Origin of the sequence: Photobacterium sp. SP02, assembly GCF_038519165.1 — a bacterium.
GTDB classification, from domain to species: Bacteria; Pseudomonadota; Gammaproteobacteria; order Enterobacterales; family Vibrionaceae; genus Photobacterium; species Photobacterium halotolerans.
In genome coordinates this window covers 1-115343 of sequence record NZ_JASJOJ010000004.1, presented here as the reverse complement: position 1 = coordinate 115343, position 115343 = coordinate 1, and the positions used below count along the sequence as shown (strand labels likewise).

The 115343-nt window shown below is 53.6% G+C and carries 95 protein-coding genes, 1 tRNA gene, 1 pseudogene and 1 other annotated feature; of the genes and pseudogenes, 50 read left to right on the top strand and 47 right to left on the bottom strand.

The genetic code is table 11. The annotated features are described in order from the left end of the window. Positions 1-47 precede the first annotated feature (47 nt). On the top strand, positions 48-473 hold the full coding sequence (locus P0Y67_RS03165; RefSeq protein WP_342390716.1) for a PACE efflux transporter: 426 nt from the start codon (positions 48-50) through the stop codon (positions 471-473). 5 nt (positions 474-478) lie between these two features. Here P0Y67_RS03165 and P0Y67_RS03160 read toward each other — a convergent pair whose 3' ends face one another. The 7 genes from P0Y67_RS03160 to xerD all read right to left on the bottom strand — a co-directional run bounded on the left by P0Y67_RS03160 (position 479) and on the right by xerD (position 9129). Further along, positions 479-1807 carry a sigma-54-dependent transcriptional regulator gene (locus tag P0Y67_RS03160; protein ID WP_342390715.1) on the bottom strand — a complete coding sequence of 443 codons (1329 nt, stop codon included), beginning with the start codon at positions 1805-1807 and terminating at the stop codon, positions 479-481. A 194-nt stretch (positions 1808-2001) separates the two neighbouring features. Next, a complete protein-coding gene (locus P0Y67_RS03155; RefSeq protein ID WP_342390714.1) occupies positions 2002-2409 on the bottom strand; it encodes a hypothetical protein in 408 nt (135 codons plus the stop codon). A gap of 216 nt (positions 2410-2625) precedes the next feature. Then, positions 2626-4128 (bottom strand): lysine--tRNA ligase, encoded by a 1503-nt coding sequence (gene lysS, locus P0Y67_RS03150; protein WP_342390713.1) that lies wholly within the window; start codon positions 4126-4128, stop codon positions 2626-2628. A 31-nt stretch (positions 4129-4159) separates the two neighbouring features. Further along, positions 4160-5258, bottom strand: a protein-coding gene (prfB, locus tag P0Y67_RS03145) for a peptide chain release factor 2 (protein ID WP_155804900.1) whose coding sequence is annotated in 2 segments (ribosomal slippage) — positions 4160-5182 and positions 5184-5258 — 1098 coding nt in all. Because the reading frame shifts where the segments join, the coding sequence is not laid out codon by codon here. Between the two features lie 175 nt (positions 5259-5433). Then, positions 5434-7161: a single-stranded-DNA-specific exonuclease RecJ gene (recJ, locus tag P0Y67_RS03140; RefSeq protein WP_342390712.1), complete on the bottom strand. Its 1728-nt coding sequence runs from the start codon at positions 7159-7161 to the stop codon at positions 5434-5436. A 191-nt stretch (positions 7162-7352) separates the two neighbouring features. Further along, positions 7353-8075: a bifunctional protein-disulfide isomerase/oxidoreductase DsbC gene (gene dsbC, locus P0Y67_RS03135; protein WP_027253110.1), complete on the bottom strand. Its 723-nt coding sequence runs from the start codon at positions 8073-8075 to the stop codon at positions 7353-7355. Between the two features lie 199 nt (positions 8076-8274). Then, positions 8275-9129, bottom strand: coding sequence for a site-specific tyrosine recombinase XerD (gene xerD, locus P0Y67_RS03130; protein WP_446728791.1), 855 nt, complete (start codon positions 9127-9129; stop codon positions 8275-8277). Positions 9130-9339: 210 nt separating this feature from the next. On the opposite strand from xerD, the gene fldB reads away from it, so the two are divergent. Further along, positions 9340-9858 carry a flavodoxin FldB gene (gene fldB, locus P0Y67_RS03125; RefSeq protein ID WP_342390710.1) on the top strand — a complete coding sequence of 173 codons (519 nt, stop codon included), beginning with the start codon at positions 9340-9342 and terminating at the stop codon, positions 9856-9858. A 47-nt stretch (positions 9859-9905) separates the two neighbouring features. Here the strand turns inward: fldB and P0Y67_RS03120 are convergent, their stop codons facing one another. The 5 genes from P0Y67_RS03120 to P0Y67_RS03100 all read right to left on the bottom strand — a co-directional run bounded on the left by P0Y67_RS03120 (position 9906) and on the right by P0Y67_RS03100 (position 13979). Then, positions 9906-10907: an isopenicillin N synthase family dioxygenase gene (locus P0Y67_RS03120; protein ID WP_342390709.1), complete on the bottom strand. Its 1002-nt coding sequence runs from the start codon at positions 10905-10907 to the stop codon at positions 9906-9908. A 99-nt stretch (positions 10908-11006) separates the two neighbouring features. Further along, positions 11007-11786, bottom strand: a complete 780-nt coding sequence (locus tag P0Y67_RS03115; RefSeq protein ID WP_342390708.1) for an ABC transporter permease — start codon at positions 11784-11786, stop codon at positions 11007-11009. Between the two features lie 9 nt (positions 11787-11795). Then, entirely contained in the window at positions 11796-12623 is an 828-nt protein-coding gene (locus P0Y67_RS03110) for an ABC transporter ATP-binding protein (RefSeq protein WP_342390707.1), read from the bottom strand. Positions 12624-12625: 2 nt separating this feature from the next. Further along, positions 12626-13627: an ABC transporter substrate-binding protein gene (locus P0Y67_RS03105; RefSeq protein WP_342390706.1), complete on the bottom strand. Its 1002-nt coding sequence runs from the start codon at positions 13625-13627 to the stop codon at positions 12626-12628. Positions 13628-13742: 115 nt separating this feature from the next. Beyond that, positions 13743-13979, bottom strand: a complete 237-nt coding sequence (locus P0Y67_RS03100; protein ID WP_342390705.1) for a hypothetical protein — start codon at positions 13977-13979, stop codon at positions 13743-13745. Positions 13980-14232: 253 nt separating this feature from the next. On the opposite strand from P0Y67_RS03100, the gene P0Y67_RS03095 reads away from it, so the two are divergent. Then, positions 14233-15585: an amidohydrolase family protein gene (locus tag P0Y67_RS03095; RefSeq protein WP_342390704.1), complete on the top strand. Its 1353-nt coding sequence runs from the start codon at positions 14233-14235 to the stop codon at positions 15583-15585. An 85-nt stretch (positions 15586-15670) separates the two neighbouring features. Here P0Y67_RS03095 and brnQ read toward each other — a convergent pair whose 3' ends face one another. Beyond that, on the bottom strand, positions 15671-16981 hold the full coding sequence (gene brnQ / locus P0Y67_RS03090) for a branched-chain amino acid transport system II carrier protein (protein WP_342390703.1): 1311 nt from the start codon (positions 16979-16981) through the stop codon (positions 15671-15673). A gap of 366 nt (positions 16982-17347) precedes the next feature. On the opposite strand from brnQ, the gene P0Y67_RS03085 reads away from it, so the two are divergent. Both P0Y67_RS03085 and srmB read left to right on the top strand, forming a co-directional pair. Beyond that, entirely contained in the window at positions 17348-18091 is a 744-nt protein-coding gene (locus P0Y67_RS03085) for a tRNA1(Val) (adenine(37)-N6)-methyltransferase (protein ID WP_342390702.1), read from the top strand. 161 nt (positions 18092-18252) lie between these two features. Then, positions 18253-19506: an ATP-dependent RNA helicase SrmB gene (srmB, locus tag P0Y67_RS03080; RefSeq protein WP_342390701.1), complete on the top strand. Its 1254-nt coding sequence runs from the start codon at positions 18253-18255 to the stop codon at positions 19504-19506. An 86-nt stretch (positions 19507-19592) separates the two neighbouring features. Here srmB and yaaA read toward each other — a convergent pair whose 3' ends face one another. Then, positions 19593-20366, bottom strand: coding sequence for a peroxide stress protein YaaA (yaaA, locus tag P0Y67_RS03075; protein WP_342390700.1), 774 nt, complete (start codon positions 20364-20366; stop codon positions 19593-19595). Between the two features lie 104 nt (positions 20367-20470). Next, on the bottom strand, positions 20471-21901 hold the full coding sequence (locus tag P0Y67_RS03070; RefSeq protein ID WP_342390699.1) for an alanine/glycine:cation symporter family protein: 1431 nt from the start codon (positions 21899-21901) through the stop codon (positions 20471-20473). A gap of 426 nt (positions 21902-22327) precedes the next feature. Between P0Y67_RS03070 and P0Y67_RS03065 the strand changes: the two genes are divergently transcribed. After that, entirely contained in the window at positions 22328-22507 is a 180-nt protein-coding gene (locus tag P0Y67_RS03065; protein ID WP_027253123.1) for a DUF3545 family protein, read from the top strand. Positions 22508-22603: 96 nt separating this feature from the next. On the opposite strand, the gene P0Y67_RS03060 is transcribed toward P0Y67_RS03065, so the two are convergent. The 3 genes from P0Y67_RS03060 to P0Y67_RS03050 all read right to left on the bottom strand — a co-directional run bounded on the left by P0Y67_RS03060 (position 22604) and on the right by P0Y67_RS03050 (position 24133). Then, the gene (locus P0Y67_RS03060) at positions 22604-23143 is read right to left on the bottom strand and encodes a hemerythrin domain-containing protein (protein ID WP_342390698.1); all 540 of its coding nucleotides are present in this window, start codon (positions 23141-23143) and stop codon (positions 22604-22606) included. A gap of 80 nt (positions 23144-23223) precedes the next feature. Next, positions 23224-23925, bottom strand: coding sequence for a uracil-DNA glycosylase (gene ung, locus P0Y67_RS03055; protein WP_342390697.1), 702 nt, complete (start codon positions 23923-23925; stop codon positions 23224-23226). A gap of 76 nt (positions 23926-24001) precedes the next feature. Further along, complete coding sequence (locus P0Y67_RS03050; protein ID WP_255557852.1) at positions 24002-24133, bottom strand: hypothetical protein; 132 nt, start codon at positions 24131-24133, stop codon at positions 24002-24004. A gap of 325 nt (positions 24134-24458) precedes the next feature. On the opposite strand from P0Y67_RS03050, the gene grcA reads away from it, so the two are divergent. Then, positions 24459-24836, top strand: coding sequence for an autonomous glycyl radical cofactor GrcA (grcA, locus tag P0Y67_RS03045; protein WP_342390696.1), 378 nt, complete (start codon positions 24459-24461; stop codon positions 24834-24836). Between the two features lie 67 nt (positions 24837-24903). Here grcA and P0Y67_RS03040 read toward each other — a convergent pair whose 3' ends face one another. From P0Y67_RS03040 to thrA, 5 genes are all read right to left on the bottom strand, one after another. Further along, a complete protein-coding gene (locus tag P0Y67_RS03040) occupies positions 24904-25245 on the bottom strand; it encodes a zinc ribbon domain-containing protein YjdM (RefSeq protein ID WP_342390695.1) in 342 nt (113 codons plus the stop codon). Positions 25246-25456: 211 nt separating this feature from the next. After that, complete coding sequence (locus P0Y67_RS03035; protein WP_027253128.1) at positions 25457-25645, bottom strand: CopG family transcriptional regulator; 189 nt, start codon at positions 25643-25645, stop codon at positions 25457-25459. 125 nt (positions 25646-25770) lie between these two features. Further along, positions 25771-27057, bottom strand: a complete 1287-nt coding sequence (gene thrC, locus P0Y67_RS03030) for a threonine synthase (protein ID WP_342390694.1) — start codon at positions 27055-27057, stop codon at positions 25771-25773. A 2-nt stretch (positions 27058-27059) separates the two neighbouring features. Beyond that, on the bottom strand, positions 27060-28016 hold the full coding sequence (thrB, locus tag P0Y67_RS03025; protein WP_342390693.1) for a homoserine kinase: 957 nt from the start codon (positions 28014-28016) through the stop codon (positions 27060-27062). A gap of 2 nt (positions 28017-28018) precedes the next feature. Continuing rightward, a complete protein-coding gene (gene thrA, locus P0Y67_RS03020) occupies positions 28019-30478 on the bottom strand; it encodes a bifunctional aspartate kinase/homoserine dehydrogenase I (RefSeq protein WP_342390692.1) in 2460 nt (819 codons plus the stop codon). A 102-nt stretch (positions 30479-30580) separates the two neighbouring features. Beyond that, positions 30581-30696: a sequence feature (Thr leader region), on the bottom strand. 404 nt (positions 30697-31100) lie between these two features. Here thrA and aceK point away from each other — a divergent pair. Next, entirely contained in the window at positions 31101-32831 is a 1731-nt protein-coding gene (gene aceK, locus P0Y67_RS03015) for a bifunctional isocitrate dehydrogenase kinase/phosphatase (RefSeq protein ID WP_342390691.1), read from the top strand. Between the two features lie 127 nt (positions 32832-32958). After that, positions 32959-33411, top strand: a complete 453-nt coding sequence (locus P0Y67_RS03010) for a hypothetical protein (protein ID WP_237793810.1) — start codon at positions 32959-32961, stop codon at positions 33409-33411. Between the two features lie 18 nt (positions 33412-33429). Here the strand turns inward: P0Y67_RS03010 and P0Y67_RS03005 are convergent, their stop codons facing one another. Both P0Y67_RS03005 and P0Y67_RS03000 read right to left on the bottom strand, forming a co-directional pair. Further along, positions 33430-33921: a putative 4-hydroxy-4-methyl-2-oxoglutarate aldolase gene (locus tag P0Y67_RS03005; protein WP_027253134.1), complete on the bottom strand. Its 492-nt coding sequence runs from the start codon at positions 33919-33921 to the stop codon at positions 33430-33432. A gap of 11 nt (positions 33922-33932) precedes the next feature. Further along, positions 33933-34409, bottom strand: coding sequence for a DUF3293 domain-containing protein (locus P0Y67_RS03000; protein ID WP_342390690.1), 477 nt, complete (start codon positions 34407-34409; stop codon positions 33933-33935). 420 nt (positions 34410-34829) lie between these two features. Between P0Y67_RS03000 and arcA the strand changes: the two genes are divergently transcribed. Next, positions 34830-35549, top strand: coding sequence for a two-component system response regulator ArcA (arcA, locus tag P0Y67_RS02995; RefSeq protein WP_337114308.1), 720 nt, complete (start codon positions 34830-34832; stop codon positions 35547-35549). 78 nt (positions 35550-35627) lie between these two features. Here the strand turns inward: arcA and arcB are convergent, their stop codons facing one another. Together arcB and P0Y67_RS02985 are read right to left on the bottom strand one after the other, a co-directional pair. Next, positions 35628-37985: an aerobic respiration two-component sensor histidine kinase ArcB gene (gene arcB / locus P0Y67_RS02990; protein WP_342390689.1), complete on the bottom strand. Its 2358-nt coding sequence runs from the start codon at positions 37983-37985 to the stop codon at positions 35628-35630. A 40-nt stretch (positions 37986-38025) separates the two neighbouring features. After that, the gene (locus P0Y67_RS02985; protein WP_342390688.1) at positions 38026-39834 is read right to left on the bottom strand and encodes a GGDEF domain-containing protein; all 1809 of its coding nucleotides are present in this window, start codon (positions 39832-39834) and stop codon (positions 38026-38028) included. A gap of 683 nt (positions 39835-40517) precedes the next feature. Here P0Y67_RS02985 and gltB (P0Y67_RS02980) point away from each other — a divergent pair. The 8 genes from gltB (P0Y67_RS02980) to P0Y67_RS02945 all read left to right on the top strand — a co-directional run bounded on the left by gltB (P0Y67_RS02980) (position 40518) and on the right by P0Y67_RS02945 (position 56333). Then, on the top strand, positions 40518-45071 hold the full coding sequence (gltB, locus tag P0Y67_RS02980; RefSeq protein WP_342390687.1) for a glutamate synthase large subunit: 4554 nt from the start codon (positions 40518-40520) through the stop codon (positions 45069-45071). Further along, positions 45064-46536: a glutamate synthase subunit beta gene (locus tag P0Y67_RS02975; RefSeq protein WP_342390686.1), complete on the top strand. Its 1473-nt coding sequence runs from the start codon at positions 45064-45066 to the stop codon at positions 46534-46536. The genes gltB (P0Y67_RS02980) and P0Y67_RS02975 overlap by 8 nt, the downstream gene beginning before the upstream one ends. A 383-nt stretch (positions 46537-46919) precedes the next feature. Next, entirely contained in the window at positions 46920-51383 is a 4464-nt protein-coding gene (gene gltB, locus P0Y67_RS02970) for a glutamate synthase large subunit (RefSeq protein WP_342390685.1), read from the top strand. A gap of 13 nt (positions 51384-51396) precedes the next feature. Next, the gene (locus tag P0Y67_RS02965) at positions 51397-52806 is read left to right on the top strand and encodes an FAD-dependent oxidoreductase (protein WP_342390684.1); all 1410 of its coding nucleotides are present in this window, start codon (positions 51397-51399) and stop codon (positions 52804-52806) included. Positions 52807-53016: 210 nt separating this feature from the next. After that, positions 53017-53718, top strand: coding sequence for a 5'-methylthioadenosine/S-adenosylhomocysteine nucleosidase (gene mtnN / locus P0Y67_RS02960; RefSeq protein WP_342390683.1), 702 nt, complete (start codon positions 53017-53019; stop codon positions 53716-53718). After that, positions 53718-54674 (top strand): cobalamin biosynthesis family protein, encoded by a 957-nt coding sequence (locus tag P0Y67_RS02955; protein ID WP_342390682.1) that lies wholly within the window; start codon positions 53718-53720, stop codon positions 54672-54674. Before mtnN ends, P0Y67_RS02955 begins: the two co-directional genes overlap by 1 nt. Then, entirely contained in the window at positions 54671-55579 is a 909-nt protein-coding gene (btuF, locus tag P0Y67_RS02950) for a vitamin B12 ABC transporter substrate-binding protein BtuF (RefSeq protein WP_342390681.1), read from the top strand. Before P0Y67_RS02955 ends, btuF begins: the two co-directional genes overlap by 4 nt. Before the next feature lie 136 nt (positions 55580-55715). Then, positions 55716-56333 carry a TRIC cation channel family protein gene (locus P0Y67_RS02945; RefSeq protein WP_342390680.1) on the top strand — a complete coding sequence of 206 codons (618 nt, stop codon included), beginning with the start codon at positions 55716-55718 and terminating at the stop codon, positions 56331-56333. A gap of 2 nt (positions 56334-56335) precedes the next feature. On the opposite strand, the gene P0Y67_RS02940 is transcribed toward P0Y67_RS02945, so the two are convergent. Continuing rightward, positions 56336-56932 carry a DedA family protein gene (locus P0Y67_RS02940; RefSeq protein ID WP_342390679.1) on the bottom strand — a complete coding sequence of 199 codons (597 nt, stop codon included), beginning with the start codon at positions 56930-56932 and terminating at the stop codon, positions 56336-56338. A 163-nt stretch (positions 56933-57095) separates the two neighbouring features. Here P0Y67_RS02940 and P0Y67_RS02935 point away from each other — a divergent pair, with 163 nt between their 5' ends. From P0Y67_RS02935 to P0Y67_RS02925, 3 genes are read left to right on the top strand one after another with little or no spacing between them, the layout of a single operon-like run. Beyond that, positions 57096-57512 carry a VOC family protein gene (locus tag P0Y67_RS02935; RefSeq protein ID WP_342390678.1) on the top strand — a complete coding sequence of 139 codons (417 nt, stop codon included), beginning with the start codon at positions 57096-57098 and terminating at the stop codon, positions 57510-57512. A 24-nt stretch (positions 57513-57536) separates the two neighbouring features. Further along, entirely contained in the window at positions 57537-58526 is a 990-nt protein-coding gene (locus P0Y67_RS02930) for a questin oxidase family protein (RefSeq protein WP_342390677.1), read from the top strand. Between the two features lie 11 nt (positions 58527-58537). After that, positions 58538-59131: a flavodoxin family protein gene (locus tag P0Y67_RS02925; RefSeq protein WP_342390676.1), complete on the top strand. Its 594-nt coding sequence runs from the start codon at positions 58538-58540 to the stop codon at positions 59129-59131. Positions 59132-59184: 53 nt separating this feature from the next. Here P0Y67_RS02925 and tyrS read toward each other — a convergent pair whose 3' ends face one another. Next, the gene (tyrS, locus tag P0Y67_RS02920) at positions 59185-60372 is read right to left on the bottom strand and encodes a tyrosine--tRNA ligase (RefSeq protein WP_192015514.1); all 1188 of its coding nucleotides are present in this window, start codon (positions 60370-60372) and stop codon (positions 59185-59187) included. 138 nt (positions 60373-60510) lie between these two features. On the opposite strand from tyrS, the gene P0Y67_RS02915 reads away from it, so the two are divergent. After that, positions 60511-61839, top strand: coding sequence for a peptidoglycan DD-metalloendopeptidase family protein (locus P0Y67_RS02915; protein ID WP_342390675.1), 1329 nt, complete (start codon positions 60511-60513; stop codon positions 61837-61839). 80 nt (positions 61840-61919) lie between these two features. On the opposite strand, the gene erpA is transcribed toward P0Y67_RS02915, so the two are convergent. After that, the gene (gene erpA / locus P0Y67_RS02910; protein WP_027253150.1) at positions 61920-62261 is read right to left on the bottom strand and encodes an iron-sulfur cluster insertion protein ErpA; all 342 of its coding nucleotides are present in this window, start codon (positions 62259-62261) and stop codon (positions 61920-61922) included. Positions 62262-62456: 195 nt separating this feature from the next. Between erpA and hemL the strand changes: the two genes are divergently transcribed. The 12 genes from hemL (at position 62457) to P0Y67_RS02850 (ending at position 81283) form a co-directional block, all read left to right on the top strand. Continuing rightward, positions 62457-63752, top strand: coding sequence for a glutamate-1-semialdehyde 2,1-aminomutase (gene hemL / locus P0Y67_RS02905; protein ID WP_342390674.1), 1296 nt, complete (start codon positions 62457-62459; stop codon positions 63750-63752). Positions 63753-63997: 245 nt separating this feature from the next. Then, on the top strand, positions 63998-65080 hold the full coding sequence (locus tag P0Y67_RS02900) for an AI-2E family transporter (protein ID WP_446728790.1): 1083 nt from the start codon (positions 63998-64000) through the stop codon (positions 65078-65080). Positions 65081-65175: 95 nt separating this feature from the next. Next, positions 65176-66216: a 16S rRNA (guanine(1207)-N(2))-methyltransferase RsmC gene (rsmC, locus tag P0Y67_RS02895; protein WP_342390673.1), complete on the top strand. Its 1041-nt coding sequence runs from the start codon at positions 65176-65178 to the stop codon at positions 66214-66216. Between the two features lie 284 nt (positions 66217-66500). Further along, positions 66501-69938, top strand: a complete 3438-nt coding sequence (locus P0Y67_RS02890) for a response regulator (protein WP_342390748.1) — start codon at positions 66501-66503, stop codon at positions 69936-69938. Between the two features lie 903 nt (positions 69939-70841). Beyond that, on the top strand, positions 70842-72515 hold the full coding sequence (locus tag P0Y67_RS02885) for an ABC transporter substrate-binding protein (protein WP_342390672.1): 1674 nt from the start codon (positions 70842-70844) through the stop codon (positions 72513-72515). 140 nt (positions 72516-72655) lie between these two features. Continuing rightward, entirely contained in the window at positions 72656-73645 is a 990-nt protein-coding gene (locus P0Y67_RS02880) for an ABC transporter permease (protein WP_192015508.1), read from the top strand. Positions 73646-73647: 2 nt separating this feature from the next. Continuing rightward, a complete protein-coding gene (locus P0Y67_RS02875; RefSeq protein ID WP_342390671.1) occupies positions 73648-74676 on the top strand; it encodes an ABC transporter permease in 1029 nt (342 codons plus the stop codon). Next, complete coding sequence (locus P0Y67_RS02870; RefSeq protein ID WP_342390670.1) at positions 74676-75644, top strand: ABC transporter ATP-binding protein; 969 nt, start codon at positions 74676-74678, stop codon at positions 75642-75644. The genes P0Y67_RS02875 and P0Y67_RS02870 overlap by 1 nt, the downstream gene beginning before the upstream one ends. Before the next feature lie 20 nt (positions 75645-75664). Next, positions 75665-76660: an ABC transporter ATP-binding protein gene (locus tag P0Y67_RS02865; RefSeq protein ID WP_161443386.1), complete on the top strand. Its 996-nt coding sequence runs from the start codon at positions 75665-75667 to the stop codon at positions 76658-76660. 74 nt (positions 76661-76734) lie between these two features. After that, positions 76735-78474 (top strand): glycoside hydrolase family 9 protein, encoded by a 1740-nt coding sequence (locus P0Y67_RS02860; protein WP_342390669.1) that lies wholly within the window; start codon positions 76735-76737, stop codon positions 78472-78474. Then, positions 78467-79354: a BadF/BadG/BcrA/BcrD ATPase family protein gene (locus P0Y67_RS02855; RefSeq protein WP_342390668.1), complete on the top strand. Its 888-nt coding sequence runs from the start codon at positions 78467-78469 to the stop codon at positions 79352-79354. The genes P0Y67_RS02860 and P0Y67_RS02855 overlap by 8 nt, the downstream gene beginning before the upstream one ends. A gap of 9 nt (positions 79355-79363) precedes the next feature. Further along, positions 79364-81283, top strand: coding sequence for a beta-N-acetylhexosaminidase (locus P0Y67_RS02850; RefSeq protein ID WP_342390667.1), 1920 nt, complete (start codon positions 79364-79366; stop codon positions 81281-81283). Positions 81284-81471: 188 nt separating this feature from the next. On the opposite strand, the gene gntR is transcribed toward P0Y67_RS02850, so the two are convergent. The 6 genes from gntR to P0Y67_RS02820 all read right to left on the bottom strand — a co-directional run bounded on the left by gntR (position 81472) and on the right by P0Y67_RS02820 (position 87653). Next, entirely contained in the window at positions 81472-82473 is a 1002-nt protein-coding gene (gene gntR, locus P0Y67_RS02845; RefSeq protein WP_342390666.1) for a gluconate operon transcriptional repressor GntR, read from the bottom strand. A gap of 109 nt (positions 82474-82582) precedes the next feature. Then, positions 82583-84070: an NADP-dependent phosphogluconate dehydrogenase gene (gene gndA, locus P0Y67_RS02840; protein WP_342390665.1), complete on the bottom strand. Its 1488-nt coding sequence runs from the start codon at positions 84068-84070 to the stop codon at positions 82583-82585. A gap of 47 nt (positions 84071-84117) precedes the next feature. Continuing rightward, a complete protein-coding gene (locus tag P0Y67_RS02835) occupies positions 84118-84612 on the bottom strand; it encodes a gluconokinase (RefSeq protein ID WP_342390664.1) in 495 nt (164 codons plus the stop codon). A gap of 60 nt (positions 84613-84672) precedes the next feature. Beyond that, positions 84673-85995, bottom strand: coding sequence for a TRAP transporter large permease (locus P0Y67_RS02830; protein ID WP_342390663.1), 1323 nt, complete (start codon positions 85993-85995; stop codon positions 84673-84675). Beyond that, the gene (locus tag P0Y67_RS02825; protein ID WP_027253167.1) at positions 85988-86539 is read right to left on the bottom strand and encodes a TRAP transporter small permease subunit; all 552 of its coding nucleotides are present in this window, start codon (positions 86537-86539) and stop codon (positions 85988-85990) included. The genes P0Y67_RS02830 and P0Y67_RS02825 overlap by 8 nt, the downstream gene beginning before the upstream one ends. A gap of 97 nt (positions 86540-86636) precedes the next feature. Next, a complete protein-coding gene (locus P0Y67_RS02820) occupies positions 86637-87653 on the bottom strand; it encodes a TRAP transporter substrate-binding protein (protein ID WP_342390662.1) in 1017 nt (338 codons plus the stop codon). A 322-nt stretch (positions 87654-87975) separates the two neighbouring features. Between P0Y67_RS02820 and P0Y67_RS02815 the strand changes: the two genes are divergently transcribed. After that, the gene (locus tag P0Y67_RS02815; RefSeq protein WP_342390661.1) at positions 87976-88887 is read left to right on the top strand and encodes a D-alanine--D-alanine ligase; all 912 of its coding nucleotides are present in this window, start codon (positions 87976-87978) and stop codon (positions 88885-88887) included. 43 nt (positions 88888-88930) lie between these two features. Here P0Y67_RS02815 and P0Y67_RS02810 read toward each other — a convergent pair whose 3' ends face one another. After that, positions 88931-89110 carry a hypothetical protein gene (locus P0Y67_RS02810; protein ID WP_027253170.1) on the bottom strand — a complete coding sequence of 60 codons (180 nt, stop codon included), beginning with the start codon at positions 89108-89110 and terminating at the stop codon, positions 88931-88933. Positions 89111-89401: 291 nt separating this feature from the next. On the opposite strand from P0Y67_RS02810, the gene P0Y67_RS02805 reads away from it, so the two are divergent. From P0Y67_RS02805 to P0Y67_RS02785, 5 genes are all read left to right on the top strand, one after another. Beyond that, complete coding sequence (locus P0Y67_RS02805; protein WP_342390660.1) at positions 89402-91618, top strand: methyl-accepting chemotaxis protein; 2217 nt, start codon at positions 89402-89404, stop codon at positions 91616-91618. Positions 91619-91882: 264 nt separating this feature from the next. Next, positions 91883-92017: a hypothetical protein gene (locus P0Y67_RS02800; protein ID WP_276324933.1), complete on the top strand. Its 135-nt coding sequence runs from the start codon at positions 91883-91885 to the stop codon at positions 92015-92017. A 137-nt stretch (positions 92018-92154) separates the two neighbouring features. Next, the gene (gene iadA / locus P0Y67_RS02795) at positions 92155-93288 is read left to right on the top strand and encodes a beta-aspartyl-peptidase (RefSeq protein WP_342390659.1); all 1134 of its coding nucleotides are present in this window, start codon (positions 92155-92157) and stop codon (positions 93286-93288) included. A gap of 33 nt (positions 93289-93321) precedes the next feature. Continuing rightward, positions 93322-94797: a YfcC family protein gene (locus P0Y67_RS02790; RefSeq protein ID WP_342390658.1), complete on the top strand. Its 1476-nt coding sequence runs from the start codon at positions 93322-93324 to the stop codon at positions 94795-94797. Positions 94798-94915: 118 nt separating this feature from the next. Further along, entirely contained in the window at positions 94916-96883 is a 1968-nt protein-coding gene (locus P0Y67_RS02785) for a cyanophycinase (protein ID WP_342390657.1), read from the top strand. Between the two features lie 262 nt (positions 96884-97145). On the opposite strand, the pseudogene P0Y67_RS02780 reads toward P0Y67_RS02785, so the two are convergent. The 3 genes and pseudogenes from P0Y67_RS02780 to P0Y67_RS02770 form a co-directional block, all read right to left on the bottom strand. Next, a pseudogene (locus P0Y67_RS02780) lies at positions 97146-97510 on the bottom strand (GFA family protein). Positions 97511-97534: 24 nt separating this feature from the next. Continuing rightward, entirely contained in the window at positions 97535-98077 is a 543-nt protein-coding gene (locus P0Y67_RS02775) for a GNAT family N-acetyltransferase (protein ID WP_342390656.1), read from the bottom strand. Positions 98078-98401: 324 nt separating this feature from the next. Beyond that, positions 98402-99277, bottom strand: a complete 876-nt coding sequence (locus P0Y67_RS02770) for a mechanosensitive ion channel family protein (protein WP_337114554.1) — start codon at positions 99275-99277, stop codon at positions 98402-98404. A 290-nt stretch (positions 99278-99567) separates the two neighbouring features. On the opposite strand from P0Y67_RS02770, the gene P0Y67_RS02765 reads away from it, so the two are divergent. Further along, positions 99568-100770 (top strand): hypothetical protein, encoded by a 1203-nt coding sequence (locus P0Y67_RS02765; RefSeq protein WP_342390655.1) that lies wholly within the window; start codon positions 99568-99570, stop codon positions 100768-100770. A 29-nt stretch (positions 100771-100799) separates the two neighbouring features. Here the strand turns inward: P0Y67_RS02765 and P0Y67_RS02760 are convergent, their stop codons facing one another. The 4 genes from P0Y67_RS02760 to P0Y67_RS02745 all read right to left on the bottom strand — a co-directional run bounded on the left by P0Y67_RS02760 (position 100800) and on the right by P0Y67_RS02745 (position 103461). Further along, on the bottom strand, positions 100800-101249 hold the full coding sequence (locus P0Y67_RS02760; RefSeq protein WP_342390654.1) for a cytochrome C: 450 nt from the start codon (positions 101247-101249) through the stop codon (positions 100800-100802). A 97-nt stretch (positions 101250-101346) separates the two neighbouring features. Next, on the bottom strand, positions 101347-101793 hold the full coding sequence (locus P0Y67_RS02755) for an Hsp20/alpha crystallin family protein (protein ID WP_337114348.1): 447 nt from the start codon (positions 101791-101793) through the stop codon (positions 101347-101349). A 264-nt stretch (positions 101794-102057) separates the two neighbouring features. Beyond that, on the bottom strand, positions 102058-102645 hold the full coding sequence (locus P0Y67_RS02750; protein ID WP_342390653.1) for an outer membrane beta-barrel protein: 588 nt from the start codon (positions 102643-102645) through the stop codon (positions 102058-102060). A 183-nt stretch (positions 102646-102828) separates the two neighbouring features. Next, positions 102829-103461 (bottom strand): MarC family protein, encoded by a 633-nt coding sequence (locus tag P0Y67_RS02745; RefSeq protein WP_342390652.1) that lies wholly within the window; start codon positions 103459-103461, stop codon positions 102829-102831. Between the two features lie 258 nt (positions 103462-103719). On the opposite strand from P0Y67_RS02745, the gene P0Y67_RS02740 reads away from it, so the two are divergent. The 5 genes from P0Y67_RS02740 to P0Y67_RS02720 all read left to right on the top strand — a co-directional run bounded on the left by P0Y67_RS02740 (position 103720) and on the right by P0Y67_RS02720 (position 109197). Beyond that, positions 103720-105804: a GAF domain-containing protein gene (locus P0Y67_RS02740; protein ID WP_342390651.1), complete on the top strand. Its 2085-nt coding sequence runs from the start codon at positions 103720-103722 to the stop codon at positions 105802-105804. Between the two features lie 24 nt (positions 105805-105828). After that, a complete protein-coding gene (locus P0Y67_RS02735) occupies positions 105829-106473 on the top strand; it encodes a response regulator transcription factor (protein ID WP_342390650.1) in 645 nt (214 codons plus the stop codon). 210 nt (positions 106474-106683) lie between these two features. Continuing rightward, positions 106684-107655, top strand: a complete 972-nt coding sequence (locus tag P0Y67_RS02730; protein WP_342390649.1) for an alpha/beta fold hydrolase — start codon at positions 106684-106686, stop codon at positions 107653-107655. A gap of 294 nt (positions 107656-107949) precedes the next feature. Next, positions 107950-108450 (top strand): hypothetical protein, encoded by a 501-nt coding sequence (locus P0Y67_RS02725; RefSeq protein ID WP_342390648.1) that lies wholly within the window; start codon positions 107950-107952, stop codon positions 108448-108450. A gap of 42 nt (positions 108451-108492) precedes the next feature. After that, positions 108493-109197, top strand: coding sequence for an SDR family oxidoreductase (locus P0Y67_RS02720; RefSeq protein WP_342390647.1), 705 nt, complete (start codon positions 108493-108495; stop codon positions 109195-109197). A gap of 150 nt (positions 109198-109347) precedes the next feature. Here P0Y67_RS02720 and P0Y67_RS02715 read toward each other — a convergent pair. Next, positions 109348-109434, bottom strand: a tRNA-Leu gene (locus P0Y67_RS02715). Between the two features lie 253 nt (positions 109435-109687). Between P0Y67_RS02715 and P0Y67_RS02710 the strand changes: the two genes are divergently transcribed. Then, positions 109688-110182 (top strand): RDD family protein, encoded by a 495-nt coding sequence (locus P0Y67_RS02710; protein ID WP_342390646.1) that lies wholly within the window; start codon positions 109688-109690, stop codon positions 110180-110182. 63 nt (positions 110183-110245) lie between these two features. Here P0Y67_RS02710 and lptG read toward each other — a convergent pair whose 3' ends face one another. Next, positions 110246-111316, bottom strand: coding sequence for an LPS export ABC transporter permease LptG (gene lptG / locus P0Y67_RS02705; protein WP_337114353.1), 1071 nt, complete (start codon positions 111314-111316; stop codon positions 110246-110248). Continuing rightward, positions 111316-112416: an LPS export ABC transporter permease LptF gene (lptF, locus tag P0Y67_RS02700; protein ID WP_342390645.1), complete on the bottom strand. Its 1101-nt coding sequence runs from the start codon at positions 112414-112416 to the stop codon at positions 111316-111318. The genes lptG and lptF overlap by 1 nt, the downstream gene beginning before the upstream one ends. A 193-nt stretch (positions 112417-112609) precedes the next feature. On the opposite strand from lptF, the gene pepA reads away from it, so the two are divergent. The 3 genes from pepA to P0Y67_RS02685 form a co-directional block, all read left to right on the top strand. Beyond that, on the top strand, positions 112610-114118 hold the full coding sequence (pepA, locus tag P0Y67_RS02695; protein WP_120511720.1) for a leucyl aminopeptidase: 1509 nt from the start codon (positions 112610-112612) through the stop codon (positions 114116-114118). Between the two features lie 49 nt (positions 114119-114167). After that, a complete protein-coding gene (locus tag P0Y67_RS02690) occupies positions 114168-114608 on the top strand; it encodes a DNA polymerase III subunit chi (protein WP_337114355.1) in 441 nt (146 codons plus the stop codon). A gap of 26 nt (positions 114609-114634) precedes the next feature. Next, the coding region (locus P0Y67_RS02685; RefSeq protein WP_342390644.1) for a class I tRNA ligase family protein at positions 114635-115343 on the top strand (709 nt) is incomplete at its 3' end.

Here is a 115343-nt window from a genome sequence, read left to right as displayed (position 1 = left end):
AACTTAGTATATCTCCCGGTTCCGTTTTTCACTAAGAGGCTAAGAGTATGCGTACGCATTGGGACAGAATTCGTCATGCCGTTGGTTTTGAACTGATTGCGCTGGTGCTCATCACCCTGGTGCTGAGTCAGGGATTTGGCTTCGACATGGCCAAAATTGGTCTGTTGGGCATTGTGTTCTCAGTTATTGCCACCGTCTGGAACTATGTCTATAACCTGTGGTTTGATAGAGCCATGCTGAAGTACGCCGGCCATGTGCACAAAAGCACCAAACAACGAATTGTGCATGCGCTGGGCTTTGAGCTCTGTTTGTTGTGGCTGACGCTGCCCATCATGGCCTGGTGGCTGGAGATCGGTTTATGGCAGGCGCTGGTGATGGATATTGGCCTGGTGATCTTCTATCTGATTTACGCTTATGTTTATAACCTGACCTACGACAAAGTGTTTCCATTACCGGCAACACAGACGGCCTGACATGGTTAAGAATTCTGGCTCAGATCCCGCGGTGGCGGGATCAAGTCATGTTTGTTGAGCAGCCGGTACATAGTGGCGCGGGATACGCCAAGCTCACGGGCCGCCGCTGAAATCTGCCCCCGGTTATTCTCCAGTACACTTAACAAGGCGCTGCGTTCTGATTCTTCCCGGATTTTTTTCAGGCTCTGCTTATCATCGGCCTGCCTTGGCAACTCAAGATGATCGGCCTCAATATTCTTCTGCTCGGTCAGCAGCACAGCCCGTTTTATACGTCCAATCAGCTCCTGTACATTACCCGGCCAGTTATAGGTGACTATCGCCTGTCTGGCATTGTCAGAAAATGCTTTCACTCCGCAGTTATACTGGCGGGCATACTTGAGTAACATTGCATCGGCCAGCATCAGTAAGTCGTCTCCGCGCTCACGCAGAGGCGGTACCGTCAGGCTAAGCACATTCAGCCGGTAGAAAAGCGCTTTGCTCAGCCGCCCTTCACTGACTAAAGTATCAAGCGGATAATGTGTCGCAGCGATCAGCCTGGGCTCGGCACAGACCTCAGAGCCGTTTTCCTTGGTAAAGCGCCCGTCCTGCAGCCACTGAACCAGCTCTTGCTGGCGATCCTGAGGTAATGAGGTGACTTCATTGAGAAACAGCACACCGTCTCTGGCCGCCTCAAAACAGCACTCAGACTCGGTGCCCTTCACTGCCCAGCTCTGGCCGATACTTGAGCAATTCACAGTAACAAAACGCCCTTTGGCGCGGGTTGAAGCCTGAAAAATGGCCTCAGCGACCATTTCCTTGCCTGTGCCTATCTCCCCCTGAATCAAGACCGGCATGTCCGCCGCCGCCAGGCGTTTCACGTGCTGCAGCAGCTTTTTCATGACAGGTGTATTGCCCTGGAGTCCCTGCTGGCCGAAGTGACCGAGTTTGGGCCAGACTTTGCGTTCCAGTGTCAGCATACCGCGCTGGTGGCCTAAAGTTTTCAGCAACTGGGATTCAGGAATCGGCGAGGTAAAATAATCAATACAGAAACTGACGATAAACTGGCAGACAGATTCGATGCTGAGCTGTTCGTCTCTGACCAGGGCCAGCCATCGTACCTGCTTATGGCGGTTTACCAGACTGGCAATCGCCTGCAGACTGAAGTCATCATGGCTCAGATCAACCACCCCCAGGCAAGGGCCGGTTTCGAGTAATAAAGTTTCTGCTGCCCGCAGATCGTGACAATGATGACAAATCCATCCGGCCTGCTTCAACGCATTCAGCCAGGGGATAGTGTGTCCCCCGAGCAACACCAGTTCACCGTGCCAGATATCCTTGCGCGCATCCATTCCCATTCGCTCACCCATTTCACCGGTAGCTGCACCATTCAGAGCACACTGCTACAGTGCTTCTGATCATAAAAATGCAAAACAGTATTCAACAAGTATAAGAGACAGGATCGCCAGATAACAAAAATATCACCTGTAATAAACAAAACAGGCGATATTTTCAGAAGGGCTTCAAGAGGATAAGGTTTAAAAACCGGAGATTAGGATTTTTTTGCCATACAGGCTTCGTTCGTCACAGGTTCGCTGACAAAGCCGCCGGCGCCTGTGTACCAAAAGCGTACCCCCAGCCCCATGGCAATGGCATCACCAAAATTCTCACACGCGACATCAACCAGAGCAGGCTTCACTTTTGACGCATCCAGCTGCCAGTTCCACCGTGTGCTGCGTAACTGGCGAATAATAGTTAACAGCGAGCGCTCACTGTCAAAGTGGTACTGGCGCACTTCGCCCCGATCTCCCTCAGGAGGTAAATCATTAAACTTAGTGAATTCTTGTTTCCACTCTTCAGGCAACGAACCGACAAAGTCGGTCGGCGGTTGAGTCAGTGCCATTGCTGCACAACCACTGAGCACCATGGCGCCAAAAGCAGGAATGATCGTTTTTTTCATTTATCAGCCTAACGTTGTTCACATCACCACAAAGGCTGAATTATGACACTTTACTCATAAATTCATCTATAGCGGATAACAAAAAATGTTAAATGTCGCTGAAATACATTTTACCTTTCAGCCAGCGGTACGACTTCGCGCACCGTTGTCGCTTTGAAGGCATAAAAAAAGCCACTTCTGCTGAAGTGGCTTAGAGAGATGCTGTGTCTCAGCGCATCAGTTCTGCGGCCGCATGGCCGGGAACAGGATTACGTCACGAATGGTATGGCTGTTGGTAAACAGCATCACCAGACGGTCGATACCAATCCCCTGACCCGCCGTCGGTGGCAGACCGTGTTCCAGCGCTGTAATGTAATCAGCATCGTAGAACATGGCTTCATCATCACCGGCATCTTTGGCATCCACCTGGGCTTTGAAGCGCTGGTCCTGATCTTCTGCATCGTTCAGCTCCGAGAAGCCGTTGGCCACTTCACGGCCACCAATGAAGAACTCAAAACGGTCGGTAATGAACGGATTATCATCATTACGGCGCGCCAGCGGTGAAATATCAGCAGGATATTCAGTGATGAAGGTTGGCTGCAGCAGTTTAGGCTCGGCCGTTTCACCAAAGATTTCTTCCAGCAGCTGACCACAGGTCCAGAAAGGTTCAACCTGGATGTGCAGCGATTTCGCGATACCCACCATCAGATCACGATCCTGCACCTGCTCATAGGTCAGGGTCTGAATGGTGTCATGGTTCGGGTTGTATTGCTTGATGGCGTCCAGCATGCTCAGACGCGGATATGGACCTTTAAATTCAATCACTTCATCGCCATATGGCAGACCGGTAGCACCGCACAGGTCCTGCGCAATAGAGCTCAGCATGTCTTCGGTCAGATCCATCAGATCACGGTAATCCGCATACGCCATATAGAATTCCATCATAGTGAATTCTGGGTTATGGCGCGGCGACAGACCTTCGTTACGGAAGTTACGGTTGATTTCGAATACACGCTCAAAACCACCGACCACCAGACGCTTGAGGTACAGCTCAGGCGCAACACGCAGGTACATATCAATATCGAGCGCGTTGTGATGGGTGATAAACGGACGCGCAGTCGCGCCGCCAGGAATCACGTGCATCATAGGCGTTTCCACTTCCATGAACCCTTTCGTAGTCATGAACTGGCGAATCGCATTAACCACTTTGGAGCGCATCAGCATAGTATTGCGCGAATCTTCGTTAACGATCAGATCCACATAACGCTGGCGGTAACGCTGTTCCTGGTCAGTCAGACCATGAAATTTTTCAGGTAACGGACGCAGTGCTTTGGTCAGCAGTTGATACTCGTCAAAGTTGACGTACAGATCACCCTTGCCGGACTTATGCAAAGCCCCTTTCACACCTATGATGTCGCCAATGTCGAGACCTGAATATTTTTCTTTCAGCTCTTTCTGTACATCTTTGGACGCATAAGCCTGAATACGGCCGGAGACATCCTGGATCGCCAGGAATGGACCACGCTTGGCCATGATACGACCGGCAATCGCCACAATGTTGTTGGCTTCTTCCAGCTCTTCTTTGGTTTTATCACCAAAGGTGGCCTGCAGATCAGCAGCCAGGCTATCGCGGCGGAAATCGTTCGGGTGGCCGTTTGCTTTGCAATCCTGACGAATGTGTTCCAGTTTCGCGCGACGCTCTGCAATCAGTTTGTTTTCGTCTTGTACTTGTTCAGTCATGGTTAACCTTAACAACAGTTCGGGGCCGGTATTAAAGACCGGATTTCAGACTAGCTTCGATGAAGCGGTCCAGGTCTCCGTCCAGCACCGCCTGGGTATTGCGGTTCTCGACACCGGTACGCAGATCTTTGATTCGGGAATCATCCAGCACATAAGAGCGGATTTGGCTGCCCCAGCCAATATCAGACTTCGCATCTTCATTCGCCTGTTTCTCGGCGTTCTGCTTTTGCATTTCCAGTTCAAACAGCTTAGCTTTCAGCTGTTTCATCGCCTGATCTTTGTTCTTATGCTGAGAACGGTCATTCTGACACTGCACCACAGTGTTGGTCGGTACGTGAGTAATACGTACCGCAGATTCCGTGGTGTTAACGTGCTGACCACCCGCGCCTGAGGCACGGTAGACATCAATCCGCAAATCAGACGGATTAATATCAACAGCAATATTGTCATCCACTTCCGGATACACGAAAGCCGAGGCAAAAGACGTATGACGGCGGCCGCCAGAATCGAACGGCGACTTGCGCACCAGACGGTGAACACCGGTTTCAGTGCGCAGCCAGCCGTAAGCGTACTCACCGCTGATCTTCACCGTGGCGGATTTCAGCCCGGCCACATCGCCTTCAGAGACTTCAATCACTTCTGTTTTGAAGCCCTTGGCCTCAGCCCAGCGCAGGTACATGCGCAGCATCATGGAAGTCCAGTCTTGTGCCTCTGTGCCACCGGAACCGGCCTGCAGGTCGACATAGCAATCTGCGCTATCGTGATCGCCGGCAAACATACGACGGAATTCAAGCTGTTCCAGCTTGTTGACCAGCTCGTCCAGTTCAGGACCGATCTCGTCAAAGGTTTCCTGATCGCTTTCTTCGATCGCCAGCTCAAGCAGACCTTCGACGTCTTCAACGCCCTGATCCAGCTGGTCGATGGTTTCCACCACAGCTTCAAGCGCTGCACGCTCTTTACCTAATGCCTGAGCACGCTCTGGCTCATTCCAGACATCAGGTTGCTCTAATTCTGCGTTGACTTCTTCAAGACGCTCTTTTTTAGCATCGTAGTCAAAGGTACCCCCTAAGGATGTCGGTCCGTGCAGACACATCCTCAAGACGGTTTTTAATAGGATTAACTTCGAACATTGCCACTCTTCTTAGCCTTTTCGCCGAAACGGACATAACCGGAGGATTCTAGCGAATTGCGGCAGGAATAAACAGAGGATCACAAAACTTATCCAAAATATCGCTCGCAATATTGACAGCATGGATTTTCGGACAAAAGAAAAACGGTGAAGCAGGCGCTTCACCGTTGCACAGATTATACCGCCTCGAGGTACTCAACCATCAGCTGAACGCTACGATTGCCCCGAAACTCATTGATATCCAGACGATACACCAGGTTGACCTGTTGTACCGAGGCATCCGGCCAGCGCCGGACATCAATATTGAATGCAATGGCATCTATCATGCTGCCGCCATCGACAGGCTCCAGCATCATTTTCAGGTGCTTGCTGCCGACCAGACGCTGCTGCAGCAAGCGGAAGCGGCCATCAAAGCTCGGTTCCGGGAACTGCTGCCCCCAGGGACCGGCACCGCGTATCAGCTCGGCCGTGTCCATCGTCATCTCCTGCGCTGCAAGCTCACCGTCGGTCAGCAAGATACCGCGCAGGGCAGACTCATCCAGCTCATCCCGCACCGCCTGATCGAAGGCTTTGCTGAATGCCTCAAACTTATCGGCGGCGAGCGTCAATCCTGCGGCCATGGCGTGACCGCCAAATTTGAGGATCATCCCCGGGTTGCGGGTATCGATCAGATCCAGCACATCACGCATATGCAGGCCGGGTATCGACCGGCAGGACCCTTTGATTTCGCCCTCGCCCGCCGCGGCAAAGGCAATCACAGGGCGGTGGTACAACTCTTTGATCCGCGACGCCAGAATGCCGATAACCCCTTGATGCCAGTCCGCCTGATACAGCGCCAGCCCGTAAGGCATGTCTTTTTGGCTAAATTTTAAACGCTCGCAAATCGCCAGCGCCTCTTCTTTCATGCCCTGTTCGATTTCTTTGCGTGTCTGATTGAGGCCGTCCAGCTCGACCGCCATTCGCCGCGCCGACTGAATGTCCTCGCACAACAGCAGCTCAACGCCAAAAGACATATCATCCAGACGACCGGCAGCATTGATGCGCGGGCCCAGCGCGAAACCCAGATCGCTGGCCACCAGCCGGGACGGGTCACGGTTGGCCACTTCGATCAGCGCCTTAATCCCCGGCCGGCATTGCCCGGCGCGAATGCGCTGCAGGCCCTGATGCACCAGAATCCGGTTATTACCATCCAGTGCGACCACATCGGCCACTGTGCCCAGGGCCACCAAATCTAATAACCCGGCTAAGTTGGGTTCAGGGATCCCCTGCTCGGTAAACCAGTTCTGCTGACGCAACGCCGCCCGCAGTGCCAGCATCAGATAGAAAGCCACCCCCACCCCGCACAGGGCTTTGGACGGAAAGTCACAGCTGTGCAGATTCGGATTGACGATAGCATCGGCGGCTGGCAGGACATCCCCCGGCAAGTGGTGATCGGTCACCAGCACCCGGATGCCTTTTTCTTTCGCCGCGGCAACCCCAGCCACCGACGAGACACCGTTATCCACCGTCATGATGATTTCCGCACCACGGGCAGCGGCCTGTTCAGCGACTTCCGGGCTCAGGCCATAGCCATCATCAAAACGGTTCGGCACCAGATAATCGACATTGCGGCAACCTAACTGGCGCAGCGCCAGAACCGAGAGCGCTGAGCTGGTGGCGCCATCGGCATCGAAATCGCCCACCACAATAATGCGCTTGTGTTCTCGCAATGCATCAATCAGCAAATTGACGGCAGCATCAATCCCATTAAGTTGGTCATAACTGTGCAGCCCCTTGGCGCCCCGCTCCAGATCTGTGTCAGAGCGCAGCCCCCGGCTGGCATAAATACGCTTCAGCAGAGGGTGGATCTCAGAGGAAAAACCTGAGGTATCCGCTTCAGGACGACGCTTGATTTCGATTTTCATTAGACTACTTAATGGCGATTGGCAGATGGGGAAAATGAGAAGGTGTTATATCAAAAAACCGCAGCGGCGGGTACCCGAACAGGCCAATCCAGCACCGGGCTCACAAGCCAAATCACTCAAACGGCTCAGCCGGATGCTGAAAACGCAACAGCCCGCAAGCGCTGCGGGCTGTTGGTCAGCAGAGGCAATAATTAACTGCGGCTGTTGAGAAATTGCAGCAGCCGGCTAGCCGGTTGATAGCCAGGCAGCATAGTCCCGTCTTCCAGTACCAGCGCAGGCGTACCTGTCACGCCCATGGCCACACCCAGCTGATAATGCTTCATCACCAGCGAGTCATTATGCGGACTTTGCTCAATATTCAGCTTGCCTTTCTTGGCGTCATCCATGGCCTGCGCCCGGTTTTTCGATGCCCAGATAGCGCTCATCTCGCCGAAATTCTGCGAACGCTCACCACCGCGCGGGAAAGCCAGATAACGGATAGTGATACCGGCATCGTTGTAGGCCTGCATTTCACTGTGCAGTTTACGGCAATAGCCACAGCTGGTATCGGTAAAGACAGTCACCACGTATTTTTCCTCTTTGGCCGGATAGACGATCATTTCGCCTTCCATGCCTTTGAGCTTGTCTTTGTTGATCGAGGCCATTTTCTGTTCAGTCAGATTGACAGGCTCACCGTCCACTGACTGATACAGGTGACCGGCAACAAAATACTGACCGTCATCAGACATATAAATAATACCGCGCTCGGTCACCACCTCGTTCATACCCTTGAGCGGTGATGGCGTCACTGACGCTGCAGTCAGGCCCAGCGGATTCAACGTGGCTTCAATGGCACGGGCATCAGGTTCTGCACTGGCAGAAAAAGCCGTGAGCGCAGCCAGTGCCACAAGCAGGGGACGGCGGGAAAATGGCATGAAAACATCCTTAACAAATCGTTGGCAATTCAGGGATAGTCCCTGTGAATACTATACAGACCCTTTGAGTATGGCCATCTTTCAAAGTTCAATCTCAAAAGGCAAGTGATTTCATAATCCGGTGGCTCTGCAGGGTTATGATTGGGATCTCTGCCCCAGTAAACACGGGTCTGAGTGTCACAAAAGATCACTGCTGGTTTCAGGCTCGCGGATGGTGCTCCTGATGCAGCTGCTTCAGACGCTCGGTTGCCACATGAGTATAGATCTGTGTGGTAGATAAATCACTGTGACCTAACAACATTTGCACGACCCTGAGGTCCGCGCCGTAATTGAGCAGGTGGGTGGCAAACGCATGGCGCATGACGTGCGGCGACAAGGTATCGGCATCAATCCCGGCCAGCACCGCATAGTGCTTAATGCGATGCCAGAAGGTCTGACGCGTCATCTGACGGGCACGCTTGCTGGGAAACAGAACATCTGAACTGACCTCGCCCAACAGGTACGGGCGTCCCTGAACCAGAAAGGTTTCAATCCATTCCATCGCCTCTTCCCCCATAGGCACCAGGCGTTCTTTGTCCCCTTTACCCGTGACCCTGACCACGCCCTGGCGCAGACTGACGTTATCCATCCGCAGGCTCACCAGCTCAGTGACCCGCAGGCCCGTTGCATACAGCAGCTCGAGCATGGCTTTATCGCGCAGCTCGAGCGGATCATTAACATCCGGCGCGCCCAGCAAGGCACTGACCTGATCTTCGCTAATGTCCTTCGGCAGCCGCTGCGGCAATCTGGGACTGTGCAAAATGGCACTGGGATCGTCTTCCCTGAGTTTTTCCCGGTGAAAATACTGAAACAGCCGCCGCAGCGCCGAGGTCATCCTGGCCCGGGAACTTTGCTTGAAGTCTTGCTCAAACAGCCATTGCTGGTAATCCTGCAGATCGCCGGAGTGCAGTGACAACAGCGACTGACGGCGAGACTCCAGCCATTGCTGCAGTTTCATTAAATCATTACGGTACGAAGACAGGGTGTTGGCCGACAGCCCCCGCTCCATCCACATCGCATCTAAAAAGCGCTCGATCAGGGCGATATCGTTATTGGTTTCCACGTCGCGCCACTCCCAAAACATCTGGATATAAACACAGTATATTGCAGCATAGTACTGAATTTCTCCTGCAATGTAACTAGGTGCGCTCGCTTGAGGGATGCACCCGGACGCCTGACAGGGTAAAATCAGCGCAAATTAGTTGCCACCCCAGGAAATATCAGTATGAAAATCGGCCTGTTTTACGGCTCGACCACCTGCTATACCGAAATGGCCGCGGAGAAAATCCGCGATTGCATCGGCGGCGAGCTGGTTGAGCTGCACAACATCAAAGAAGCGGCGCTCAGCGAGATGAACCAGTATGATCTGCTGATCCTGGGCATCTCGACCTGGGACTTTGGTGAACTGCAGGAAGACTGGGAAGCGGTCTGGAATCAACTGGATGGCCTGACACTGACCGGAAAAACCGTCGCCCTGTTCGGCTTGGGCGATCAGGAAGGCTACACAGAATGGTACCTGGACGCCATGGGCATGCTGCACGATCAGCTGCTGCCGACCGGTGCCCAGTTCGTTGGCTACTGGCCAAATCAAGGCTACAACTTTGAAGCCTCAAAAGCCCTGACCGAAGACAAGAGCCTGTTTGTCGGGCTGGCACTGGATGAAGACAGCCAGTACGAACTCAGTGATGAGCGCATCCAGCAATGGTGCGAGCAGGTGCTGACCGAGTACGCCGATTCACTCTAGCCCGATCTCTGCCGCCCGCAATAATACGGGCGGCAGTGTTGCCTGGCTTACTCTGCTGTTCTTGCCGAAAAATTCGCGTTAATCCTCAGCTTAAGATATTCCGCAGCCGTAATGGGCGGGTACTTACCGAGCGGCCCCTGAATCACCACATCCTTGTTGGCCTGGCAGAAGAAAGCCAGGCTGTAGCGGGAGTGCTGATTCTCTTGCGGATAAGGCATTCTGACCCGGTGCAGGGTCGACTTGAGCTGATCATCACTCCAGCGCATCAGCATGTCACCGATGTTGCAGGTGATAATATCCGCCTGCGGCACCACATTGCACCAGAGGGGCTGATGCCGGGCATCTTTGCCGGCAGCGACTTGCAACCCGCCCTGATTGGCCTGCTGAAAGACCATAGTCAGGCAGTCGAAATCCGTGTGGGCGCCGGCGCGCCAGTGATTGTCACCTTGCGGTAATACCGCCATCGGTAAGTAATGCAGCAGCCGCAATGTACTCTGATAATGCTCAGAGTCAGGCTGATGCACCCGCGCAAAGAAATCCCGCTCAAACCCTAACTTATCCGCAAAGCAGGACAGAATATCCATCCCCAGCCGCCAGGTCTGACGTTCAAAATCGAGCATAATGGACTGAAAATCGGCCACTTCATCCGGTTCGGGCCATAGGCCCGCCATGTGCGGTAAGGTGATCTGGTACGACTCTTTCTGATCGGCCGTCCCTGTTGACGGCCGCACCTGAGCTTTGAATTCCCAGCCGGCATTGAGGCCGTCTTTCAGCGGGTAAGCCTGCTTTTTCGCTGTGCTGAGCGCAAAAAATTGCTCACTGGTAACAAAAGCGCGCTGAATGTCGCGCAGCGCGATCCCATGGTTTTTGATCTGGAAAAAACCGACCTCAGTGGCCGCCAGCCACAGGGCTTCAGTGATGGCTTGGCGTCTGTTATCAAAGTCACTGAGATCAATGACAGGAATGCTGACATGGTCTGATTCCAGCCCACGCTGGCCCAGGGTCGATTCCACCTTAAGCTCATCCAGCACATAAACTGATTGTTTCATCTTGTTCTCCAATAGTCGGCTTTCGCCCGTTATTGGAGCAATGCCTGACAGGTGCCTGTGCCCTGTCCGCCGCTTCTACTCCGTGAATAAAGTTCAGGATCACACCCCTTTTTCAGCGGGTAAGCTCCAGGCAAACCAGTATTTCTGCACCCAGTGTACGGCTTTGAACAGCACCATGCTGACCAGCGACAGGAACACCAGAGCCGCAAAGGCCTGCGGGATCTTAAAGTAAGAGGTGGAGAACTGAACAAAATACCCCAGCCCTTTTTCCGCGGCGACAAACTCGGCGATCACTGCCCCTATCACCGCCAGGGTAATGGCGACTTTGATGCCGCTGAACAAATGCGGAATGGCATAGGGCAGGCGGATCTGCCAGATGGTTTTCCGGGTCGGCACATTGAGCGATTTCGACAGTTCCACCAGCTCAGGCGGGGTGGCCAGCATCCCTGTGGTTGCCGACACCACCAACGGAAAGAAAGTGATCAGACAGGTAATCGCCAGCCGCGGCGCATCCCCGGTGCCTAAAATCACAATCAGTAACGGCGCAATGGCCACCACAGGCGTCGACTGGATCACCACCAAGAGCGGAAACAGGGCTTTGGTCAGAAAGGGCGACCGCACCATCACAATCGCCAGCGGGATGCTGATCAGCAGCGAGATGGCAAACCCCAGCAGCGCAACCCGGAGCGTGGCATACAGGTTATCCAGCCAGCGATCCAGCGGCACCTCAAGAAATGCGGTCACTATGGCCGAAGGGGCCGGCAATATGAATGAGGGGATCGCAAACACGCGGCACACCAACTCCCACACAGGCAAAATAGCCAGCATCGCCAGTACAGGCAGGCTGCCTTTCAGCCACTCAGATACGGCTCGTTTCATCATCTCTCCTCAGGCCACAGGCCGGATACGGGTGGCAGGTTCGGGCGCGACATCTTTGTCTGTCTCCGGCAACTCAGCCGGGCGGTAAAAGTGTTCGCGGATCTTGCCGGTATAGAGACCAAAAAGCGGGTGCTTGATGGAATCCAGAGTCCGGGGCCGGGGCAATTCGATGGGGATTTCTTCCAGCACTGTGCTCGGTCTCGGCCCCATCACCAGCACCTTGTCTGCCAGCAGCACCGCCTCGGAAATCGAGTGGGTGATGAACAGTACGGTTTTCGGCTTTTCCGCCCATAACCTCAGCAGCTCAAAGCCCATTTCTTCCCGGGTCAGGGCATCCAGTGCCGAGAAAGGTTCGTCCATGATCAGGATATCGGGATCGAGCAGCAATGCTCTGGCGATGCCTACCCGCTGCTGCATACCGCCCGACAACTGATCCGGCCGGCTGTCGGCAAAATCGGCCAGACCGACTTTCCTGAGCAGGCTGCGGGCAAACTTTCTGTCTTTATTCGAGACCCCGCCGTACTTGTGGTAAATCGGAAACAGGGTGTTATCCAGCACATTTTTCCACGGCAGCAAGGTGGGCTTCTGGAAGACGATGCCGATGTCTTCTCTGGGCTCACGCACTTCCCGGCCGAAAATCTCCACCTGGCCCTCGGTCGGGCTCAGCAAACCGGACAGCAAACGCAACAAGGTCGACTTGCCGCACCCCGACGGCCCGACTATCGCCACAAACTCGTGGCGGTTAATATTAAAGCTGACGTTATCCAGCACCTGGGTGGCTTGCCGTCCTGAGCGATAAACATGGCTGATCTGACGGAATGAAACAAAGGGGTTCATGCTTATTCCTCCGGCAAAAAATCACGGCTGATGGCGGACTCAGGATCAAAGCCGGCTTGCTCCAGCTGCTGCGCCTGAGCCGTCCACTGCCAGGTGGATGCCAGACGTGCAGGGGTGAAATGGCCAATACCATCGCGCTCGCTGACCTCGTTATAGACCAGGCCCTTGATGGATTTAATGGTATCTGCCGCCTGTTGTGGATCGACATCCGGCACGCTGGCATGCACATCCTCTGCACTCTGCTCAGGGTGTGACCAGGTATAGGCCACCGATTTGGCATAAGCGGCGACAAAGCGTTTGGCCACCTCAGGACGCGCTTTGAGAAAGCGATCACTGGCAATCACGGCGGTAGAATAAAACTCCAGGCCGGCGTCATGCCAGGGTAAAACCGTGAGCTGTTTACCCACTTGCGCCGCCTGGGCCTGATTTTTCACAGTATCAGTGATCCAGGAGATCATCACTTCGGCCTTACCGGTGATCAGCATAGGGTTGAGCGCGCCCGGATCCGCTTTCAGTACAGTCACACTGTCTTCGGCAATCCCGTTTTTACGCAGCAACAAGGGCAGAAACACATTGGCCGAGGTAAAAGGTGAAGTCGCAATCGTGGTATTGGCCACATCCCGGACCGACTTGACCTTGCTGTCGCTCAGGACATAAAAGGCATAAGGGGCTTTGCTGAATACCGAATAAATCGCTTTCACCGGCACGTCATCGTTGGCTTTGGCGACCAGCAGGGACACCAGATCAGACAGGCCGACATCGGCGGCACCTGTGGCCAGTTTAGTGATGGCGTCGGTCGAGCCTTTCCCCTGACGGATGGCGACATCCAGTCCGGCTTCGGCAAAAAAGCCCTGCTCGACACCGACATACACTGGCGCTTTATCGCCCCCGGGCAGCCAGTCGAGCTGAAACGTTACCTTATCCATTGCATAGCTGGCCTGGGCCGATAGCAGCATAACGACAGCCAGACTCAAACGGCTTACTGTGTGTGAAGTGGTTTTCATTGCTTTCTCCGTGTCATCCATTGCACCTGGGAAAAGTAGCGATGACACAGAGTGTGGAGCCGCCCTGTGCATCGCACTCATTGAGCAATGTCCCGGGATCTTTCCCTAACCGCTTCTACTCAACACTGAATCTTGCTGCTGCCAGCCGGTGCTGACAATCAACAAGCAGGGTTAACGCAAACACCATGCCAGCCTGTATACAAACCAAGGCAATAATGCAGACATCGTTGTATTTACAAAGAGTTAACGCTGATGACACCAGCCAGCCCCCTGCCAGCAGCGCACAGCTCCCCTCCTGGCCCTCGCACTGCACTGGTGCAGACCCCGCATTCAATGCGTTGTTGTTGTGCATAAAACGTCCAGCTCTGCCCTGCCGCCCGCCATCAGGGCGAGGCGGTCGCGCACCCGGCAGACTGGCGCAGGAATTGCTTTACGATACTGACAGCGCACAGGCTAACGGCAACTAAACTAACCACTGCCAATCAGCCACTAACCAAACAGCAACTAACCAAGCAACAACTAACCAAGCAACAACTCACGAAATAAAGAGTAGAAGCGGTCAGGGAGGTTACCCGGGACATTGCTCAAACGAGGAAAGTGAACCGATGAACTATCTGATAAAAGGGGCTTCCGCCATTTTCTGCCATGATGCGGCGGCCAGCGATATTCGTATCCAGCAGGGCTACATCATTGAAATCGGCCGCCAGCTAGCCCAGTTACCGGGAGAGACCTGCATCCAGGCCCGCGACTGTGTGATTTATCCCGGGCTGGTCAACACCCACCACCACATAGCGCAGTCGATCCTCAAAGGGATCCCGGCCGGGCTGAATCAGCCGCTTGGCGAATGGCTGGCCAGTGTGCCATACCGATTCTGGCCGCATATCACGCCGGATATCATGTACGCCGCCGCCTGTCTGGGCTTCAGTGAACTGCTGCGTTCCGGTACCACTACCTGCGCCGATCACCATTATCTCTACCATGCAACGACCAGCCCGGAGCTGGAAGCCGCGGTATGGCAAGCCGCAGACGATGTCGGCATCCGGCTGGTACTCTGCCGGGGAGGCGCAACCCGCCAGGGCAGCCATAAAGGCATGCGCAGCAGCCCGGTCGAACCGGAATCCATCGCCCAGTGCCTCGCCCGGTTAGATCTGTCCCGCTCGCGCTATCACCAGTCCGGCGGGGATGCGATGCGCAAGCTGGTCGTCGCGCCGACCAGCCTGGTGCACTCTTCCTCACCGGCCGATTTACGGCTGCTGGCGGAGTTTGCCCGCAGCCATGGCTTGAAAATGCACTCGCACTTGCTGGAAGTCAGCTTTGATGAGGTTCAGGCACAGCAGAAATACCAGATGAGTGCGGTGGACTATGCCGAAAGCTGCCACTGGCTGGGAGAGGATGTCTGGTTTGCCCACCTGGTACAGGCGAATGAGCGAGATATCGCGACACTGGCCGGCAGCAGGACAGGGATTGCCCACTGCCCGACCTCCAATTGCCGTCTCGGCAGTGGCATTGCCCCTGTTATAAGCATGGCGCAAGCCGGAATGCCAATCAGCATAGGGGTAGACGGTTCAGCATCTTCAGAGTCCGGTTCGATGATCCAGGAGCTCAACCTGACCTGGTTACTGCACAGAGCCCAGCAGGGTGCGGAAGCAACGAACCTGGAAACCGTGCTGAAATGGGGCACGGAAGACGGCGCCAGACTGCTCGGGCTGGATAAAGTCGGCAAACTGGCGGTCGGCTACGCGGCGGATCTGGTGATCTACGATCTGCGGGCGCCACGGTTTTCCGGCTGTCACAGCCCGTTGCTGGCACCGATACTGTGCGGCGAGCCTGTCGATATCAAATATACCTTTGTGCATGGGCGGCCCGTGGTGAAAAACGGTGCTCCTCAGCTAGACCCGTACCGGCTGGCCAGCCAGGCCAGAAAAGCCATCAAAGCGCTGCTCAGTCGTATTGCCTGATCCGCCGCATGAGGTTGTGGGCCGCAAAAACAAACGCCCCGGTAACAACCGGGGCGTTAAGGTCAGACAAAGTGTTATCTGCTGTTTAAGCGGTTTGCGCTTTCGGCTCGCGGATGTCTGCCCGGAAGAAACGGGTCACAACCAGTGCCAGCAAGGTAGGGGTTGTCCAGGCCATACCGTAATCAAACATTGGCAGGAAGCTCAGGAATGACATATCCAGGCCGATCACTTTAGCCGCATCAATCAGGCTGAAGATCAGAGAAACCAGCAGCACCACACGGTATGCCAGACGCGGATTTGGCAGCCAGCGGCGGACAAAGGTCAGGATCACCAGTGCCACTGCCACAGGGTACAGGGCAAACAGCACAGGCACCGACAGGCTGATCAGCTGGTTCAGGCCAACATTGGCCACCACACCGCAAATCACCGCCAGGATCACCGCCCACGCCTCATAGGACAGACGGGTCAGCGAACTGAAATAGTCCGAGCAGGCACTGATCAGGCCGATCGCCGTGGTCAGACAGGCCAGCATCACAATCGCCGACAGAATGTACTGACCGACAGGACCAAACAGCGCCAGAACATAACCTGCCAGAATCGCACCGCCATTGGCCGCACCTTCGGCAACCGCCGCACTGGTGGCGCCCAGATAGAACAGGGAAATATACACAAACGCCAGGCCTGCGGCGGCAATCACACCGGCCATCATCAGATATTTGCAGGTGGCTTTGTCATCTTTGATGCCTTTGTTGCGGATCACATCAACAATCAGCATGCCGAACATCAGCGCCGCAAAGGTATCCATGGTGTTGTAACCTTCCAGGAATCCTTTAGTGAACGCCATATTCACATAATCGCCCTGTGCAGCCTGAATCTCGCTTTGCGGGTTGAGGAATACCGCCACCGCCAGAACAGCCAGCACGGCAAATAGCGCCGGGGTGAGCAGCTTACCGATGGAATCGATCAGCCTGCCGCGTGACCATGCAAAGAACAGCGCCAGTCCAAAAAAGACAACAGAAAAAATGGTCAGACTGGTTTGTCCCCCATCAGCAATAAAAGGTTTGACTGCCATTTCGTAGGCCACAAGACCGGTACGAGGCGCAGCAAAAGCAGGGCCGATGATGATAAAGATAAGAACGGCCATCAGCGTTGCCAGCTGAGGCGGCAGATCGCGGGTCAGTCCTTTCCAGCCGCCGCCGGCAACAGCTACGGCTATGATACCGATCAGCGGCAAGCCGACTGCCGTCGACAGGAAGCCAAACATCGCTGGCAGCAGGTTATCACCTGCACTTAATCCGGCCTGTGGCGGGAAAATAATATTTCCGGCACCCAGGAAGAACGCAAAGGTCATGAAACCTATCGCAAAAATATCTGAAACCTTGAGTGTGTTATTCAAACTGCACCTTCCCACTCGTCTATTGTTATGTTGTGTTAGCATTAATGGCTTATTACTGAGATATATCACTACATCCAGTAAAAGAGGCAGCATAATGAAGCAAAAGAATGTCAGTGACAACCTTACAGCCAAAAACACCACTTTCTTCGGATTGATAGCTAAAAAACCAAAACAAAGCGCCATTTTTAAAGAAGATCTCAGAAGTAAACACCAAAACAAACACTGCTCACAAAACATCCAACACAGAATATAAAACCACCAGCGTGGCAAACTTTACAGTGTTTGGCCGCAATTCAACCATTGATAAGAATAACCGCTATAATGGCGGACTGATTTTACTCGGCCGCCTTTTCGGACATTCATTAGATGAATAAAGGTTTTACGTTTAAACAATTTCACGTTGACGATCACGGATGCGGCATGCCCGTCAGCACAGATGGGGTGTTGTTGGGAGCATGGGCCAGGGTGTCAAGCTGTCGTGACAGTCAGACTCAGGTCAATCGCCAGATGATACTCGACATTGGTTGCGGCAGCGGTTTGCTGTCCTTAATGGCAGCGCAGCGTACGCCATCCGGCACCGCCGATATTCTGGCGCTGGATATTGATCCGGCTGCCGTGGCGGCGGCCGGCAAAAATTTCTCGGCCTCGCCCTGGTCCGCGCGGTTACAGGCCGAGCGCCAGGATATCCGTGCATGGGTCAGCTCTCAGCCCACAGGCCGCTTTCAGGCCATATTATGCAATCCGCCCTACTTCAATCACGGTGAACAGGCGAGCTGCCAGCGCCGGGCAACCGCCCGACACACAGACACCCTCTCCCACCGAGAGCTGCTCGGCTGCCTGCAATACCTGTTGGCGCCGACAGGACAGGCCAGCCTGATTCTGCCGATCTACGAGGGGGAAGCACTGCTGACGATGCTGGCTGACTATAATTTGCATTGCCGCCGGTTGTGCCGGGTGAAAAGCACCGCCGCCAAACCGGTTCACCGCCTGCTGATAGCGCTTTCGCCCCAGGGCGGTGACTGTGACGAAACATCGCTGACCATCCATCAGCAAGGCCAGTACTCGGCTGAGTTTGCGGCCCTGACCCGTGACTTTTATCTCAAGCTCTGATCCGGTCAGCGAGCGGCAGGGATAATCCAAGTTTTTGTGCTTTAATCGGTGATACTTGCATCAAATCACACTATAATGCCGCCCCTTAACTGAATCACAGCAGCAAACTGCCCATCGAGATGCGATCCATACGGGCAGCCCGCTACTTAGGAGTAAGACTGGTGAGAGATTTTTCCGAATTAGAGTTAGATGGCGCTCTGCTACAAGCGATTGAAGATATGGGATATTCCCGTCCAACCGTTGTGCAGTCTCAGGCTATCCCTCATGCCCTGGATGGCCGTGACGTACTGGCATCCGCACCAACGGGTACCGGAAAAACAGCCGCATTTGTATTGCCTATGATTCAGCACCTGCTTGATTTTCCGCGCCGTAAACCCGGCCCGGCCCGCGTGCTGATTCTGACACCAACCCGTGAACTGGCCATTCAGGTCGCCGATCAGGCCAAAGCCCTGGCGGCCCATACTGATCTGAAAATCTTCACCATCACAGGCGGTATTTCTTACGACGAGCACGCTGAGTATCTGGGCAAAACCCAGGACATAGTGGTCGCGACACCGGGCCGTCTGATGGAATACATCGAAGGCGAGAAATTCGATTGCCGTGCCATCGAATGCCTGATCCTGGATGAAGCAGACCGCATGCTCGACATGGGCTTCGGGGCCGTTGTGAAACGCCTGCATGAAGAGTGCCGCTGGCGCCGTCAGAGCTTGTTGTTCTCTGCCACCCTGGAAGGCAAAGGGGTGCGTGAGTTCTCCCAGACGATCTTAAATGAACCGGTCGAAGTGAACGCGGAACCGCCGCGTCGCGAACGCAAAAAGATCCATCAGGTATACCACCGCTGTGACGACATGGCGCACAAAATGGCGTTGCTGGAAAATATCCTCAGCGATCAGGCCGAGCGCAGTATTATTTTTGTCAAAACCCGCGAGCGACTGGCCGAACTGCGCGATCAGCTGGCGTCACTGAAAATCGCCTGCGTGTGGATCCAGGGTGAAATGGCACAAGCCACCCGCAACAATGCCATTCGTCGTTTCCGTGAAGGTGAAACCAATATCCTGATCGCCACCGATGTCGCGGCGCGGGGGATTGACCTGCCGGATGTCAGCCATGTCATCAACTTTGACATGCCACGCACGGCCGATGTGTACCTGCACCGTATCGGCCGTACTGCCCGCGCCGGTAAAAAAGGCACCGCCATCTCGCTGGTGGAAGCCCATGATCAGGGCATGATAGAGCGTGTCAGCCGCTATATGAAAGAAGAGATCCCCGAGCGCTATATCGAAGGCCTGCGCCCGAAACACAAAAAGCCGACGACCGTGAAGAAAAAGAAAGTCAAAGACGGCAAGAAGAAAGACACGAAAAAGAAAGACGCCAAGAAGAAAAAATCCGTCACCAAAAAGGCGGCGGCCAAGTAATCTTAGCCGCAGCAGCAGACTGAAACAGAAAAGGGCCGGATACAGTATCCGGCCCTTTTTTCTGTCAACGAGATAAAGCTCAGGTTTTATTGCTCTTCGCGCTTAAATACCAGCTCGGCGGCCGTTGATTCTTCAGCTGCGAAGTAATAGCCAGCCACGTCAAATTGTTTCAGCTGCGACACTGACGTCAGGCGGTTATCAATGATGTAACGTGCCATCATGCCACGGGCTTTCTTGGCGTAGAAGCTGATCACCTTGTACTGACCGTTTTTGCCGTCTTTAAACACAGGGGTAATCACTTTGCCTTTGAGAGACTTCGGCTTCACGGCTTTAAAATATTCATTGGAGGCCAGGTTGATCAGGATGTCATCGCCCTGTGCGGCAAGCGCGGCATTGAGTTTGTCAGTAATAATACTGCCCCAGAACTGATACAGGTTGCTACCGCGATCGTTGGCCAGCTTAGTGCCCATTTCAAGACGGTACGGCTGCATCAGATCCAGCGGCCGCAACAAACCATACAAACCGGACAGCATACGCAGGTGCTGCTGGGCAAAGGTGAAGTCATCCTCACTCAGGCTCTCGGCTTCCAGGCCGGTATACACATCCCCTTTGAAGGCCAGAATCGCCTGACGCGCGTTTTCCGGCGTAAAATCCGGCTGCCAGTCGGCAAAACGGGCCGCATTAAGTCCGGCGATTTTATCGCTCACCTTCATCAGGCTCGCAATGTCCATCGGCGTCAGCTGACGGCACACCTCAATCAGCGCCATTGAGTGATCGGTCAGCTCAGGCAAAGTATAAGTCTTTGTTGCCAGAGGAGATTCATAATCCAGGGTTTTAGCAGGGGAAACCACTATCAGCATGTTTTGATGTCCTGTAAGCGTGTCTGTCGGCAAGATTACCATTTCGGCATCAAAAAACCACGCACAACGCGCGTGGTTGTCGCTTTCTTTGCCATAGGAGCAGCCTATCGATCTGAACGGCTGGTCCAGATATCTTCATCCAGCTGAGCATGCAATTCCGGGTACTGGGCGCTGTCAAACGTTGGCACCTTACCCTGGGCCAGTTGCGCGTTATAGTCTTTCGCCAGTTTCACCACAGTGCCCGACAGCAGCAAAATGGCGATCAGGTTGATAATGGCCATCATTCCCATAGAGACATCCGCCATCGCCCATACCGTAGGTAATTCGGCCAGTGCCCCGAACATCACCATGCCCAAGACCACGGCGCGAAAAATCAGCAGTCCGGCTTTGTGGTTATGCTCAAGAAAAATCAGGTTCGTTTCGGCATAAGAGTAATTGGCCACCAGCGAGGTAAAGGCAAACAGGAAGATCGCGATGGCAATAAAGATCCCTCCCCAGTCTCCCACCTGAGAAGCCAGCGCCCGCTGCGTCAGCTCTATGCCTGTGACTTCGCCATGCGGCACATACTCACCAGACACCAGAATGATCGCCACTGTGGCCGAGCAGATAACGATAGTATCGGTAAAGACCCCCAGCATCTGCACATAGCCCTGTGAGGCCGGATGCGGCGGGTACGGCGTGGCCGAGGCGGCCGCATTCGGCGCCGATCCCATGCCCGCTTCATTGGAAAACAGCCCGCGTTTGAGGCCATTGATCATGCCTTGGGCTATGGTATAGCCCAGAGCGCCTGAGGCCGCCTCTTCCAGACCAAAGGCACTGCGGAAAATCAGGGCGATCACCGAAGGGACCTGTTCGATATTCATCGCCACCACCACCAGCGCCAGCAGCAGATAACAAATCGCCATCACGGGCACCAGAATTTCTGCGGTGCGGGCAATGGTTCGCAGGCCACCGAAGATGATAAAGCCGGTCAGCGCCACCAGCACCATGCCGACCACCACAGGTTGCCAGCCAAAGGCCACATTCATGGCTTTGGCAATGGAGTTCGCCTGAACCGCATTGAATACCAGACCGAAGGCAATGATCAGAAAGATGGAGAACACCACCCCCATCCAGCGCATGCCCAGCCCTTTTTCCATGTAGTACGCCGGACCGCCCCGGTAATTGCCGTCATCATCCCGGGTCTTATACAGCTGGGCCAGCGCACTTTCCGCAAAGGCCGTCGCCATGCCTAACATGGCAATCAGCCACATCCAGAAAATGGCGCCCGGCCCGCCTAAGGTGAGTGCCACAGCGACGCCGGCCATGTTGCCGGTCCCGACCCGGGCAGCCAGACTGGTGCACAATGCCTGGAAAGAAGAGATGCCGGCAGCATCCGACTTGCGGCTGTTTTTCATCACTTTAAACATATGGACAAAATGCCGGAACTGAATAAAACCCAGCAAGTAGGTAAAATAGATCCCTACCCCGACCAGCAGGTAAATCAATACAGATCCCCACAGCAGATCATTGAGGAAATTTATCTGACTTGTCACACCACCCCCTTAGCTTGCTCAAAGGTATATTTGCCCGGCACGCCTTTGCTGTGCCGCTTCATTCAACTGTAATTCATCTGTCAGCACAGGCTAATTCAAGCCAGGAAGACATTTACATTGCCCGATACTGACCGGTTTGCTGATCTCAGACCGTTTGGGTTCCCGGCTGCCGAAAACCTGAGCGATGATGCGGAGTTAGTCGCAAAAAATCAACGCACACTGAGCAGAATTGAGCACTGCATTACTTTCTAACCCACTGGACAAACCATTGCGTTCAATGATTCAGTTTGAACTAATTTCACAAATAAATAACAAATGCGAAATAGTTCAATTTTATTCTATGCCGTATTGTGATATTTAACTGATGATCGAGGGGGCAAGATGCCCCCGCTCTGAGCAATACTCAGGATGGTAGAGAGGTGCAATATGGATAGCTTTGGATTCGACAACATGCTTGAAAGCGATTTTCCTCGTCGCAATGCACGCAGCAAACCTGTTAAGCGCAAATGGCGGGAAATTGAAGCACTCAAAGATAAGCAAAAACTGAAAAAGGAACTTCAGGACATTGATATCTTACATGAGTTTACCGATGAGGTAGATTTGTAATCTGGGTTTTGCACTACCATTACTAGGTTAAGGCTAGTATCAAACGACCAACACCGGCTCTGCAGCCGGTGCTGTTTTTTAGTGAGCCGGCAGATGTTAATGCTCGGGCTCAAGCCGGTTTGCCAACTCCCGGTACTGAGCAGAAACCTCTTTGCCGAATAAAGGATCACACAGGCAATCCTGATATTCTTCGTCAACGGCTGCCCAGTCCTGGTCGGTAAAGTGCCGGCGAATCACAGGGAACACCTTCTTCTCTTCGGTTTCCAGGTGCTTGCGCTGGCGCTCCACAAAGGCATTCAGTTTTTCAGCAAAGACATCCAGCGGAATCACGGCATCCATCAGAATCATATCGACGGTTTCGGCAAACTCTGCGGTCAGTTTGGCCAGCTCTATATGTTCCGCCTCCAGATCCAAAATGTCCTGCTCCTCACCATAGTGTCTGAGGTAGTAATGGTAGATGACATCTTCTTTAGGGTGGTGGCAGTGCTCGGCCTGGTTCTGCAGATAGGTCACTATGTCGCGAATGAGCTGATAATTCACTTCGTGACCTGCTTGGATAGCTTTTAATTTTGTACCTAACAATTTAAGCAACCGGTTGATATAACCATGTTCGGTGTGAATACTGTCCAATAGCATTTCGACCTCCCGGACATTAACATCCCAGCTATAAGTGTAAACCGGGATAGCGAATTCTGTTTGATCCAGGTTAAGTTGCCTTACATTTGTTCAGGAAGTTGCCAGTTAATCTCACTTTTACGGCTTTGTCGCAACCACTTGTTTGCCTGAGAAAAATGACGGCAGCCAAAAAAGCCCCGATAAGCAGACAAAGGTGACGGATGTGCCGCTTCCAGCACCCAGTGTCTGTCCCTGTCGATCTGTTTCCCTTTCTTTTGGGCATGCGCTCCCCACAGCAGAAACACCAGGCCATCTCTGTGCTGATTCAGACTGGCAATGACCCTGTCGGTAAACATTTCCCAGCCATATTTACTGTGCGAATGCGCTTTGCCCTGCTCAACCGTCAGCACAGTATTGAGCAGGAGTACGCCCTGCTCTGCCCAGGGCTGTAAGCAGCCATGCTGAGGTACTGTAAATCCTTCAATGTCAGTGGCCAGCTCTTTATACATATTGGCGAGAGACGGGGGGACTTTAACCCCGGGTTGCACCGAGAAACTGAGCCCGTGGGCCTGATCAGGACCGTGATAAGGATCCTGGCCCAGGATCACCACCTTGACCTGGTCAAAGGGAGTGGCATCAAAAGCGCGAAAGACATCGGCTTCAGCAGGATAGATCACTTTGCCAGCCTGCCTTTCTGCGGCAACCTGTGCCTCAGCCTGCTGAAAGTAAGCTTGCTGCCGTTCCTGTTCCAGCAACTGTTTCCAGTCGAAAAGAGATGAAGATGGGGAATCTGAAACAGACATGTCGGCTCCTGCTGGGAAAATGAAGGTAAGCCGACATTCTGCCTGTCTGATCAGGGTATCGCAATGACAACAGCTATCACTTGGGCCGGGACACAGGACCAACAGGAGTACGCCAGTGGCCGCGTCCCTGAATGGGACGGTTGGCCTGAGGAAGGCGTGAGCCGCTGACTGAGTTCATTCCGGGGGCTGGCATCGCACTCGCTTTCATAGGGTATTTCCTCATAATCGAAGGTTCAGTCTATTTAATGAAAGATCAATGCCAACTTTGTCAGTTTGTTCACTGGGCTTTTCTAACAGTGATTTAGCGGCATCTGTAGTCCTCAGGCGACCAAAGCAGCAATCTGCTTTATCGCTGATGCGCCAGTTGAGCGCATTTTTGCGCACAATTTGTGCAACGTCACGCAATCGGCAGTAAGGGCGCTTAGTTGATGCAGATCAAGGGGCCGGGTGCCCAACGCGGTAGGATGCCATTATCCCTGACCACTTCGTCAGGCACACCATTTTGCTGTTTCAGAGACAACCAAGGAGCTGCCATGATCACCGGCATTCAAATTACCCAAGCGGCCAATCCTCAACTGCTCAATTCCATCTGGCTGCTGGACGCTGCCAGTGGCACAGCCCGTTGCCTGTGCGCCATTGACGGCTTTGCGCAAGATCAGGACATCGCCCTGTCTGAACTGGGCCCGTTGGAGTACCGCGAATTACCTGTAGAGCAGGCGCCGCGTATTGAAGGCGGGCAGCACCTCAACGTGAATGTGCTCAAACGCGAAACCCTGGAAGACGCGGTGGCGCACCCGGAAAAATATCCGCAGCTGACCATTCGGGTGTCTGGCTACGCGGTACGTTTCAACTCGCTGACGCCAGAGCAGCAGCGGGATGTGATCGCCCGGACCTTTACCAGCACTTTGTAAAGGCTTGCCATACAAAAACGCCGCAACCTATTGGGCTGCGGCGTATTTTGTCTGATTGCCACTGAAATCAGGCTTTTTTCACAAACTCAGATTTCAGCATCATGGCGCCGATACCATCAATCTTACAGTCGATATTATGGTCGCCATCCACCAGGCGGTTGATTTTCACTTTCGTCCCTACTTTGGCGACAGACGACGAACCTTTTACCTTGAGATCTTTAATCAGGGTAACGAAATCGCCTTCCTGCAACACAGTGCCATTCGCGTCTTTCACAATCAGGGCATCCACATCTTCTGTCACTTCACCCGGTATCCACTCGTGACCGCACTCAGGGCAGATCAACAGGTTGCTGTCTTCATAGACATAAGCCGAATTGCATTCCGGGCAAGGAGGTAAGGTATCGCTCATACGCTGCTATCTCTCATTTAAAAAAGTCATCACTTAAAGATATTCGCCCGCCACTGACTTGCCAGTGCCGGACGAGATGCCTGATATTATAATGTAATTATCATTAAATTATCACCTCGCCGGTTCTGTCATCACAAAACCCCGCCATCAAAGACAGAGGGGCTTTCAAAACAGCAGCTTAATAGCGACTCGGCATTGCGGCCTGAAGCAATTACTTCACCTGAGGATTCTTCGTGGCGTCATCATCCAGATAACTGATGTCGTGCTTTTCCAGATATTCACGGATCAACTGACGGACCACCTGGGACGGTGTCAGATCCTGGGAAGCACACAGCTTTTCAAAGGCCTGCTTTTTGCGGGGATCCATCAATACGGTAAAACGGGCAGTCTTGCTTTCCACACTCAGCTACTCTCGGTCGGACATGATAATCAAATTATAATCTTAACCTGATGATGAAGATACGATACAGACAAAAAGAGCCACCATAACGGTGGCTCAATCAGAGTATGACTCGCAGAGAGGTATCAGTCCTGAACGGCTTGCAGCACGGCTTTTAACTGAGCAAAATCATTATCACGCTCAACCGACAGCAACTCCATCGCACCATGTTTGGCAAGCGGGGCAGGTAAATCTATCTCTTTTTGCAGGATATCTTCCACCACTTCCTTGAACTTGGCAGGATGCGCAGTACACAGGAACAGGCCGGTCTCGCCCGCTTGCAGCTGCTCATTGAGTATGCGGTAGGCAATGGCACCATGTGGTTCACACAAATAACCGTCGGCATCCATCTGACGCAGTGTCTCTGCGGTCTGCTCATCACTTACCGCGCCATAGCCCAGCTCGTTCAGACCCCAGCCTTGTTGCTGGCACAGCTCTTCAATACGCGGCCAGTTGTTTGGCTGGCTGACGTCCATGGCATTGGAAATGGTCGGCACTGTGGCTTTAGGATCCCACTTGCCGTTCTGCAGATAGCGGGGCACGGTATCGTTGACATTGGTGGCGGCAATGAAACGTTTCACCGGCAAACCCAGCGCTTTGGCCAGCAGGCCGGCAGTCAGGTTGCCGAAGTTGCCGCTAGGAACCGACACCACCAGATTGCCGCGAGCGGCTTTCGGCAATTGCGCCACCGCTTCGAAGTAGTAGCAGATCTGCGCCATCAGGCGGCTAATGTTGATGGAATTGGCTGAGTTCAGGCCCACTTCCTGACGCAGTTCAGCATCATCAAAAGCGTGCTTGACCAGCGACTGGCAATCATCAAAGGTGCCGTTCACAGCCACAGTGTGAATGTTGCCGCCCAGCGTACAGAACAGCTTTTCCTGCAGCGGGCTGATCTTGCCCTTCGGATACAGGATCACCACCTTGATGTTGTCCATACCGTAGAAAGCATGGGCCACAGCGGCACCGGTATCGCCTGAGGTGGCGGTAAGGATAGTGATATTGCCATTGGCATCCGACACAGCCGCCAGCGATTGTGCCATGAAGCGGCCACCGAAGTCTTTGAATGCCAGCGTCGGGCCGTGGAACAACTCCAGTGCATAGACAGCGTCTTTCACCGCTACCACAGGGGCCGGGAACTGGAAGGCATTGCTGACCATTTGCCGGACGGTGTCCGCGCCCAGTTCATCGCCGATAAAAGCAGACAGGATACGGCTGCTGCGGGTAACGAAATCCTGCTCCAGCAACGCATCGATATCGCCTAAATCCGGCAACTGGGCAGGAAAGAACAGGCCCTGATTACGGCCCAGCCCCTGGCGGACTGCCTGGGCAAAAGACACTTCTTCCTGATGATCTTTCAAGTTATACAACTTCATGATTAATACTCACTTCCTATTTCTGTTGAACCCTGGCTGTCGAGACGACAGACATGGACGAATCCTTCATCATTCTGGACATAATGCTGCTGCAACCAGCGGGCAATGCGCTCTGCAACTTCCAGATCATCACAGATGCTGAACATGGTCGGGCCTGAACCTGAAATACCACTGGCTAACGCGCCGGCTTCCAGCGCGTACTGGCGCGCTTCCTTAAAGCCCGGCAGCAAGCCTTCGCGATAGGGTTCTGCCACCACGTCTTTGATCATTTTGGCGGCCAGTTGCGGCTGCTGGCTGTGGCAGGCATGGATAAAGCCCCCCAGATAACGGCCATGGGCAATGATATCCTGCCGGCGGTACTGAGCCGGTAAAATGGCCCGAGCTTCTGCGGTCGAGACCTTGATGCCGGGATACGCCATGACCCAGTACCAATTATCAAAGCTCGGCACTGACTGGCTGATGATCCCCAATTCCTCGACCATAAATTGCAGCCCGCCAAGATAGCAGGGCGCCACGTTATCGTAATGCACACTGCCTGAAATCTGGCCTTCCATTTCTCCCATCAGCGCCAGCAGTTCTGTCTCTGTCAGCGGGTTATCATGAAAGCGGTTCAGGGCATCCAGAGCGGCCACAATTGAGCAGGCGCTGGAACCCAGACCGGAGCCGATAGGCATATTCTTCGCCAGTGTCATCGACACAGGTTTCAGGCTGACGCTTTTCTTATCCAGCTCGCGGGCAAACACCTGCCAGCAGTGATAAACGATGTTCTCTTGCGGCTCAGCCGGCAGCTTAGCGACAAAGTCACCTTCACATTGCAGTGAAAAGGGCTCTGTGCCGGCAGCCACTGTCACTTTATCCCCCAGCAGGGTGCCATCAACGGGCGACACTGCCGCCCCGAGTACATCAAAACCGACACTGACATTACCAATTGATGCCGGTGCGTAAACAGTCACACTCATTGTTACACTCCCAGTTTCCAGCCGACGGTACGCATCAGATCAGCGAAGACCCCTGCCGCTGTGACCTCGGTACCGGCACCGTATCCGCGCAGGACCAGAGGAATGGGTTGATAGTAACGGCTGTAGAAGGCCAGGGCATTCTCGCCGTCCTTGATTTTAAACATAGGATCATCCTGATCAACGGCCGCCACTTTCACTTTGCATTTACCGTTGTCGATTTCCCCTATGTAGCGCAGTACTTTGCCTTCTGCGGCCGCTTTGGCTGACCATTCACTGAAGTAAGCATCGGCCTGCGGCAGACGCTGCATGAAGGCCTCGACATCGCCACTTTGATCAAAGCCCGGCGGCAAGGCCGGCTCGACCACCACATCGCTCAGCTCAAGGGCATAACCGGCTTCACGGGCCAGAATCAAGAGTTTGCGCGCCACATCCATGCCGGACAGATCATCACGGGGATCCGGCTCAGTGAAACCGTTATTGCGGGCCACAGTCGTTGCTTCACTCAGGCTCATGCCTTCGTCCAGCTTACCGAAGATAAAAGACAGCGAACCAGACAAAATACCGGCGAAACGCTCCAGCTCATCACCGGCAGCCATCAGGTTCTGCAGGTTTTCAATCACTGGCAGACCGGCACCGACAGTGGTGTCATACATGAAACGACGGCGGGTCACGCGCGCGGCCTGACGCAGCTGGTGATAATAAGCCATGCTGGCCGTATTGGCTTTCTTGTTGGGCGTGATAACGTGGAAACCGGCGGCCAGGAAGTCCACATACTGCTCGGCAATGGCTTCGTCTGAGGTGCAATCAATAATCACAGGGTTGATGATGTGATTGCGCTGCACCAGCTGAATCAGGCTCGCCAGATTGAAGCCGCCGCTTGCCTGGCCGATCGCATCGCGCCAGTTTTCCAGCGGCAGGCCATTATTGTCCAATAGCATGCCTTTACTGTTCGACAAGCCACAGACACGAATGACAATCCCGTTTTCAGCCAGTTTCTCTTGCTGGCGCTGGATCTGATCCACCAGCTCGCCACCGACACCACCGACACCCACCACAAACACATCCAGGAAGTGCTTACTGTTGAACAGGTTCTCATGACAGGCTTTCACCGCTTCCGAGATTTTGTTGGCCGGGATCACAGCGGAAATAGCCCTTTCAGAAGAGCCCTGCGCAATCGCAATAATATTGACGTTCACTTCGGCCAGCGAGGTAAAGAAGCGGGACGCTACGCCACGGGAAGTCCGCATACCGTCCCCGACCAGGGTCACGATTGCTGAGTCGTCAATGAACTCTACCGGCTCTAACAGGCCTTCTTTCAGCTCCAGCTCAAAATTATTACGCAGCGCCTGCTCTGCCGCTTGCTGATCGTCACTTTCGATACAAAAACTGATGCTGTATTCAGACGAGGACTGAGTGATCAGAACAATTGACACACCTGCTGCTGACATTGCCCCGAACACGCGGGCCGCCATGCCGACCATGCCTTTCATACCAGGACCGGACACATTCACCATGGTCAGGTTTTTGAGCGTGGTAATGCCTTTGATCGCCAGCTTGTCTTCACCTGTATCCTGGCCGATCAGTGTGCCGGCACCTTGCGGGTTAAAACTGTTTTTGATCAGGCAGGGAATGTGGAATTGCGCGATGGGGGCAATGGTTTTGGGATGCAGTACCGAAGCACCGAAGTAGGACAACTCCATCGCTTCCTGGTAGCTGAGCGATTTCAGCAAACGGGCATCCGGTACCAGACGCGGATCGCAGTTATAGACGCCATCGACATCGGTCCAGATTTCACAGCACTCGGCTCGCAGACAGGCTGCCAGCACGGCGGCTGAGTAATCCGAACCGTTGCGGCCTAAAATAACCAGCTCACCTTTCTCATTACCGGCCGTAAAACCCGGCATGATATGGATGTGGCCCTCAGCCAGCGGATGGCGGCGGAAGTTGTCGGTTGAGATCTCAATATCAACATGCCCTTCCAGGTAATCGCCATGCGCTACTAAAGAAGCAACAGGATCAATCAGATCGGCTTTATGTCCCTTGGCTTCCAGCACCGCTTTCATGGCCACGATCGACAGGCGCTCACCTTTACTGATGACGCGGGCGTAAACATTGTCCGGGCACTGTCCCAGCAACTTCATCCCGTGGACCAGTTGCTTCAGCTGCCCCAGCGAGCTGGCGAGCTTGGCATCTACGGCTGAACGCTCAAACGCAGGTAAATGCTGCTCAATGCCATCAAACAGGCTGTTAAAGGTGTTTTCCAGATCGGTGAGCTGCAGTTCAGCATCGCCCGTCGCGACTGTGGTATCTATGACTGACACCAGTTTGTTGGTCACTTTGCCCGGTGCTGACAGCACCACTGAGACTTCACCCTGGTGGGCATTACTGGCGATGATATCCGCCGCCCTGAGAAACCGGTCGGCATCCGCTAAAGATGAACCGCCAAACTTAAGCACTCGCATTCCCTACTCCACTTCCGTTAATTTTGACTTGTCGGCAACGGCTTCCTGGCTGTTATTGTGTGTGGCCAGTGAATATTGCCATTGAATCTGAAAAATCATGGTGAAAAAAAAGCCCGCACTGTGAGGTGCGGGCTTTTTTTTGAAATCTTGCGCGTATCAGCCCGCCCCAACACTGTTTGTGCCGGTAATAATAATGGTGGTGGTGCCGATAAGGTTAAGTGCCATGTTTTTATATTATTGCTAATGTTGTGTGCGTGTTGTTACGTTTACCTGATCCCCAGGTATGAGTCAACACTGACTAGTGATTTATTTCTTACTTTCCCGGAATACAGTTTTTGTCTCTGCCAATTCATTATTCCCGCCAAGAATAGATTAGTCGCATAAAATTAGAGGAAATCGCATTTCTGCAATTGCAGTTAACTCATTGACATAGCATAGTAACTCGTAAGGATTATTTGCCTTCTCAAGCAAGACCTGAAGCAACTAACCCGTTCAAGCCCAACCATGTTCTGGTTCAGGACAGTTAACGCACCCTCAGAACCAGAGAGATCACTCACAGGCCATGCAGGAAGACCGCCTGGAGGATGACAATGATTACAATAATATTTCGGAGGGATCCGGCATGACAGCAGCGATGGAACAGCTTGTTGCACATACCATACTCCAAGGCTTTGATGCCATGTACGGCCGGTTTCTCGATGTCACAGCCGGTGCGCAGGACAGATTTGAAAATCAGGACTGGATGTCAGTCCATCAGGCCCTGAAACAGAGGATCAGCTTTTACGACCATCATGTGGAACTGGTCAGCCGCCAGATCCAGATTATGCTCGGCAGGCAATATGCGAACCGCGAGTTTCTGACCGCCGTCAAATCCTCCTATGAAGATCTGCTGCTGGATTACCCTCGCTATGATATTGCAGAAAGCTTCTTTAATTCGGTCTATTGCCGAATTTTCGAGCATCGCGATATCAACCGCGACAAACTGTTTGTCCACAGCTCTCAGGCCGGGCGCATCGCGCCTTATCCAACGGCTTTAACCCGTTTGTACCAGTCTGAGAACGGGCCGCACTATCTGTTTGAACGCATGATGGATGAAACCCCTTTCACGCTGAGCTGGGAAGACAAAAACCGGGACATTGCCCTGATAGTGGCCAGGCTCAACAATGAGTTTGGCAGCGCAGCGATGCAAAAAGCGCGGCTTGAGCTGATCAAAGAACCCTTCTACCGCAATAAAGCCGCTTATCTGATTGGCCGGCTGTTGCTGGAAAACAACACCCAGATCCCCCTGGTGTTACCTGTGCTGACCACAGAAAACCGCCAGCTGTATGTGGATGCCTGTCTGTGTCATGTTGATGATGTCAGTATCGTCTTTGGCTTCGCGCGCTCCTATTTCATGGTATACGCTCCGGCACCTGCCGCACTGGTCCGTTTCCTCAGTGAGCTGTTACCTAACAAAACCCATGCCGAACTCTACACCGCCATAGGTTGCCAGAAGCACGGCAAAACAGAGCTGTACCGGGAATTTCTCCATCACCTGGAACACTCCGACGACAAGTTCGATCTGGCGCCGGGTATCAAAGGCATGGTGATGAGCGTCTTTACCCTTCCTTCCTACGGGTTCGTCTTTAAAGTGATCAAAGACAAGTTCGCCCCTCAGAAAGAGATGAACCGGGCCACGGTCAAAGAGAAATACCAGCTGGTGAAGGAACATGACAGGGTCGGCCGGATGGCTGATACCCAGGAGTACCGCAACTTCAGTTTTGACCGCAGCCGGTTCAGCGATAGTTTATTAGAGGAGCTCAGGCGTGAAGCGCCGTCGAGCCTTATCGTGACGGACAAGGAAATCATGATAAAGCACCTCTACATTGAACGCAGGATGATCCCTTTCAACCTGTATATCGAACAAGCCAGTGATGACGATCTGCGCCACGCCGTGGATGAATACGGCAAAGCCATCAAACAACTGGCAGCCGCCAACATCTTCCCGGGTGACATGCTGTTCAAAAATTTCGGTGTGACCCGCCATAAACGCGTGGTCTTCTATGACTATGATGAAATCAGCTACATGACCGAAATTAACTTCCGCCGTATTCCGCCGCCCCGGTTCCCGGAAGATGAACTGTCAGCCGAACCCTGGTACAGCGTGGGTACCAATGATGTTTTTCCTGAAGAATTTCGTACTTTCCTGCTGATCAACCCCAAAGTGCGGAAACTGTTCGATGAGCTGCACAGCGATCTGTTTGATCCCGGTTACTGGCAGCACTTACAGTCAAACATTGAGCAAGGACGGTTTGAAGATGTCTTTCCGTACAAAGAAAAACACCGGCTGATAAGAGCACAAAAGCACTCGTAATTTGATCTTTGCCGCAATCTGAGATGTAAATCAGTGATGTGCGACGAAACACGCACTTTGTGAAATATTTCTGGCCTAGGATTAATTGGCATACAAAAGGAAACTGCACTCACAGGGATGGCTGAGGATGAAACACTGCTGCTTATTGCTCTTATTCTGTCTGGCCTGGCCAGCGCTGGCCACGGAGCCGGCAACTGAGCCTGTTTCAGCGTCAGCAATGGCAGGATGGTTTCTTAATTCTCAGTCACGCAGCGCTGAGCAATTTGACCTCTGGCAGATAGACAGCGGTTATGCCTATGCCCTGACCCAGTCCACCCAGGTGTATGTCAGTACCCGCCTTAAAAGCGGTAACCAACAGCAGGCGGCAACACGCGGCTTGTTATCGGGCGTAAAGTACAACTTCAGTCCCAAAATCAGCCTGCGCAGTGCGGTGACGTCTGAGCGGGTGGAAGAAAACACCCGGCTGGGTGTCGAACTCAGCAGTCAATACGAGCTGAATGAGAAGGTAAACCTGCATGCCACCATGGATTATGAAGCGTTAGAGCAGGTGTATCAGCTCGGTATTGGCTTTCGGTTTTAGGCCAGCAGAACGCCGTCCTCAGAGCACGGACAAATCCAGCGGCTCTTTACTGAGCAAGATACCATTGGGATCCGCGTACAGAATATCCCCGGGATAAACCAGCGTATGGGCGACGGTCAGGGTGACATTCCTGTCTCCGGTCTGGCGTTTCTCGGTTTTAAACGGACATACCGCAATGGCTTTGACCCCCAGCGCCATCTCGCTCAGCGCGACGACATCACGCACTGCGCCGTTAACCACTATACCTTCCCACTTATTCTTAATCGCCAGCAGAGCCAGCTGATCACCCAACAAGGCTTTGTTTAACGAACCGTGACCATCAATCACCAGCACCTTGCCGGTGCCGTCTTCGTTGAGAATATCCCTCACCAGGCTGTTATCTTCAAAGCATCGCAGTGTCACCACTTCGCCATAAAACACAGATTTCCCACCAAAATCGCGATGTGCCAGCGGCAACCAACGTACTTCATCCTCGTAGTGATCACACAAATCCGGCAGTAGATCTTTCATCGTAGAACTCCTTACTCTAATCCTTGAATATGAAGATAAGCGGGCCATTTCCCGAGTGCAGTCTGAGAAAAACCCTGATTTTTGAGCATAACGGGCACCAGGTACAGCTGCTGCTGTGATACCCAGTAAATTGCATTTTGCCGCCACTTCGCCGCCAGCTCACAAGCCTGACTTAACCCGGCACACACCGCCAGACTCGGCTCATGCCAGCGCCCGTCCGGCGCACTGCAATCAAGCCTCAGGTAAGCATATCCCAAAGCGGACAATTCAGCTTCCAGACGCTGCTGCCGCTGACGATTTTCCTTACAACTGAGCACAATACTTTCAGGGTTAAAAGCGGTTAAAATAGCGAAGTTTGAGTAGTCAGGTGTCTCAGACGCACGGAAAATGATCTGCTGATAACCGAGCCATGTTGCCTGCCGGGCATGCCGTTCTGCATGCCTGCCCTGCAACCGGTCATTATCAGAGTGACGGTCATCTTGCGACATGTGTCTGATCTCCCTGCCTGGTCAGCCCATAAGACAGTTATCTTTAACAGCCTTATTTCATTGATGAAACAACAAATTGTTTGAGCTATAACAATAAGATAGTGTTTCCGATACGCTAGTATGGCACGGTAAAATCGAAAAAACTGAGCGCAATACAATAAAATCATATTGTTAGTACGCTGTTAAATGCATACAATCGTCTGCATCCAAGGGAAATTGTAGCCAGTCCCGCAAGTTCGGGTTTTTCAGCAAGTTGTCCGTTGGGCCGCTGAAAAATGAGGATGGCGTACCAGCAGGTAGTTGAAAAGACGGGTGCAAACTGCAACTGTTCTGTTACTTTGCCTGTAAGCGAATTATTTTTATAGAATTGAAATATTCTCTGTTAGACCAGATTCCGTTTTGAGTAATTAGGTACTGCCAATGCAAACCCCTCACATTCTAATTGTAGAAGACGAGCACGTAACCCGTAACACCCTGAAAAGCATCTTTGAAGCAGAAGGGTACACGGTTTTAGAAGCCAGCGACGGTGCAGAAATGCACAAAATGCTGTCTGAACATCATGTTCACCTTGTGATCATGGATATCAATCTGCCAGGTAAAAATGGTCTGCTGCTGGCCCGTGAACTGCGTGAGCAAGGCGATATGGCGTTGATGTTCCTGACCGGACGTGACAACGAAGTGGATAAGATCCTTGGTCTGGAAATTGGTGCGGATGATTACATCACTAAACCTTTCAATCCAAGAGAGCTGACCATTCGTGCCCGCAACCTGTTAACTCGTGCAATGAGCCAGGGGCTGGCCTCAGAAGATCGCCGCCTGGTTGAACGCTATGAGTTCAACGGCTGGTCTCTGGAGCTGAACAGCCGTTCTCTGGTGAGCCCGAGCGGCGATCAGTTCAAGCTGCCGCGCTCTGAATTCCGTGCCCTGCTGCATTTCTGCGAAAACCCGGGCAAAATCCAGACCCGTGCTGAACTGCTGAAAAAGATGACCGGCCGTGATCTGAAGCCGCATGACCGCACAGTTGACGTCACTATCCGCCGTATTCGTAAGCATTTTGAATCAGTGTCCGACACCCCGGAAATCATCGCCACTATCCATGGTGAAGGCTACCGTTTCTGCGGTGATATCGAAGAAAACTAAGACCAGGCACTAGCTTGTCCGGAACACAAAAAAGCGTCGCGATTGCGACGCTTTTTTAATGGTTTGCTCTCAGCCTGTTCAGCTCTCTTTACTGGCTAGCCAGGTTTTCAGCACCTTCAGATCGGCCTGGTAACTCGTTTTTATTTCATCAACCCAGTCTTCGATGTTTTCCCACCAGGCCGGCAATTCAGGCGACTGCGCTTTCTGGGCCACCTGCTGAATACGCTTCAGGCCGATAGACCCCGCGGCTCCCTTGATCTTGTGCGCTTCAAACTTAATACCGTCCTTGTCTTTCGCCGTCATATTCGAATCCAGAATCGCCAGATACTCAGGCATCATTTTTTCGAACATATCCAGTGAATCATACACAGGCTGAGCACCAACAATATCGACATAGGAGTCCAGCATCTCCAAATCCAGCAGTTTGCTCAACGTATCCTCGCTCAGACTGCTCTCGTCCGCTATCACAGGCTCCTGGCCTTCCGTCTGGCTGGCACCCTGCTGTATCAAAGCCTGAATCACAGTGTTAATCGCCTTGACGCTGAGCGGCTTACTGATGGCATCATCCATGCCCTGATCCAGATATTCGTGCTTGTCTTTAATCACATTAGCCGTCAGCGCTACCAGGGGCGGCAGCTGGCGATAACGCGCACGCAGGACTTTGGCGATTTCAAAACCTGTCATATCCGGCAATTGAATATCCAGCAGCACCAAATCGTACTGAGCCGGTGTAAACATCTCCAGCGCCTCATCCCCTCGCATCGCCACAGTGACCTGATGCCCCAGTCCTTCCAGCAAGGCCTTGGCAACCGTGATATTCAGCTCTATGTCTTCCACCATGAAAATGCGCAGTGAACGCTGTGCCAATTCGGGCAGCTCGTCATCTTCAACAATCTGCTCAAGCACAGGGACACAGATGGTAACGGTGAACGTACTGCCTTCCCCGACTTCGGAGCTGACCTCAATATCCCCGCCCATCATATTCACCAGCTGGCGCGATACCGCCAGGCCAATGCCGGTGCCGACGGCGTGCAGATTATCCTGGCCCTGTTTCACCTGATAATACATGGCAAAGACTTTATCCAGCTCAGACTCAGGAATGCCGATCCCGCTGTCTTCGATCTCAAAGGTGATTTCCGCCTGCTGGTTGTCCAGCAGTTCGCTGCTCACAGACAGAATGACCCCGCCTTCCTTGGTGAACTTGGTCGCGTTGCTGATCAGATTCCACAGCACCTGGCGCAGCCGGGTGCCGTCGACCTGAATATAGGGCGGTAAATCCGTCAGTTGCTCCAGGTCGAATCGCAGGCCCTTCTGCTCGGCCATCAGGCCGGAAATGTTGCCCATCTCTTCGATAAAGGCATCGAAATCCAGCGGCGTTGGCAATAACTCCAGACGACGGCGATCCGACTTGTCCATATCGATAATGTCATTGAAGATATTGCCCAGAGTAATGGCGCTGACATAGATAGTACGCATGTAGCCGCGCTGCTGATCATTGAGCGGGCCTTCCAGCAGCATCCGGCTCAGTCCGACGATCCCGTTCAGCGGTGTCCGTAATTCATGGCTGATGGTCGAGATAAAGGCGGTTTTATCGCGGCTGGCTTTCTCCTGAGCTTCCTGGTATTGCTTGCGCTCGGTAATGTCGCGGCCAAATCCCATCAGGCCAAGCCGGCGGCCATCACGGCTGTAAAAAGGTACTTTGCGCAACTCAAAAATGGCTTTGCGGCCATCGGGGTATTCCAGCCACTGCTCGTAGGTCAGCGAGATATTTTGGGTGAAAACCTGCTGATCGGTTTCCACTATCTTGACCGCCACCTCTTCACTGTACACATCCCAGGGAGTCAGTCCGACCAGCTCCTGTTCCGTTCTGCCGGTTAATTCGGCCATTGCCCGGTTACAGCCGGAAAATTCGTTCTTTTCGTTACGGTAATAAATGAGATCCGGCGACGCATCGAGAAAGGACTTCAGCAAGGCACTTTGCTCTGCCAGTTCGAGCTGAGCGCTTTCACGCTGTGCCACCTCGTTCTCCAGATCCTGCATCGCAATCCGGCGCTCTTCTTCAGCCTTGATCCGCACTTCGATCTGCTGGTTCAGCTCAGTAATGTTATCTTTCAGCTGCTTGTTCAGGGTCAGATCCCGTGAGCGCATTTCTTCCAGCTTGGTCACCAGCTTGGACAAGCGCTGGCGGGAATCTTCAAGCTGATCCACCACCACAGACAGAAAATAAACCGCCCAGGGAGTGATCAACAGACCAAAAAAAACAGAGCGGACGATATCGATATCCAGTACTTCGCCCTGCAGTGCCAGAGTGACCCCCACCTGTACCACCACAGCCAATGCCACCAGAGCTAACGCCAACAGCAGGCTGAAGCGCACTATGCCAAGCTTCACCAACAGGTCGACATAGAACTGCGCCAACATTTTTATTTGTTTCATTGTGATTCCTGCTACAACAAAATGCTGCCCTCAGGCAGCATTAAAACTCATCTGATTCGGCCATCAGGCGGGTGGTATTCCGCCCGTCGGCTTTTGCTTTGTAAAGCGCTTTGTCTGCCATTGCAATCAACTCGCCATAATCCTGATTCGGCAAGGGAGTCATGGTGGCCACCCCCAGACTGACCGTCAGCATGTCGCTGATGTCGGAAAAGCCATGAGGAATGGCTTTCTCAGCCAGTTTATTGTGGATTTTGCCTGCCACGGTTTGCCCACCCGCCAAAGGCGTATTCGGCAGCAGGAAGGCAAACTCCTCGCCGCCATAACGGGCGACTTCATCGGTTTCCCGGCGGATCACGCTATCGAACACCTGAGCCACTTCCTGCAACGCATGATCGCCCTGCTGGTGACCGTAATTATCGTTGTAAGCTTTAAAACTGTCGATATCACAAAGAATTAATGTCAGAGGCTGTTGCTCGCGCATGTGGCTGTGCCAGAGCTTGCGCAGTTGTTCATCGAAGCTGCGGCGATTGGCCACTTTTGTCAGGCTGTCGACAAAGCTGAGCTCCTGCAATTCCATGATGGCGTCGGCCAGCTGCTGCTCAGCCTGCTTACGCTCTGTCACGTCCCTGGCTATCAGCAACACGCCGGCTGAGCCGTCGGTCGGATCGCGATACGGGGATTTCACAATTTCATACCAGACCGGCTCACCGGTTTCGAGAATGACATAGGCATCCGTCTTCACGGTCAGGCCGTCTCTCAGCACTTTGATGTCAGTCTGATAAAACTCCTGCAGCATCTCAGGATCAATCACATTGCGGGCTGTCTTGCCGATCAACTCTTTGGCACTGAACCCCAGCACTTTGGCAAAAGGTTCATTACAGCCAACATAGACGCCGTGCTCATTATACAGACCGATAGGATCCTGACTGGCATTGAGGATGGAGTTGAGCAGGGTGTTGCGCTGAGCCAGGATCTGCTCTGTCACTTCCCGCTTCTCTATCTCCTGCTTGAGGCTTTCCTGCATCTCGTGCCAGTCGGTCACGTCGTGGCTGATACTCAGGGTGCCTATGATCAGACCGTCTTCATCTGTCATCACGGTTTTATTGGTTTCCAGCAACCGGCTGGCCCCATCCGGCGCCGTGGTCCAGGTATGAATCACAGGCGTCTCGCCGATGCCGGTCGGATCCCCCTGTATCAGTCCCTCTTCCCGGCGGCCGCGCCAGAAACGATCAAAGGCGGTATTGGTGCCTATGATATTGCCTGCCTTATCCTGAAAATACACCAGCTCTGACAGTGAGTTCAGGACGCGCTGGAAAACGCGCTGCTCTATCTGAACGTAAGGGCTCGCCGGGCTGGTTGGCGCAACAAAAAACAGTAACCAGGCCGATTGCCAGCGATAGCTGAGCAACTGTCCGGAGATCAGCACCCGGATGGTCGAATGGCCGAGTTGCAGTGTTTCTTCTACGTTTTCAAACCCGGTGCCCGGCTGTAAGGGGCGCAGGACATCGGCCATCATCCGCGCGCCAATCCCTTCCGGATAGTAAAAGCGGTTCTCCACTTTACTGACCCCCAAAAGTTCCCGGCAACTGGCATTGGCATAAAACAGTTCGCCATCTTTACTGCGGACAATGGCCGCTGCAATGGGCAGCCGGGAAATAGTGGCATGGAGACGCCGAAAGGCCAGACTGCCCAAATGATGCACTATCCAGGCCGCCAGTGAAGTTAAAACAGCCACCAACAGAAATGTCATACCTATGACTGACATATTCAGCCCTTCTTCAGCTATCCCCCATACCGGTAAAGCGGTACAGGCAAGGATAGCAAACGCCATCATGTTCACTTTCTGCATGCTGTTTCTTCTCCCCGCAGTCTTCCCTGGCGGTTCCGTGTAGGCCATCTTGGCTCTGCAATACTCAACCGCCAATTTAACACAGTTGCAAGAAGGTGCTGCATGTCGCGGATTTTTAAAATGCCAAAAAGTGATGTTTGACACTCCAGAGCGTCAAGGATTCGACACTGATTACATTCATCAGGACAGAGCAATCTGCTAGTAAGGAATCTAAATCACATTCCATCATGCCAAAAACACAATCTGAAATAAAATAACCACAAATACAACTAAAAGTTTCCCATCAAAAAATCTCCTCCCTCCACCACAATGCGTAACAATTCACCAACATCAGCAAATAATGAATCTTTACTCATAATTTTAACTAGAGAGGCCAGGGTTTTAGCCCGCACTACAACTAAAGTCGGATTTAGTGATAGTAATTCAGCCAACAGATCTGTAATATATTTTCATTGTGTGCATTATATAACCAGATTGCCATCCGCCAGGATGGCTTTCATGTCTTTAGCGTGCTGGCTTGGCCCGTACGACTGAGACCGGCTGCCTCCCTTCAGATAAGGCAGCCCTCCTGCGGCCAGTAACGGGCAAGATGCCCGCCTGACCAAGACATGCAGGTATATATAAAAATAAATAGGGAACCGCAGACGGAGGAACCGTCTGCTCTACACTGGAAGGATGTAGTTATGACAGATCAAGTGTTGAATGGTCAGGGGCTTTATGTCCCTGAAATGGAGCACGATGCCTGTGGTATCGGCTTTGTTGCCCATCTCAAGAACCGTAAGTCCCACCAGGTCATCACTCAGGCACTGGACATGCTGGCTCGTATGGAGCACAGGGGCGGTCAGGGTTGCGACCCCTGCAGTGGTGACGGTGCCGGTATCCTGCTGCAAAAACCCCATGAATTCCTGTTGCAGGAATGTCAGAAAATTGGCCTGACACTGCCTGCCTTTGAGCAGTATGGCGTCGGTGTCATCCTGTTTCCGAAAGACGAAGACAAACGTGAACAGTGCCGCGACATTCTGGCCCGCAACGCCCAGCGCCTGGGCCTGAGCGTGCTTGGCTACCGTGTGCTGCCGACAGATAACAGCATGATTGGTGCCGATCCCCTCAGCACTGAGCCACAATTTGAACACGCCTTCGTCACCGGCGGCAGCGATATGCCGCAGGAAGCACTGGAGCGCAAGCTGTATGTCCTGCGTAACTACACGGTTCGAGTCTGTCTGGAAAGCGTGACCAACATTGGTGACGATTTCTACATTAACGCCTTCTCCAGCAAAACTTTGGTGTACAAAGGCCAGCTCACGACAGAGCAGGTTCCGCAGTATTTTCTCGATCTGCAAAACCCGGCCATGGTCAGTGCGCTGGCACTGGTCCACTCGCGTTTTTCCACCAACACCTTCCCGAGATGGCGTCTGGCGCAGCCTTTCCGTTATATCGCCCATAACGGTGAAATCAACACAGTGCGCGGCAACCTGAACTGGATGAAAGCCCGCGAAGCCTTGCTGCAATCAGATCTGTTCAGTGCAGAAGAGCTGAACATGCTGCTGCCTATCTGCCAGGAAGGGGCATCCGACTCGGCCAACTTTGATATGGCCCTGGAGTTACTGGTGCTGTCCGGCCGTAGCCTGCCCCATGCGCTGATGATACTGATCCCGGAAGCCTGGCAGGAAAATCCGGCCATGGATCCCAAACGCCGTGCGTTCTACCAGTATCACGCCAACCTGATGGAACCCTGGGATGGCCCTGCATCTGTCTGCTTCACTGACGGCGTGCAAGTGGGCGCGACTCTGGACCGTAATGGCCTGCGTCCGTCTCGCTATACAGTGACCAAAGATGATTTCCTGGTCATGGCCTCCGAATCCGGTGTGGTTGATATCGCCCCTGAAAATGTCCATTTCCGTGGCCGTTTACAGCCCGGCCGCATCTTTGTCGCGGATCTTGAGCAAGGCCGTATCATCTCTGATGACGAAGTCAAAGACAGCATTGCCTCAGCCAAACCTTATGAAGACTGGGTGAAGAGCAACCTGCTGCACCTCAGCGATCTGCCTGACGCCGATTACAGCCATAGCCAGCCTGAAGCCGAGAAGCTGCTGCATCAACAACAGGCTTTTGGCATCAGCAATGAAGAAGTCAACGAGATCATTCTGCCAATGGCCGGCGACGGTAAAGAGCCGCTGGGATCCATGGGGGCGGACTGGCCACTGGCTATTCTGTCACACCAGTCGCAGCATCTGTCTCATTACTTCAAGCAGCTGTTTGCTCAGGTGACCAACCCACCGATCGACCCGATCCGTGAACGCATGGTGATGTCACTGAACACCTATTTGGGTGAAGATCAGAACCTGCTGAGTGAAGGCCCGTCGCACTGCCAGAAACTGGAGCTCAACTCTCCGGTACTGAGCGATGCCGAGCTGGAAAAACTGCGGGCCATCGACAAGCCCCACCTGCAGGCCAAAACCCTGGATATCGTCTTTAAGGCCAGTGATGAAGCAGGCAAGCTGGAACAAGCACTGAACCATCTGTGCCAGCACGCCGAAGATGCGGTCAATGACAGCTACTCCATCCTGATCCTCAGTGACCGTGCAGTGAACTCGCAGCATGCCCATATTCCGGCCATGCTGGCTGTCGGTGCGGTACACCATCATTTGATCCGCAAAGGGTTGCGTGCCAGGTGCGATCTGGTGGTTGAAACGGCCGATGCCCGCGAAACACACCATTTCGCCACCCTGATCGGCTACGGTGCCAATGCGGTCAACCCGTACATAGTGACTGAAACCATTGTTTCGCTGCAGCAACGTAACAAGCTGGATAAAGCCACCAGCGTTGACAAATACTTCAGCAATTTCCGCAAAGCCGTTAATGGCGGCCTGCTGAAGATCTTCTCCAAAATGGGGATCTCGACCCTGCAGTCCTACCACGGTGCCCAAATCTTTGAAGCTCTGGGGATCAGCAAAGCCGTGGTCGACAAATATTTCACCGGTACCGTCTCGCGTATTCAGGGGCTGACCCTGGACGACATTGCCAAAGAAGTGTTGATCCGCCACCGCATCGGTTATCCGCTGCGTGATATCCCATTGCAAATGCTGGATGTCGGTGGTGTTTATCAGTGGAAACAGCGTGGTGAAAAGCACCTGTTTAACCCGACCACGATTTCTCTGCTGCAGCAATCCACCCGCGGCAAAGACTACAGTCAGTTCAAGCAATACTGCCACGCTGTCGACAGTCAGGGCGACCATGCCGCCACTCTGCGCAGTCAGCTTCAGTTTGCTGTTGATACCAGCCGCAGCATCCCGCTGGATGAAGTAGAACCGGCCGAAAATATCCTCAAGCGCTTTGCCACAGGTGCAATGAGCTTCGGTTCTATTTCGCATGAAGCACACTCCACACTGGCTGTCGCCATGAACCGTATCGGCGCCAAGTCGAACTCAGGTGAAGGCGGTGAAGACCCGGCCCGTTTCGAGAAGAAAGAAAACGGCGACTGGGAACGCTCTGCCATCAAGCAGGTCGCGTCTGGCCGCTTCGGGGTGACCTCCTATTACCTGACCAATGCCGATGAGCTGCAAATCAAGATGGCACAGGGTGCCAAGCCGGGTGAAGGTGGCCAGCTGCCGGGTGACAAAGTGGACGACTGGATCGGTGCGACGCGTCACTCCACCCCGGGTGTCGGTCTGATCTCGCCGCCGCCGCACCACGATATTTACTCTATCGAGGATCTGGCGCAGCTGATTTATGATCTGAAAAACGCCAACCGCAAGAGCCGCGTCAACGTCAAACTGGTGTCTGAAGCCGGTGTCGGCACCATAGCGTCAGGTGTCGCCAAAGCCAAAGCTGACGTGGTACTGATCGCCGGTTTCGACGGCGGTACAGGTGCCTCGCCGATTTCCTCGATCCGCCATACGGGCCTGCCGTGGGAGCTGGGTCTGGCAGAAACACACCAGACACTGCTGAAAAACGGCCTGCGTAACCGGATCGTGGTGCAAAGTGACGGTCAGATGAAAACCCCGCGTGACCTGGCTGTCGCCACCCTGCTGGGTGCCGAAGAATGGGGTGTCGCCACCGCAGCTCTGGTGGTGGAAGGCTGTATCATGATGCGTAAGTGTCATAAAAACACCTGTCCTGTGGGCATCGCAACTCAGAACAAGACCCTGCGTGAACGTTTCGACGGCCGCGTCGAAGACGTGGTGACCTTCTTCCAGTACATGGCTGAAGGCCTGCGTGAAATCATGGCCGAGCTGGGTTTCCGTACCATAGATGAGATGGTCGGTCAGTCACAGCGTCTGAAAATCCGCGACAACATAGGTCACTGGAAATACAAAAACCTGGATCTCAGCCCAGTGCTGCACATCGAACCGGCCCGTGAGGCCGACGGTGTCTACAACCAGTGCAGCCAGAACCACCATCTGGATGCCGTGCTGGATCGCCAGCTGATTGCTGCGGCTCAGCCTGCGCTGGAGCGCGGTGAAGCGGTCAATGCTGAGTTCCCGATCACCAATATAGATCGCAGCGTCGGCACTATGCTGTCGAACGAGATCTCCAAAGTCTACAAAGACCAGGGCCTGCCGCAGCCGATGCAGGTGAAGTTCAAAGGCTCTGCCGGCCAGAGTCTGGGGGCTTTCCTGGCCAAAGGCGTGCGCTTTGAAGTCGAAGGCGATGCCAACGACTACTGGGGAAAAGGCCTGTCGGGCGGTCAGCTGGTGCTCTACCCGGATGCCAAGTCTGATCTGATTGCCGAAGACAACATCATAGTCGGCAACGTGTGCTTCTACGGCGCCACATCGGGTGAATCTTTCATCCGAGGTAAAGCCGGTGAGCGTTTCTGTGTCCGTAACTCAGGTGCCCGTGTGGTGGTTGAAGGTGTGGGTGACCACGGCTGCGAATACATGACAGGCGGCGTGGCGATTATTCTCGGTCAGACCGGTCGTAACTTCGCGGCAGGTATGAGCGGCGGTGTCGCCTATGTCTGGGATCAGTTCAACGACTTTGCAAGCAAACTCAACCCTGAGCTGGTGGATCTGGATCCATTGGACAGCGAAGACATTGCCCTGCTGACAGACATGGTGAATCGTCACCAGCAACTGACCGGCAGTTCGGTGGCTGAAACCTTCCTCAGCAATCTGGAGGAAAACCTCAAGCACATCGTCAAAGTCATGCCACGCGACTACAAAGCCGTGCTGCAAAAACGCAAAGCAGCGGCAGAAGCACAGAACAAGGAAGCACTGGAGGTGAGCCATGGGTAAGGCAACCGGATTTCTCGAGCACGGCCGCGAACTGCCGTCAAAAATTGCCCCTGAAGTGCGTATTCAGGACAACAAAGAATTCGTCCTCAATGACGAGTTCGGCAGCAAAATTGGTACACAGGCTTCACGTTGCATGGATTGCGGCGTGCCTTTCTGTCACAACGGCTGCCCGATCGGCAATATCATTCCTGAGTTTAACGATGCGGTGTACCGCGACAGCTGGGAAGAAGCCTGGCATATCCTGAGCTCGACCAATAATTTCCCGGAATTCACAGGGCGGGTGTGCCCTGCTCCGTGTGAGAGCTCATGCGTACTGGGGATCAACCAAGATCCCATCACCATCTGTAACATAGAGAAAACCATCGTTGAAACAGCATACCGTGAAGGCTACGCCAAGCCGAAGACCCCGCGCAGCCGCACAGGCAAAAGTGTGGCGATTATCGGCTCCGGCCCGTCAGGCCTGGCAGCCGCCGAGCAGCTTAACAGCGCCGGCCACACAGTCACAGTGTACGAGCGCGACGAGAAAATAGGCGGCCTGCTGCGCTTTGGGATTCCGGACTTCAAACTCAGCATGAGCGTGATTGACCGTAAACTGGATATGATGGCACAGGCGGGCATCAAGTTTGTGGTCAATGCCCACATAGGCGTGGATATTGATGCGCGTGAGCTGCGTAAACAGCACGATGTGGTACTGCTGACCGGCGGTTCCACTGTGCCTCGTAACCTGCCGATCCCGGGCCGTGAACTGCAAGGTGTCCATTTTGCCATGGAGTTCCTGAGTCAGAACAACCGCCGCGCCAACAATATGGATCTGAAAACAGCAGAGATTCATGCTGCAGGGAAACATGTTGTTGTGATTGGCGGCGGTGATACCGGCTCTGACTGTGTCGGTACTTCGAACCGTCACGGTGCAGCCAGCATCACTCAGGTCGAAATCATGCCGATGCCGCCAGAAAAGCGTCCGGTGAATCAACCCTGGCCGGCGTATCCGATGATCATGCGCACCTCCACTTCCCATGAAGAAGGGTGTGAGCGTCACTGGAATATCCTGACCAAAGAATTCATCGGCAATGAAGACGGTCAGGTCACGGCACTGCGCATTGCCGACATCAGCTGGAACGAAGCCAAACCCGGCGAGCGCCCTGGCTTTGAAGAAGTCCCGGGCTCAGAGCGTATCATTCCGTGTGACCTGGCCTTTTTAGCCATGGGCTTCCTGCATCCGGAACCTCAGGGTGTGCTGGCTCAGCTCAATATCGGACTCGATGATCGCGGCAATGTCGCCACCCAGGGATTTGCGACAAACCAGCCAGGCGTGTTTGCTGCGGGTGATATGCGGACCGGGCAGTCACTTGTCGTACGATGCATCAATGAAGGCCGTGAATGTGCCCGTGAAATTGACGCTTACCTGATGGGTGATTCTAAGTTAGAAGCGAAAGACCATTCACTTATGCTATCAGAATCCTGATCAATCTGGATTTTATACTAAAATTTAAAGCCAGCTCCCAGGAGCTGGCTTTTTTATTTAAAACTAATCAGTGTTTTATCCTTTTTAACACTGACTTTGCCTGCAAATAAAAATCAGTTCGTTTTACCGCAAAAAAGTCTCAATTCTGACACTTTCAATTGTAAACAAAATATTTCAAAAAAATAATAAAGCACTATAAATCATACAGATAAATACTTGACTTTGAATAATCCAGAATTTATGACCAGAATTAAAGAAAATTTGACCTTTTTGTAATTTGCCGTTAGTTTGAAAGTCCGCTGGACGCGAGAGTGACAATCAGGGAGATTGTCATAATTATGCAGTAACCCTGCTCAATGGAGCAGGCGCAAGGGAGAGTTGCAATGACACTGTATGACCCAAAGCTGGAAAAAGATAACTGTGGTTTCGGTCTGATCGCCCATACAGAAGGCGAAGCCAGCCACAAGTTGGTCCGTACCGCAATATCGGCCTTGGATCGTATGACACACCGAGGCGGCATCGCTGCTGATGGCAAGACCGGTGATGGCTGCGGCCTGTTAATGAAAAAGCCGGACAGCTTTTATCAGCTGGTTGCCAAAGAGCTTGGCTGGGCACTGGCCCGCGAATACGCCGTTGGTATGCTGTTTCTGAGTCAGGATCCTGTCCTGGCTGAAAAAGCCCGCACGATCATCCAGGAAGAATTGAGCAAAGAAACCCTGTCTATTGCTGGCTGGCGTGATGTGCCGATCAACCCGCAAGTGCTGGGACCTATCGCAAAAGCCTCCCTGCCGGCTATCGCTCAGGTATTCATCAATGCGCCTGCTGGCTGGAAGCCACGGGATGTGGATCGCCGCCTTTATATTGCCCGTCGCCGTATTGAGCAACGCATTCAGGACGATCCTGATTTCTATATCTGCAGCCTGTCGACTCAGGTCATCGTCTATAAAGGCCTGTGTATGCCCGCCGATCTGCCTAAGTTTTACAAAGACTTAGGTGACTTACGCCTGGAATCTTCTATCTGTTTGTTCCACCAGCGTTTTTCGACAAATACACAACCCCGCTGGCCACTGGCTCAGCCGTTCCGTTACCTGGCCCATAATGGTGAAATCAACACTATCGCCGGTAACCGTCAGTGGGCTCGGGCACGAGCGTATAAGTTCGCCTCCCCGCTGCTGCCGGATCTGGCCACCGCCGCGCCCTTTGTGAACGAAACCGGTTCTGACTCCTCCAGCCTGGACAATATGCTGGAACTCTTCCTGGCCGGCGGCATGGACTTGTTCCGTGCCATGCGCATGCTGGTGCCGCCGGCATGGCAAAACCACCCGGATATGGATCCGAAACTGCGTGCCTTTTACGACTTTAACTCCATGCACATGGAACCGTGGGACGGCCCGGCCGGGATCGTGATGTCAGACGGCCGCTATGCCGCCTGTAACCTCGACCGCAACGGTCTGCGCCCGGCGCGTTTTGTCATCACCAAAGACAAACTGATCACCCTGGCATCAGAAGTGGGGATCTGGGATTACGCGCCGGACGAAGTGGCGCAAAAAGGCCGGGTCGGTCCTGGCGAACTGCTGGTCATAGACACCAAACTTGGCAAAATCTGGCATTCCGCCGACATTGATAACGACCTGATGGAACGCCACCCTTATAAAGAGTGGCTGGATACCCATGTTCGCCGCCTGGTGCCGTTTGAAGAAATGGGTGATGATCAGGTCGGCAGCCGGGAGATGTCGCCGGAAGAGCTGAACACTTACCAGAAACTCTTTGCGGTGAACCGTGAAGAGCTGGATCAGGTCATGCGGGTGATCGGTGAAAACGGTCAGGAAGCCACTGGTTCTATGGGTGATGATGCCCCAATGGCCGTGCTGTCTTCCAAAGAACGTCTGGTGTCTGACTATTTCCGTCAGATGTTCGCACAGGTCACCAACCCGCCGATCGATCCGTTACGTGAAAAACACGTGATGTCGCTGGCCACCTGTATCGGCCGTGAAATGAACGTGTTTAACGAAACCGACGGCCATGCCCACCGCGTGGCGTTCAAGTCACCGATTCTGCTGTACTCTGACATGGTGCAGCTGTTGGGTCTGGACAACCAGCACTACCGTAACAGCATTATCGACATTAACTTCGATCCGAACGAAAAAGATCTCAAGCAGGCCCTGGTTGATCTGTGCGATCAGGTAGAACGCCTGGTCCGTGGCGGAACTGTGCTTGTCGTGCTGTCTGACCGGGGCATCAGTGCCGACAAGCTGCCGATCCCGGCCGCGATGGCCGTGGGTGCAGTGCAGGCACGCCTGGTGACCGCCAACCTGCGTTGTGATGCCAACATCATAGTGGAAACCGCCACTGCCCGTGACCCGCATCAGTTCGCTGTATTGCTGGGCTTTGGCGCCACAGCGGTTTATCCGTATCTGGCCTACGAATCACTGGCACAGCAAATTGACAGCGGTGCTATCAATAAGCCCTACCGCGAGGTGATGCTGAACTTCCGTAACGGTATCGACAAAGGTTTGTATAAGATCATGTCGAAAATGGGGATTTCCACCGTCGCCTCTTATCGTTGCTCGCAGCTGTTTGAAGCCGTTGGTCTGCATTCGGATGTGGTGGCATTGTGCTTCAAGGGCGTATCGAGCCGCATTGAAGGCGCTAACTTTGATGACTTCCAGCAAGACTTGTTCAACCTGTCACGTAAAGCGTTTGTCAAGCGTAAGCAAATCGATCACGGTGGCTTGCTGAAATTTGTCCACGGCGGCGAGTTCCATGCTTACAACCCGGATGTGGTCACTACGCTGCAAAAAGCCGTTAAATCCGGTGAATACCAGGATTATCTCGCCTTTGCCAAAGTGGTGAACGAACGGCCGGCAGCGACGCTGCGTGACTTGCTGAAACTGAAAGAATCGGCCAACCCGATTGACGTCGCCAACGTAGAAGCCGCCACCGAACTGTACAAGCGCTTCGACTCAGCCGCCATGTCTATCGGCGCCCTGAGTCCGGAAGCCCATGAAGCGCTGGCGATTGCCATGAACCGTCTCGGTGGTTTCTCCAACTCAGGTGAAGGGGGCGAGGATCCACGTCGCTTCGGCACCGAGCGCAATTCCCGGATCAAGCAGGTCGCGTCCGGCCGCTTCGGGGTGACCCCTCACTACCTGGTCAATGCTGATGTGCTGCAAATCAAAGTGGCGCAAGGGGCAAAACCCGGTGAAGGGGGCCAGTTGCCCGGCCATAAAGTCACCACTGAAATCGCCAAACTGCGTTATGCCGTGCCGGGCGTCACCCTGATTTCACCGCCGCCGCACCATGACATTTACTCGATTGAAGACTTGGCGCAGCTGATTTTCGATCTCAAACAAGTCAACCCGAAAGCCCTGGTCTCGGTCAAGCTGGTATCAGAACCCGGCGTCGGCACTATCGCTACCGGTGTGGCTAAGGCCTATGCCGATCTGATCACCGTCTCAGGCTATGACGGCGGGACAGGTGCCAGCCCGCTGACCTCGGTGAAATACGCCGGCAGCCCGTGGGAGCTGGGCCTGGCGGAAACGCAGCAGGCACTGGTGGCCAATGGCCTGCGCCATAAGATCCGCCTGCAGGTGGATGGCGGTCTGAAAACCGGACTGGATGTCGTCAAAGCCGCCATTCTGGGGGCAGAGAGCTTCGGTTTCGGGACCGCACCTATGGTGGCACTGGGTTGTAAATACCTGCGGATCTGCCACCTCAACAACTGTGCAACCGGTGTGGCGACTCAGGATGACACCCTGCGCCGCGACTTCTTCAAGGGCTTGCCTGAGCAGGTCATGAACTACTTTGTCGGCCTGGGAGAAGAAGTGCGCACCCTGCTGGCAAAACTGGGCGTTGAGAAGCTGACCGACCTGATCGGACGCACCGATCTGCTGGAAATGGTCAACGGCTTTACGGCCAAGCAAAACAAGCTGGACCTCAGTGGTCTGCTGCATGCGCCCACGCCAGCAGAAGGCAAAACCCTGTACTGCAGCGAGCCAAACACACCGTTTGATACCGGTGTGCTGAACCAGAAGCTGGTCGACGAAGCACTGCCAGCCGTGGAAGCACAGAGTGGCGCCGATATCTATTTGGATATCCGCAACACAGACCGCTCCTTCGGTGCTCGCCTGTCGGGTGAAATTGCGCTGCGCTACGGCAATCAGGGTATGGCGGCCAATCCCGTCAATGTGCATCTGTCGGGTACGGCAGGACAGTCATTCGGCGTATGGAATGCCGGTGGCCTGAACCTGTATCTGACCGGTGATGCCAACGACTATGTCGGCAAAGGCATGACAGGCGGTGTGATTGCGATCCGACCACCTGTCGGATCAGCGTTCAAATCGCATGAATCCACCATTATAGGTAACACCTGCCTGTACGGCGCTACCGGCGGTAAGCTGTTTGCAGCCGGTTGCGCCGGGGAACGCTTTGCGGTTCGTAATTCAGGCACTATTGCCGTCGTCGAAGGCGCAGGTGACAATGCCTGTGAGTACATGACAGGCGGTATCGTGGCGATTCTTGGCCACACAGGCGTTAACTTTGGCGCAGGTATGACAGGCGGCTTTGCCTACATTCTGGATGAAGTCGGCGATTTCGCCGGCCGGGTGAACCCTGAATTGATCGAGGCGCTGCCATTGCAGGAACTCACGATTCATCAGGAACACCTGCGCGGTCTGATCGACCGCCATCTGGAAGAAACCGGCTCAAGCCGTGCACAGGAAATTCTGGCCAACTTTGATCAGTGGATCCCGAAATTCTTCCTGGCTAAACCGAAGTCGGCAGACGTGAACACTCTGCTGGGTCACCAAAGCCGTTCAGCTGCTGAACTCCGCGTTCAGGCACAATAAGGGAGGGAATCCAATGAGCCAGAACATTTACCAATTTATCGATGTTGAACGTGTCGATCCGCCGAAGAAGCCGATTGAAATCCGTAAAATTGAGTTCGTCGAAATCTACGAACCTTTTACTCAGCAGCAGGCCAGCGCTCAGGCTGACCGCTGCCTGGACTGCGGCAACCCCTATTGTGAGTGGAAGTGTCCGGTACACAACTACATCCCGCAATGGCTGAGCCTGGCCAATGAAGGCCGGATTCTCGAAGCTGCTGATCTTGCTCACCAGACCAACACCCTGCCGGAAGTCTGTGGCCGGGTGTGTCCTCAGGACCGGCTGTGTGAAGGCTCCTGTACGCTCAATGATGATTTCGGGGCCGTGACTATCGGTAATGTCGAGAAATACATCACCGACAAAGCCTTTGAAATGGGCTGGAAACCGGACATGTCCGGCGTTGAATGGACTGACAAGAAAGTCGCCATTATCGGTGCCGGCCCTGCCGGCCTGTCCTGCGCCGATATCCTGGTCCGTAACGGCGTTAAACCTGTGGTATTTGACCGTTACCCGGAAATTGGCGGCCTGCTGACCTTTGGTATCCCGTCGTTCAAACTGGAAAAAGAGGTGATGATTAACCGTCGCCGGATCTTTACCGAAATGGGGGTTGAGTTCCGCCTCAATACAGAAGTCGGTACTGATGTGCAGCTTCAGGATCTGATCGACGAGTATGACGCGGTTTTCCTCGGTGTCGGTACCTATAAAAACATGCGTGCCGGGCTGGAAAATGAAGATGCCGCCGGTGTCTACGATGCACTGCCTTTCCTGATTTCCAACACTTACAAGGTGATGAATCTGGAAGACAATGCGCCTGAGTATATCGACATGGCGGGTAAACGCGTAGTGGTACTGGGCGGTGGTGACACCGCGATGGACTGCGTCCGTACCTCTATCCGTCAGCAGGCCAGCGATGTTATCTGCGCCTACCGCCGCGATGAAGCCAACATGCCGGGTTCACGCCGTGAGGTGAAAAATGCCCGCGAGGAAGGGGTGAACTTCATGTTCAACCTGCAGCCTTTGGGTGTGGTCGTCAACGGCAACGGCCAGGTCACAGGGGTGAAAGTGGTGCAAACCGCGCTGGGCGAGCCCGATGACGCCGGTCGCCGCCGTCCTGAACCTGTCGCGGGCAGCGAGCATGTACTGGAAGCCGATGCGGTGATCATGGCCTTTGGTTTCCAGCCGCATGCCATGCCCTGGCTGGACAGCTTTGATGTCGCACTGGATCAGTGGGGCCGCATTCAAACCAGCGGCGAGCACGCCTTCCAGACCACCAACAGCAAAATCTTTGCCGGTGGTGACGCGGTACGCGGCTCGGATCTGGTGGTCACCGCCATCGATGAAGGCCGTCGCGCCGCCGATGGTATTCTGGGCTACCTTGGTTTGTGATCCCGGCCAGTCAGGTCGGTTATGCCAAACGGTCTGTTGATGAATACAGTCAGCATACCTGGCCAAGCGAGCGGCTCTCCCCCGCTCGCTTTTTTCTTTCAGTTCCCCTTTGCTTCTGTCGCCTTTTGTTTAGGCTTTCCCACGCTGTCTGGCATTGTTACAATCGCACCCAATCACCGTAAGGTTCACTTTAAGAAAGAGATAACATCAATGAAAATCGGCATTATTGGGGCAATGGAACAGGAAGTCGTGATCCTGAAAAACCAGCTCGACAACTGCACCACCCTGCACAAAGGCGGCTGCACCTTTTATACCGGCACCCTCAATGGGGCAGAAGTGGTCTTACTTCAGTCCGGTATCGGTAAAGTCGCGGCCGCCGTGGGTACTGCCATTTTGCTGGAAATTTTCGAACCGGACCTGGTTGTCAATACAGGTTCAGCCGGCGGATTTGACAGCAGCCTGAATGTCGGTGATGTGGTTATCTCTACCGAAGTGCGCTATCACGATGCCGATGTCACCGCCTTTGGTTACCAGATGGGCCAGATGGCGCAGCAACCTGCCGCTTTCCTGTCTGACGAAAAACTGATGCAGATCGCCGAGCAGGCGCTGACTCAGCTTGATGACACCACCCATGCGGTCCGCGGTTTGATTTGCACCGGTGATGCCTTCGTGTGCAGCGCTGAACAACAGCAACGCATCCGCACCCATTTCCCTCAGGTGGTCGCGGTTGAAATGGAAGCCGCGGCAATTGCCCAGGCCTGCCATCAGTTCAAGGTGCCTTTTGTGGTAGTACGTGCTATCTCAGATGTGGCTGATAAAGAATCACCGATGAGCTTTGAAGAATTCCTGCCGCTGGCGGCGAAAAGCTCTTCCGCCATGGTGGTTAAAATGGCGGAGCTGCTTAACCGCTAATGAACGATTTGCTTGTGCTCCTCAGTCAACATCCAACCCTGCTGGCGATGTGGGGAGCGCTGGCATTACACTGGCTACTGCCCATTCCAGCCAGTATCCATCCTTTGCTGATCTGGCAACAGGTTGCCATTGAGCTGGCCGCCAGAGTCAACAAAGCCACAGATACACCGCGCCAGCGGATATTATCCGGTGCCCTGGCCTGGTCGCTGATGTGGATGACCATTCTGATCCTATTGATCGCCTTCTATCAGCTGGTGTGGATAGACAGCCTGTTTCATCTGGTGCTGCTGTGGATCGCGCTCGGCTGGCGTGACAGCCGCCGCTTCAGCCAGCATTTCATTCAGGCCTACAGCCGGGAAGACAAGGCCAGCTGCAAAGCCCAGCTTTCTGTCGCCCTCAACCGAAACACTGACACGCTGTCACTGCTTGGCCTGGGTAAAGCCTGCGCCGAAACCCAGTTGCTCAGTTATGGCCGCCAGGTGGCTGCCGTGCTGTTCTGGTACGCGGTGGCAGGCGGTTTTGGCGCCATTCTTTACCGCCTGGCCGTCAGCCTGGCCCGTTGCTGGTCTCCCAGCCGCAAGCAATATCAGTATTTTGGCCTGCCTGCAGTACGTATTCTGGCCACACTGGATATTGTCCCCCTGCGTCTGCTCGCCGTGGCTATCAGTGTCGGCAAGAACAGCCGTGACGCTTTTCGCGGCTTGCGTGAGCAAGGTGAAAACTGGCAATTGCCCGGACCAGGCTGGCTGCTCACCGCCACCGGCCATAAGCTGCAACTGGCCTTAGGCGGCCCGGCTATCTACGATACCAGCAAGCTGGAACGTCCGCGACTCGGTGGCCGTATCGCCCCTGCCGCCCTGCATTTATCGCAAATAGATCGTCTGCTGCAACAGCGGTTATGGGCCTGGATGGCGCTGCAAAGTGTGTGCATGTTTTTGATGGGAAGTCTGTTGTGAATCTGTTTAGACCCTTGGTTATTGCCCTGCTGATGCCTTTGCTATTGGTCGTCACGACAGTAGATGGCAAAGCAGCACAGACCGCAGACGCGCAGACCAAAGATGCCCAGGCCAGTAGCAACAAGCCTCAGCGTATTATCAGTCTTGCGCCGCACACCACTGAGCTGGCCTATGCCGCAGGTTTAGGCAGCAAACTGATCGCCGCCAGTGATTACAGTGATTACCCGCCACAAGCTCTGGCACTGGAGCGGGTCGCGAACTACCGGGGCATCAAGCTGGAACGCATTCTGGCCTTGAAGCCTGATCTGGTGCTGGCCTGGCAAGGCGGCAACCCGCCCAGAGAAATGGCAAAACTGGAACAGTTGGGCATCCGGATCTTTTACTCCCATCCCACGACGCTCGATGCGATTGCCGACAGCCTGGAAACGCTCGGCACTTTTGCCGATGATCCGACCACAGCCAATCAGGCTGCCTCGGATTTCCGTCAGACCATGGCACAGCTAAACCAGCAATACGGGCATCAAAAACCGGTACGCTATTTTTACCAGCTGGGCATCTCGCCGCTCATGAGCATGTCAGGCGATAGCTGGCCCAGCCAGGTGTTCGCGCTCTGCGGCGGCGAAAATATTTTTGCCGACAGTCCAGTGGCGTACCCGCAGGTATCGAAAGAGCAAGTAATCGTCCGCCGCCCTGAGGCGATATTCACCACCCACGGCAGTGCAGGCCCCGATGCCAACGCCTTCACCCTCTGGTTGCCCTGGCGCGAACAATTGTCTGCGGTCCGGGATCAGCATCTGTATCAGACCCAGGCAGACTGGCTGAACCGGCCTACTCCCAGAGCATTGCTGGCCGCCCAGGAAATTTGTAAGCAACTGGATGAAGTGCGCAAACATCACCCACAGTAGGATGTGAATAAGCTCACAAAGACAAAGTTATCGGTTGTGCGCGTTACATTTCGCCGTACAATCTCAGCCGCTTTTTACCGCGACATCTTGATCAGGGTGGCGCGGTTTTTAATCACTGGTTGTGTGCAGGAATCCTATGCTGATTTACTCTCTTGATATGTTTGGCACCGCTGTTTTTGCCATCTCAGGTATTTTGCTTGCCGGACGGTTAAGGATGGACCCCTTTGGTGTTGTCGTGCTGGCCTGTGTCACTGCCATTGGCGGCGGGACTATCCGCGATATGGCACTGGGTGCGACACCTGTGTTCTGGATCACAGACACCAATTACCTGTGGGTGATTTTTGCAACCTGTCTGCTGGCGATGCTGGCGATCCAGAACCCGCGTAAAATGCCCTGGTATTTCCTGCCGGTGGCCGATGCCATTGGTCTGGCGGTCTTTGTCGCCATCGGTGTGGAAAAAGCGCTGCGTTTTGGCGCTTCCCCTATGGTGGCCGTGATCATGGGCGTGATCACAGGTTGCGGCGGCGGGGTGATCCGTGACGTACTGGCCCGTGAAGTCCCCATGGTATTAAGAACCGAAGTGTATGCCACCGCCTGTATTCTGGGCGGTATTGTCCACACAGTGGGGCTGTACTTTGGGCTGGAAACAGCGGCCGCCAGTCTGTGCGGTATTGCCACGACCCTGTCTATCCGGCTGGCAGCCATTCGCTGGCACCTGTCGCTGCCAACCTTCTCACTGCGAAGCAGTCAGTAAAATTAACTTGTCGGGCGGCGCTTGCGAATCAATTTCAGCAGCAACGCCAGCCCTGCAATTACCGCCAGCACCCATAAAGCATACTGATGGCGCTGGAGGAACAAACCCGCCTGTCCGATCTCGTCATAAAAATAGGCCGGGCCATAGCCGAACACCAGCAGCCAAATTCCCACCGCCAGAGTATTGCCTGTCAGAAAAAGGTGCCAGGGCATCTGAGCGAGGCCGCACCCTAGACAGATCAATTGTTTCATCCCTTCCAGAAAGCGGCTCAGGATCAAGCCAATCACGCCATATTTATCAATAAAAGCATGCACTTTGACTAAAGATGCCGGCTTTGCCCATCCTCGCCGCTCAACGAGCCGGGCCAGCATCGCACCCAGCACATAGCCTGCCGTGTTCCCTAGCCAGCTGGCTGCGCCCGCCACCAGCAAGACAGACGGCAAAGAAAGCGCACCGCTCGCGGCAAGATAACTGGCCACTATCAGCAGGGACTGGCCGGGAGCCGGCACCCCCAGCCCTTCAATGGCAATCGCCAGTGCCAGCACTATGTAGCCGTATTGCTCGATCAGTGGCGACAATTCCTGCACCAGCTCCTGCATGGACTTCTCCTGAGTGTGCTTACTTTAATGCTATACCCGATTGCCGTCGTAAGAAAGATCCTACACTTATAAGTAAACAAAAAACTTTACTTAATTCAAATCCACACTAATATGTAAACAAAACACCTTACTAACAAAAACACAACATCCGACAGGAGGTCATATGGTGCCCTACGTTGAACACGCCAATGTCACAGTCCGTGATCTGGACAACACGATCCGCTTTCTGCAAACCGCGATCCCGGAATTTACCGTTCGTCATCTGGGACAACAGCCGACGCATCGCTGGTGCCATATCGGTACAGACGACACGTATCTGGCCCTGCAGCAAGTGGTTGCTCGCGATCAGATCGATCGCACGCCCTACCGGGATCTGGGGATCAACCATATCGGTCTGGTCGTTGATGATGTTGTACAGGTACGTGAGCGGCTGCTCAGCGCGGGATACCGGGAAAATGAGCTGGAAACCCGTCACCCCTGGCGCCAGCGGATCTACTTTTATGACAGGGACGGTATTGAATGGGAGTTCACCCAGTATCTGAGTGACGATCCATTACTGCGCAATGATTATTCCCTCTAACCCCTCAGGACAGGAGATCTGAAAATGCATGCGCCCATTCACGCCGAATGTCTGGCTTTGATTGACAAGGGATTGCAATTTGACCCCATCTACGGGCCTGAGTTGTCGAATCATTTACCCATGGCATTGGTCGCTCTGGCACGTTGCGGTGCCAGCTCATTCCAGCTACAGCATTTTTATCAGGCATATGCGCCGAATTTACGGCCGATCCGTCAGACGATCCCACCCCGGCACGCAACACCAGCCCTGGCGGATCGCGACAGTTTTCCGGCCTTTCACCAGCAGTTTCGTCAGCAGATCGCTCTTGAGGGCACAGATACGGTACTGCGCGAATGGCTCCCCGTCTTACTGCCCGGCCTCGCCACCAGCGCCTTTCACGGCTTGATTCGCCTCAGTTATGCGGTAGAAACAGGTCAATCCGATGAAATTGCCGTTTCGCTTGCCTACTGGGCCAGTGAGTATCAGGCTTTAGGTGAACTACATGTCACCGATCAGTATCAGGCTGAAACTCAGCTCAAGCAGGCGTGCGAGGCTTTCAGACACTATGCGTTTCAACCCGGGATCATTGTTGATCGCGTTAATGAAGTGGTTCATCACTCAGCCTATCCGTCCATCGCCGCCGTTCCTGACGATCTCACCGAATCGGATATTGCCCGCCTCACTATTCGCGCTTACCTGGCGAGCGGGGACTTTACCCTGCTGCACGGGGTCACCGGGTTTGATGCCTTGCTGCAGCTCATGCCTTTCCTGCCGGATCGCCGGCTGGCACTGGCCTGCTACTGGCAGGCGTATGTCGCGGCTTTCTGCTCCACGCAGGATCGTCCGTTCCCGAGCCAGTCGCAGCCAAGCGACATTGTGCCGGACTGGGTGGGCTGGTTCAGCACAGTCGCCACCCTGTCGGACGATCACAGTATCAAACTGACCTACAGCTGCAGCCGCCTGTATCAGACTTTTCAGTTCAACGAATATCTGGCCGCGATTCAAATGCGCTTGGCCGCCCACCAAGAACAATGAAGGAACACCGCATGAAAACAATTGCACTGGTTTACTATTCCGGCTCTGGCGCAACCCATCATATGGCCGAGGCGATCGCGCAGGGTGCCAAAACCCAGCCAGGCATTCAGGTGATGCGCTACCGCATTACCGGTGAAGATATTCAGAACGGCCGCTTCAGCGATCCGGATCTGTTTGCCAGCCTGCAGCAGGCCGATGCCATTTTCTTTGGCAGCCCGACCTATATGGGCGGCCCCGCCGCTCAGTTCAAAGCGTTTGCCGATGCCAGCAGCGACAGCTGGAGCGGGCAAGGCTGGCGTAACAAGCTGGCCGCCGGATTTACCGTCGGCGGCAGTCTGGGCGGCGAGCAGGACAGCACCCTGAACTACCTCTTCGTGCTGGCGATGCAGCATGGCATGTTGTGGGTCGGTATGGATATGCCCAATGGCTATGACGACAAACGGATCAATCCGATGGGCCGCCAGCTGGGTGCCAGTGGTCACACCCCGACCGGACAGCTCAGTGACACCGACCTGAAAACCGCGGCCCATCTGGGCCAGCGGGTGGCGGCACTCCTGCAAACCCAGCCGGTAGTGACCGGTGCGCCTGTGCCATATCTGGCCTGACAGAAACAAAGAAGGCGCCGTAATGGCGCCTTCTCTCATGCTATGACAAGCTGTTATTTCAGGGTAATACGGGCAAACTTGCGCTTACCGACCTGATACACAGCCGTACCGGCACTTAGCTCAAGCTTGGTATCGTCCACTTTTTCGCCGTCGATTTTCACCGCGCCCTGACGGATCATCCGCAGTGCGTCAGAGGTTGAATTGACCAGATCGGCATCTTTCAGCAGGTTGGCGATTGCCACACCGGCTGCAAATTCGAACTCAGGCATTTCATCCGGCATCGCCCCTTTCTGGAAACGGTTGATGAAATCCTGCTCGGCTGCATCAGCGTCCGCTTCAGAGTGGAAGCGGGCAATGATTTCCTTCGCCAGCAGAATTTTCACATCGCGCGGGTTACGGCCGTTCGCCATTTCCTGCTTGAGCTGCTCAATCTCTTCCAGCGGACGGAAGGACAGCAGTTCATAGTAGTTCCACATCAGCTCATCAGAAATTGACATGATTTTGCCGAACATCTCAGTCGGGGCATCGGCCACACCAATGTAGTTATGGGCCGATTTGGACATCTTCTTCACGCCGTCCAGACCCACCAGCAGTGGCATGGTCAGCACCACCTGAGGTTTCTGACCTTCCGCTTTCTGCAGCTCACGGCCCATCAGCAGGTTGAACTTCTGATCCGTTCCGCCCAGCTCAACGTCTGTGTTCATTGCCACCGAGTCATAGCCCTGCAGCAAGGGGTACATGAATTCGTGAATGGCAATCGGACGGCCTTCGTTATAGCGCTTTTTGAAGTCATCACGTTCCAGCATGCGAGCAACCGTCTGACTGGCCGCCAGGCGGATCATGCCTTCAGCGCCCAGCTCAGAGAGCCAGGTGGAGTTGAATTCAATTTTGGTTTTGGCCGGGTCGAGAATCTTGAAAACCTGCTCTTTATAGGTTTCGGCATTGCGCAGTACATCTTCACGGGTCAGGGGAGGACGTGTGGTGTTCTTACCGGTAGGATCACCCACCATACCGGTGAAGTCGCCAATCAGGAAAGTGACCTCATGGCCCAGCTCCTGGAAGGTCCGCAGTTTATTGAGGATGACAGTGTGGCCCAGATGAATGTCCGGCGCTGTCGGATCCGCCCCCAGTTTAATTCGCAGAGGACGATTTTCCTTCAGTTTGGCAATCAACTCTTCTTCCGGGATCAGTTCGTCGACCCCGCGCTTAATTTCCGCTAACGCATGCTCAATGCTGGCCATTCCTGTTCACTCCCACAAAATTGGCATAAATATGATAAAGGGCAATATTACTTGAATAGCGATGTTTTTTGAAACCAGTTAGACTTAGCCTTGTCTTATTTTTCTCTTATGCGCAAAAAACATCAAAATAATTATCAAATGCTAATATCAAAATTTTCCCGTTTGCCAAGGATACATCAGATTCTCATCACCATTATCAGTGCGGTGACTGTACTGCTGATCCTGCTGCCGGGCGCAGAGGAGATGGAGAAGCCTGAGCAAAAGTTTGAAATCGGCAAACTCTATCCGCTCGACATCAAGGTCAACGGGCCTCAGCTGCAGGCAAACGGCGTCACTCCTCCCTTGTTACCGCCTCCGCTGGCCTGGACAGAGCATGTGATCAAACCGGGTGAAAGTCTGGCGCTGGTCTTTGATAAAGTCGGCCTCAGCCCAGCCACACTCTATCGCCTGATCAATGCCGATGAAGGCACCAAATCTCTGATCACATTACGTCCCGGCGACAAACTGCGGTTCGGGCTCGATGACAACAAAGATCTGATTCAGCTCATTCAGCCGATTAATTCCACAGAAACCCTCTATATCACCCGCAAAGGCGACACCTTCCACTCCAGAACCGAAGTGAAGAAGGTCGATACTCAGCTCAATTTTGCCCAGGCGGTGATCACTTCCAGCTTCTGGAACGCCGCGGCAGATGCCGGTCTGACGCCGAACCAGATCATGGAAATTGCCGGTATTTTTGGCTGGGATATCGACTTTGCCCTGGATATCCGCGAAGGCGATACCTTTTCAGTCTTGTTTGAAGAGCGCTATGTCGAAGGCGAGCCCATAGGCCGCGGCAATATTCTTGCCGCCACCTTCTCCAACCTGGGTCAGACCTTCACTGCGGTCCGAAACAGCCAGGATGGCAAATATTACGATCCGGATGGCCGGGCGATGCAAAAAGCCTTCCTGCGCTCACCGGTGAACTTCCGCTACGTCAGTTCCAACTTTAACCCCCGCCGTCTGCACCCGGTGACCGGCCAGGTGAAAGCGCACCGCGGCACCGATTACGTGGCCCCGGTGGGGACACCTATTTGGTCGGCCGGTGACGGTGTGGTGATGAAATCGGCCTACAACCAGTTCAACGGTAATTACGTCTTTATCCGCCACAGTTCCACCTATGTCACCAAATACCTGCACCTGAGCAAACGCTTGGTGAAAACCGGCCAGCGGGTTAAACAGGGACAAACAATCGGCAAACTGGGCAGCAGTGGCCGGGTCACCGGGGCTCACCTGCACTATGAGTTTCTGGTCAACGGCGTACACAAGAACCCCAGAACCGTGTCTCTGCCTCAGTCAGACTCGCTGCAAGGCAAAGACAAAGCCGCCTTCAAGCAGCAAGCCAATGAACGTTTGGCTCAGCTTACTCAGCTGCGCCAGTTACTGGCCACCAATAGCAACGCCAGTTTAATACCGTCCAGAAGCTGATATTGAGATAACCCATTGGCAAACAAAAAAGCCGTCACCCAAGGTGACGGCTTTTTTTTGGCGTCGCATGTAACGGCTCTTTACACGCTAAAGGATGCACCGCAGCCACAAGTGGTGGTGGCATTCGGGTTGCTCACAAAGAAACGGGAGCCTTCCAGTCCTTCGGTATAATCAACCGTACCGCCAATGAGATACTGCAGACTCATAGGGTCAACCACCAGGGTGACGCCGCTGTTCTCTATGGTGGTATCGCCGTCATTCACTTTTTCGTCAAAGGTGAAACCATACTGGAAGCCACTGCAGCCACCGCCTGTGATATACACACGCAATTTCAGCTCAGGATTTTCCTCTTCCGCTATCAGCGCTTTCACCTTATTCGCTGCAACATCCGAAAAGTTCAGCGGGAAACTGGCATCGCTCATTAGCAACCTCTCAATTCATCTTCATGTTGGTCAACTGACCTTTGCGACGATTATCTAATACCTGACTGCTGCGTTCAAGTATTGACCACAAACGCGTCGTATAAGTGGGCGGCTCAACAAAAATGCCCTCTCGCCATTGAAATCGCATTTACGTACAATAGCGCCCTTATCACCAAAGGATGACAGGAAATAACCATGAGCAAATCGGCTGAATTATTTGCCAAAGCACAACACACCATTCCTGGCGGGGTCAACTCTCCGGTCCGCGCATTTGCTGGCGTGGGCGGCGATCCGCTGTTTATTGAGCGTGCCGACGGTGCCTATATTTTTGATGCCGATGGCAGAGCTTACATCGACTATGTCGGCTCCTGGGGACCTATGATCCTTGGCCACAACCATGTTGCCATCCGTGATGCGGTGATCGATGCCGCCCGTCAGGGTCTGAGCTTCGGTGCGCCGACCGAGATGGAAATCACCATGGCGGAACTGGTCTCTCAGCTGGTGCCATCGATGGAAATGGTACGCATGGTCAGCTCTGGCACCGAAGCCACTATGAGTGCCATTCGCCTGGCCCGTGGTTTCACCGGCCGCGACAAAATCATCAAATTCGAAGGCTGCTACCACGGCCATGCTGACTGCCTGCTGGTCAAAGCCGGTTCCGGCGCCCTGACCTTAGGCCAGCCAAGCTCGCCAGGTGTGCCGGCAGATTTCGCCAAACACACACTGACTTGCACCTTCAACAGCCTGGAATCGGTGCGTGAAGCCTTTGCTGAACACCCGGAGCAAATTGCCTGCATCATAGTGGAACCTGTGGCTGGCAACATGAACTGCATTCCACCTGTTCCGGGCTTCCTGCAAGGGCTGCGCGAGATCTGTGACGAGTTCGGCGCCCTGCTGATCCTGGACGAAGTAATGACAGGTTTCCGTGTCGCTCACGGCGGCGCTCAGGCTTACTACGACGTCAAACCGGATCTGACGACTCTGGGTAAAATCATTGGCGGCGGTATGCCTGTCGGCGCGTTCGGCGGCCGCCGCGAGGTCATGCAGTATATTGCACCGACCGGCCCTGTGTATCAGGCCGGTACGCTGTCGGGTAACCCAGTTGCCATGGCTGCCGGTTACGCTTGCCTGACGATCCTGACTCAGGAAGGCAATGAGAGACGTCTGGCGCAAACCACCCAACGTCTGGCTGAAGGTTTTCAGGCGCTGGCCGACAAATACGGCATCCCGCTGGTGACCAATCAGGTCGGTGCTATGTTCGGTTTCTTCTTTACCGATCAAGAAAATGTGCACAGCTACCAGGACGTTGCCCGCTGTGATGTAGAGCGATTCAAGCGTTTCTTCAACCTGATGCTGCAAAAAGGCGTGTATCTGGCACCTTCGGCATTCGAAGCCTGCTTTACCTCGCTGGCACACGGCGAGAAAGAAATCGACGCTACGCTGGAAGCGGCAGAATACGCGTTTGCGACTCTGGCACAAGAAGCCCAGTAAGGCGCGCATCTTAATCTGATTTCGCAAGGGCAGGAGAAATCCTGCCCTTTTCTTTGCTCTGCCCTTTACTCAGCCACTTGCACAGCCCACGGCATTTTGTGCAGCCTGCCCCCTGTGACAGAATGGCCCTCTTTTGTTCCGAACAGATGTCACTGAAATATCACAGAAATACTCACTGACGCCATTGCCAGCACCTCAACCGGATGCAATGATAAACAAATTGCAAACTGCTGAAGGACAACCCCGTGCCAAAACCTTTTCAAGCCCAGTCGAGACACTGGATGCTCATGGCTGCGTTGGCAGTGGCCACCTATGCCAGTTACCGCTTGATTGAGCCATATCTCGGCCCAATCGTCATGGCCTTTATCATTTCCCTGCTGTTCTATCCGTTGCACGCCAGAATTGAAAAGCGCTTTGGCCGGCCAAACCGCTCTGCCATTTTATCCTGCACCATACTGACCTTTATCATAGTGATCCCGGTGCTGGTCGTCTTCGCGTCCATTGTTCAGCAAGGCTCCGCTTTTTCCAAAGACAGCTACGCCTGGCTGACAACCGGCGGGCCCAAGGAAGTGCTGTCGCACCCTTACGCGCAAACTGTGCTGCATACCATCAATAAATGGTCGCCGTTTGAAAGCCTGGATGTGCACTCCATCGTTCAGAAGCTGGCGTCAGCGGCCTCTAAGCTGGGTACGCAGCTGCTGAACATCAGTGCCAAATTGCTGGGTGACGCCACTAACTTTGTGCTCAGCTTTCTGCTGATGCTGTTTGTGCTCTTCTTTCTGTTACGTGACCACGACAAAATTGTCGCTACTCTGCGCCATGTGTTGCCTTTATCGCGCAGCCAGGAAGATGCCCTGCTGACAGAAGTCGAGCAGGTGGCGAAATCCGCCGTCATGGGATCCTTCCTGACCGCGCTGGCACAAGGTGTCGCCGGCGGCTTTGCAATGTGGCTAGCCGGTTTCCCGGGACTGTTCTGGGGATCTATGATGGCGTTTGCCTCCTTTATTCCTGTGTTCGGTACGGCACTGATCTGGTTACCCGCCTCCTTGTACCTGCTGCTGATCGATCAATGGCAATGGGCGGTGTTTCTGATCGCCTGGGGCATTATTGTGGTTGGCTCTATCGACAATTTCGTTCGGCCGCTGCTGATGCAGGGCAACTCGGGCATGAATACCTTGTTGATTTTCTTCTCTATTCTTGGCGGCTTGCATCTGTTCGGGCTGATTGGCCTGATTTACGGACCGATCATTTTCGCGGTCACCTTAGTCTTGTTTAAACTCTATGAAACCGAGTTTAAAGACTTTCTCGACCAGCAGGATCAGAGCTAGTCACCCGTCGGTAGCCGCACCAACGGCTGCCTTTTCATACGGCCGGAATTGTGGAACAATTCACGCCCGGAATCAGAATCACCACAGAGGCTCTCATGTCTTCCAATGCGTCGACCTATAGTGCTGCCAGCCAGGTAGTTGCCCGTCAAATCGACTTTTTTACCGATCGCCATGTGCTGGTCGCCGGAGAACTGGACGATCTCTATCCGATAGAGCTGGCAGCCGTCGCCAGCAGTGTCCGGGTCTTCACCACCCACTATGGCCAGCATCTCAGCCTGAGCCGTTCCGGCAAGATCAGCAGCCATTTCGGTGCGGAACTGTCAGCCGACGATGCGCAGGGGGTCGACATGATCCTGCTCTACTGGCCGAAAGCCAAAGCCGAAGCCGAGTATCTGCTGGCGATGCTGCTGGCGCATTGCGGACCGGAAACCGAGATCTGCATTGTGGGTGAAAACCGCAGTGGCGTGCGCAGTGCCGAAAAAATGTTTGCCTCCTACGGCCCGCTCAATAAATACGATACCGCACGCCGGTGCAGCTTTTACTGGGGGCGCTGTCAGGAGCAGGCACCCGAGTTCAAGCTTGATGACTGGTTCCGCAGTTACACCCTGACGATTGGTGAACACACACTCACGATTCGTTCACTGCCGGGCGTGTTCAGCCTGGGCGAGTTTGATCAGGGTTCCCGTCTTCTGGTTGACAACCTGCCGGATCTGTCCGGACGTGTGCTGGATTTTGGCTGCGGCGCCGGTGTCATAGGTGCGGTGATGAAAACCCGTTTTCCGGATATCACACTGGATCTGGCGGATATCAGCGCCCTGGCCATTGCTTCTGCCAGAGAGACTTTCCGCGTCAACCACCTGGAAGGGGGTTTTATTGCCACCGATGTCTATCATTCGCTGCCGGAGCAATACGACTTTCTCATCAGCAACCCGCCCTTCCATGCCGGTTTGAAAACCTTCTATGCTGCCACTGAGCAGTTTATCGAACAGTCTCCGGCTCACCTGAGTGCTGGCGGGGAGCTGGTGATAGTGGCCAATAATTTTCTGCAATATCCGCCTTTGCTGGAACGTTGCCTGGGAGGCTATGACATTCGCGCCAGAAACAATAAGTTCTCCATTTATCACGCAAAAAAATAAGTCTGTTTGCCTGCCGTCTTTTGTGATGGCAGGCAATAAAATCCCTGCTTTTAGCGGCAAAGTCCGTCAAATCCGTCAAAATTGTGTCATAGCACACGCTTCATCCATGACTTCCTTGATTGTGAAAAAAAACTCAGTATAAACGGTAACTCAGCTGTAAAAGCCCCGCGTAAACTGCCCGTTCGCCGTCAAAACGGCTGGCTGCGTTTAGGCAAAAATGCCAGTGAGCGCTTTTGATAGCAGCACAGACAGATTTGTATCAGCAGATCAAAGGTCAGCCGGACATGCAAAATACCACCCGTTTTAAACGTCTCCAGCACACTCTGATGCTGGCTTTCCTGTTGCTGAGCCTGATCCCGCTCACCCTGTCTTCCTTGTTTTTCCTGCATTCACACACCCGGGATCTGGCCGAACAGAGTACCAGCCACCTGGCGTCATTGCGCGATAACAAACGCCAGCAGCTCAGTGCCTTTTTTACCGCGAAAGAATCTGAAATACAGAGCTTTGTTCGCTCTGAACTGGCCAACGCCAGTGGCGGGCGCTTCTACGGCATAGTCGGCGCCTTCCGCCAGTTAGGGGACATCAACCGCCTCAGCAAAGGCTCGACTAACGGCGAATACTTCAGTCGTACCCTGATCTCCCGGCCACCGTCCAGCGAAGTGGATAACACCTCCCCTGATTTTATCGTTCAGGAAAGGTATCGCCTGATCTACAAACGCTACCACTGGGCCTATGAGGAATATCTGAAACGCTCTGATTTCAGTGACCTGCTGCTGGTGGATCTCGATGGTAATGTGGTGTACACCTCTCGCAGCCCGGATTTGTTTGCAGCCCGTTTAGGGGCCGGCAGCGCGCACTACCCGGCACTCAGCCAGACTTACAGCACCATCAAAACCCTGACCGCCCAGTTCAGAGAGCGGCAATCTCGTAACAGCCACAGGGACTTAGGTGATCGCGAGCCAGAGCAGATGCCTATCGCCTTTACCGATTTTGCCGCCGATGGCGATAACCGGGAAGCGACCGCCTGGTTCGCCGCCCCGATCATTCAGCATGGCTACCTGCACAGTTACGCTTTCTTTAAACTGAGCAACCGCACCATTGCCGATGTCATGTCCAGCAGCAGTGAGGCCAATCAGTACGTCCAGACGCTGCTCATCGGGCAGGACCACAACCTGCGCCTGCCCAACGACGGTGACTTACCGGCAGAGCTGGCCAGTGCCGGCATTGATCATGCACTGGCAGGCCAGGCTGGCGTCGGCAGCTTACTGAACTTCAACAATATTCCTGTGCTGAGTGCGTACGCGCCCATTGACGTGCTCGGCAACAAATGGGCCCTGGTGGTTGAGCTGCCTGAGCAGGAAGCTTTCTCCCGTATCCACCAGTTAGAGGAATTTTTTCTCCTTGCCATTTTGGGCGCCGTTATACTGGTGACCATCACGGCGCACTGGCTGTCCAATTACATCACCGCCCCGTTGCTGCGCTTGACCTGGGCCGCCGAGCAAGTCTCAGCCGGCGATCTGGATCAAAAGATCACCTCGACCGATCGCCGTGATGAAATTGGCCGTCTGGCGATCAGCTTTGCCCGAATGCAACGCTCCATTCGCGAAAAAATCACCCTGATCCGCGAGCAAAATACCGAGCTGGAACACAACCTGGCCGTGATCCAGCAACAGAACGAAGAGCTGCAGGCGGCAGACAAGCTCAAAGACGAATTTCTGGCCACCACCTCCCATGAACTGCGCACCCCGCTGCACGGCATGGTCGGCATCGCCGAAGCCATGCTGGCCGGTGCCAACGGGCCGATCCAGCCGGATCAGCAACGCCAGCTGAACATGATCATCAGCAGTGGTCAGCGCCTGACCAAGCTGGTCGACGATTTGCTCGACTACCACAAAATGCGCTATGGCGATCTGGATATCCAGCCCCACGCGGTCGATCTGGCCGCGGCCAACCGTTTAGTGCTTGAACTGTCGGCACACCTGCTCGATGGCAAACCAGTGCGTATCATCAATCAGATCCCAGCGGATTTACCTCTGGTGATTGCTGACGAGCAACGCCTGGAACAGATATTGTACAACCTGGTGGGCAACGCCATTAAGTACACCTCAGAGGGCAAAATTATTCTTTCTGCTACTGTGCTGGAAAGCCAGGTCCGCATCCAGGTCGTCGATACCGGCCAGGGTATACCCGCTGAGCAACTGGAACACATTTTTGAACCCCTGGTGCAGGCCAACACAGGCTCGGCGAACTATCACCAGGGAGCCGGGCTGGGACTGTCCATCAGCCGTCAGCTGATTGAGCTGATGGGCGGCAGCCTGTATGTCAGCAGCCAGCCAATGATAGGGACGACCTTCAGCTTCACCCTGCCGCTGGCCACCAAAGAGGACATTGCCCGCAGCCAGCTCAGCACGCCGCAGCATGGCCATTTCCAGGCGCCGCGCCAGGATGCCAATACGGTCAATATTGATGACTTGCCTGATAATCCTGATGGCGAGCTCCTGCTGGTGGTCGACGATGAACCGGTGAACTTACAGGTCGTCACCAGCTTTTTACGCATTGCCGGCTATCGGGTGATCACCGCAGAAAACGGTCAGCAAGCCCTCAGTCTGATGGAAGCGCATCAACCGTCACTGGTGCTGCTTGATGTGATGATGCCGGGCATGAGCGGCTATGAAGTGTGCCAGCAGTTACGTACCCGCTACAGTTTGACTGAACTGCCGGTCATCATGCTGTCTGCATTAGGCCAAGTGCGGGACCGAGTCAAAGGCTTTGAATTTGGTGCCAACGACTACCTGACCAAACCCTTTAATAAAGACGAGCTGACTGCCCGGATCCGGGCCCACCTGCAAGCCGCCCAGACAGAAAGGCAGCGCACTGAAAATCAATGGCTGCAGCAGGAAATCCGCCACCGCGAACAAGTACAGCTGGCCCTGCTGGATACCCAGACACGTCTGCTGGGTCTGCTGGAATCCACCAGCGAGGCCATACTGTGCACCCGCGAAGACGGCCGCATCCGTTATGCCAATAATGCCGCCGGTCAACTCTTTCAGCGTGCGCCTGAGCAGCTGGAACGCTTGTCGATTCAGGATCTGCTGCTGACCCAGCTGCCTGAGGATATTGAGCAGAACCGCCATTACAGCGGCGACCTGAGCTATCGGATTCAGGATGGCAAGCAGACTCTGGCGACCGATCTTATCCAGCTGCCCGCCGAGTCCGGGCTCAGCCAGATGTTTATCTTTGACAGTCAGGGCCCCAGCTCAGTACAACGCATTGCGTTACTGGAAAATGCCGTGGATGTGCTCTCCGGTTTCGCGACAGATGGCGACAAACACAGCCTGCAGCGTTTACGCGACATGGGCGGCGAGTTCAGCCAGCTGGCCGACCGGCTGGATCATACTCAGCCGGATAAAGCCGATCAACTGAGACAAATGCTGGTGGATGTGATGAAAGACTGCCTGCAGTTCTGGGAAGCCTCCACCGGAAAAACCAAGTTTGATCTGGCAGAAGAAAGTGGCCTGTGGCGCGTGTACCTCGACAGGAGCACGCTGCAAACCCGTACCCTGGACAAATATTTACAGCTGGAAACCCTGCCGAAAACACCGCGCTGGCGCACCGTTCTCAACACGCTGGATTTTGTGCTGGAACGCTGTACCAAAGTGAGCCGGGACAGGGAAGCGATCCTTGAGATGCGCAACCGGCTTCAGCGTATGATCAGCCAGTAAGTTCAGCCGTTTCATCCCGGACAATGGGGAGCTCCCCCGTGTAAGATCGCCGCTGCTGGGTGAATGACTGTCATCTATGGCCTCAAATAACCCTATTTGATTAGAGGCTGGTTTGTATCACTCTGCGGCCCGGACAGCAATTCCGTCGCCCTCCGTACGCCACGTCATCAGTCTCTCATCCGCCATCAGTACCCCGCGTGCCATCAGCCTCCCGTGCGCTATCAGTTCGCCATACCATCAGCCTCCCATCCGCCATCAGCCGCTCAGCCACGCGCCGCACCATGCGCGTTTTTCAGATCGCGGCTCATGCCACAGTTCTCGCCCCTAAATCGCCCGTCAGTGAATTCTCGTGACGAAAAATAAGCTTAGTTTTCACCCAACATAAAGTACAAACTGCCACCATCTGGTGATGAAAAAATCGCCTGAACTGCCACAAACCAAGGGCGACTAATGATAAATTTCATGATATGAGATGCCAATCACAACAAAATCTTCACAAAAAATTTCCGTTTGAAAATAAGGGCTTTTACGTTCAAAGCCAGTGAACTTCATTGTTAAAATAAAAACTAACCTATTAATAATAATGAAATATTTCGATAGTAAGTACTCATATGAGGATAGTTATCAATTCGGTTTAAGGATAGAATGGCTGGCATTTTTCCGTAGAATAGCGGACGATTTTTACGTTTTTGACAGCAAGCTCAGCGTTTTTGACGTTTTTAACGTGCAATGCAATTGACGATTCACGCCCGAAGTCGTTTCCTTAGGGCACTGAGTGTCCACAGGCCATCTGCACCAGGTCGCTTTACTCAACCGGTCCAGAGTGGATTACCAGCCCCACCATAGATGGAGGGGAACCTAAGTGAAACGTAAACCCTACAAAGCAAAGAGTAAGGAACAGCTATGCTTGCCAACATAAAGAAAACAAAGGTAACACTTGCCATCCTGGCCGCGGCTGCCGCTGCCATGACTTCTCCTGCGATGAGTGCTGAGCGCAGTGAGCTGACCATCGTGCCCGATTTTTATCCGACTCTGGTACGTAACTTCAACCCATATTTGCAAACCAACCTGCGTACCACCACAGACTTCGTATTTGAGCAACTGGTCATTTTCAACCAGATGCACGGCAACGAGCCTGTCATGCGTCTGGCGAAAGATTTCTATATGTCTGACGACCTGCTGCAAGTCACTTTTGTGATTCGTGACGGCGTTCAGTGGTCAGACGGTAAACCCTTTACTGCCAAAGACGTGGCCTTCACCTATGAGCTGCTGAAAAATCACCCTGCGCTTGACCAGCGCGGTATCATCAAGTGGGTGAAAGATGTCAAAGTTGACGGCAACAAGATCACTTTCGATCTGACTGAAGCCAACTCCAACGTACCGTATGAAATGTCTTTCGTTTCGATCGTACCTGAGCACATCTGGAGCAAAGTGAAAGAGCCTGAAACCTTTGCCAACGAAAATCCGGTAGGTACAGGTCCGTTCACTGAAATCGACACTTTCACCCCTCAGCTGTACATTCAGTGCCGTAACCCGCACTACTGGGATAACGCTAACCTGGATGTAGACTGTCTTCGTATGCCTCAGATTGCCAACAACGACCAGTTGCTGAGCAAAGTCATTGCCTCTGAGCTGGATTGGACTTCATCGTTCATCCCGGACATCGACAGCACGTACGCGGCCTCTAACCCGAACCACAAATACTGGTATCCGGCGTCCGGCACCCAGGCCTTCATGCTGAACTTCAAGTCGCCAAAAGCCGGTAACAACGAAGCCATCAACAATGTAGACTTCCGTCGTGCTTTCTCTATGGCCATTGACCGTCAAACCATTATCGACATTGCCTTCTATGGCAGCGGTACACCAAACCACTATGCGTCTGGTCTGGGTGACGGTTTCAAAGCCTGGTCTGACAATGCGGTTTACAACAAGTACAAAGATTTCAACACCTACAACCTTGATAACTCAAAAGCCCTGCTGAAAAAAGCCGGCTTTAAAGACATCGACGGCGACGGTTTCGTTGAAACACCAAGCGGTAAAAAGATTGAGCTGGATGTGCAATCTCCGAACGGCTGGACCGACTTCAACAACACAGTACAGCTGGCGGTTGAACAACTGCAGGAAGCCGGTATCAAGGCTAACGCACGTACCCCTGACTTCGCTGTGTATAACGAAGGCATGATCAAAGGGACGTATGACGTGGCGTACACCAACTACTTCCACGGTGCGGATCCGCATCTGTACTGGAACAGTGGTTACAACTCCCGCCTGCAGGGCGAAGGAAACCCGCGTTTTGCCATGCACTTCTTCAAGAATGCCGAGCTAGACAAACTGCTGGATGGTTTCTACAAAACAGCCAACAAAGACGAGCAGAAGAAAATGGCCAATCAGATTCAGGCAATCATTGCTGAAAATCAGATCACCATTCCTGTGATGTCCAGTGCTGATATGTTCCAGTACAACACAAGCCGCTTCACTGGCTGGTGGAACGAGAAACACCCGAACGGTCGTCCAATGGTTTGGGCTGGCGTTCCAGAGCGTTTACTTCAAGTCATTGACCTGAAACCAAAATCATAATTATTGCTTAATTTGCGGTGCGTGTTCTGCGCACCGCCTCTTCCCCCACACTGTATAAAGTATGGCGCCTGGCGTCAGGGGGTTTTTCGTCCAGAGTTCAGCCCAGAGTCGTAAGTCACTGGTTGGGAAAGGTGTGAGTTATGGGATTTTTTCTACGTCGTTTATCGTTCTACCTGGTTGCCTTGCTGTTTGCAGCCACGTTGAACTTCGCAATTCCCCGGGCGATGCCCGGCGATCCGGTGACAATGATGTTTGCCAATGCTTCCGTTCAGGTGACTGCCGAGCGTATCGAAGCAATGAAAAAACTGCTTGGCTTTGATGAAGCCCAGGTCTGGTACCAACAATATTTCACCTATATCAAAAGTATCCTCAACTGGGATCTGGGTATTTCAATCAAATTTTATCCGCAGACCGTGACCGAAATATTGGGCGGGGCGGTCGGCTGGTCAATGTTCCTGGCCGGTTCTGCTGTCATCATGGCCTTCTGCATCGGCTCTGTGCTGGGTATTTTCGCCGCCTGGAAACGCGGCAGTAAATATGACGCCTTTGTGTCTCCCGGGATGCTGGTGATCCAGGCCGTACCGCCTGTGGTTATCGCGATGCTGGTGCTCTTTACCTTCGGCATGGGCCTGAAATGGTTCCCGACCAGCTATGCCTATACACCGGGCACTTTGCCAGACTGGACCAGCCTGGCTTTCTATAAAGACGTCCTGTACCACGCGGTACTGCCGCTGCTGTGTGCCACCGCCATTCAGATCGGCGGCTTTTTGATCAGCATGCGTAATAACATGATCAACCTGCTCAACGAAGACTATATCACCATGGCCAAAGGCAAAGGGTTGAATGAAAACCGCGTGGTTTTCAACTATGCCGCCCGTAATGCCATGCTGCCGAGCGTAACGGCACTGTCAATGGCGCTGGGAATGGCGATTGGCGGACAGCTGATTGTCGAAATCATCTTTAACTATCCGGGCCTGGGTACTGTGATGCTCAATGCCATTCACGCCCGTGACTATCAGGTACTGCAAGGTCAGCTGCTGATCATGACGCTGTTTATGCTGTTCTTTAACTTCCTGGCCGATCTGCTGATTGTGGCACTGGATCCTCGCCTGCGTAAGGGAGGCAAATAATCATGAAAGCTTTAATCAAACTCCTATCCAACAACAATAAAGCACTGGCTGGCTTAATCATTATCAGCTTATTTGTCCTGGCCGCTGTGTTTGCACCTTTGATCACTAAGCATGAGCCTGACCGCCGTACCGGCAATCCGCACGAGTATCCGGCCTTTATCGTCAAGGCGGCACAGAACAACCCGGACAGCTGGGTGGCGCAGAACCTGGCCGATAACAACCGGACCCTGAAGTTATCGAAAAAAGCAGACCATGTACTGGGCACCTCACGTATGGGCCGTGATATCTGGTCTCAGCTGGTTTACGGCGCCCGTACGTCTCTGGCGGTCGGTTTCGGTGCCGGTCTGATGGTCTGTTTCCTGGCAACAGTGATCGGTGTGTCTGCCGGTTACTTTGGCGGACGGATCGACGACACCCTGACCGCGGCGATGAATATCATGCTGGTGATGCCTCAGCTCCCCATTTTGTTCGTCATCGCTGCCTTTATCGGCCAGGCCGGACCGCTGACGATTGCCGTGGTTATCGCCCTGACCTCCTGGGCATGGGGCGCACGTGTGGTCCGGGCGCAAACCCTGTCGCTGCGCGAAAAAGAGTTCGTCAAAGCGGCTGAAGTTCTGGGCGAATCCTCCTGGCGCATCATCTTTGTCGAAATTCTGCCTAACCTGATTTCGATTATCGGCGCCAGCTTCATCGGCTCTGTAATGCTCGCCATCATGACAGAAGCCACCCTGTCATTCCTTGGCCTGGGCGATCCGAACTCTATCAGCTGGGGCGTGATGCTGTACAACGTACAGACCTCTTCCTCTATGCTGGTTGGCGCCTGGTGGGAGCTGCTGGCACCCTGCGTGGCCCTGACGCTGATTGCGATCGGACTGGCGATGCTGAACTTCGCCGTGGATGAGATTGCCAACCCGCAGCTGCGTTCGCACAAAGGCTTGCGCCGCTGGCAGAACATGGCCAAGAAAAACCAACAGGCACAACCTGCCACCGCAACGACCGTTAAGCCTGCACTGCAAGGAGGAGAGAAGTAATGACGACTCCACAAATTTCAATTCGCAACCTGTGCGTCGATTATATTACCGACGCCGGTGATGTCCGCGCCGTCAACGATGTCAGCTTTGACATAGGTAAAGGTGAAGTCTTCGGACTGGCAGGTGAGTCTGGCTGTGGTAAATCCACCGTTGCCTTTTCCCTGATGCGCCTGCACAAGCCGCCTGCGTTTATTACTGCCGGTGAAGTGCTGTTCGACGGTCACGGCGACATACTGACCTTCAGTGACCAGAAGCTGAACAGCTTTCGCTGGAGTGAGATTTCTATGGTCTTCCAGAGTGCGATGAACGCCCTCAACCCGGTACTGACCATGGAAGAGCAGTTCTGCGATGTGATTATGCGTCACACCAACATGACCCGGGAGCAGGCCGTGCGCCGCGCTCAGGGATTGCTGGAGATCGTTGATATCCACCCGGACCGACTGAGTGATTACCCCCACCAGTTTTCCGGCGGTATGCGCCAGCGCCTGGTGATCGCCATTGCCCTGGCACTGAACCCCAAGCTGATCATCATGGACGAACCGACGACGGCCTTGGATGTGGTGGTACAGCGCGAGATCCTGCAAAAGATCTATGCCCTGAAAGAAGAATTCGGTTTCGCGATTTTGTTCATCACCCATGACCTGTCTCTGATGGTCGAGTTCTCCGATCGCATCGGCATCATGTATTCCGGTGAGCTGGTCGAAGTCGCGCCGTCAAAGCAGATTCTGCAATCCCCGTTCCACCCTTACACCCAGGGTTTGGGCAGCTCGTTTCCGCCACTGACCGGGCCAAAAACCCGTCTGACCGGCATTCCGGGCAATCCGCTCAACCTGCTGGAAGTGCCTCAGGGCTGCCGTTTCCAGGCGCGCTGCAGCCAAGCGCACGACACCTGCTTCTCGCAAAGCACACAGCTTCGCCAACTGGAACCCGGCCGTTTTAGCAACTGCCACCTGTACAACAAGTTATAACAAGAAGGATCGGAGGCAAAATGAGCAATCCAGTCGGAACACCCATTATCGAAGGGAAGAACCTGGTCAAAGACTTTTCGGTCAACAGTAACTCGCTGAAAAAATCCAAGATGCGGGCACTGAATCAGGTGTCGTTCAAAATGTACAAAAGTCGCGGCCTGGCGGTAGTGGGAGAATCCGGTTCCGGTAAATCCACCACAGCGAAAATGATCGCCAAAATGTACGAGCCCACTTCAGGGGCTATCGAATATTTCGGTCGTGACATTCAGGACATCACAAAAAAAAGCGAGCTGATGCAATACCGTCAGGGGGTACAAATGGTCTGGCAGGATCCGTTCGGATCGCTCAACCCGACCCATACTATTTTTCACCACCTGGCACGCCCCTTACTAATCCACAACAAGGTCAGCCGGGGCAATAAAAAAGAGCTGGAAGAAAGAGTCTATGAGCTGCTGGAGCAAGTCGGGCTGATCCCGCCCAAAGCCACAGCCGAAAAGTATCCACATCAGTTATCCGGCGGACAGCGTCAGCGCGTCAACCTGGCCCGCAATATCGCGGTCGGTGCCGAAGTGGTGCTGGCCGATGAGCCGACCTCCATGCTGGATGTCTCTATTCGTGCCGGTGTCCTTAACCTGATGGAAGAAATGAAGTTTGAGCGCGAGATGGCGCTGCTTTATATCACTCACGATATCGCCACTGCGCGTTATATCGCCGAAGATCTGGCCGTGATGTACGTCGGCCACATGGTGGAATGGGGAGATACCGAAGAGATCATCCATCACCCGCAGCACCCTTATACCCAGTTGCTGGTCTCAGCGGTGCCGGATCCGAGCAAGTCGATCCATGAGCCGCTAGCGGGTAACAAAGGGGATATTCCGCTGTGGACACCTGACAGTGTCGGCTGTCCGTTTGCAGGACGTTGTGTCCACGCGACCGAGCAGTGCCGTCAACGCCTGCCAGAAGTCACGCAGTTGGCGGAAAACCATTTTGTCCGCTGCTATTTGTTCGATAGCTGATTGCAACGTCGAGAACTTATTGCAGCGAACATCGCTGAAAAATCGACAATAACTCACAACAACAAAGGAAAGCTATGCAGTTGTTAATCAACCATCTCGGTTATGAACGCACAGGTAATAAGGTTGCCATAGTTCAGCATCAGGCCGCTTTATCCCTGACGCAGGCGACCCTGATCCGCAGTAACGACCGACAAGCTGTGATGCAACTGCCGCTCTCTCAAAGCCAGCGCACAGATCAGTGGCACACAGGTACGGCAACACCCATCGATTTCAGTGCCTGGCAGGAAGCCGGACGCTACCGGATCCGCTTCGGTGATCTTGAGTCTTCTGACTTTGAGATCGCAGACGGCTTGCTGATGCAGCGTACTTTCAGTGATGTGCTGCACTATTTCAAATCCCAGCGCTGCGGCGGCAAATTCGATCAGCATGATCATGCCGTCCCGCTGTTTGGCCATCAGGACACAGTCGTCGACGCCCATGGTGGCTGGTACGACGCCTCGGGCGATGTCAGTAAATACCTGAGTCACCTGTCCTATGCCAATTACCTCAATCCGCAGCAGACGCCTATGGTGGTGTGGAATATGCTCACCGCCTTTGAGTCGCTGCAGGGTGATCCCGCTTTTGCGGATTTTTCCCGCGTCCGCCTGATTGAAGAGGCACTTTTTGGCGCGGAATTTTTACTGCGGATGCATGCACCGCAGGGTTATTTTTATATGACAGTGTTCGATAAGTGGAGTAAGTCCACCGGGCAACGGGAGATTTGTAGCTATTCAACTCAGGAGGGCATCAAAGCTGACAGCTATCAGGCCGCTTTTCGTCAGGGCGGCGGCATGGCGATCGCCGCCCTGGCCGCAGCGGCCAGGCTGGTACGCAGTGCGGCGGTGATCAAACTGGATCTGGGCGAGGTGAAACATACCGACGCCTATCTGGAATCGGCCCAGACGGCTTACTGGCACCTTAAAACTCACAACAGCCAATATCTGGATAATGGTGAAGAAAACATCATTGACGAATATTGCGCGCTGCTGGCGGCGGTCGAGCTGAGCAAAGCGACCGATCAAACCCGCTATCTCAGCGAAGCCCGTTACTGGGCCGATCGACTCGCTGCCCGTCAGCAGTCTGATAACCAGCAGCAGCATTACTGGAGCGCGAACGCTGATGGCAGCCGGCCGTATTTTCATGCCGCGGAAGCGGGTCTGCCGGTCATCAGTTTGCTGCAGTATTTACAGATTGAATCGGATCAGCACCGCCTGAACGCCATAGAAGAGGTGCTGGACAATGCACTGTATTTTGAACTGAACATCACCCAGTCGGCCGCGAATCCGTTTGGCTATCCGCGCCAGTATGTCAAAGCGGTGGATGGCGACAAGCACAGTGCCTTCTTTATTCCGCACAATAACGAAAGCGGCTACTGGTGGCAGGGAGAAAATGCCAGACTCGGCTCTCTCGCCGCCATGGCCTTCATGGCTGCCCCTGTTGTGCACAGCAGTGAACTGAGCCAGCGGCTGAAAGATTATGGTCATCAGCTCCTGAACTGGGTGCTGGGCCTCAACCCCTTTGATATGAGCATGCTGGACGGACACGGCCGCAATAATCCTGTCTATCTGCCTGAGCTAGGGTTTTTCAATGCCAAAGGCGGTATCTGCAATGGCATTACCTCGGGTTTTGACAATGAAGCGGATATTGCCTTTGCGCCGCCGGCCCAGGCCAACGACATGCTGCAGAACTGGCGCTGGGGGGAGCAATGGATCCCGCATGCCGCCTGGTATCTGCTAGCTATCGTGATGCAATGTAAGGAGCGCCGCCATGGCTGATGATTTGCGTTTTCTGGTCGGTATTGACGGCGGTGGCACCTCTTGCCGGGCACGCCTTTGCGATCAAAACGGCCGGATACTGGCTGAAGCTAAAACCGGCAGTGCCAATATTCTGCTCGGCGCGGAAGTTGCCATGGCATCAATACAAGATGCGATTGCAACCGCTGCGGCACAAGCCGGCCTGACCGAAGGCGACTTTTCTCACCTTGCTGTCGGTCTGGCACTGGCTGGCGCCGAACATCGCAAAGCCTGGTACGACTTCATGGCCCAGCCGCATCCCTATGGCCGGATGGTGCTCAACACCGACGGCTACGGCGCCTGTCTGGGCGCCTGGAACGGGCAGGACGGCGCCATATTCATTGCCGGTACCGGCTCAGTCGGCATTCTGCGCCGCGGCAAGGAGATCACTGTGCTGGGCGGGCGGGAATTTCCGATTTCCGATCAGGGCAGCGGCGCCGTCATGGGTCTGCGGCTCATTCAGCAAGTGTTGCTGAGCGTTGACGGCATCGTGCCTCAGACCGAGCTGGTCCGCCATGTGCTGGCTCACTTCGGACAGGATGTCGATGCGATTGTCGAATGGTCAAAAACCGCCCGTCCTTGCGATTATGGCCAGTTTTCCCCGCAGATTTTCCGGCTGTCAGAGCAAAACGACAGCCTGGCGGTAGCATTGCTTCAGCAGACGGCCACAGATATCGAGATGTGGCTCAACGCCCTGCTGACCCGCGGTGCAGACCAAGTGTGTCTGATGGGCGGCATCGGCGAGCGCATCGCCCCCTGGCTGACACCCGCAATTCAACGCCGACTGGCTGCTCCGCAGGGAGATGCCATGGCTGGCGCAATACTGATCGCCCAGGGCGATCATAACCTGTATCCATTATAAGGGGCTATCATGAGCTATCGCCTTGATTTAACTGTTATCAATCAAACCGATACGGAATCCCGCTTCGCGCTGACCTTACACAATCTGGGTGATCAGGCGCTGGAAGCCTGGTCCCTGGCATTTATCCTCAGTCGCTGGATTGAACCGGCTTCGGTCTCTCGCGGCGTACTGCAGCAGACTGGCAGCTACTGTACCCTGTCAGCCTCAGACGCTGCCGCGCTGGCACCCAACAGCCATTTCTATACCGAGTTTTCCATCAAGACCCCGCCACTCACCCTGCATGGTGACGGCGTGATCGACGCCTGCCTGTATGCCAATCAGCAAGGCGAAGCACTGCCGGTCACTGTGACCCCGGTGAACCTCAAACACCCGGTGCAGGACCGACAGACGGTCGCCTTGCCTGCGCCCAAGCCGATTAACCTGATCCCGGCTCCTGCCAGTCTGAAAACCTTGCCGGGCGAATTCCGTTTTACCCGCGATACCGCGCTGGCGGAATTTCCTGACGCCGCACAGGGCAGTGTGAACTGGCTGCAACAGGAACTGGCCCACTGGCTCGACACACCACTGCAGGTCAGCTCCGGCGGCAATATCCACTATCAGGCACGCGCCGATCTGGCTGAAGGCGCTTACCATATGCTGGTCGAACCCGATCACATCTGGCTTGAAGCCAGTTCAGCCGCCGGTTTCAGCCATGCCACAGCCAGTCTGCTACAGTTACTGCCTGCTCAGCCGACGCATCAGATTGAGCACTCGCTCAGCGTGCCAATGGTGGAAATTAACGATCAGCCGCAATACGGCCACCGCGGCATGATGCTGGATTGTGCGCGCCATTTTCACTCCGTTGCCCGGATCAAAAAACTGCTTGATCAGCTTGCCCGCTATAAGTTCAATACGTTCCACTGGCACCTGACCGACGATGAAGGCTGGCGCATCGAGATAGAAGCCTACCCTGCCCTGACTGAGATCGGGGCATGGCGCGGACCGCAAGAGCAGTTGGTTCCGCAGTTTTCGACCGTTGATCGCCGTTACGGCGGCTTTTACACCAAGCAGCAGATCCGGGATATCGTCGCCTATGCGGCTGATCGCGGCATTCAGGTGATCCCGGAAATCGATATTCCCGGCCATTGCCGGGCAGCCATTAAATCGCTGCCGGAGCTGCTGGTTGATGAAGCGGATCGCTCGCAGTACCGCAGCATCCAGAATTATTCGGACAATATTCTGTCACCGGCTCTGCCTGGGACTTACACCTTTCTGACCACAGTGCTGGATGAAGTCTGCGAGTTGTTCCCTGCACCTTTCCTGCATGTGGGGGCAGACGAAGTACCCAACGGTGTCTGGACCGACAGCCCGGCGTGTCGCGAGCTGATGGCCGCAGAGGGTTATGAAGACCCGTTTGAGCTGCAAGGCCATATTTTGCGCTTTGTTGAAAACTACCTGGCTCAGAAAGGCAAGCGCATGCTCGGCTGGCAGGAAGTGGTCAAAGGCGACAAAGTCAGTCAAAACACCATAGTGATGCCGTGGATGAATGAGCAGGCCGGACTGGACTGTGCAGGCAAAGGCTACCAGGTCATCATGCAGCCCGCGCAGTACACCTATCTGGATCTGGCGCAGGGACATGCCGCCGAGGAAGCCGGGGCCAACTGGGCCGGGATCTTACCGCTGGAAACCGTGTACAGCTATCGCCCGCTGGCCGAGCTGGAGCCAAGCGATCCCAGACTGAATCAAATCATGGGTATTCAGTGCGCGTTATGGTGTGAGCATGTCTACAGCCAGGCAAGGTTTGAATACCTGCTCTATCCCCGCCTGCTGGCGGTCAGTGAAGTGTGCTGGTGCCCGCCGGATCAGCGTGACTGGGATGATTTCAAAGCCCGCCTGCATGGCCAGCTGAACTATTTAGACCGGGTGGGAGTGAACTACCGCCAGGGTTAACAGAACATGTCCAGAGCCCGTCACAGTGGTGAGCTGCGGGTGGGTTCTGTCGTGTGTCGTGAAGTGTCTTTTACATCCTATATGGTTGTGTTGGCAATAAGTTCGGGGACCTCTGGTCCCCTTTTTTTCCTCTGCCACCTGCCGGATGACTGGCTCAGTGTTGCGTGAATCACCCGCACTCAGGGCCGTTAAATACTCTCGCCCAACTCAATTTTCACATCCAGGGTAATCACCTTCTCTGTCGCCGGCTCACCGCGCAGCCGCTGTAGGATCTGCTCGGCGGCGACATAGCCAATCCGCTCACGCGGTGTGATCACTGTGGCCAGACGCGGCACCATCACCTGACTGATGTCATGGCCGTGAAAACCGGCCACCGCCATTTGCGCCGGCACCTGAATACCTAACCGCTGGCATTCATAAATCGCCCCGATGGCCAGGTCATCATTGGTACAGAAAATACCGTCGGCATCCGGATATTTTGCCAGTGACTGCCGCAGTAAACCGGCGCCTAAGCTGAACGAGGAGGCTTCCTCGGTCTGAATGCTGCGTGGCACCAGCCCGTGTTTTTGCATCACCTGCTGATAACCGGTAAAGCGCAAGTGGGTCCGGGCATCCATCCGGGCAGCAAAATACACGATATGGCGGCGACCGCGGGCGATCATCTGCTCTGTCATCGCCTCAGCGGCGGCCTGATTATCAAACCCCACCGCCTGAGCGATGGCCGGGGAAACCGAATCCATGATTTCCACCACAGGCACCCCGGCGGTATCGAGCATTTTTCGCGCCCGCTCGGTATGCACGCTTTCCGACAGAATAATGGCATCCACATTGTAGGACAGCAGGGAGGCGATGTTTTTCTCTTCTATTTCAGCGCTATAACCATAGTGTGCCAGCATGGTCTGATAACCGGCAGGACCGGTGACCTTTTCAATGCCCCGGATCACTTCCGCAAAGACCTGATTGGTGAGTGAGGGTACCAGCACGCCAATGGCATAACTTTTGGCATTGGACAAAATATCGGGGGCGCGATTGGGAATGTATCCCAGCTCCTCGACAGCGGCGGCAATTTTGCTCTGCAAGGCCGCTGAAACCTGACTGGGATCGCGCAGGTAACGACTGACCGTCATCTTAGTCACTCCGACCAGGTTCGCAACATCCTGCAAAGTCGGGCGTTTATTTTTGGTTGTCATGGTATTTTTCATGTGTCGGATTGGGCTAAACAAGCCCAAGATTACCACAAGCGCCTGTTGTGATTTGTAACCTGGCGCAAAAAGAAACAGGCCCTGAGGCCTGTTTGCATTACACTTTGCGTTGCACGCGCGGGGACTGACTCCAGCTCAGATGGAAGGCGTCAGTCTCTGGCTGATCAATGCGGGAATAGCTATGGGCGCCAAAGTAATCGCGCTGGGCCTGTAACAGATTGGCCGGCAGCACATCGCTGCGCAGGGTGTCAAAGTATTGCAGCGCTGAGCTGATCCCCGGCATGGCAACACCGGCCAGGCTGGCAGCCGCAACGGCTTTACGCCAGTTTAACTGACGCTCAGTGAGCTGAGTGCGGAAATGACCGGCTAACAGCAGGTTGTCCAGCGCCGGCTGCTGCTCGAAGGCACGGCTGATATCCTGCAGGAAAATAGCGCGAATAATACAGCCGGCGCGCCAGATCCTGGCGATAACGGCGTAATCAAGCGGCCATCCCTGCCCGGCAGCTGTGGTTTTCATCAGCGCAAACCCCTGTGCGTAGGTACACAGCTTGGCGCAGTAGAGTGCATCATGCAGCTGGGCGATCAGCTCGGTTTTATCCAGGGTCTGAGCGTCATCCGCGACCAGTGGCAGTGATTTGGCCGCCTGCACACGCAGAGATTTCATCCCGCTCATCGCGCGGGCAAACACCGCCTGGGCAATCGTCGGCGCCGGGCTGGCGACTTCCAGGCTGTTGACGGCCGTCCACAAACCTGTGCCTTTCTGCCCGGCTTTATCCAGGATCATTTCCACCAGCGGCCGGTCAGAGTCCGGATCCTGCTGCTGCAAAATATCGGCACTGATTTCCATCAGATAGCTGTTCAGTACGCCCTGGTTCCAGCTGGCAAAGATCTCGCCTATCTCGGCGGCAGGCATCCTGAGCTGCTGGCTGAGGAACTGATAGACCTCGCAGATCAACTGCATGTCGGCATATTCAATACCGTTATGCACCATTTTCACGTAATGGCCGGCACCGTCCGGTCCCAGGTAAGCCGCGCAGGCTTCGCCCTGACTCAATGGCGGCAGCGGCTGACCCGCGCTGTCGACCTGCGCGGCGATGGCTGTCCACATCGGGCCGACCTGACGCCAGGCTTCGGCACTGCCGCTGGCCATCAAAGCCGGGCCATGGCGGGCACCTTCTTCACCGCCCGACACGGCTGTGCTGAAAAACTGGAACTGGCCCTTAAACCGCTTATCGCGGGCCAGGGTATCCGTCCACAGGCTGTTGCCGGTATCAATCACTGTATCTTGTGGTTCCAGTCCGGCCTCCAGCAAATCCGATATCACGGCATCGACCGGTTTTCCTGCCGGGACAGACAAGGCAATCACCCGCGGCGTCTGCAACGCCGCCAATACCTGATGCAGAGAATCACAGGCAGTAAATGGCGCTTTCGCCAGCTTTTCAGCCTGCTGCCAGGCTTGCTGCACCAGGGAGGTCTGCAGATCAAAGCCGGCCACCGCAAAGCCGTGTTCCAGCAGGTTCAGCGTCAGGTTTCGCCCCATCACGCCTAAACCAATCATGGCAATATTGCACTGGGTTGATGTCATTCTTTTTCCTTTTACTGCAATGAGTGACTCAAAATAGCTCTGCCTTGTCAGGCCGGCGACAGTCGGGTGAGAATATCCTGCAGCACCTCGTGCTGCGACTGACGGATATCGATAAACAGTGCTTCATCCTGCTCTGGCTCAACCAGAGTCGCAAACTGGCTTTCCAGCATAGTGCGGCCATTAAAATAATGATCCGCACGCTGCTGGTGGCGGTTCCAGATAGTGTCAAAATCCCCCTGGAGGTAGACAATTTCCAGCCCGTCTATCCCGGCGCGCAACTGACGGCGGTATTCAGGTTTCAGCGCAGAGCAAGCCAGCACCGCATTGGGGGCATCCCGCAACAACTGGTTGAGCCGTGCCAGCCACTCAGCCCTGTCTTCATCATTGAGCGGCACGCCTTCACTCATTTTTCGGACATTGTCCGGCGAGTGAAAATCATCGCCATCAAAAAAGCGCAGCCCCAGTGCCGTCGCCAGCGTGCTGCCTATCAGGCTTTTACCGCACCCTGATACGCCCATTACAATTATCTTTTTTGGTTTCATCGCCATTATCCCAGCCCTGCTCACAGTGCAGGGCAGTTCCTTATTGTTATTGTTCTTTTCTTAACGCCACCACAGCGCAAGCTGCGGGAAAACAATCACCAGCGTCAGTGCAATCAGCTGAAGGCCGATAAAAGGCAGCAGAGAGCTGAAGATTTCGCCTAAACTGATATCTTTTGGCGCCACCGATTTGAGATAGAAAGCTGCCGGGCCAAAGGGCGGAGACAGGAAAGAGACCTGCATGTTGAGGCAGAACACTACGCCGAACCAGATCGGGTCCATGCCCAGCCCGGTAATAATGGGCACAAAGATAGGCATGGTCAGCAGCGCAACCCCGACCCAGTCCAGGAACATACCCAGTACCAGCAGGATCACCATCATGATCAGCAGGGTCATGGTGGCACTGCCGCCACTGAAGGCCAGAATGGTTTCTTCAACGAAATCAATGCCGCCCATCAGGTTGTACACACCGACCAGCGCACTGGCGCCGATGCCGATCCACATGATCATGCCGCAGGTACGCATGGTCGCAATGGCACTGTCTTTGAGCATGTTCCAGCTCATTTCGCGCCGGATCACAGCGCTGATCATAATGCCGACCACACCCAGCGCAGAGGCTTCCGTAACTGACGCCACACCGGTGTAAATACTGCCGAGCACAACACCGACCGACAGCAGCGGAAAAAATAAGGCTTTGAAATAACTGATATCCCTGGCGGCATCTTCCGCCAGCTCTGCCTCGGTTGGCAAAGGGGCCAGCGCAGGATTGAGCTTGCAGCGGATCAGAACATAGCCGATGTACATCAGTGCCAACAGCAGGGCGGGCAGGAAAGCCGCTTTGAACAGATCACCAATCGACACACTGGCCGTCAGACCATAGATGATCAGCACAATGCTCGGCGGCAGCATAGTGCCCAGCGCGCCGCCGGCGCAGGTGGTACCGATCGCCAGCTTGCGGTCATAGCCCAGACGCAGCATTTGCGGCAACGCCAGAATGCCCAGCAGCACGGTTTCGCCACCGATCACGCCCGACATGGATGCCAGCACCACGGCCACCAGCAAGGTCTGCACCGCGACACCACCACGGACACGACGGCCGACAGATTTCATGGCATCAAAAAGATCGCGGGCGATGCCGGAGCGGTCAAGCAGCGCCGCCATCAGCACGAACATAGGCACGGCGAGGAAAATATAGCCGTCAACAAACGAATACATCCGGCTGGTGACCAGCGGCAAGGCATCCGGGCCAAACCAGCCCAGGGTAAAGATCAGTGCTACCAGGCCGGTGACAAACGCCAGCTGCATCCCGGTCAGCAACAAGGCAATCATCAGCCCCAGCATCAGCAGGCTGCCGTAGCCGATCCCCATTGACGATAACTCAAACATCTTTCTTCCTCAGTCCACGGATTTCAGCGATCAGGTGCAACAGAAACTGCACAGACAATACACACAGGCAGATAAAAATGATCCCTTTGAGCAAAGCGGGAAAAGGAGGGTTCCAGGCAGAGCCTGAGGTTTCCAGACGCATTTCGCCCCACGGGGTGATCCAGGCTTCACGGGCCATGGTGTACGAGGCCCATGACATCAGCACAGAAAACAGCAGTCCCATCACATGATGGAACACATTGAGGTACTGACGCGTGCGTGGTGACACCATGTCGTACAGCAGGACCACACGCACGTGCTTGTTGGTCGCCATGGCATACAGGCCACCGACAATAAAGAGAGAACCGCCAAGAAACGACGCGGTTTCATGCACCCAGATAGTCGGCGAATCAAACACATAGCGCATCAGCACTTCATAAAATGAAATGATCACCGTAAAAATGAACAGCAGACTCAGCGCATTGCCTATTTTGACAATGGCCGCATCCAAGCCATTTTTCGGCTTGTCCTCATCATGTTCTGCGGGGGTTGGATTGGTATTCATGACAGTTCACAACTCTTGCTACATCAGATACAGAGGGCTGATGGCAGCCCTCTCACAGGGGGATTAGTGGTGCGTGTCAGACAAGCTGTTCTGAGGATTACAACAGTGCGTTGTCTTCCAGGAACTTAGTCACAGATTGGTAAACTTTTTCTGCATTTGGCGACTTTTGGGCGAACACTTTCCATTGCTCACGGGCGATTTCGCGGAATTTCTTACGCTCTTCGTCCGACCAGTTGTGAATGGTGATGTTCGGGTTCGCCTGGGCTTCTTTCACCGCCTGCTGATCGGCGATCTTAAGCTGCGTGGTCATGTCATAGGCAAAGTCACGCACAGAGGTGGTCAGGATCTCCTGCAGATCCGCTGGCAGTTTGTCCCACTTTTTCTGGCTCATCGAAATATCGATCAGCGGCAGCGAGTGGAAACCTGGCTGAACCGGGTGTGTGGCCACATCGTTCATACCGGCTTTCTGGTTGGTGGAAAAGACAGTGTAATCCGCAGCGTCAATCACGCCTTTGCTCAGGCCGGTGAACACTTCAGAACCCGGCAGGTTCACCGGCGAGGCGCCTGCGGCCGCAAACACCTGCTGCACCAGACCTTCCGGGGCACGCAGTTTCAGGCCTTTCAGATCGTCGACCCCATTGACCGGTACTTTAGACACAAAAGACTCCACCCCTGTGGTCGAGCCGCCGATAAATTTCACCCCGTAAGGGGCATACAGCTCAGTCATCAGCTGATAACCGCCGCCATAATTCACGTACTGCAACAGCTGAGTGGTATCGGACCAGGCGCCGACCGTGTTACCGATCAGACCGAACGCAGGATCTTTGCCGGAAAAATAACTGGTCGCTGTAATGTGGCCGTCCAGGATCCCCAGCTTAATCGCGTTCAGGGTTTCAGTGTGTTTAACCACACTGCCCACTGGCAGTAAGTCAATGTCAATACGGCCGGCAGACATGGTTTCAACGCGCTCCGCCCAGGCTTGCTGAACCTGAAAGTTCTTATCTCCAGCCGGGTCAGACGACTGGAATTTAAAGGTGTAGTCAGCCGCCAGCGCGGAAGCAGTAAAGGTGCCGGCCAGTGAGGCAGCGAGCAGAGTGCAGGTGAGCTTTTTCATCAGGTACAGTCCTATTGTTATTAGTCACGTCGTTGTCGTTAATGACCGGCTGTTAGTTGTTATGTTACCGGTAACTTTGATAACAAATGCTAACAGAGAAAAAGAACGGCTGTCTTTGAAGATCATCACAACAATGTCACCTGATGCGATCTGATTTCGTTTATCCGCTGACACCATTTTTTGTCTTAAGGTAAGTAAATGATTGAACTGTAAATTACCGAACCAAGGTCATGTTTCATTATTGTTTTGTAAATCAATAGTTTTGTATCACATGCCGAATTCGTTACTATATGAGCTTACGGACTTATGGAAGGGATTGATTATGCGTGTAGGTGTATTAATGGGCGGGGAATCGAGCGAGCGGAGTGTATCACTGCGCTCTGGCCAGGCCGTCTGCGAAGCCATTGGTGAATTAGGGCATGAGGTGATAGCGATCGATCCCTCCAGCCTGCACAGTACCCTGGAGGCATTGCAGTCGGTCGACAAAGTCTTTATTGCCCTGCATGGCAGCCTGGGTGAAAGCGGCCATATTCAGGGATTGCTGGACTGGCTGAAGATCCCTTATACCGGCAGTGGCCTGGCCACCTCGGCACTGTGTCTCAATAAGCTGCGCACACGCCAGATATTGGCCCAGCACGGTTTTCACTATGCCAATTGGGTCGCCGTTCATCGCCAGCAGTCGCTGCAAGAGATTCAGTCGGCAGCCGATGCCCTGGGCTACCCTTTGGTCGTCAAACCCAGCTCTCAGGGTTGCAGTATCGGGGTATCGAAAGTGGAATCCTCTGCTCAGCTGGAGGCCGCAGTAATGCAGGCCTTTGACTATAACCACGATATCCTGCTTGAGGCTTTCATCTCCGGCCGGGAATACACCTGCGGTATTTTGGGTGACACCGCACTGCCTGTGGTGCAAATTCGCTCTGACACTTTCTTTGACTGGACAGCCAAATTCGGTGCCCAGACCGCGACCTACCATTGTCCCAGCGATCTTAACACCGAGGCAGAGCGGACTATTCAGCAACTTTCACTGTCGGCTTTTCAGGCGTTAGGATGCCGCGGCTGGGGCCGGCTGGATGTGATTCTCGGCGACGACGGTAAGATCTACCCCATTGAAATGAATACCTCACCGGGTATGACCCAGCGCAGCGTCTTTCCGATGGCCAGCCGCGAAATCGGTCTCGACTTTACCCGGACTATCGAGCAGATTCTGGCGCTGGCCACTTTTGATCCTGTGTAATCTGTCAGCGGCCCGTCGCAGTATCAGCACGGGCAACTGGCGGCTAAAAGGCCACTTCCATACAGCGTTGTCCTTCGACAGCAAAGGCTACCACTAAGCCCTGTTCATCATTGTACTGATGCGTCACACTGACCGATTTTCCCATGCGCAGCGCAATGAGCTGTTTCAGTTCATTAACCAGATTTTGCTTCTCTTCTGCGCTCAGCGTTGTCACTTTTGCCATCAAAACAGTCTCCTGACTAAGTTCATTACTGCTAGTTAGGGCGACGGAATCTTATCGATCAGAAAAAGAATCGCCTGCTCACCACCGGGGCCGACTGCAGATTCATTTATTTTTGGGACGATTGTCCTGATTATTCATCCGTGCCCCTTCCTGAATGCGCTTATTCAACACTCACATTATTACACTTGATTCACATCACAAAACGCACGCTTGATCGCGTTTAACTGACGTCGTCGTACAAAACGTGAACTAATTTCGAATTACAGCAGCGTCGCTTCTACGAGGCAAACCATGAAACTGCAGCAAAAAATACTCACCGCTTTGCTCCTGTCAGGACTGGTTCCGGCACTGGCTATGATGATCATTGCCACCTATCAGGCCGGAGACTCGCTAAAACTGCAGGCCTATAACCAGCTGGAATCATTACGCGAAGTGAAACTGGACGCGGTAGAGCGTTACTTTTCCGCCCTCAATCAGCAAATTACCCTTGAAGCCAACAACCCGTTCACCGCGCAGGCACTGGAGGCTTTGCGCCAGGGAATCGCTGAACTGCCGCCGGTCAATGAGACTGCGCGTCGCCAGGTCAAACAGTTTTACACCGAGCAGTTCATCCCCAAGCTGAAGGCTAACGCACCGGATCTTCAGGTATCGGCGGACTCGCTATTCAGTCAGCTTGCTCCTGCAGCGATTTCACTGCAGGCCAGCTACCTGGCGAACAGTCCCTATCCTTTGGGTGAGAAGCAACGGCTCGATAAAAGCGGTGATTCAGCCTACGATCAGGCCCATGCGGCCTATCACCCCTTCTTTCGGGAGCTGATTGACACCTCAGGCTATTACGATCTCTTTCTGATCGATGCACAAACGACACAGGTAGTGTACAGCGTCTACAAGGAAGTGGATTTTGCGACCTCGCTGAATAACGGCCCTTTCAGTGCCAGCTTGCTCAGTCACGCTTTCCAGGCTGGGATGGCACTGGAGAAAGGCCAGACCGCGCTGATTGATTTCAGTCTCTATCTGCCCTCTTACCACTCTCCGGCCGGTTTCATCGCGGCCCCGGTTTATCAGGGATCAAGTCTGGCTGGCGTACTGGTCATTCAGTTTCCGATCGATCGCCTGACGGCCATCATGGGCGTGCGGGCCGGACTGGGTGACAGCGGGGAAACTTACCTTGTCGGGCCGGACAAGCTGATGCGTTCCAACTCCTATATCGATCCCGTTAACCACTCAGTACATGCTTCTTTCCTGCATCCAGACAAAGGCAGTATTGATACCGAAGCCGTGCGCCGCGCCCTGGCGGGTGAAACCAATATTGATGCCATCAGCGACTATAAAGGCAACGCCGTGCTATCGGCGTTTGCGCCGGTTCAGCTCGGGGCCATTCGCTGGGTTATCGTTGCAGAGATCGACCAGGCTGAAGCGCTGGCCGCCATCAGCCAGCTCAACATCAGCGGTTTTTTCGTTATCCTGGCTATGCTGGCACTGATCATTCCTGCCGCCCTGCTGATCAGCCGCAGCATTACCAGACCGATAGGCGGAGAGCCTGAGCACATGGAACACATTGCCAGTGCCATTGCCGACGGCAATCTGCGTCTGGACATGAATGACGACAAACCAGCGACCGGGGTGTATGCCTCGATGAAAACCATGTCCGGCAAACTGAGCGAGATCATCCATCAACTGAAAATCGCAGCCGGTCAGCAGCGCAGTGAAGCGGAGGCATTAGCCGCCAGTGCGGTGCAGACGGCAGAGACAGTATCGCGGCAGGAGCAGGAAACCACACAACTGACAGTGGCTATTGATCAGATGAGTGCCACAGCCAAAGATATCTCAGGCAATATCGCAACAGTCGCCACTGTCAGTAACGAGGCCAATACCCAGGTGACAGATTGCGCTGGCTTGCTTATGCAAAGCACTAAAAGGCTGAATGAAATGTCCAGTGACATGCGTGAAGCCAACGATAAACTGGGCCTGCTGCGCCAAAGCTCAGATGAGATCACTAAGGTGCTGGACACCATACGCAACATTGCTGAGCAGACCAACCTGCTTGCCCTCAATGCCGCGATAGAAGCCGCCCGGGCAGGCGATCACGGGCGTGGTTTTGCCGTTGTCGCCGAAGAAGTGCGTCATCTGGCGCAACACACTCAGGATGCCACCAGCGACACCGCCACCATGCTGGAAACCCTGCTCAACCACGGCCGTGAGGTCAGCGATGTGATGACCAGAAGCATTGATCACACCTACAGCGTCTCTGAACAGGCCACCAATGCCACTCAGCGCCTTCAGCAAGTGGTGAAATCGGTGGAGCATATCGCAGACATGACCGCTCAGATCGCGGCAGCCTCTGAGCAGCAATCCGCGGTGTCAGAAGAAATCAGCAATAATATCAACAATATTTATATTATGTCGCGCGACACCAGCAGTGCGGTTGAACAGATATCAGCCAGCAGCGAAGAGCTGTCCACCCTCTCTGCTCAACTGGAAAAAATGGCCGGTCACTTCAAGGTGTAAGCGCTGCCACCTCTGTCATACCTCTCCTGATGCTCTCACACCCTACCAAGTGTGAGAGCACTCAAAATAATTAACAAAAATATCACAACCATCATTTTGCCTATTCAACCGGAAAACGACAAAAAAACCCGACAGATATGAATTTTTAATCACTTTTGTGGCATTTAAACCACAATGAGTTCTGATCCTCAACCAACTTACTGCTTGCACTATCTGAATAGCGCATTACGATAAATTCAACCGTGTATCCTTCAGAGACATCAAATGGCTTTGCAAATTGATCAACAATTCGACGCTGCCCCTTGTGTTCTGAACACGGTTTCTGCCCATGCGCCTACCCTACTGTTCAGCTACTACAAACTTAGCCGTACTGCGCTGAGTGAATGGTGTAACGAATAAAACCCCCACGCTTCTGAATTTTCCCATTCAGCTTCCGGCCTGCTTCAAGCACAGCAAGGTGATCTGATTTCATCGGATTGTCGATGTGATTCCGCACGCCTGAACCTGAACTTACTCCATTCAGTTTGTGGTGTTTTATGTTACGTATTATTCAAAACGTCAGGCTTTTTGCGCCTGAAGATCAGGGTATTTGCCACCTGGTGATCTGTGGCAACCGTATCCATTCAGTTTCCGACACTTTACCCGCCATTCCCAGTGACATGGCTGATGTGATTAACGGCCAGGGCATGTGGCTTGCCCCAGGGTTCATCGACGGACTCGTGCATTCAGTGGGCGGCGGCGGCGAAGGGGGTTTCATCAACCGCACGCCAGAAATTCAAGCCGATGAAATGCTCAGAAACGGCGTCACCACAGCCGTTTCTGCGCTGGGGACCGACGCGATCACGCGAAATTTACCTAATTTACTGGGTAAATGTCGCGAACTGTCGGCAAAAGGCATAGATAGTTACTTCTATACCGGTTCTTACCACCTGCCACCAACAACACTCACCGGCAGTGTTGCAACCGATCTGTTGTACATCCCGGAAATTATCGGCATCGGAGAACTGGCCTTGTCTGATCTGCGTGGTTCAGTGATCCGATTTGATGATCTCTACGCCATTGCCCGTCAGGTTCGGACCAGTGCCAACCTGGCCGGCAAAAAAGGCGTGGTGTTTTGCCATATCGGTGATCATCCCGATCAGTTAACTCTGCTTGACGATCTCATTGAGAAAACGGAACTGCCTTACTCCCTGTTTATTCCCACCCACATCAACCGTAATCCGGCGCTGTTTACTGCTGGCATCCGCTATGCCAGAGCCGGCGGTTTCATCGACATCACCACCAGTACCAATCAGGGCCTGCTGGATGACGGCGAGGTTTTCTGTTCCGAGGCACTGGCCAAGGCATTACAGGCCGGCGTGCCGGTTGAGCGGATCAGCTTCAGCTCAGATGCCAACGCCAGCCTGCCGAGATTCGATGCCGATGGCAACACCATAGGCGTGGACACCGGTCGGATCGCTTCGCTGTATGAGGCCGTTCAATTAGCCGTCACCCGGTACGGGGTGCCGTTTGACTTAGCCATTCAATGTATTACTTCCACCCCGGCCAATGCGCTCGGGTTTCACCGTAAGGGATACATCAGGCCGGGCTTCGATGCCGATCTGGTACTGATCCAACCTGACAACATGCAAATCAAACAAGTCTGGAGCCAGGGCGTTCCAAGAATTTAACCGTCATGTCCAATCAAAATGAGGGAAATCACCATGGATATGGAAATGCAATCAACCACCGGAGCTGGCAAGCGCAAATGGAAAATGCCGACTGTCTATACGCTCCTCTTCTTTATCACGATAGCCGTCGCGCTGCTGACCTGGCTGCTGCCGGCAGGAAAATATGACTATCTCACCAGTGATTCAAAGACACTGGTGAAAGCGGCAGACGTGGCTGATTACAGCGGCGGGGAACGTTTACTGCCAGTGCCCGGTTCCTTTACTGAACTTGAAAGTCATCCGCAGGGGCTGTCAGATATTCTGGCGGCACCGCTGGCAGGCTTTGCCGATGCCAGCTCAATTATCCTGTTTGTCCTGATGATTGGTGGCTTTTTGAATGTCACGATCAAAACCGGCGCGATGGATGCCAGCATTGCTTCTTTGTCCAAGCGGTTTGCAGGCAAAGAACAATGGCTGATCCCTTTGCTTATTTTCATACTGGCCGTTGGCGGCAGTACTTATGGGATGAGCGAAGAAACTGTGAGTTTATGGGTCATCCTGCTGCCTTTTTTCATTGCTGCCGGTTACGACCGAATGGTCGTCGCAGGCATCATCCTGCTCGGCAGCGGGATAGGTGTTGCAACCAGTACGGTGAACCCGTTTGCGACCGGTGTTGCCTCCCGCTTTGCTGACATTCAGCTGGGTGACGGCATACTGTTCCGGTTGCTGACCTTTGTGGTGCTGTATGTGATCACCAGTGCTTTCATTATGCGCTATGCCGCGAAAGTCAAAGCCGATCCCAGGGCTTCCCTGCTGCACGATATCGACTTTGATGATCAGTTTTCTCAGGCACCTGCCGCCCTGGCATTCACCACGCGCCACAAACTGACCATGGCGGTGTTTTTCGGCGCCTTTGCGCTGATGATCTACAGCGTGATTCCCTGGGAAGATATCGGGGTCACGTTTGTGCCAGCGCTGAACTGGTGGCTGAAAGAAATCTCTGTCATCTACCTGACTGCCGCCATGCTCATTGGCCTGATCAACCGCATGCCGGAAGCGAAATTCGTGAGTGCATTCATTGCAGGCTGCCGTGACATGATAGGTGTGGCGCTGGTGATTGCAGTGGCCAAAGGCATCAATGTCATCATGAACAACGCCAACATCACTGACACCATTCTGAGCTGGGCTGAGCACCTGGTGGTCGGTTTAGACAGTGGCGTATTTGCCGTGGTGAGTTATCTGGCACACATTATTCTGGCCTTTTTCATTCCGTCCAGCTCCGGCCTGGCGACCGTTTCTATGCCGCTGATGGGACCCATGAGCGACTTCGCCGGAGTCAGCCGGGACATAGTGGTCACCGCGTATCAGCTCGGCTCCGGCTGGATCAATCTGTTTGCACCCACAGCCGCCACTGTGGTGGCCGGCCTGGCCATGGCCAACATCCCCTACGGCCGCTTCCTGAAATGGGTCATGCCTTATATCGGGGCAGTCCTGCTCAGTTCGTGCGTCATGCTGTACTTCGCCGCTTAACCCTGCAGGCTGCCAGCCCCACCCAACTAAAAGGGCTGGCAGCCTGATCTTACGACATTCAATCAATACGGACGTTGTCCTCCGGTATCACCGGAGAGGTCTCAATGGAGGCAATATAATGAAAACGCTTTTCAATCTCTCGACACTGACGGCCGGCATTGCGCTGACCCTCTCCCCCGGCTGTCAGGCTGAATCGGCCCCGGCAAAGCAGCTCTTTCTGGGCGGCGGACATTTAGTGGTCTGCTCGTCAATGACCCAGGCAGAATGTGCTGACTGGGACAGTTACCGGCAATCTGCACTGGCCAACCTGACCGATGCTGAGATACGTACCCCCACAGAAGAACCGGTCGCCACATCCGACGCTTACATTGAGCGCGTGATCAATGCCGCTCCCTGGGCCGCGGATCCTCAAATGCAACAGGCGATTTCAAACGCTCTGCATGCCCTTCAGCTTCAGTATAACAGCCAGCCCATCCCGTCCTGGGATGACTTTAAAGCCGCCATGCTGGCACTGACGACCTCTGACATCAATGTCACCGTCAATGACACACAGATCGACGGTGAGTATCTGTGGTACGACGCCAGTTCAGATCAATGGGATGCCCTGGCCTACCTGAAAAAGGATGACGGGCTGATCACTTATACCCGTACTGCCAGCCGTGATCATGCAGCGGCAGAAGCCTTTGCTGGAAACACCGGACTGCTCAATGCACTCGCGACCTTGCCGGAAAATACCAGCTTTACTTATATCGATTTCATTACCGCCATTGGCAGCACCTACAATAACCTCAGCATTGAAGACCAGTTCAGGGTGCTGCGCCTGTTCCGTAATCTGCCTCAATACACCCGTCCGGTGGAATATGTGGCCCTGAATGATTCCCTGAGCAGCGACTCTGTCACGGCCTACAACACATTTGTCGAGATGGCAAAAACAGCTTCCGGCCAAAGTGGTCAGCCCCACATCCTGGTGATGACTTCCTCTTCCAATAATCACTATGACGTTGCAGATTATTATGTTCAGTTATTTGAACAGGCGGGGGCGACCGTCACCTGGTTCCCGGTTGATCGGGCCTACCGCCAGAGTGTCGATCAAAACCAGTGTGACGATCTGCAGCTCACACACGATGTTCTGGCCGGAAAACCGCACCAGGATATCTATTTTGCCGACTATGCCAGTCAGGCGCAGGCCGCCTGTGACAATCCGGAAACCGTGCTGTCGATGATCCAGTCTGCAGATGGTCTGTTTATTAATGGCGGCAGTCAGTTACGCACGCTGGAAAGCCTGATCAGCAACGGAACCGACAGCCCGGAAATGGCTGCCATCCGGAGCCGCTTCGAGCAGGGAGCACTGGTGATTGGCGGAACCAGTGCCGGCGCGGCAGTTCAGGGCGGCGGCAGGCTGACGCCAAATGATGCCATCAACCCTATGATTGATGGCGGTACGGCTTATGATGTACTGACGTCTGGCTACCCGGCCCATCTGATGAATGCCGAAGGCGGGCTGGGGGTCTTCAACTGGGGCGTGACAGATACGCACTTCTCCGAGCGTGCACGTCAGACCCGGCTGATCAAACTGGCCCATCAGCAGGACGTCCGCTTTGGCTTTGGGGTGGATGAAACAACCGCACTGGTGGTCAGCCAGGCTTTGACGCCGGACGCACCGGTGTCCATGTCTGTCGTTGGTCAAAACGGGGTTTATATTGCAGATAACGCAACCGCCAGTCTGGTACAGGAAACCCCTTTCTGGATTCGCGATGTCACCACGCATTATCTCAATGCCGGTGACACCTTCACCTGGTATCCGGCCACTGAAACTTACACCCTCAGTTTCAATCCGGATGCCGCCCTGTATACCGGTTACAAGAAGAACCGGACAATCACAGATAACGACATCCTGTATCAGGATCATTACCGGACTTTACTGGATGACATGATTCAGACTCAGGTGAAATCTGCTGTGGGTTACAGCTATGAATATAACCCCGAATTCATTCTGGATTTCGAGCGCAGCAGTAATACGGTGGGGGCCGTTTATCATGGCAAAGCCTCTTACCAGTCGGTGATGACGTCGATTACCCCGCAATAATTTCACAAATACAGATAGCCCAAAGGGGCTTTACCGGCCCCTTTTCATATCACTCATGATGAGCTTTGGTTTGCTATTGCGAACCCAGTATTTGATTGCCTTGCGGCGAAGGCTGACCATACATGCCCTGATGGTCATGATACTGTTCAGTCGTCTCTTTCACATGACCGGTAAAGCGCGCCAAAGCGATATAAAACGCACTTAGCCCCGATTTATTCAGGCTAAGTGCGCCCTTTAGTGTGGCCGCCTGCATTGTCAGAGTTTACGGCTGCCTGGCAAATTGCTTCACGCCATCCGGAATGGAGAACCAGTCCTGCTTTTCACTGACCCAGACATGCGCGGTGGGCTGAATCACGCGGGTGTCGCTCAGATTACTGGGTTTGAGTTTAATGGCATCCGGTTGTTCGGGATTAAAGTGGTAGATACGGTTGCCGCAGGTCGGGACCAGTCAGCCATGACTCCCTCGAACACCACATCCTGAGCGTTTACCATCGCGGTAATACTGAACGCACTGGTCGAGAGTTTCTGGCATTCTTTGCAATGGCAGGCAACCACCATGCTGGGTGGGGCAAGCAAGGTATAGGTCACGCCACCACACTGGCAAGCGCCGTGAATGGGGTAAGTCACTTCACTCATTATCTCTCCTTACAATCATGAATGTGCTGAATCACGATGGAGGGCATAAATCGCATGGTCAAGAATACGACCGTTCAGATTCTCACTACGGGTGATCACCCCTTCCAGCGTCATGCCCAGACGTTCTGCGACCGCTCTGCTCGCCGTATTGTCAACCGCGGCTGAAATGACCACTTTTTCCATCGCAAAATGGTCAAACGCCAGGCGGCAAAGATGACGGCATACCCGGGTAATAATGCCCTGTCCCTGAAAATCGGCCGCCAGCCAATATCCGATATCGACCGTTTTCAGGCTGTTATCTATGGTATTAAAGCTGCAGTTGCCGACCAGTTGTCCCTGGAAAAAAATACTGCACACCAGGGATTTTCCCTCTGCGTAATCATGCAACGAGCGACGGATAAAATCGGTGAAATCCGCCTCGGTATTACAGTGTGGCGGCCAGGCCAGCCACTGAGACAAATAATCATAATGCGCATTCACCAGCTCGACATAACGGGCTGCGAAAGACGTCTGAACCAGAACCAGTTCGATATCCTGATCAACGGTCTGACTGAACATCAATGTCATCCTTCAATACTTATACATCCGGTAGCACAATGCCTTGTGCCTTTTCAAATTGCAAATCCTGAGTGGGGTTGCAAGAAGCAACTGCAAAATGCAATTGCCAGACCGAAACTCCGAGTTAAGCCTTTTTCTTGCGTTAACTTTCAAAGACTTGAAACTGAGCACATTCTGGCCTGCAACTTGCTTTATTCATCGCGGTGATCATTCACCACCCGAACTGTGTTGTGTTCAAAAAAATCAGTTTGTGCCAAAGCAAAGCAGCGCCTCAGGGCGCTGCTTTTATATTATGCGTGCATATTGGAAATGATCCGATGCAGATCAGGCTGATTGGTATTCCAGCTCAACGGTTTTGGCGGCAACAGGCAAATATTGTTCGCAGTACAGGGTCATAAAGTCTTCCCGGATTTTTGCCTCCAGTTCAGCCGCCTGCACCGTCGGACAAAACAGCTTAAAGTGCACCTGCTGCTCGCCCGTCGCTGTGGTCGTGATATGAATATGCGGATCCGAACCGGGTAAATCGACCCCGGCATGACGTTCTATCATATGGTTATAACGCCGGGCGATATCGATAAAGTCGGCGATATGCTCGTCAATCTTGTCCAGCAGCACAGGCACCATAGGATAGAGGTTCACCGTTTCTTTTATCGTCACAGTAAAGCCATGATAAACGTAACGTTTCATGAAATTCAGGTTCTTGACCGCCACAGTGAAAAACATACTGTTCGGCAAGGTAATGGTTTTTCCTGTGTAATGGTACTGGCCTTGCTGCAGAGCAATTTCCTGAATCACAGAGGCCATCAGATTATGCTCGATCACCTCGCCGCAGACGGGTCCCACTTCAATCCAGTCGCCGATGCGGAACGAACGGGAACTGGCGCGCTGCAGAGAGCCGGTCATACAGAGAATGATCTCTTTCGATGCCACCACCAGGGCCACCGCGATAGCGGTCAGCGACAGGGCAAACTTGCTGATTTCCGATTCCCATAACAGAAAAAGCGTCAGTAACAATAAAGTGAAGGCACCATTTTTGGTGCGCGAGATCCATTTTCGCTGATCTTCACTGAGAAAATTGGCCTCACCACGAATCCGGGTAATTGTTATCCGGCGAAGTAAGATCACAAGCAGAATAAGACACAAACTTAACAACAACTTATGTGTTAAAAAGTAGGTTACTACTTGCTCTAGATTGTCCAGTAAGGGGATCCACATAATTAGCATTCAACCTGTTTAGTCGATTGTCGTGTCACGCACAGCAGCTGACAGCACACAATATTGACCATAATAATATCAGGTGAAGTCTCGCCCATTGCGCCTTGGCTTGTAAAGCGGATTACGCTTGACCAATGATCTGCCCCTAACAAATTCCTGAATTTACCTTTGCGACACCTGATCGCACCCTATACTGAATACCATAAGATCTTAAAAATTCTGCCTTTTAAGGAGAGACACCTTTAAATCAAGGGGGATGTATTTTACTGAACGCCGTGCTACTGCTGACCATGGCCATGGTACTCTCAGGACTGCTACTGCCGGGCATGCGAAAGAACAAAATCTGGCGGGCCACACTGACACCACTTGCCTCAATCATAGGCAGCGGCTTTCTGGTGATTGCACCACTACTCGGCTATGCCGTCGGATCCTGGAGCACAATTGCAATGCTACTGATTGTCTTGCTGGCTTATTGCATAGGTTGGGTCATTCGGTTCAACATTGCTCAGCTGGATAAAGACGCCAACCCGGCAGCGCCGCTATTAAAAGTCATAGAACATACCAGCAAATTCACACTTTCCATTGCCTACCTGATTTCTATCGCTTTTTACATCAGGTTACTTGCCTCTTTCGTGCTGCATGCATTCAACATGAGCACCCATATAGCCATCGCCAACTCAATCGCAACAGTTTGCCTGTTGTGCATCGCTATCACTGGTGTCTTCCGGGGCTTGAGTGGCATGGAAGTCGCTGAAGAATTTGCGGTCAGCATCAAACTCAGTATCATCGCAGCCCTGCTGGTTGGCCTGACGGCCTATCAGTTCCAAACGCCTGCCGAGTCATTATTTATTCCCTCGGCCCCCGTCAGCGATCCTATCCACGCATTGCGTTTGCTCGCAGGCATGCTCCTGGTGGTTCAAGGATTTGAAACCTCACGTTACCTTGGCAGTGCGTACTCAGCCAGACACCGCATCCAAACAATGAAATATGCCCAGTGGTTATCCGCTTTGATATACCTTGTTTTTGTCACTCTGGCGCATTCTCTGCTTCCAATCAGCAACAGTTCACCGTCAGAAACAGCCATTATCACCATGAGCCAGCAGGTAAGCTTATTGCTGCCCATTTTGTTGACTGTTGCTGCCGTGATGAGCCAGTTCAGTGCCGCCGTTGCAGACACAGCAGGCTTTGGCGGGTTATTTCATGAGGCGATCAAGAAAAAGCACAGCGAGCGCACAGGCTACACGGTTGCCGTCTGTCTTGCCATTGTCCTGATCTGGAGTACCAACCTGTTTTCAATCATCACGCTCGCCTCGCAAGCCTTCGCGCTCTACTACCTCACCCAATGCATGACTGCCTGGTTACTGGCAGGGGAAATTCAGGCAACCACAAAGCGCAGATGGCTCAGGTGTGCTTTCACTCTGCTGGTCATCATTCTGGCGCTGGTGGTGCTTTTTGCTATTCCAGCCGAATCGCTGTAGCAATAGCAGTGAGCCACGCAGACACACACTCAGTGAGGGCTGACATAGTCTGTACGCGGATAGGGTTCTAACTCATAATGGTCTTCCAGAAAATACACCAGATTCACCAACTCAGTCACCGTCATCACATCATTGAAGTTCGGCATCACAGACTGGCCATCAACCTGAATATCTGCCCCATCATAGCCTTCGGCGAGTTTGTGTGAGGGGTTAATCACCGAAGTCACCAGCTCAGGATAAGTCCGGATGCGACTCACCTGTCCACCAAGCTGTACCGGCGTTTGCAGCGCACCGGACAGAGTCTCGGCTTCTGCTTCATAGCCAGCCATCGTGTGGCAACGCAGACATTGGTACTTCACAAAAACCTGTTCGCCCAGCTCAGCATTGCCCTGGGGTAAGCTAAAGCCCTGACTGGATCTGTCACATCCGGACAGCCCTGCAATCGTCACAAATAACGCGGTGAGAACAAAAGTTTTCATTTTCCAGACCTCCGATATCAGGGGAAATCCCCTGTCTGACTGGAAGCAGGTGCCGGCATTGCTGCCCGCACCTGATGTTTATGATATCGCCCTAAGTTTAACGGACTTCAATTTTCCGGACTTCAGGCTCACTTATCGCTGTTTTTGGCATCACCAGACGCAATACACCATCCTGATAGGCCGCATCGATGTCGTGCTCAGCAATATTCGATCCGAACTGGAAAGTGCGCGAATAGCTGTTGTAGCGCCGTTCTGTCAAAACAGCTTGTCCTTCCTGTTTTTTCTCGGTTTCTTCTTTATGTTCAGCGGCAATGGTTAATTTACCGTTGTGGAACGATACCTGAATATCCTCTTTACTGAATCCAGGCAGCTCTGCAGTCAGAACATAATTGTCTTGGGTTTCATGAATATCCACCGCAGGCAATTGACTGGCTTGATTCAAAAAATCACCGCCGAGCACTGGCCGGAAGAAGCCTTGAAACAAGTTGTCAAAATCATTGTCCAGCAGTGAAGGGAAACCACTTTTTTTAACGTCAGTACGCATTTTCAACCTCCTTCCACATAGAAGATTCACCCCCGACGATTTGATCAGGTATAAGTATAATAAGAGGGAGGAAATGCGTCAGGCATCAGACTTGATGTAAATCAAAGTAAGGTGAAAAAACGCGCCCGGCTGAAAACAGACACTGAAAATCTTGATAAAAAGACTAAATATCAACACCTTAAATTATCATACAGAGATAGGGATACGGCTGGCTTATTGCAAGTAAAACCCAGACAAGTCTGGGTTCACTGAGTCGGTGTCAGGTTAAAAGTGATAGCTGATTCCCGCTGAGAACAAATCCACACTCTCCTTGTCCATCTCGAAGCGCTCATATTCGATACGGACAGAAACGGCATCATCCGAATAGGTCGGGTAGTAAATATAACTGGCACCAATCCCATACAGCACATCTGTGCCATCATCCTCTAACAGCGTCTGGCCCTGCATTTTTGCGCTCATATCCCAAGCATGCAGCCCAAGCTTTGCAAACGCTTCAATTTGTGGATGTAAAGGCACAACCCCAAGGACCGCCCCGCCCCAGGTGTCCATTTCCACAGATGCAGAAATCGCCGAACCCTGATGACTCAGTTTTGCTTCACCCAGATTTGCCAAAAAACCTTCAACAGCTGCGTAACGATTGATCCTGTAGCCCAGGAAAAATTTGTAGCCTTTGTCGGTGTCATCGATGGAAAAACCCGCTTCTTCATATTCCGCACGATCAGCGGAGGAAACATCTAATGTTGTCTCGCCATACGCGCCACCGACATATACCATCTTCACGGTATGATGATGCGGCGCCGCCAGGGTCATGCCTGGCAAAAGTAAGATAAAGCCCAGCCCGATACCTTTCATCCAATCGCTCCATGATAAACCACACATGAAAGACTAGTTTCATATCAAGCAGGAACAACTATATTGATTGAAACAGTGAACAATCTCACAGCACCAGCGCTGATGTTCAGCCGACATTGCGCCTTGAAACCATCAGGATATAAGCACGTTACAACATTTCGCCAATCATGCATCCTGAATGCATTAACCGCCCGCCGGCGTAAACAGATGCATCGCATCATGCACCCCCTGAATCAGCATCTGCATCGCGATGACCGTTAGGAGTAACCCCATGATTCGGGTGATCACATTCACGCCGTCTTTCCCCAGAAATGCCACCAGCTTTGGGGCATACAAAAAGCACAGCAAGGTAATCAGGCACAACACCCCGAACGCAGAAATCGTGATCAGAATATGCAGCAGGCTTTCTGCGGCTGAGTAGTTCATGGCGGTTGCTATGGTGCCCGGCCCCGCCAGAATCGGGATCGCCAGCGGCGAAATAGAGACGTCCTCAGCCGCCTTGCTGGGGCTCTGTGTCTGCAAGGAAGAACTGCTTCCCTGCAGCATGTGATAACCCACCATAAAGACTAATATTCCCCCGGCCATTCTCAGCGCCGGTAAAGTGATCCCGAACAGCTGGAATATCCCTTTTCCGAGCAGACTGAACGCCGCAACAATGAAAAACGCAGCAGTCAGCGCCTTGATGGCCGTTTGCTTCTTTTCATGCGGGGATTGGCTGGCGGTCAGCCCGGTAAATACCGCCGTATTGGCGATCGGGTTCATGATGGCAAAAAAGCCCATGAACACCGTTACCCCTAAAGTCACCAGATCGATCATATCGCTTCCTTGTCTTCACCGTGCAGAAACCCATGTCATTTTTTATCCTGACGTTCACTGATCATTGCCGGATCCGTTAAGGATACAACAACAACCATTTGTCAGATCTGAATCAACCCGTCGCACAGAGAAAACGCTCGGTTACTCTGTGTCAACAGCGCCGCAGATATTGCGGAGCTATATGGCCGCTTTTCTGTGCGCTCGTCGTGTTATGTTCCATACTCTGAATTTAGCTGCGAGAATATTGCAAGAGTCAGTATGAAACCGGACTTACTGAATCACGACATCCCCATTTACGCTAAAACCGCCTTGCTGGCAGGTGAAAAGCATTTGCTTGAAATGACATCACGAAACGCCCCACTTCCGCACATTCTCCACGTTTTGTGTCAACTTGTAGAGCAGACTATCGCCGACTGTCGCTGCAGTATAGTCGTACTGGATAGCAGAGGTTCCCGTTTACAGTATTGTGTCGCCCCCAGTATCCCAACAGGATATAGCGAATTTCTCCATGGCCAGACGGTACAGTCTGCAGCAGGCCCCTGTGCGATTGCAGCCAAACTAAAAGAACAGGTTATCATTGCCGATATTACAAAAGAATCCCATCCAAATCTGCATGCCTGGTGCCGCCATGCATTGGCTTATGATCTACACGCCTGCTGGTCAACGCCCATTTTGTCATCAGCCGATGCCGCGCTGGGCAGTTTCGCTATTTATTATCAACAACCGTGCCTACCGACATTGTTACAGCAACAGCTGATAAAAAAGTTTGTACATCTGGCCAGCATTGCCATTGAACGTACTCAGATACAAGACAAGTTGCTGCGCAGCGAAGCATCGCTGGCAAGAGCGCAACGGCTCAGTGCTACCGGTAGTTTTAGCTATTACCCAATTAGTGGCGAAATCATTTTTTCCGCCGAAACCCGCCGAATTTACGAATTTGAACCTGACGGCTATATCTCACCAATTATGGTACGCGAGAGGATACATCCGGACGATGTCGCTTTGTTCCTTCATATGCTGTTTGGCCAGCAGCAGGATTTCAGCTTCGAATGCCGCTTATTGTTACCCGATGGTCGGGTAAAGCACCTGCAGGTGGCGGCCAATGCGTTACGTAATGAAACGGGCGAATTAGTGGAATGGGCCGGAGCGGTGCAGGATATCAGTGATCGAATTCAATCTGCGGCGGCATTAAAAGCATCAGAGAAGCTGGCACGGGATCAGTTACAAGCGCTGACCCACATGCTGGACTCACTGGCGCAGGAGACTGAGCCGGATAAGCTGATCGAACATGCACTTCGCACCATCACCACACAATTGGGGGCGACTAGCTGCTGTGTCTGGTTGCAAGATACCGGCTCACCACTGTTCGCCTTTGCATACGGCTTTGAGCAAGACAAATTACTTGATCGCGATAATGCAAGTTTAAGCAGTATTTTTCCCGTACTGGATTTACAGCAACACTGGCCACACCTGCGCCAGACCCGACAGCCAGTGGTGCTAACCGATATTCGCAATATGAACGATTTCCCCTGTCGTCAGCATCAGTTAGATCTTGGCGTGCAGACCATGCTAATCGTGCCGGTGCTGGTTTCAGGTGAAGTAGAAGGGCTCCTTGCCACAGGATTCACTGGGTTGCGGCAATTTTTGCCGGAAGAACTGATGTTATCGCAGGCTCTTGCACAGCAGACGATGCTGGTACTGCAGCTGTCCCGACTTTCTGTCTGTAATCAGGAAGCTGCAGTGATAGCTGAACGTTGTCGGCTAGCGCGTGACATTCACGATACGCTGGCACAAGGAATGACAGGTGTGATCCTGCAGTTGGAAGCGGCTGCTGATGTACTGAACAGTAGTCAGCCCGGACAACTGGAGCAACATATACAACAAGCAAACGATTTGGCCAGACAAAGTTTGCACGAAGCCAAGCGTTCGGTGCAGGCATTAAGGCCGCTGGTATTGGAAGAAAAAAACTTGAGCATTGCTTTAAGGGAACTGTGCCATTTAATCTTGAGTGGGCAGCAAATCCGACTGCAATACATCGAACAGGGAACCGCTCCGAGCCTACCACAGATACTAGAAGATAATATTTTACGTATCGTGCAAGAAGTACTGACCAACTGTCTTCGCTATGCTGCTGCTAGCGAGTTTGCGCTCAGTGCACGTTATTCAGTCTGCGATGTGCAACTGATCATGCAAGATAATGGCTGTGGTTTTGATTTACATCGAACCAACGACGGTTACGGCCTGATAGGCATTCGCGAACGTGCACAACTGATGGGGGCTGAGGTGCATATTTACAGTGCACCCGGCGCAGGAACACGGCTGGAACTGCGTTTATCGCTATAAATTTCAAACTCAAGGAGAGCACGAATGTCATCGTTTCAGTCACAAAGCGGACAATGTATACGGGTACTGATTGCAGACGACCACGTGACTGTGCTTGAGGGGCTGGCAGCAATTATCGGCCGCCAGCAGGATATGTGTGTGGTAGCCCAAGCGTCTGACGGGGCTATGGCAGTGGCACTATGGCAACAACATAAGCCTGATATTGCCTTGCTGGACATGCGGATGCCCCACTTAGATGGCGCCAGCGCTATTGCTGAGATCCGTCGGCTGGACACGAGCGCGCGGGTGATTTTGCTGACTACCTTTAATACCGACAATGATATCTGCCGGGCAATAAAAGCTGGTGCTAAAGGGTATTTGCAAAAAGAAGCGCGTCGTGAAGAACTGCTGCAATGTATTCGTACCGTACATGCCGGCCAACTGGCTTTTCCTGCCGACGTCACCATCAGGCTGGCCAGTGAATTGACAGAACAGCCGTTGACAGAACGAGAACAGGCCGTATTAGCGCTGCTCGCCTCAGGTAAAAGCAATCGCGAGATGGCGGCGATCCTGTTTATCAGTGAAACGACGGTAAAATCACACCTGCGTAATATTTTCAATAAATTGAACGTAATTAGTCGCACTGAGGCGATTGCAACAGCCTTGCGCCGAGGCCTTATCCAAATCTGAAACGCATTCCCCCTGCTGACCTCAGCCAAAAGAACGATATTCACTTCATCCTTTTTCGACAGTTTCAAAGCACTCTTTGGAAGCATGGCGATTTGATGCGTTTTGCCAGATGCTTAGTCTGGGGCTCAGTCAAGCTATGTGCAGTGTTTGCTTCAATCGTTGGTTTGGCAGAGCAAAGTGTGTCTTGCGATGCTTACCAAGGAATAACCTATGAACAACAACCTCCCACTGTCGCGACCTGTCAATGTGCCACGACGGCAATTTCTGAAAACTGGCGCTGGCCTGGCTGCGGCGGCGGGTCTGACAGCAGTATCTTCAGCTAATCCTTCTCAGAACGCCACAACGCAAGGAGACCAGACTATGAGCATGATCACGACTTCTGATGGCACCCAGATTTACTACAAAGACTGGGGAAAGGGCCAACCGATTCTTTTTAGTCATGGCTGGCCACTGAGCAGCGATGACTGGGATAACCAGCTGGTGTTTTTTGGTCACCAGGGATATAGAGTGATTGCACATGATCGACGAAGTCATGGTCGTTCATCTCAAACTTGGCACGGCAATAATATGGATCAGTATGCAGACGATCTTGCCGAGTTAATCAATCAACTGGATCTGAACAATCTGATTATGATTGGTCACTCAACCGGCGGTGGTGAAGTGGCACATTATCTTGGCCGACATGGTACCGACCGGGTTGCCAAAGTGGTGTTGGTTGGGGCTGTTCCTCCCTTGATGCTCAAAACAGAAAATAACCCTAAAGGATTACCGATCGATGTGTTTGACGGCATCCGCGAAGGCACGCTGGAAAATCGATCTCAGTTCTATAAAGACGTGACAATGCCGTTCTACGGTTACAATCGCTCTGGGGCGAAAGTATCCGAAGGGGTGCGTGAAGCATTCTGGCTGCAAGGCATGATGGGGGGCTTAAAAGGTCAGCTTGATTGTATCCACGAATTTTCGGAAGTCGACTACAGCGACGACCTGAAGAAAATAGACAAACCTACGTTGATTTTGCATGGCGATGATGACCAAATTGTCCCCATTGAGGCTTCCGCACTGGAATCAGCCAAACTGGTCAAACACGCCACACTCAAAATATATAAAGGCTCATCTCACGGCTTGGCCAAAATTGAAGCTGAGCGCTTTAACCAGGACGTGTTGGCTTTCATCAAAGGCTGACAACTTACCTAACCATCATTTTACGGCATTATAGGCGTGTTACTGCAATGACAAAAACGGGACTCATCGTCATTGATATACAGTGTGACTATTTTCGCAGTGGATTATCGGCCTTACATAAGTTCAAGCAGGCCGCTGTCAGATACGGATTCAATAACACCGCAGCATATTTAACGGGGTCAGTGCTGAGGTACAAGCTTACTATATTGCCAATTGTCAGATAACCGATACTGAGAATTGCGCCGCACTGGCGCAGTGCTTGCAACGCAACACCTGTTCAACAGGAAGAGTTCAATGGATATTTTTTTACTGATCCATGTGGTGCTGAGCATTATTGCTCTTATTACTGGTTTTATTACTATGCTGTCCATACTGGCAGCTAAGCATCTAAAAGGCTGGACCACACTATTTCTTCTAACTTCCCTGGCAACCAGCCTGACCGGTTTTATCCTACCAGCCGACCAACTGCTGCCATCGCATATCATTGGGTTACTATCATTGCTGACGCTAGGACTGGCAATCCACGCCTGGTACATAAAAAAACTGCAGCTCCGCTGGCGTGCCACTTATGCCATTACGGCTACCATTACTTTATATTTCAATACCTTTGTTGCGGTGGTACAGATTTTTCTAAAAATACCCGGATTACGTGCTCTGGCACCCACCCAGACTGAATTCCCCTTCATTACGGTACAAACACTGGTATTCCTGCTGTTTGTCGTTATCGGTTTTAAGGCAACAAAGCGATTACCGGCACTGCCGCCAACTGCCACTAAAATACGCCAGAGGACTTAACAGCTATCCGCTTTATATCAACGTGTATACAAGGAGCAAACTATGCAACTCAACGATGCAGTCGTTTTTATCAGCGGCGCCAACCGTGGGCTAGGCCTCGCCTTTGCTACCGAAGCACTGGCCCGCGGAGCGCGCAAAGTGTATGCCGGGGCGCGCGATCCCAAAAGTGTCACCTTACCGGGGGTGATTGCCGTAAAGCTGGATGTGACCAGTGAAGAAGATATTGCCAGTGCTGTCGCGCAGTGCACCGATGTGACCCTACTGATCAATAATGCGGGTATTGCCGAAACGGGCAGCTTTTTAAACATAGGTGCTGAAGCGATGTTTCAGCGCCAATTAGATGTCAATGTGCTGGGGCCACTACGCTTAACCCGGGCATTTGCGCCAGTGCTCGCGCAACATGGCGGCGGCGCAATTATCAACGTGTTGTCTGTGGGCAGCTGGATCACTGGGCCTTTGCTGGCAACATATGCAGCAACCAAATCGGCGGCCTGGTCATTAACCAATGCACTGCGTCAGGAGCTGACAGCCCAGCATACCCATGTGCTAGGTTTACACGCTGGTTTTATTGATACCGATCTGACGACCGGCATAGATGCCCCCAAAGTCACAGCAGGATCCGTGGTCAATGCCGCTTTTGACGGTTTGCAGCAGGGGGATATGCAAGTGCTGGCAGATGATATTACGAAGCAGGTGCACCAAGCATTATCGCCGCACCCGCAAGTTTATTTACTGGCTGCAGAATGATGCCCTCGCACGGCATTAAACACGAAAGCGGAGAAGAAAAAGGCTTAAGCTCGCTTCTCGCAGGTTGATGACAAGAAAAAAGCGAGCGTAAGTTTTTGAGCGGCAGAAACGACAAAGCCCCGACTTTCGTCGAGGCTTTGTCGTTGAAGTTGGTGCCCGGGGCCGGACTTGAACCGGCACAGTGTTACCACCGGCGGATTTTGAATCCGCTGCGTCTACCAATTTCGCCACCCGGGCAATGACGCTGATTATACGTATACGGTGTTGATGTGCAAGCGACTTTATGAAGAGCGATCGATCGTTTGCTGCTTTTTTCGTCGCTCCGGCATTTTTCACAGCATTCCGTTGCCAATCCAATCGACACTATCTGTTGCAATCGCACGGTAACGCGCAACTTGAGTACCCTGAGCCTGGAACTATTGCTACACTGTGCCGCAGTTTTTTAGGGCAGGTAGGCTTGCCTGCTCTCTTTACTCTTTGTGGTGGAACCATGGCAACAACAGTGAAAAAGGACATGACGCAAACCAAACAATACCCGGGGCTGTTTCGCCGCATCGGGGCCTGGATTTATGACGCACTGGTCGTCGCTGCGGTGCTGATGCTGGCAGGTGGTCTTGCCATGGCCGTGATTGCGCTGCTGCTCAGCAGTGGCGCACTGAGCCTGGGGAACTATGCCGATGCCAGTGAATACCTCACCCGACACCCGGTTGCTGCACCGATATACTCTGTGTATCTGGGGGGAACCATAGTCGCCTTCTTTGGCTATTTCTGGTGTAAGGCTGGCCAGACGCTGGGCATGCGCGCCTGGAAGCTGCGCATTCAAAATGCCGATGGTTCAAATATCCGTTTTACCCAGGCCCTGATCCGCATGGCAACATCAGCCTTTGGTCTGGGCAATTTGCTGGTGCCTTTCAGCCACACCAAACAGTCGCTGCAGGATTTGATGGCCGAATGTGAAATGGTGTTACTGCCAAAGCCCAACTGATCGGCAGATCAAACGCACAAAAAAGGCGCCCAAACGGCGCCTTTTGCGTTACTGCGATTGCATCTAAAGCTTGCGCCGCAGCAGATAGAGGGTAATAAACAGGAACACTAAACTCGGCCCCAACGCGCCAATCACCGGGTGCAAACGGTACACCATACTCAGCGGGCCGAACACTTCATTAGAAATGTAGAAAGCAAACCCGAAGATCACCCCGGACAGCACCCGCGCGCCCATCGTCACGGAACGTAACGGACCGAAAACAAAAGACAGTGCCAGCAGCATCATGACGGCGATTGAGAACGGCTGCAGGGCTTTACGCCAGAAAGCGAGCTCGTAACGGGAAGCATCTTGCTTGGTGTCTTTTAAATACTGCACATAGTCATAGACGCCAGAGAGGGCCAGTTCCTCCGGTTTGACTGTGACCACCGCCAGCTTATCCGGGGTCAGACTGGTCTGCCAGATTTTGGTGTCGTAATGGGTATTTTCCTGCTTTTCTTCGCCAATATGGGTCACAGTGACATCTTTCAGCTCCCAGCCTTGTCCGTCGAGAAAAGTCGCAGAGCGGGCGAACAAACTGTCTTTCAGCACGTCTTTTTCATCAAATTCCCAGATGTTTATCGCGTTGAGATTGGTCTGCTCATGAATCCGGCCAATGTAAATAAAGTCGTTATCATCTTTAGCCCAGACCCCGCGCTGTACCGAAAACACATTGCCGCCAGAGGTCCAGATCGCACGTAATTCCCGCGCTGCTTTCTGCGCCTCCGGCGCTCCCCACTGCCCCAGCACCATCACCAGCAGCATCAGTGGCACAGCGGTTTTCAGTACCGACAGACCGATGTCCAGTTTAGAAAAGCCTGCGGCCTGCATGACCACCAGCTCTGAGCTGGACGCCAGTGTCCCCAGACCGATCAGCGCTCCCAGCAACACCGCCATCGGGAAGAACATTTCGATATCACGTGGCGCGCTGAGCAGCACAAAGAGCAGTGCTTTCCAGAGATCGTACGTCCCGTCGCCCACTTTACGCAGCTGTTCCACGTATTTGATGATGGCTGACAGGCCCACCAGGGTCGACAGCGTCAGGGCAGAAGTGGCAATAATGGTACGGCCAATGTACCAGTCGAGAATTTTAAACATCAGCCGCGTCTCCGGAATTTGTCTCTGAATTGTCGCATTGGCAGCGAATCCCAGCTATTGAGTCCAATTGCCACGAACAGCATGAGAATATTAATACTCCACAAGCCAACACCGACCGGCAGCCCACCATCTTCCACCGCCGATTTCGCTGCGCTGATCGCCAGGAAATAACAAAGATAGATCAGCACCGCAGGCACCAGTTTGGCAAAACGGCCCTGACGCGGATTCACCGCCGATAAAGGCACCACCACCATAGTCAGCAGCGGGATACAGATCACCAGAGACATCCGCCACTGGAACTCGGCCTGGGCCGCCAGTTCTGGCCGCTGCATCAGGGCCAGGGTCGGCAAGGCATCCCAGTCACGATCTTTTTCTTTGATTGCGCGCTGGCCGATCACCGCCTGATAATTATCAAAAGCCGTGATGGAATAGTCCAGACGGGTCGGCAGCCCTTCATAGCGAACGCCGTCCTGCAAATCGAGGACCTGGCGGCCATCTTTGAGTACATCCACAGTACCGCTGTTGGCAAACATCACACTGGGGCGCAATGTGTCACTGGCGGTCGGCTGTGCGACGAATACCCGGTGCAGCTTGCTGCCCTTGTCAGAAATATCATCGACAAAGACCACGCCACGGCCATCCGGTGCGCCCTGAAACTGGCCTTTCACCAGCAGATCCAGCCCAGAATCGGCTTCCACCTTTTCCATGACCTGGGTTTCTTTTTCGGCACTCCAGGGCGCCAGCCACAGCGCATTGAACGCCGCAATGGCCCCTGTGATAATCGCAAGCCACAATGCTGCCCGGATCAGGAAAGTATTCCCGATACCGGTTGCATTCATTACCGTGATTTCACTTTCGGCATATAATCGTCCAAAAGTGAGCAGGATCCCGATATATAAACTCAGCGGCAGCATCAGCATCGCCATCGAGGGCATGTAAAGCCCCATCAGGGTCAGGACCAGATCACCGGGAATGGATCCGTCTGTCGCATCAGCCAGAATGCGGATAAACTTCTGACTGATAAAGATAAGAAACAATACAAAAAGGACCGCGACCTGGCTCTTGATTGTCTCACGTGTCAAATAACGAACAATAATCACGCGTTATATACCCATAGAAAACTTGTTTTTTTGCTGGAATCACTATAATTTTCCGGTAAATCAGTTATTTTTTTATCTTTCGGCTAACTGTCAGCCTGCACTTTGATCTTAACCTGAATTCAAGAACCAACAAGTAAGTGCGGTATTATCTAACATTTAGCCCTAATTGTCTTTATAGGATGTAGGAGTACGCATGGAGTTCAGTGTAAAAAGTGGTAGCCCCGAGAAACAGCGCAGTGCCTGTATCGTCGTTGGCGTCTTTGAACCACGCCGCCTCTCTCCAATTGCTGAACAACTGGATAAGATCAGCGAGGGTTACATCAGTTCCCTGCTGCGTCGTGGTGATCTGGAAGGAAAGCCTGGCCAGATGCTGTTGCTTCACCATGTCCCGAACGTTCTTTCCGAGCGCGTTCTGCTCGTTGGCTGTGGTAAAGAGCGTGAGCTGGATGAACGTCAGTACAAACAAATTATTAAGCAAACTATTAGCACGCTGAATGAAACCGGGTCAATGGAAGCCGTCTGCTTCCTGACTGAACTGCACGTTAAAGGCCGCGATACCTACTGGAAAGTCCGTCAGGCGGTTGAGACCACCAAAGACAGCCTCTACACCTTTAACCAGTTCAAGAGCACCAAGCCGGAAACCCGCCGCCCGCTGCGCAAGCTGGTGTTCAATGTGCCGACCCGCCGCGAACTGTCACTGGGTGAGCGTGCTATCAGCCATGGTCTGGCGATCGCTTCAGGTGTCCGCGCAGCGAAAGATCTGGGCAATATGCCGCCTAACGTGGCGAATCCAGCCTACCTGGCCTCCCAGGCCCGCCGACTGGCAGACGACTTCGACACCGTCAGCACCAAAATCATTGGCGAGCAGGAAATGAAAGAGCTGGGCATGACCTCGTATCTGGCCGTGGGCCAGGGCTCGAAAAATGAAGCCATGATGTCGATCATTGAGTACAAAGGCCATCCAGACCCGAATGCCAAGCCGCTGGTGCTGGTCGGTAAAGGGTTGACGTTTGACTCAGGCGGTATTTCCATCAAACCGTCAGCCAACATGGACGAAATGAAATACGACATGTGCGGCGCAGCAACCGTCTTCGGTGCCATGCGCTCCCTGGCGAAACTGAATCTGCCCATCAATGTGATCGGCGTGCTGGCAGGCTGTGAAAACATGCCGGGCGGCAATGCCTACCGTCCGGGTGACATTCTGACCACCATGTCAGGACAAACCGTGGAAGTGCTCAATACCGACGCCGAAGGCCGTCTGGTACTGTGTGACGCACTGACTTACGTTGAGCGCTTTGAGCCTGAGTGCGTGATTGACGTCGCCACCCTGACCGGCGCCTGTGTGGTCGCCCTGGGCAATCACATCAGCGGTCTGATGGCTAACCATAACCCGCTGGCCCATGAGCTGGTCAACGCCTCGGAACAGGCCGGTGACCGCGCATGGCGTCTGCCAATGAACGATGAATACCAGGAACAGCTGGCAAGTCCGTTTGCAGATCTGGCCAACATTGGTACACCGGGCGCGGGTACGATTACCGCGGGGTGCTTCCTGTCGCGCTTCACCAAGAAGTATAACTGGGCGCACCTGGATATCGCCGGGACGGCCTGGACAGGCGGCAAAAACAAAGGCGCCACCGGACGTCCGGTCCCTTTGCTGGTCCAGTTCCTGCTCAACCGGGCCGGGCTGGAAAACCTCGATTAACCATCATCGACAGAGGGGCCAGCCGGCCCCTTTTTTCGGATAAGACATTATGAGCCATGCTACCTTTTATATCATTGACGACGCCGCACCGGAGGCGAGGCTGAAACTGGCCGGTCAGCAAGCAGCATGGTGGTATCAGCAAGGCCAGTCTGTGTTCCTGCTGGCGGAAACCCGTGCGCAGGCCGAATGGCTGGACGAATACCTCTGGCAGCAAGATCCCGACAACTTCGTGCCCCACAACCTGATTGGAGAAGGCCCCAGACAGGGTTCTCCGGTTGAAATCGGCTGGCCCGGCCTGCGACACAGCGGCCGCCGGGCAATCCTGATCAATCTCAGTCAGGATGCACCAAATTTTGCCGTGACCTTTGCACAAGTGGTAGACTTCGTGCCTTGCGATGAAAAACTCAAGCAGCAGGCCCGCGAACGCTATAAAGCGTACCGGTTGGCAGGCATTCAATTGCAGACCACACCTGCGCCTGAATCGCCCTAATTCCACCTAGATCCATCAAGAGCGCTATGGAAAAGACATACAACCCACAATCGATTGAACAAGCGCTGTACAAGCGCTGGGAAGAGGCAGGTTACTTCAAGCCTCACGGTGACACGACGAAAGATGCCTACAGCATCATGATCCCACCGCCAAACGTCACGGGCAGCCTGCACATGGGCCACGCGTTCCAGGATTCCATCATGGATACCCTGATCCGCTGTGAGCGCATGAAAGGTAAAAACACCCTGTGGCAGGTCGGTACTGACCACGCGGGTATCGCGACTCAGATGGTTGTGGAGCGTAAGATCGCCGCAGAAGAAGGCAAAACCAAGCACGATTACGGTCGTGATGCCTTCATCGACAAGATCTGGGAATGGAAAGGCGAATCCGGCGGCACCATTACCAAGCAGCTGCGCCGTCTGGGCGCCTCAGTTGACTGGGATCGCGAACGCTTCACCATGGACGAAGGGCTGTCGAACGCCGTGCGTGAAGTCTTCGTGCGCCTGTATGAAGACGATCTGATTTACCGCGGCAAACGCCTGGTTAACTGGGATCCGAAACTGCACACCGCGATTTCCGATCTGGAAGTTGAGAACAAAGACAAGAAGGGCCACATGTGGCACTTCCGCTACCCGCTGGCCGACGGTGTCAAAACCGCAGACGGGAAAGACTACATCGTGGTTGCGACCACCCCAGCTGGCAAACTGCGCTGGAGGCCGCCTGGCAGCAAAAATA

Coding starts and splice junctions, on each gene's coding strand:
- P0Y67_RS03165 (WP_342390716.1), top strand. CDS start 48: ATGCGTACGCATTGGGACAGAATTCGTCATGCCGTTGGTTTTGAACTG.
- P0Y67_RS03160 (WP_342390715.1), bottom strand. CDS start 1,807: ATGGGAATGGATGCGCGCAAGGATATCTGGCACGGTGAACTGGTGTTG.
- P0Y67_RS03155 (WP_342390714.1), bottom strand. CDS start 2,409: ATGAAAAAAACGATCATTCCTGCTTTTGGCGCCATGGTGCTCAGTGGT.
- lysS (WP_342390713.1), bottom strand. CDS start 4,128: ATGACTGAACAAGTACAAGACGAAAACAAACTGATTGCAGAGCGTCGC.
- recJ (WP_342390712.1), bottom strand. CDS start 7,161: ATGAAAATCGAAATCAAGCGTCGTCCTGAAGCGGATACCTCAGGTTTT.
- dsbC (WP_027253110.1), bottom strand. CDS start 8,075: ATGCCATTTTCCCGCCGTCCCCTGCTTGTGGCACTGGCTGCGCTCACG.
- xerD (WP_446728791.1), bottom strand. CDS start 9,129: ATGTGGATGGAGCGGGGGCTGTCGGCCAACACCCTGTCTTCGTACCGT.
- fldB (WP_342390710.1), top strand. CDS start 9,340: ATGAAAATCGGCCTGTTTTACGGCTCGACCACCTGCTATACCGAAATG.
- P0Y67_RS03120 (WP_342390709.1), bottom strand. CDS start 10,907: ATGAAACAATCAGTTTATGTGCTGGATGAGCTTAAGGTGGAATCGACC.
- P0Y67_RS03115 (WP_342390708.1), bottom strand. CDS start 11,786: ATGAAACGAGCCGTATCTGAGTGGCTGAAAGGCAGCCTGCCTGTACTG.
- P0Y67_RS03110 (WP_342390707.1), bottom strand. CDS start 12,623: ATGAACCCCTTTGTTTCATTCCGTCAGATCAGCCATGTTTATCGCTCA.
- P0Y67_RS03105 (WP_342390706.1), bottom strand. CDS start 13,627: ATGAAAACCACTTCACACACAGTAAGCCGTTTGAGTCTGGCTGTCGTT.
- P0Y67_RS03100 (WP_342390705.1), bottom strand. CDS start 13,979: ATGCACAACAACAACGCATTGAATGCGGGGTCTGCACCAGTGCAGTGC.
- P0Y67_RS03095 (WP_342390704.1), top strand. CDS start 14,233: ATGAACTATCTGATAAAAGGGGCTTCCGCCATTTTCTGCCATGATGCG.
- P0Y67_RS03085 (WP_342390702.1), top strand. CDS start 17,348: ATGAATAAAGGTTTTACGTTTAAACAATTTCACGTTGACGATCACGGA.
- yaaA (WP_342390700.1), bottom strand. CDS start 20,366: ATGCTGATAGTGGTTTCCCCTGCTAAAACCCTGGATTATGAATCTCCT.
- P0Y67_RS03065 (WP_027253123.1), top strand. CDS start 22,328: ATGGATAGCTTTGGATTCGACAACATGCTTGAAAGCGATTTTCCTCGT.
- P0Y67_RS03060 (WP_342390698.1), bottom strand. CDS start 23,143: ATGCTATTGGACAGTATTCACACCGAACATGGTTATATCAACCGGTTG.
- ung (WP_342390697.1), bottom strand. CDS start 23,925: ATGTCTGTTTCAGATTCCCCATCTTCATCTCTTTTCGACTGGAAACAG.
- P0Y67_RS03050 (WP_255557852.1), bottom strand. CDS start 24,133: ATGAAAGCGAGTGCGATGCCAGCCCCCGGAATGAACTCAGTCAGCGGC.
- grcA (WP_342390696.1), top strand. CDS start 24,459: ATGATCACCGGCATTCAAATTACCCAAGCGGCCAATCCTCAACTGCTC.
- P0Y67_RS03040 (WP_342390695.1), bottom strand. CDS start 25,245: ATGAGCGATACCTTACCTCCTTGCCCGGAATGCAATTCGGCTTATGTC.
- thrC (WP_342390694.1), bottom strand. CDS start 27,057: ATGAAGTTGTATAACTTGAAAGATCATCAGGAAGAAGTGTCTTTTGCC.
- thrB (WP_342390693.1), bottom strand. CDS start 28,016: ATGAGTGTGACTGTTTACGCACCGGCATCAATTGGTAATGTCAGTGTC.
- thrA (WP_342390692.1), bottom strand. CDS start 30,478: ATGCGAGTGCTTAAGTTTGGCGGTTCATCTTTAGCGGATGCCGACCGG.
- aceK (WP_342390691.1), top strand. CDS start 31,101: ATGACAGCAGCGATGGAACAGCTTGTTGCACATACCATACTCCAAGGC.
- P0Y67_RS03010 (WP_237793810.1), top strand. CDS start 32,959: ATGAAACACTGCTGCTTATTGCTCTTATTCTGTCTGGCCTGGCCAGCG.
- P0Y67_RS03005 (WP_027253134.1), bottom strand. CDS start 33,921: ATGAAAGATCTACTGCCGGATTTGTGTGATCACTACGAGGATGAAGTA.
- P0Y67_RS03000 (WP_342390690.1), bottom strand. CDS start 34,409: ATGTCGCAAGATGACCGTCACTCTGATAATGACCGGTTGCAGGGCAGG.
- arcA (WP_337114308.1), top strand. CDS start 34,830: ATGCAAACCCCTCACATTCTAATTGTAGAAGACGAGCACGTAACCCGT.
- arcB (WP_342390689.1), bottom strand. CDS start 37,985: ATGAAACAAATAAAAATGTTGGCGCAGTTCTATGTCGACCTGTTGGTG.
- P0Y67_RS02985 (WP_342390688.1), bottom strand. CDS start 39,834: ATGCAGAAAGTGAACATGATGGCGTTTGCTATCCTTGCCTGTACCGCT.
- gltB (WP_342390687.1), top strand. CDS start 40,518: ATGACAGATCAAGTGTTGAATGGTCAGGGGCTTTATGTCCCTGAAATG.
- P0Y67_RS02975 (WP_342390686.1), top strand. CDS start 45,064: ATGGGTAAGGCAACCGGATTTCTCGAGCACGGCCGCGAACTGCCGTCA.
- gltB (WP_342390685.1), top strand. CDS start 46,920: ATGACACTGTATGACCCAAAGCTGGAAAAAGATAACTGTGGTTTCGGT.
- P0Y67_RS02965 (WP_342390684.1), top strand. CDS start 51,397: ATGAGCCAGAACATTTACCAATTTATCGATGTTGAACGTGTCGATCCG.
- mtnN (WP_342390683.1), top strand. CDS start 53,017: ATGAAAATCGGCATTATTGGGGCAATGGAACAGGAAGTCGTGATCCTG.
- P0Y67_RS02955 (WP_342390682.1), top strand. CDS start 53,718: ATGAACGATTTGCTTGTGCTCCTCAGTCAACATCCAACCCTGCTGGCG.
- P0Y67_RS02945 (WP_342390680.1), top strand. CDS start 55,716: ATGCTGATTTACTCTCTTGATATGTTTGGCACCGCTGTTTTTGCCATC.
- P0Y67_RS02940 (WP_342390679.1), bottom strand. CDS start 56,932: ATGCAGGAGCTGGTGCAGGAATTGTCGCCACTGATCGAGCAATACGGC.
- P0Y67_RS02935 (WP_342390678.1), top strand. CDS start 57,096: ATGGTGCCCTACGTTGAACACGCCAATGTCACAGTCCGTGATCTGGAC.
- P0Y67_RS02930 (WP_342390677.1), top strand. CDS start 57,537: ATGCATGCGCCCATTCACGCCGAATGTCTGGCTTTGATTGACAAGGGA.
- P0Y67_RS02925 (WP_342390676.1), top strand. CDS start 58,538: ATGAAAACAATTGCACTGGTTTACTATTCCGGCTCTGGCGCAACCCAT.
- tyrS (WP_192015514.1), bottom strand. CDS start 60,372: ATGGCCAGCATTGAGCATGCGTTAGCGGAAATTAAGCGCGGGGTCGAC.
- P0Y67_RS02915 (WP_342390675.1), top strand. CDS start 60,511: ATGCTAATATCAAAATTTTCCCGTTTGCCAAGGATACATCAGATTCTC.
- erpA (WP_027253150.1), bottom strand. CDS start 62,261: ATGAGCGATGCCAGTTTCCCGCTGAACTTTTCGGATGTTGCAGCGAAT.
- hemL (WP_342390674.1), top strand. CDS start 62,457: ATGAGCAAATCGGCTGAATTATTTGCCAAAGCACAACACACCATTCCT.
- rsmC (WP_342390673.1), top strand. CDS start 65,176: ATGTCTTCCAATGCGTCGACCTATAGTGCTGCCAGCCAGGTAGTTGCC.
- P0Y67_RS02890 (WP_342390748.1), top strand. CDS start 66,501: ATGCAAAATACCACCCGTTTTAAACGTCTCCAGCACACTCTGATGCTG.
- P0Y67_RS02885 (WP_342390672.1), top strand. CDS start 70,842: ATGCTTGCCAACATAAAGAAAACAAAGGTAACACTTGCCATCCTGGCC.
- P0Y67_RS02880 (WP_192015508.1), top strand. CDS start 72,656: ATGGGATTTTTTCTACGTCGTTTATCGTTCTACCTGGTTGCCTTGCTG.
- P0Y67_RS02875 (WP_342390671.1), top strand. CDS start 73,648: ATGAAAGCTTTAATCAAACTCCTATCCAACAACAATAAAGCACTGGCT.
- P0Y67_RS02870 (WP_342390670.1), top strand. CDS start 74,676: ATGACGACTCCACAAATTTCAATTCGCAACCTGTGCGTCGATTATATT.
- P0Y67_RS02865 (WP_161443386.1), top strand. CDS start 75,665: ATGAGCAATCCAGTCGGAACACCCATTATCGAAGGGAAGAACCTGGTC.
- P0Y67_RS02860 (WP_342390669.1), top strand. CDS start 76,735: ATGCAGTTGTTAATCAACCATCTCGGTTATGAACGCACAGGTAATAAG.
- P0Y67_RS02855 (WP_342390668.1), top strand. CDS start 78,467: ATGGCTGATGATTTGCGTTTTCTGGTCGGTATTGACGGCGGTGGCACC.
- P0Y67_RS02850 (WP_342390667.1), top strand. CDS start 79,364: ATGAGCTATCGCCTTGATTTAACTGTTATCAATCAAACCGATACGGAA.
- gntR (WP_342390666.1), bottom strand. CDS start 82,473: ATGACAACCAAAAATAAACGCCCGACTTTGCAGGATGTTGCGAACCTG.
- gndA (WP_342390665.1), bottom strand. CDS start 84,070: ATGACATCAACCCAGTGCAATATTGCCATGATTGGTTTAGGCGTGATG.
- P0Y67_RS02835 (WP_342390664.1), bottom strand. CDS start 84,612: ATGAAACCAAAAAAGATAATTGTAATGGGCGTATCAGGGTGCGGTAAA.
- P0Y67_RS02830 (WP_342390663.1), bottom strand. CDS start 85,995: ATGTTTGAGTTATCGTCAATGGGGATCGGCTACGGCAGCCTGCTGATG.
- P0Y67_RS02825 (WP_027253167.1), bottom strand. CDS start 86,539: ATGAATACCAATCCAACCCCCGCAGAACATGATGAGGACAAGCCGAAA.
- P0Y67_RS02820 (WP_342390662.1), bottom strand. CDS start 87,653: ATGAAAAAGCTCACCTGCACTCTGCTCGCTGCCTCACTGGCCGGCACC.
- P0Y67_RS02815 (WP_342390661.1), top strand. CDS start 87,976: ATGCGTGTAGGTGTATTAATGGGCGGGGAATCGAGCGAGCGGAGTGTA.
- P0Y67_RS02810 (WP_027253170.1), bottom strand. CDS start 89,110: ATGGCAAAAGTGACAACGCTGAGCGCAGAAGAGAAGCAAAATCTGGTT.
- P0Y67_RS02805 (WP_342390660.1), top strand. CDS start 89,402: ATGAAACTGCAGCAAAAAATACTCACCGCTTTGCTCCTGTCAGGACTG.
- P0Y67_RS02800 (WP_276324933.1), top strand. CDS start 91,883: ATGGCTTTGCAAATTGATCAACAATTCGACGCTGCCCCTTGTGTTCTG.
- iadA (WP_342390659.1), top strand. CDS start 92,155: ATGTTACGTATTATTCAAAACGTCAGGCTTTTTGCGCCTGAAGATCAG.
- P0Y67_RS02790 (WP_342390658.1), top strand. CDS start 93,322: ATGGATATGGAAATGCAATCAACCACCGGAGCTGGCAAGCGCAAATGG.
- P0Y67_RS02785 (WP_342390657.1), top strand. CDS start 94,916: ATGAAAACGCTTTTCAATCTCTCGACACTGACGGCCGGCATTGCGCTG.
- P0Y67_RS02775 (WP_342390656.1), bottom strand. CDS start 98,077: ATGTTCAGTCAGACCGTTGATCAGGATATCGAACTGGTTCTGGTTCAG.
- P0Y67_RS02760 (WP_342390654.1), bottom strand. CDS start 101,249: ATGAAAACTTTTGTTCTCACCGCGTTATTTGTGACGATTGCAGGGCTG.
- P0Y67_RS02755 (WP_337114348.1), bottom strand. CDS start 101,793: ATGCGTACTGACGTTAAAAAAAGTGGTTTCCCTTCACTGCTGGACAAT.
- P0Y67_RS02750 (WP_342390653.1), bottom strand. CDS start 102,645: ATGAAAGGTATCGGGCTGGGCTTTATCTTACTTTTGCCAGGCATGACC.
- P0Y67_RS02745 (WP_342390652.1), bottom strand. CDS start 103,461: ATGATCGATCTGGTGACTTTAGGGGTAACGGTGTTCATGGGCTTTTTT.
- P0Y67_RS02740 (WP_342390651.1), top strand. CDS start 103,720: ATGAAACCGGACTTACTGAATCACGACATCCCCATTTACGCTAAAACC.
- P0Y67_RS02735 (WP_342390650.1), top strand. CDS start 105,829: ATGTCATCGTTTCAGTCACAAAGCGGACAATGTATACGGGTACTGATT.
- P0Y67_RS02730 (WP_342390649.1), top strand. CDS start 106,684: ATGAACAACAACCTCCCACTGTCGCGACCTGTCAATGTGCCACGACGG.
- P0Y67_RS02725 (WP_342390648.1), top strand. CDS start 107,950: ATGGATATTTTTTTACTGATCCATGTGGTGCTGAGCATTATTGCTCTT.
- P0Y67_RS02720 (WP_342390647.1), top strand. CDS start 108,493: ATGCAACTCAACGATGCAGTCGTTTTTATCAGCGGCGCCAACCGTGGG.
- P0Y67_RS02710 (WP_342390646.1), top strand. CDS start 109,688: ATGGCAACAACAGTGAAAAAGGACATGACGCAAACCAAACAATACCCG.
- lptG (WP_337114353.1), bottom strand. CDS start 111,316: ATGTTTAAAATTCTCGACTGGTACATTGGCCGTACCATTATTGCCACT.
- pepA (WP_120511720.1), top strand. CDS start 112,610: ATGGAGTTCAGTGTAAAAAGTGGTAGCCCCGAGAAACAGCGCAGTGCC.
- P0Y67_RS02690 (WP_337114355.1), top strand. CDS start 114,168: ATGAGCCATGCTACCTTTTATATCATTGACGACGCCGCACCGGAGGCG.